This window comes from Methylobacterium sp. ARG-1 (genome assembly GCF_001262595.1).
Lineage (GTDB): Bacteria > Pseudomonadota > Alphaproteobacteria > Rhizobiales > Beijerinckiaceae > Methylobacterium > Methylobacterium brachiatum.
In genome coordinates, this window is the sequence record NZ_LHCD01000003.1 from 112,288 (window position 1) to 224,461 (window position 112,174).

Below are 112,174 nucleotides of genomic sequence, written 5' to 3' on the forward strand. Positions count from 1 at the left end.
CCCGGTTGAGGGCCGACCATGGCGCGTCCGGGGCGATCCCGCGGGTCGTCGGGTCGAGCGGGTCGGGGCCGGAGATCGCCTCGTAGAGAAGCGCTGTATCCTCGACGGTCCGCGCCAACGGGCCGGGCGTGTCCAGCGTCGTCGAGAGTGGCACGATCCCCCAGGTCGAGACGCGCCCGACCGTGACCTTCAGCCCGGTCAGCCCGCAGAAGGAGGCGGGCAGGCGCACCGAGCCACCGGTATCGGTGCCGATGCCCCAGGGCGCCATCCGGGCCGCCACCGCGACCCCGGTGCCGCTGCTCGACCCGCCCGGCGTGCGCTGGATCTCCGGATCCCAGGGGTTCCAGGGGGTGCCGAGATGCTGGTTGGTGCCCCAGCCGCCATACGCGAACTCCACCGTGTGGGTCTTGCCCAGCACGATCATGCCCTGCGCGATCAGCCGCCGGGCGATGGTCGCGGTGCGCTCGGCCCGCCGCGCCCGGTGCGCGGCCGAGCCGCCCATGGTAATCCGGCCCTCGATGTCGATCAGGTCCTTCAGCACCACCGGGACGCCGTGCAGCGGCCCAACCGCGTGGCCGGCGCGGATCGCCCGGTCGGCGCCCTCGGCGGCCAGGCGCGCATCGGCGGCGAACACCTCCGTGAAGGCCTGGAGCTTCGGCTCCAGCTGCGCGACCCGGCCGAGCAGCGCGTCGACCGCGTCCACCGGCGAGAGTTTCCGCGATCCGATCGCCCGGGCGAGTTCGGCCGCGGAGGCGTCGACGAGTTCAAAATCAGCCATCGGGATCACTTCACGCTGACGAGGGTGAGGTCGACGAACCAGGATTGCGGGGAGACGAAGCCGTGGACCTTCTTCGACATTCCACGCGGGTTGAGATCGTGCACGATGAACAACCAGGGCGGGTTGTCTACCAGTCGTTCGTGGGCGAGCGCCGTCTGCGCGTCGATCACCTTGGCGTCGTCGGTCTCGGCGAGCGCCTTGAGGGCGGCGTCGAACGCATCGTCCTTCCAGTTCGGGAAGTTGAAGCCACCGGGCGGGAACCGGTCGCCCGCGAAGTAGCGCGCCATCACGCTCGGGTCGGACGAGGGCGAGGAGACATTGAGCGCCATCGAGCCCTGGAGGCTCGGCGCGTCCGGCAGGGCCCGGCTCGAGTTCAGCAGCACCTGCCATTCGACCACGTTGAAGCTCAGCTCGACGTTGCAGGCCTGCTTCAGGTTCTCCTGCAGGTACTCGTTCATCGGCATCGGCAGCATCTGGCCCGAGCCCGAGGACGAGATCATCACCTTGAGGCTGAGCGGCTCCTTGTCCGAGTAGCCCGCCTCGGCCAGCAGCGCCTTGCCCTTGGCGGCGTCGAACCCGTAGCGGTTCTTCGGCGAACCGAAATTCGGGTCCTTGTCGTTCAGCCAGCCCGAGGCCGGCTCGGCCGTGCCGTTGAGCAGCTCGACGATGGCGGCCCGGTCGACGCAGTAATTCAGCGCCTGGCGGACGCGCACGTCCTTCAGCGGGCTGTCCTTGGCGCCGATGTTGAAGATGTACGGCCAGACATGCGGGTAGGAGCCCGTGGTGATGGCGAAGCCCGCCTGTTTCAGGGACGGGATCGCGTCGGGCGCCGGCACCTCGATCCAGTCGACCTGCCCCGAGCGCAGGGCCGCGACCCGGGCATTCGCCTCCGGGATCGGCATCAGCCGGACCTTATCGACCTTGGCCATTCGGTTCGGGTCCCAGTAGCCGTCGAACTTGGCGAGATCGACCGATTCCCGCGGCGCGACCCGGGTAATCTTGAACGGCCCGGTGCCGGCGGCCGGCAACGAAGCCACCTTGGCCCAGTCCCGCCCGGCCTTCTCGAAGGATTGGGGCGAGGTGAACAGCAGGTAGACCACCATGTTGGGGAAGTACGACGCGACCTGCGTGGTCGTGATCTGCACGGTGGCGTCGTCGATCTTCTTGTAGCTGCCGACCAGCGGCGCCCGGGCCCGGGAGATGCCGGCCCCCTGCGGCTCGAATTGCGGGCTGTCGTTCTTGAAGTACCGGTCGAGGTTCCAGATCACCGCGTCGGCGTTGAACGGGGTGCCGTCATGGAAGCTCACGCCCCGGCGCAGGTGGAAGGTCCAGATTGTCTTGTCGCTCGGGTCCTGCTCCCAGCGCTCGGCCAGGGCCGGGATGATGCCGGCCAGCTTGTCGGTGCTCTTCAGGTCCCATTGCACCAGCCCCTCGAAAATCGGGTAGCCGAGGAAGCGCATCCCCTCGAAGCCGTTATTGGGCATCCCGGTGGCCGTGGGGATGTCTGAGGCGGTCATGGCAATGCGCAGGACGCTCTCGGCACGGGCCGGGGCGGCCAGGAGCAGCGTGCCGGCCATGGAGGCGGCAATCAGGCGGCGAAGTTTCATCGGATCCCGTTCGTCGAAGTTGCGGGATGCCAACGGCAAATCTCGCGCCAGATCGTGCGATAGTCCAGGCGCCCCATGACCGGCAGCGGCGCGTTTCGGCCCTTGCGCTCGGCGCGGGCTGCGCCACGATAATAATGAATGCGAGTCGCCGGCCGACCGAGCCGGACTGAGAGGGAGCCGCCCGTGACCGATGGGACGCCAACTACGATGAACGGGGCCGAGAGCCTCGTCCGGACCCTCGTCGCCGGCGGGGTCGAGGTCTGCTTCACCAATCCCGGCACGTCCGAGATGCATTTCGTCGCCGCCCTCGACCGGGTCGAGGGGATGCGCTGCGTGCTGTTCCTGTTCGAGGGCGGGGCCACCGGCGCCGCGGACGGCTATGCCCGCATGGCCGGCAAGCCGGCCTCGACCCTGCTGCATCTCGGGCCCGGCCTCGCCAACGGGCTCGCCAACCTGCACAATGCCAAGAAGGCGCGCACTCCCGTCGTTAACATCGTCGGCGAGCACGCCACCTATCATCGCGAGTACAATGCGCCGCTGACCTCGGACATCGAGGGGCTGGCCCGCCCGATGTCGTCCTGGGTGCAGACCGGCATGAGCGCCGCCGAGATCGGATCCGACGGCGCCGCCGCCATCGCGGCCGCCCGCACGGCGCCGGGTCAGGTCGCGACCCTGATCCTGCCGGCCAACACCGCCTGGGACCCGGGCACGGGCGTCGCGCCGGTGCCGCCCATCCCCGAGCGGGCGCGGGCCGAGGATTCGGCGATCGCGGCCGCCGTGGCGGCGCTCGCCAGCGGCGAGCCGGTGCTGCTCCATCTCGGCGACCGGGCGGTGCAGGGCGAGGGCCGGGTGATCGCCGACCGGATCGCACGCAAGACCGGCGCAACGCTGATGGCCATGACCTCGAACGCCCGGATCGACCGCGGCGCCGGCACCGTGCCGATCGAGCGCCTGCCCTACCCGATCGACCAGGCGATCGAGGCCCTGAAGGTCTTCCGCCACATCATCCTGATCGGCGCGACCCAGCCGGTGGGGTTCTTCGCCTACCCCGGCAAGCCGAGCCTGCTCGCCCCCGAGGGTTCGTCGACCATCACCCTCGCCACGCCCGAGGAGGATCAGATCGACGCGCTGGAGCGGCTGGCCGAGGCGGTCGCCGCCCCGCCGGCCGAGCCCATCGCGGCCGGGCCGCGGCCGAAGCTCCCCGCCTCCGGCCCCCTCGACCAGGACGCGATCGGTCAGGTCCTCGGGGCGCTGATCCCGGAGGGCGCGGTGATCTGCGACGAGTCGATCACCACCGGCCGCAACTTCTTCGCCCTGACTCGGGATGCGGCGCCGCATTCCTGGCTGCAGCTCAGCGGCGGCTCGATCGGGCTCGGCATCCCGATGGCCACCGGAGCGGCCATCGCCTGCCCCGGCCGCAAGGTGATCAATCTCCAGGCCGATGGCAGCGGGCTCTACACCGCCCAGGCCCTCTGGACCCAGGCCCGTGAGCGCCTCGACGTGGTGACGCTGATCTGGTCGAACCGCTCCTACGCGATCCTGCGGGCGGAGCTCGCCAATGTCGGCGCGCACAATCCCGGCCCGAAGGCGCTGGGCATGCTGAGCTTGGACAATCCGGCGATCGATTGGGTCAGCCTCGCCCGCGGTTTCGGCGTGGAGGGCCGCCGCGTCGAGACGCTGGAGGACTTCATCGCGGCGTTCCGGCACGGGCTGGACACACCCGGTCCGCACCTCATCGAAGTCGCCCTGTGAGCGGCGCAGCCTACGCGCTGCCCGGGCTCGAAGGCCCAGCCGAGATCCGCGTCGACCGCTGGGGGCTGGCGCATATCCGCGCCGCGACGGCGCTCGACGCCTTCCGGGTCCAGGGCTTCAACGCCGCCCGGGACCGGTTGTGGCAGCTCGATCTCTGGCGCAAGCGCGGCCTCGGCCTGTTGGCGGCGGATTTCGGGCCGGGCTACCTCGCGCAGGACCGCGCCGCGCGGCTGTTCCTGTATCGCGGGGACATGGCGGCCGAATGGGCCGCCTACGGGCCGCAGGATACGCGGGCGATCGTCACCGCCTTCGTGGACGGGATCAACGCCTTCGTCGCGTTGACCGGGACGCGGCCGGACTTGCGGCCGCCGGAATTCGTCCTGACGGATACGCGCCCGGCCCGGTGGTTGCCCGAGGATGTCGTCCGGATCCGCAGCCACGGGCTCGTGCGCAACGTCCTGTCCGAGGTCGCCCGCGCCCAGGTGCTGGCCCGGGCCGCGACCCGCGAAGACGGGCTCGCTGCCGACGACCTGCGCAAGCGCATCAGCCCGCCGCATGATCCGATCGCCCCGGATGGGCTCGACGCCGCCGAATGGCCGGACGACCTCCTGGACGATTTCCGTTTGGCCACCGCCCCGGTCGGGTTCACCCAGGAGCGGATGGCTGCCACGCCCGCGGAAGCCTGGGACTGGACCAAGGTCGACGCCCACGGCGCCGTCACGCGGGGCCAACGCGCCGCCCCGAAGGAGCCGGTCGAAGGTTCGAACAACTGGGTGGTGGGACCCGCCCGCACCGAGACCGGCCGCCCGATCCTCGCGAGCGACCCGCACCGGATCTACCTGCAGCCGTCGCTGCGCTACGCCGTCCATCTCACTGCCCCGGGCCTCGACGTGATCGGGGCGGGCGAGCCCGCCCTGCCGGGCATCTCCATCGGCCATAACGGCCATTCCGCCTTCAGCCTAACCATCGCGCCGATGGATCAGGAGGATCTGTTCGTCTGTGAGACCGATCCGGCCGATCCCGATCGGTATCGATTCGGTGACGGTTGGGAGCCGATCCAGCGCGTCACCGAGAAAATCTCGGTGCGCGGCGGCCCGGACGAGACCGTGGTGCTGGGTTTCACCCGGCACGGCCCCGTGCTCCGCGAGGCGGGCGGCCGGGCCTTCGCGCTGCGCACCGTCTGGTCCGAGCCGGGCGCTGCCGCCTATCTCGGCAGCCTCGCTTATCTCGGCGCCACGAGCCCGGAGGCGTTCGGCCAGGCCCTGCACCACTGGTCGGCACCCACGGTCAACCAGCTCTACGCCGACGTGACCGGGCGGATCGCGTGGTTCATGGCCGGCAAAGCGCCGGTGCGGCCGGCCCATGATGGGTTGCTGCCGGTGCCCGGCGACGGCCGCCATGACTGGGCCGGGTTCCATGATCCGAGCGCCCTGCCCCGCCGCATCGACCCGCCGGAGGGCTACCTCGCCACCGCCAACGAGATGAACCTGCCGCCGGATTATCCCGCCGAGGCACGCAAGCTCGGCTTCGAATGGGCGGAGCCTTGGCGCGCCCGGCGCATCCGCGCGGTGCTCGACGGCCAGAGCCGGCATACGCTGGAACAATCCCGCGCGCTCCAGGGCGACGATGTTTCGGAGCCGGCTCAGCGTCTCGCCGTCCTGGTGCAGGCGCTGCCCCAGGGGGCGGATGCCGATGTCGAGGCGGCCCGCACCCTGCTGACGCCGTTCGACGGGGCGCTGCACGAGAACGCGGCCGCGGCTGCCCTGATCGAGCTGCTCTGGGTCCGCCATCTGCGCCCGGCCCTGCTCGAAGCCCTGGTGCCCGATTCTGCAACGCGTCGCCTGCTGCCGCCCGGCGACACGCAGAGCCTGATCGAGCGGCTGGAATCTGGCCTCTATCCGGCCACCCGCAACGCCTTGCTGACGGGGACGTTGGGCGCCGCCTTCCGGGAGTGCCGCACCCGGATGGGGCCGGATTCCGGGACCTGGTCCTGGGGCCGGCTGCACCACGCCCAGTTCGCCCACCCGCTCTCGGCTCTGCGGTCGGATTCGGGCTGGGATGTCGGTCCCATGGCCGTCGGGGGCGCAGCGGCATCAGTCATGCACGCGGAGTACCGGACCGACACGTTCCGGCTAACCCACGGTGCCTCGTTCCGCATGGTCGTGGATGTGGGCGACTGGGACCGATCGGTTTTCATCAACGTGCCGGGCCAGTCTGGGAACCCGGGCAGCCCGCATTACGCCGACCTGGCCCCGATCTGGGGGCGCCGGGACCATGTGCCGATGCTCTACGGCCGCGCCGCCGTCGAGGCGGCCACCGAGACGATCATCACGCTGAGCCCGGCCTCCGCTTGACCGGCGGCCGGCCGAAGACGAGGACCGAAAGACCTTGCAGATCTTCATCGCCGGACTGGCCACCGAGACCAACACCTTCGCACCGCTGCCCACCGGCCGCGCGGCCTTCCTGGCCGATTATGCCCGTCGCGACGGCAGCAAGACTGCGCCACGCCTCAGCAATATCGGTCTTAAGGCCTGGCGTGAGCTGGCCGAGGCGGACGGGCACACGGTCGTCGAGAGCCTCTCGACCTTCGCGCAGCCGGGCGGGATCACCCTGCGTGCCGTCTACGAGGAACTGCGCGACGCGCTGCTCGACGATCTCCGGGTTGCCATGCCGGTCGATGCCGTGCTGCTGTTCATGCACGGCGCCATGGTCGCCGAGGGCTACGACGATTGCGAGGGCGACACCCTGGAGCGGGTCCGCGCCATCGTCGGACCGGACGCGACGATCGGTGTCGAGCTCGATCTGCACTGCCATCTCACCGAGGCGATGCGGCAGAGCGCCGATGTCATCGTGATCTACAAGGAATACCCCCACACCGACATCGTCGACCGCGCCCGCGACCTCTACCCGCTGGTGATGCGCACGGTCGCCAAGGACATCCGGCCCGTGATGGCCTATGCCGATTGCCGGATGATCAACATGTGGCGCACAACCCGCGAGCCGGTCTCGAGCTTCGTGCGCCGGATGGAGGCGCTGGAGGGCCGGCACGGCATCCTGTCGGTCTCCTTCGGGCACGGCTTCCCCTGGGGCGACGTTCCGGATGTCGGCGCGAAGATGCTGGTCGTCGCCGATGGCGACGCCGCCAAGGCGCAGGCGCTGGCGGACGACCTCGCCCGGGAGGTCTGGGCGATGCGCGAGGAGGCGGCGAGCCGCTGCGACAGCATCGATGCCGGCATCGACGCGGCTTTGGCCTCCGACGACCCGCGCCCGATGGTGCTGGCCGACTTCGCCGACAATGCCGGCGCCGGCGCGCCTTCCGACAACACCGCGATCCTGGCGCGCCTGGCCGAACGCGGCATCACGGATGCGGCGCTCGGGCTGATCTGGGATCCCGGCGCGGTCGGGATCTGCCACGAGGCGGGGCTTGGCGCGACTTTCGTGCTGCGCATCGGCGGCAAGTGCGGCGTCAGCTCGGGCGATCCGGTGGACCTGCGCATCACCGTGCGCGGCCTCTCCGAGGATCACAGCCAGGGCGGCCTCAGCGGCGGCCGGGCCCGCCTCGGACCGGCCGCCTGGGTCGAGGCCGACGGGATCCACGTGGTGCTGACCCATATCCGCCAGCAGGCCTTCGCGCCGGACGCCTTCACGGGGCTAGGGCTGACCCTCGACGACAAGCGGATCGTCGTGGTGAAGTCGATGCAGCATTTCTACGCCGCCTTCGCGCCGATCGCGAGCGAAGTACGCTACGTCGCGGCACCCGGCGCGGTCCCGCCGGATTATGGCGCGATCCCCTACACCAAGCGCTCGGGCCGCTACTGGCCCAAGGTCGCCGATCCTTTCGCCGAGTCCTCCGCCGAGAGTGCCCGATGATCCCGGACCTGCCGTTCGACGCGGAATCCATCCTGGCGACGTTGCGCCCCTGGGTGGAATGCGAGAGCCCGACCCACGATGCCGCCGCAGTCAACCGCATGATGGGCTTGGCCGCCCGCGACCTCGCGGTCGCCGGGGCCGCGGTCGAGACCATTCCGGGGCGGATGGGCCTGAGCGATTGCGTGCGCGCGCGGTTCCCCCACCGGCACCGTGACCAGCCGGGCATCCTGGTGCTCGGGCATCTCGACACCGTGCATCCGGTCGGCACCCTGGCGAGCCTGCCCTGGCGGATCGCGGGCAACCGCGCTTACGGGCCGGGCATCCTCGACATGAAGGGCGGCAACGTGATCGCCCTCGCCGCGATCCGCGCCCTGGCGGCGGCCGGGATCGAGACGCCTTTGCCGGTGACATTCCTGTTCACCGGCGACGAGGAGGTCGGCAGCCCCTCGACCCGGGACCTGATCGAGGCCGAGGCCGCCCGCCACGCCTTCGTGCTGGTGCCCGAGCCGGGCCAAGCCGACAACGGCGTCGTCACCGGCCGCTACGCCATCGCGCGCTTCGACCTCGAAGCCGTCGGCCGCCCGAGCCATGCCGGCGCCTCGCCCCACGAGGGCCGCTCGGCGATCCGCGCCATGGCGCGCATGATCCTGGCGATCGACGGGCTGTCGGACGCGGATTGCACCTTCTCCACCGGGATCGTCTCGGGCGGGCAATGGGTCAATTGCGTCCCGACCCTGTGCCGCGGGCAGGCCCTGAGCATGGCCAAGCGCCAGGCCGATCTCGACCGCGGCGTCGAGCGGATGCTGGCCCTGTCGGGTGAGCAGGACGGCGTGCGCATCTCGGTGAGCCGGGGCGTCACCCGCCCGGTCTGGGAGCCCGATGCCGGCTGCATGGCCCTGTATGATCAGGCGCGGACCTTGAGCGAGGCGCTCGGCCAGCCGCTGCCCCATCGCAGTGCCGGCGGCGGCTCGGACGGCAACTTCACCGGCGCCAGCGGCATCCCGACCCTCGACGGCCTCGGGCCCCTCGGCCAGGGCTACCACACCCTCGACGAGCATGTGCTGATCGAGACGCTGCCCCAGCGGGCGCGGCTCTTCGCGGCCCTGCTCGCCGATCTCGGCGCGGCGGGCCGATCGTGAGCCCGGCCCCCGTGACGATCGCGGTCGCCGGTGCCACCGGCGATCTCGGGCTGCGGATCGTGCAGGCGCTCCGGCGGGAGGGCGCGAGCGTCACCGCCATCGTCCGCCCCGGGACGGATCAGGCCCGGCTTGGGCCGCTCACCGTCCTGGGCGCCCGCGTGGTCGAGGCCGGCCCCGGCCGTCCGGGCAGCTGGCAGGCCGCCTGCGCGGGGGCCGCCTGCGTGGTCTCGGCATTGAACGGCTTGAGCGCCACCGTCATCGACGCGCAGACCGCCCTCCTGGAAGGCGCCGTCCGGGCCGGCGTGCCGCGCTTCATCCCGTCCGATTTCTCGATCGACTATGCCAAGACCGCACCGGGCGGGAACCGCAACCTCGACCTGCGCCGGGCCTTTCAGGCGCGCCTCGATGCGGCGTCAATCCAGGCCACATCGGTGCTCAACGGCGCGTTCATGGAGTTGCTCGACGGACAGGCCCCGCTGATCCTCCACCGCCCGCGCTGGGTGCTGTACTGGGGCAGTGCCGATCAGATCCTCGACTTCACGACCGAGGACGACACCGCCGCGTTCACGGCCCGGGCCGCCCTGGATCCGACGACCCCGCGCTGGCTGCGCATCGCCGGCGACAGCCTCAGCGCCCGCGATCTCGCCGATGCGGCGAGCGCGGCCCGGGGCAGGCGCTACCGGACGCTGCGCGCCGGCGGGCTCGGTTCGCTGGGCTTGATGATCCGCGTCGCGCGGACCCTCGCCCCGGGCCGGGGCGCGGTGTTCCCGCCCTGGCAGGGCATGCAGTACCTGCGCGACATGTTCGAGGGCCGCGCCCGGCTTACCCCCCTCGACAATGACCGTTACCCGGGCCTGCGCTGGACCCGGGTCCGGACCTTCCTGACCCAGACGGCCGGGGCGCACGGACAAAGCTGAGATCAGGCCCGGCCCCAGCCCAGCGCTGCGACCGCCACGGCGCCGATCATGCCGCCGATCGTGCCGCCTCCGAAAAATCCTGCCAGAGCCAGCAACGGCCCCGAGGAGGCTGCCAGCGCGCAGACCAGTGAACTTCCGACGCAGCCTGCGGTGGCGATCACGGACATGGGGACCTCGCACAACTATCAGTTGTATAAGCGAGGCCATTTCAATCTGGTTCCCCTTGGCCGACTGGCGTCGGCTCAGACGGGATCGACGGGCATCTCCGGCACCCCGGCCGCCTCGATCGCGGCACCCGCCGCCAGGCACAGGTCCTCCCGGTACCGGGCGGCCACGAGCTGGACGCCGACGGGGGTCCGCCCGACGAGGCCGGTGGTGACGGTGAGCGCCGGCACACCGATCGGCGCGAGGCCCACCTGCAGCAGGTTCGCCTCGAAGGCGCGCTCGATCCCGTCCGTGCCGGTGCGGTCGAGCCCGTCCGGGAACGGCAGCTCCGCGGAGACCGGCACCAGCAGCACCGGATGCTCCGTGAGAAACAGCGACCATTCCCGGGCCAGCGTCGCCCGGCGGACGAGTGCCTTGGCGATGGCGTCCGGCGCCATCGCTTCCGCCCGTCCGCGAAAAGACTCGAGCAGATCGATGGCCGCCGGATCGCCCTCGCGGTCGGCGGCCGCCCGGGCCGCGGCGTAGCCGTCGCCCAGCCAGAGCTGCAGCTGCAGCGCGCTGGCCTCGCGAATCGGCGGCGTGTCGGCGATCTCCTCGACCAACCAGCCAGCCTCGGTCAGCCGGCGCGCCGCCTCGCGCAACGCCGCCTCGACCTCCGGCACGACCGCGAGGCCACCGGGCCGTACGCACAAGGCCGCCCGGCACGGCACCGCGGGACCGTCCAGCGGCGCCGGCACCCACCACGGGTCGCGCGGGTCGGCGGCCGCCATCGCGTGGAGGCCGAGACGCAGATCCGCGATGCTGCCGGCCAGCGGTCCCGACACCGCCATGAGCTGAGGCCCGATTCCGCGCTCGGGCGACGAGGCGTTCCAGGCCGGAATCCGACCGAGGCTCGGGCGCAGACCGTGCACGCCGCAGGCATAGGCCGGATAGCGCACCGAGCCGGCGATGTCGGTCCCGTGAGCGATCGCCCCGATCCCAGCGGCCACCGCGGCGCCCGCGCCCCCGGACGAGCCCCCGGGCGTCAGCGCCGGATCGCGCGGGTTCTTGGTCTCCCCGTGCAGCAGATTGGTGGTGAACCAGCGCAGCGAGAAGGCCGGCGTATTGGTGCGCCCGAGCAGCACCGCCCCGGCCCGGCGCAGGTTGGCCACCACGGGGTTGTCGTCGGCCGCCAAGAGGTCACGCTGGAGGCGCAGCCCGTTCGTGGTCGCGAAGCCGCGCTGGTCGACATTGACCTTGATCGTCACGGGCACGCCGGCGAGCGGCCCGAGGGCGTCACCGCGGGCGCGGGCGGCGTCGACCGCGTCGGCCTGCGCCAGCACCTCCTCGGGGCGATGCTCGACCACCGCGTTGATCCGGCCGTTGACCGCATCGAGCCGACCGAGGGCGGATTGCGCAACCTCCCGGGCCGAAACCTGGCCGGTGCGGATCAGGGTCGAGAGGTCGGTCGCGGTCAGACGCCAGAGCTGCATGAGAGGTCCCTTCGCCGAGCCCCACGGGGGCGGGATTCGCTTTCGATTCGTGTCGCCTGGGGCCGCGGCACGGTCCGGCGTCACCTTATTCTGTATGCAAGGGACCGGCCGCATTTTTAGGCACGCATCGATCGCGAGCGGTGGCAACGGTTTCCCGCACTGCAGCAGAAGCCGCTAAGCATTTCGCCGTAACCGACCCTTGCCAGACATAGATCGATTGATAACCTCGTCACTGTTCGCGCGTTCGACCGGCCAGATCAGCAGAAGGATCGCTCTCCTCCGACGAAGACAGGCAACCTCCAGCACAAGGCAGGCTTCCATGGCAGAGATGATTCGCGTCAAGCCGACTCACGACGGCACCTACACTGTCTATCGCGGGACTCTCGCGTTGATCAGCGGCCTAACCCGCCTTCAGGCCGAGCGCTACGAAGCCAGCATCAGCCAGCAGCAACGGGCCGAACTCGCCTCCGCGAGCAATTGAATCCTGTGCCGAGGCCGGCCCCCGAACGGGTGCGGCCGGCCTCGGACCGGACGACGCTCAGGGACGCGGACGTTAGTCGAGGGCGATCGGACCGAGGTCGCAGACAGTTCCGCCCGCATCGAGGCCGCGCCGTCGCGCACTCACCGCGTAGCCGGCACCATTCCGAGTGATCTCGTAGAGCAGGTAGGAGGCGCGGCGTGCCGCCAGGCCGCCATGCCCGTCCGGCCGCGCCGATGCCGAGGGCGCACCAATCACCGGCACGAAGCGTCCGTCCGGTCCCGGGACCAGGGCGCTGGTGGTGGTGTGGTTGTGGCCATGCAGGATCAGCTCGGCCCCGGCACGCGCGATCATCGCCGTGAAGGCGGCGGCATCCTTGAGTTCGCGCCCCGACGACGCGCCCCCCGGCTGAGGCGGGTGGTGGATCATCACCACCCGGAACGGCTTTCCGGGCTCCGTGGCCAAGGCCCGCAGCAGGGATTCGGCGGCCGCGAGCTGCGGCGGACCGAGGCGGCCGGTTGCCACGAAGGGCTTCGTCGGGATGGCGCTCGACAGGCCGACCAGCGCCACAGGCCCACGCCGCCGAAGATAGGGAAACCGGCCGGACGAGCCCGAATCGTCGCCGGTATAGCCGCTGCAGGCCGCCAGCAGACCTTCCAGGGAGCCGCGGACATAGGCGTCGTGATTGCCGGGGACGAAGCTCACCGTCTCGGGCGAGCCCAGAGCTTCGAGGAACGTGCGCGCGGTCTCCCACTCGCTCGGCAAGCCGATGTTGCACAGGTCGCCCGTGCAGGCGACATGCGCGGCCCCCTGCTGCTTCAAGTCCGCCACCAGGGTTTCGAGCACGGTCATGTCGTGGCTGCGCGACCGGCCCCTCCGCCAGTTGGCGTAGCCGGTGGCGCGCTTGCCGATGAGCTGGTGCAGGCGCACGCGGCCCAGCGGGCCGACATGCGGGTCACTCAGATGGGCCAGGCGGAAGGTCAAGGCCGACGATCAACGCTCGAGAGGGGCATGGACGCGCCCCGCATCGCGGTCGCGAGGCCCCGCGTCAAGCGCTGCAGATCAGCATCCCGGCGGCGAGCACCAGCGCGCCCCCGAGCATTACCTGCAGCGCCGCACGCCAGAACGGCGTCGCCATGAAGCGCGTGCGGATCGCCGCGATCGCGACCAGCTCGACGATCACGACCAGGACCGCGATGCTGGTGGCGAGGAGGAACGGATCCGGCCAGCCCGGCGGGAGCTGGTCGGGGATCGCGTAGGGCAACGTATGTCCGAGGCCGCCGAGCGTCGTCATCACGCCGCAGACCAGGCCACGCATCCAGGGATCCCCCCGCCCGGTGACGCTGCCGTCATCCGACAGCGCCTCCGTGAAGCCCATGCTGATGCCCGCCCCCACGGAGGCCGCGAGCCCGACCAGGAAGGTCGCGCCGTTATGGCCGGTGGCGAAGGCTGCAGCGAAGATCGGTGCCAGGGTCGAGACGGATCCGTCGATCAGGCCCGCAAGTCCGGGCTGCACATAGCGCAAGGCGAAGACACGCCGGGCTTCGGCGACCTCGGCCGCTGTATCGAGGGCTGCTGCCACGGGCTGGCGCTCCTGTTTAGAGACGTTCCAATCTATATATTGGAACGTCTCTAAACAAGGAAGGTTCGATCTTTTGTTGGACGAGGGTCAAGCTTGCGCGGAGCGGGTGCGACGAGGGGTCGATTCGCTATCCCTGGCGGCGCGCGAGTTGCGTTGGCTCGGGCCAGGGGACTAGACCGTGGGCGGACGAATCCCCGCCCGGTCCGTTCGGGCTGCGCCGCTCCGGCTGCCACAAGCGTCTCATGAGTCTCGGCAAGCGCATCCTTCGCCATCCCGCCGTTCAGCGCGTCCTCGGGCGCATGGCGGCCGGGTATCTGCGGCTCGTGCAGGCCACGAATCGCTTCGAGGTCCATGCCGATGCGGCCGGCCCGGGTGCCGCGGATGGGTGGATCGACGCGCAGGTGCCGCTCATCGCCGGCATGTGGCACGGGCAGCACATCATGATGCCGTTCATGCGCCGGCCGAGCGACCGGGTGGCCACGATCATCTCGAAGAATCCGGACGGCAACATCAACACGATCGCGCTGGAGCATCTCGGCGTGCGGGTGATCCGGGCCTCCGGCGCCCGGGGCCGGGACCGGGCGACCGATACCCGCGCCAAGGGCGGGGCCGAGGGGTTGCGGGCGATGCTGCGGGCCCTGAAGGCCGGCGAGTCCGTAGCCTTCAGCGCGGACGTGCCGAAGGTCTCACGCCGTTGCGATGCCGGGATCCTGACGCTGGCACGCTTCTCCGGCCGGCCGATCGTCCCGGCCGCCGTGGTGACGAGCCGGCACCTGCGCTTCAAATCCTGGGACCGGGCCTGTCTCGGCCTGCCGTTCGGGCGGGGCGCGGTTGTGCTAGGCGAGCCGATCCACGTCGCCCGCGATTGCGACGGCGAGGAATTCGAGGCGCTGCGGCGGCGCCTCGAAGCCGAGATGAACCGAGTCCATGCCCGCGCCTACGCGCTGGTGGGACGTGCCGACCGCGCAGCGCTCTATCGCAGCGCGCCGCCGGCCGCGGGTGCCGATCTGGTCGGGGAATCCGCGTGAAGCTCCCGTCCGTGACCCTGCCGTTGCAGGTCTACCGTGCCGGCCTGCGGGTCGGCGAGCCCGCCTTGGCCGGCCTCCTCGCCTGGCGCGCCCATCGCGGCAAGGAGGATCCGCTGCGGCTGCCCGAGCGGCGCGGCCTGCCGGGCCGGGCCCGCCCGGTCGGCCCGCTCGCCTGGATGCACGGCGCCAGCGTCGGCGAGGTCCTGTCGCTGATCGGTCTCGTCGAGGGCATGATCGCCCGGGGCTTCTCGGTGCTGGTGACCACCGGCACCCGCTCGGCCGCCGAGCTGATCCGGGGGCGGCTGCCGCCCGGGGCGGTGCACCAATACGTGCCGCTCGACGCGCCGCGCTGGGTCGCGCGGTTCCTCGCCCATTGGCAGCCGAACCTCGCCATCGTGGCCGAGTCGGAGATCTGGCCGAACACGATCCTGGAACTGGACGCCCGCGAGATCCCGCTCATCCTGGTCAACGGCCGGATGTCGGAGCGGTCGTTCAAGGGCTGGGAGCGCTGCCCGCGCACCGCCAAGGCGCTTCTGTCGCGGATCGCGGTCTGCCTGACGCAGACCCAGGAGGACGGCGCGCGCTACGCCAAGCTCGGCGCGCCCCGGGTCAGCATCACCGGCAACCTGAAATTCGACGCCCAGGTCCCGCCGGTCGATCCACAGCAACGCGCCTATCTGGAGGGCATGATCGCCGGCCGGCCGGTCTGGGTTGCGGCGAGCACCCATCCGGGCGAGGAGAGCATGGTTGCCTACGCCCATGCGGTGCTGAAGGCGCAGTTTCCGCGGCTCTTGACGATCCTCGCCCCCCGCCATCCGAGCTGCGGCGCCGAAGCGGCCGAAGCCGCGGCGACCTACAATCTGCGCAGCGCCAGACGCTCCAGCGGTGGTCGGCCTCACCCCTCCGTGGAGATCTACGTTGCCGACACGATCGGCGAGCTGGGCCTGTTCTACCGGCTCGCACCGCTGGCGTTCCTCGGCGGCTCGCTGGTCCCGCATGGCGGCCAGAACCCGATCGAGCCGGTGCGCCTCGACACCGCGATCCTGCACGGGCCGCACACGGACAATTTCGACCCGGTCTATCGCGCCCTCGACCGGGCCGGCGCCGCCCTGCCAGTCAAGGACGGCGTCGAGCTGGCCGCCATGGTCGGCGAGGTCCTGGGCGATCCGAGGCGTCTCGCCGGCATGGTCGAGGCCGGCCCGGGGGCGCTGCGTCCGTTCGAGGGTGCGGTCGGGCGCACGCTCGCGGTGCTCGAACCCTTCGTGGCGCAGATGAAGCTTCAGCGGCTCGACCGGGGCGATCTCGCACGGCCGCTCGCGCGGGTCTGATGCGGCCACCGCGCTTCTGGGCGGCGGGGCCCGGCCACCCGGCCGCGCGGTGCCTGGCCCCACTGGGGGCGGCCTACGGCGCGCTGACCGCCCGGCGCATGGATCGGCCCGGCGCCAGCGCCGGCTGCCCGGTCCTGTGCCTGGGAAATTTCCCCCTCGGCGGGGCCGGTAAGACGCCCGCCGCGATCACGGTCGCCGCGTTGCTCACGGAGCTCGGCCGGAAACCGGCCTTCCTGTCCCGGGGCTATGGCGGGCGTCTCGCCGGCCCGGTTCGGGTCGATCCCGACGGTCATGCCGCCGCGGATGTCGGCGACGAGCCGCTGCTCCTCGCCCGCCACGCGCCGACAATCGTAGCCCGGGACCGCCCGGCCGGGGCGGCGCTGTGCCGGAGCCTCGGCGCCGATGTGATCGTCATGGATGACGGGCTGCAGAACCCGACGCTCGCCAAGGATCTCGCCTGGGCGGTGGTCGATGGCGGCGCCGGCATCGGCAACGGCCGCCCATTCCCGGCCGGTCCCCTGCGCGCGCCGCTCGCGCGGCAATGGCCTCATGTCGCGGGCCTGATCCTCGTCGGCGACGGCGCGCCCGGCGGTTGGGTTGCAGAAATCGCGGAGCGCCGCGGGTTGCCGGTCCACCGGGCGCAGCTGATCCTGGAGGGCGCCGGTTTCGCCGGTCGGCGCTGCCTGGCCTTCGCGGGGATCGGCCGGCCCGAAAAGTTCTTCGCGACGCTGCGCGGGACCGGCGCCGTGATCGTGGCCGAGCGGCCCTTCCCGGATCATCACCCCTATCGCGACGCGGATCTCGCCGCGCTCGCAGCGGAGGCGGCCCGGCTCGGTGCGGATCTCGTGACAACCGAGAAGGATGCCGTGCGGCTGCCCGCCGCCTTCGCGGCCCGGGTCGACGTGCTGCGCGTGCGCCTGGTACCGGGTGATCCGGAGGCGCTGCGCCGCCAGATCCGGCCGGCCCTGCCGGAGGCTACGGACGTCCAGTTTTCTTGAGGCGCTTCATGATCGCCTCGGGCGACACGTAGGCTTCCTGCCGCGCGGCGCTCCAGTAGCGCAACTCGTCCAGCGGGATCGACTCGCCGGTGACCGCGCAGCGCACGAAGCTGCCCGGCTTGACCACCCGCATGGTGCCGTCCCCGTACTCGACGACCGCCTCGCCGTTCTGTCCACGCTCGTAGCGACCCAGCACATCCGCCTCCTGATCAAGGCCGCCTTCTACATCATCTCACGCGTTCGGAGAATCAGGCGAGCATCGATGAGGTCCGGTCGGCGGCCAGCAGGGACCGGGCCGTGTCGGCGTCGATATGCATGCGCGCGATCAGCGCCTCGGCGCTGTCGAACCGCTCCTCGCCGCGGATGTAGCCGACGCATTCGACCGCGATCTCCCGCCCGTAGAGGTCGCCCGCGAAATCGAACAGGTAAACTTCCAGCAGCGGCGCGCCGTCGTCGAAGGTCGGGCGGCGCCCGTAGCTCGCGACCCCGTCGCGGATCTCGCCCGGCCCGAGGCGCACGCGCACCGCGTAGATACCGTGCGCCAGCCCGCAATCGGGCAGCATCACGTTGGCAGTCGGGAAGCCGAGCTGGCGCCCGCGCTTGTCGCCGTGGCGGACTTGGCCGAGCACGAACCAGCGATAGCCGAGCAGCGCGTTGGCCCGGGCGACGTCGCCCGAGGCCAGGGCCGCGCGGATCGCGCTCGATGAGACCGGCTCCGTCTCGCCCCCGAGGGCGACCGGCTCCACGATCCGGCAGCCGAGCCCCGCCTCGCGGCAGAGCTCCGCCAGGACCGCCGGCGTGCCTTCGCGGCCACGGCCGAAATGGAAATCATGGCCGACCACGACCCCGGACAGGCCGAGCGAGCCCTTGAGGAACGCCAGCACGAAGGCACGCGCGCTCGTGGCAGCCAGCGCGCCGTCGAAGCGACGCACGATCAGCCCGTCGAGGCCGAGACGGGCGAACACGATCTCCTTCGCGGCCAGCGAGGTCAGGCGGAACATCGGCGCGTCGGGTGCGAAATAGGCGCGCGGATGCGGCTCGAAGGTCAGCACGGCCGCCGGCCGGCCGGCCTCGCGCGCCGCCGCGCGCACGTTCTCGACCAGCACCCGGTGACCGCGATGGACGCCGTCGAAATTGCCGATCGCCGCGACCGCGCCGGACAGGGCGGGCGGGACTGGAGCGTCCGCGCCGCAGATCGTGAAAGGCCGCATGGCCGGTTCGTCGCCTGAGGCCATCGATTCGGGGTCGGAGACTCGGAAGGGTCGGATGGAAGCGCCTGAGCTGTCCGCGTCAGGCCCGACGCCGCCGGACCCTGCCGAAACCCGCCCGGAGGGTCAAGCGAAGCGACCACGCTGCAACATCGCAGGAGCCGGCCGCGAATGACACACCTGCAGATTAACGGCTTCGCAATGCGCGTGCCCTATTTTAAATGCTGTGCAGCGCGGCTATTTTGCGGCGTTAGTGAAGCGTTCATCTTTCCGGGAGCCGCCGCGGCTCCCCGCCGGGCAATACGGAGCAGTTGGTCTATGGCTCTCGATCTGAGCATGCCGATCCTCGTTGTCGACGATTACCAGACGATGGTCCGAATCATTCGGAATCTACTGAAGCAACTCGGCTTCGAAGAGGTCGACGACGCGTCTGACGGTACGGCAGCACTGGCGCGGCTCAAGGACCGCAAGTACGGCCTGGTCATCTCCGACTGGAACATGGAGCCGATGACCGGCTACGAGCTCCTCCGGCATGTGCGGGCGGACGAAAACCTGCGGACCACGCCGTTCATCATGGTCACCGCCGAATCGAAGACTGAAAACGTCATTGCGGCAAAAAAGGCCGGCGTGAACAATTATATCGTGAAGCCCTTCAACGCGGCGACGCTCAAATCCAAGATCGAGGCCGTCTGCGGGAACTGATGAGTTCCCTGGCACGTCCAACGCGCCCTCCGGCGAAGGCCTCGGCACGCCGGAAGACGCCTAAGAGCGATGCCCGCCGGCATCGATGGTCGCCGATCCCAGGAGGAGAGCATGGCTTCATCCGCCGCGCGCCAGCCCGATATGCGGTTCCGTGAGCCGCACGCCGTGATCTCCGAGTTGATCGAGATCGCGGATTACATCGCCCATCTGCGCGAGGAGATCGGCGCACTCCGGGCGAACGAGATGAGCCGCGACCGGATCCCCATGGTCCATGAGGAGCTCGGCAGCGTCGTCGAGGCCACGGCCGGGGCGACCAACACGATCATGGAGGCCGCGGAGGCGATGCTGAGCCTCCCGGACGGACCGGGATACCGAGATGCGGTCGAGGAGCGAATCAACACGATCTTCGAGGCCTGCGCGTTCCAGGACATTACTGGTCAGCGCATCGCCAAGGTGGTCGAGGCCCTGCGGCTGTTCGAGCAGCGGCTCGCCCGCTTCGTGGGCGCCGTGAAGGCCCGCGATGCCACCTCCACCGATCCGGCGGAACTGGCCCGCCGCGCCCGCGCCGAGAACCTGCTCCTCAACGGTCCCCAGGCCATCGAGGAAACCCCGTCTCAGAACGACATCGACGCCCTCTTCGCCTGACCGGCTCCAAATCGGTCGACCGGCATTCGATGCGGGGCGCTCGGGCGGTATAGATCGCCGTCGGCAACCGGCGTCGAACGGTGGTTTCGAGGGAAGGTCCAGGCCAAAATCATGGTGGCGCGGCTCTGGTCCGATCTGACCACGGACGATCTGGCGCGGCGCGACATGCGGCGCGCCATTGCGGTGCTGCCGGTAGCCGCCATCGAGCAGCACGGCCCGCACCTGCCGCTCGGCACGGACGCGATCATCGCCGAGGGCTACCTCGCCCGCGTCCACGCGCGCGCGCCTGACGACCTCGACGTTCTGCTGCTGCCGGTCCAGACCATCGGCAAATCCGACGAGCACGACGCCTTTCCGGGCACGCTCTCGCTCGATACCGGGACGGCGCTGGCGGCCTGGACCGGGATCGGCGCCGCAATCCGGCGCGCCGGGTGCCGCAAGCTGGTGATCGTCACGAGCCATGGCGGCAACAGCGCTTTGATCGATCTCGTCGCCGGCGACCTGCGGGCGCAATTCGGCCTTATCGCGGTGACGACATCCTGGGCCCGGTTCGGCTACCCGGACGGACTGTTTCCCGCCGACGAGATCGCGTACGGCATCCATGCTGGCGGCGTCGAGACCGCTTTGATGCTGGCCCTGCGGCCGGATCTGGTGCGGACCGACCGGATCGCCGATTTCCCGCCACGCAACCGCGACATGGTCCGGGATTTCACCCATCTGCGCGCCGGCCGGCCCGCCGCTTTCGCTTGGAAGGCCGGCGACCTGCATCCCTCTGGAGCCATGGGCGACGCCCGTTTGGGCTCTGAGGCGGCCGGCCGGGCCGCGCTCGATCACGGTGCCGCCGCCTTCGTCGAGCTGCTGCGGGACGTGGATCGGTTCGAACTCGACGGATCCGATCGGGCGTAACCGGCGCCGGCATCCGACCGAAAGATCGGTCACGCGCCGGCATTCTCCGTCGGTGTCGGGAGGCCCGGCCATGAAAAGCGTCGCGTTGATCTCCGCTGCCCTGATGCTCGCCGCCGTGCACCCGGCCGTATCGCTGGAGCGTCCCGTCGTCGTCGAGCTGTTCACCTCGCAGAGTTGCTCGTCTTGCCCGCCTGCGGAGGCGCTGATCGGCCGGCTCGCCCATGAAGGTGCGGACGTGCTGCCGCTGGCCTTCCACGTCACCTATTGGAACCATCTCGACTGGCGCGACCCCTATTCCCTGCCGGCCGCCACCGCTCGCCAGAACGACTACGCCGCCCGGTTCGGCGGCCCGAGCTACACGCCGCAGGCGGTGATCGACGGCCAGGCAGGCCTCGTCGGGTCGGACGAGGCCGCCCTTCGGTCGGCAATCGCGCAGGCGCGGAGCGCCGGGACGTCCGTAGCGGTGACGCTGGCGCGGAACGGCGGCCGCCTCACCGCCAGGGTCGGGGCGGGCCGCGGCGCCGGCCGGGTCCTGCTGATCGGCTTCGATCCGAGCCACACCAGCCGGGTCCTGCGCGGCGAGAATGCCGGGCGCACCCTCGAGCAGGCCAACGTCGTCCGGGCGATTCAGGATCTCGGCCCCTGGTCCGGCGCCGCCGCGACCGTCGAGGCCGCCGCGCCCGCCGGCGAGACCGCCGCCCTGCTTCTGCAGGCGGAGGATGGCCGCATCCTGGGCGCGGCCCGCCTCGACGAGCGCCCCGCCGCTGTCGCGGAGGGCCTGCGATGATGCTGACCATGTCGGGTGGCTTGGCGGTGGGCGGATGGGTGCTGGCGCCGGATGCCAACCCCGGGCTAGACTCGATGCAGGCCGGGGAACGGATCGGCGGCGGGGCCCGGATGGCGCTCGAAGAGGACCTGGCCGCCTTGATGGCGGCCGCGCAGGGTGGAGACGCGGCCGCGTATCGCGCCCTGCTGAAGGCGTGCCTGCCCGTCGTCTCGGCGATCGCACGGGCGCAGGGCGTGCGCGGCGAAGCGGTGGACGACGTCGTCCAGGACACGCTGATGACCGTGCATCGGGCGCGCGCCAGCTACGATCCGGCGCGGCCATTCCTGCCGTGGCTGCGCGCCATCACCCAGCGCCGGGCGATCGACCGCCTGCGCCGGGCCGGCCGGCGGCCGCGGGAGGTTCACGATCCCCTCGCCTACGAGGCCGAGGCCGATCCCGGCCCCGAGCCCGGCCAGGGTCTCGAGGCGCGCGACCGCGCCGCCGCCCTGGCGCGCGCCGTCGCGTCCCTGCCGGATGGTCAGCGGCAGGCCGTGGAACATCTCGGCCTGCGCGAGCTGTCGCTGGACGAGACCGCCGCCCTCACCGGGCGCAGCAAGGGCGCCCTCAAGGTCAACCTGCACCGGGCCCTGAAGGCCCTGCGCGCCAACCTGATGCAGGAGCGGCGCTGATGGCCGATCTGGCCCGTCACGAGCGGCTCGTCGAGGAGCTCGCCGGCAGCCTGGAGCCGGTCCGGCCGCTGCCTTCTCCCGCTCTTCGTGCCGCTCTGTGGCTCGGCGCGGCTCTGCTCATCGGGCTGATCCTGGCGAGCCGGATCGACACCAGCGGCTTCATGCTGCGCATGGGCGTGCCGGATCTCGCCTGCGCGGCGCTGGGCGCGTCGTTGACCGCCGCGAGCGCGGCCTTCGCGGCTTTCGCGACCAGCGTGCCGGGCCGCTCCAAGCTCTGGGCGCTGCTGCCGCTGCCGCCGCTGGCCCTCTGGGTCGGGGCGAGCGGGTTCGGCTGCCTACGCGACTGGATCGCCCCCGGCACCGGCCAGCCGCATCCGGAAGAGGTCGCCGGCTGCTTCAGCTTCCTGGTCTGCGTCTCGGTGCCGCTCTCGGTTCTGATCGTCGTCATGCTGCGCCGCGCCTGCCCGCTCCGGCCGAACCTCACGGCTGCGCTGGGCGGCCTCGCGGCCGCGGCCGCGGCCGCGACGCTGCTGATGCCGTTTCATCCGCATGATGCCACCGCGGTGGATCTGCTGATCCACGCGGTGGCGGTCGTCGGGGTGATCGGGCTCAACGGCCTCGCGGGCGGCCGGCTGCTCTGCCGCCGGGCCGGGCTCGCCTGAGGATCACGGCGCGTCCGGATCCGCTCCCGGCCAGGCCACGATCCGATCCGGCAGCTCGTCGTCGGAGAATTCCTCCTCGTTGCCGGCGAGCCGGCCCCGGATGGAGATGCCGGCCTCGTGCACGCTGGAGGCACGGCCCGAGACCAGGGGATGCCACGGATAGAGCGGCTCGCCGTCCCGGATGAGGCGATAGGCGCAGGTCGGCGGCAGCCAGGGGATGGTGCGCACCGCCTCCGGGGTCAGGCGGACGCAATCGGGTACGCGCTTCTGGCGCCGGGCATAGTCGCGGCACCGGCAGGTCAGGCCATCGAGCAGGGTGCAGCCGATATCGGTGTGGTGGACTTCGCCGGTCTCGTCGTCCTCGAGCTTGATCAGGCAGCAGCGGCCGCACCCGTCGCACAGGCTCTCCCACTCGGATGGCGTCATGGCTTCGAGGGTCTTGGTCCGCCAGAACGGCTCGGCGACCCCGCGGCGCAACGCCTCGGGCTTGGACATCGGTCAATCTCACGATCGGGAAGAGCGTGTCTCTGCCCGAGCCGACGCCGCGGGGCAAGCGGCCTGGCCTGCGGCGAATCACGAGACCGCGCAGAGCCTCGCCGACCGTTCCGGATCCTGCTAAGGAAGGGCATGCCGCGCGGTGTCTCGGCCGCGGGTACCATGCCCGCGGCGCGGGCGCTCGATCCTCCGCCGCGAAGGCGCTCGACAAGCCGGGTCCGACAACGTGCGCCTGCCGACGCTCACCGAGATCAAGATCCGCATCGAGCGCGCCGCCCTGGCGTTCGATGCCTGGGTCAATGCCGGCCTGTATGACAGTGGGCGGTCCACCGGCGCGGCCTACGAGCGCTACCAGCGGATCATGAGCCGCTTCGCGGTGCATGGCTGGAAGCGGTTCGCCCTCGACCTGACCAGCGAGGCCGTCACCCTCGGCGCCGGCGGCGCGGTGCTGCTGCTGGCCTTCGCGCAGCCCGCCTTCCAGCTGACCAGCGAGAACTGGCTGAAGCAGCAGGACCTCGCGGTCACGTTCCTCGACCGCTACGGCACGGAGGTTGGGCGGCGGGGCATCAAGCACGACGACTCGCTCAAGCTCGACGAGTTTCCCGACATCATGATCAAGGCGCTGGTCTCCACCGAGGACCGGCGCTTCTACGAGCATTGGGGCATCGACCCGATCGGCACCCTGCGGGCGCTGGTGAACAACTCGCGCGGCGGCGGCAACACCCAGGGCGGCTCCTCGATCACCCAGCAGCTCGCCAAGAACCTGTTTCTGACCAACGAGCGGTCGCTGGAGCGCAAGATCAACGAGGCGTTCCTGGCCCTGTGGCTGGAGAGCCACCTGACCAAGAACGAGATCCTGAAGCTTTATCTCGACCGGGCCTATATGGGCGGCGGCACCTTCGGCGCCGTGGCGGCGGCGGATTACTATTTCGGCAAGCCGCTCAAGGACATCAGCCTGGCCGAGGCGGCCATGCTGGCGGGCCTGTTCAAGGCGCCGACGAAATACGCGCCCCACGTCAACCTGCCCGCCGCCCGCGCCCGTGCGGCCGACGTGCTGCACAACATGGTCGAGGCCGGCTTCGTGACGGAGGGGCAGATCCAGACGGCGCTGCGCAATCCGGCCACGCCCGTGACCCGCACCCGCGACATCACCGCCGATTACTACCTCGATTGGGCCTTCGGCGAGATCAAGGGCATGGCCGATGCGGGCAAGCTCCGCAGTGACCGGGTACTCACCGTGAAGACGCCCCTGGACTTGGCGATCCAGAAGCGGGCCGACGACGTGGTCGCCGACATCCTGCGCAAGTCCGGCGATGCCTTCGACGTGGACGAGGCCGCCATGGTCATCCTCGACCCGGACGGGGCATTGCGCGCCATGGTCGGCGGCGCCGATTACGGCGAGAGCCAGTTCAACCGCGCCACCGACGCGCTGCGTCAGCCCGGCTCCTCGTTCAAGCCCTACGTGTACTCTGCCGCCCTCGCCGCGGGCCTCTACAAGCCCGAGACCGTGGTGGTCGACAGCCCGGTCTGCATCGGCAATTGGTGCCCGCAGAATTACGGCCGGTCCTATGCCGGCCGGGTGCCGATGTGGCTCGCGGTGGCGAAGTCGATCAACACGATCCCGATCAAGATCTCGATCGCACTCGGCAAGGCCATGGGCATCAGCCATGAGGCCCGGGCCGCCAAGGCCGGCCGCGCCAAGATCATCGAGACCGCCCACCGGATGGGCATCACCTCGAACCTGATCGACACGGTCTCGATGCCGATCGGCTCCGACGAGGTGACGGTGATCGACCAGGCGGCCGGCTACGCGGTGTTCGCCAATGGTGGCTTCAAGGCCAAGCCCTATGCGGCCATGGAGGTCAAGAACTCGTCGGGCGAGGTGATCTACCGCCACGCCGACGAGCCGCCGGATCGGGTTCTGTCGCCCCAGGTGGTGGCCGACATGAACTTCATGCTCAACAAGGTCGTCGAGGAGGGCACCGGCAAGCGCGCGCAGCTGGAAGGCGTGAAGGTCGCCGGCAAGTCCGGCACCACCAATGCCTACCGGGATGCCTGGTTCGTCGGCTACACGGGCAATTACGTCGGCGCGGTGTGGTTCGGGAACGACGACCACACCTCGACCAACAAGCTCACCGGCGGCTCACTCCCGGCCCAGCTCTGGCACGACGTTATGGAGCCGGCCCATCAGGGCATCGAGATCAAGGGCCTGCCCGGCCTGAAGGACAATCCCCGCGCCGCCCAGCAGCAGGCGTCCGGCGGGCCCACCGCCCCGCTCGATCCCAATGCCAGCGCCTACGGCAAGCTCTCGCGCCGTTCCTTTGAGGTGATCGGCGGGCTCAACGGCCTGTTCCGCACGGTCGAGCGCGCGCCTGCCGGTGAGGCGCGGCCGGATGCCGGTGGCGCCGACAAGGCCACGCAGAAGACCGACCGGAAACCGGGCGACCGGGCCGCTGCGCCCCCGGCGCAGCCGCGGGAGGTGGCCGAGGGCACTCGATCCGTCGGCGGCCGCATCGAGCTGCGGTGATCCGATGAGGCTCGCGATTCCCGGAGGCCCCGGCCGCAGCACCGCGGCCGGAGACGATCGACCCGCGCCGAAGGTCCGGTCCCTCGGCGGCGCCGGCCGGTTCCTCGCCCATCTCTGGCGCAAGAGCTCGGTTGCCGGCCTGGCCGTCTATGCACTGGGGCTCGGCGGGGTGCTCGGCCTCGCCAGCGCCGACTGGGCGACCCGCGGCGGCTACCCGTTCGGCGGGGTTCAGGTCGGCGCCTGGACGGCCTGGCCCCGGGCCGGGGCGGGCAATGCCGATCCCTATACGCGGGCCGTCAACGCCCGCCGGGGCGAGATCCCCCTGGCGGTGGGTGAGGGCCTGCTGCTGACCGCTTCGGTGGACGATCAGGGTCAGGCGCTCGACGCCACCTGCAGCTACCGCGTCGGCGGCGGCACGCCCCCGGCCCGGGCCTGGACCCTCACGGTCGCCGGTCGCGGCCCGCGTGATCCCGGCCGCCCGGCCGTGCGTGAGGGCTTCACCTCGACCGAGGTGCTGCGTGGGGCCGACGGGCGGTTCTCGGTGGTGCTCGCCCCCGACGTCCAACCCGGCAACTGGCTGCCGAGCCCGCGCGACAGCGGCCCGGTGCGTCTGGCGCTGCGGCTCTACGACACCCCGGCCGCTGCCAGCGTCGGCTCGCTCGATCGGGATTCTGTGCCGGTCATCACCCGCCTGGGATGCGCCTCGTGAGCCTGCGCTTCGTCTACGCCACGCTGATCGGCTTGGTGCTCGCCGGAATCGTGCACATCGCCGCGGTGCTGGCGATTCCGGTCCTGTCCGAAAAGGATGCCGTCTCTCGCGCCCGGACCAGCGAGAATCTGGACCACCCGCAGCCGATCTACACGATCGCCACTGGTGACGAGCCCTCCCCGCCCGAGGCGTGGCTGCCGATCCCGGATCCGGCCGTGGCGGTGGGCGTCTGCGCCTACGATCTCGCCGACGGGCCGATGCGCGTCTCCGCACGGACCGGGCCGCTGTCGCTGTCGCTCGCGGCCCATGCCCGCCGCGGCGCTTTCTATGCGGTGACCGACCAGGCCGCGGTGCGCGGCGCCCTCGACCTCGTGATCCTCACCCGCGCCCAGTACGACGAGGCGCTGGCCGACGACGACGAGAACGATCCGAGCCGCGACGTGCGCATCGTCGCGCCCGACAATCGGGGCTTCGTGGTCGTTCGGGTGATCGCGGGTCTGCCGAGTCAGCGGCCCGGTGCCAACGCCGCGGTCCAGTCCGTCTCCTGCACCACCGACACGCCAACCGACGAGCCCGCCGGCAAGGACGCCCCCGGCAAGCCTGCGGGGCGGTAATGCCGGTTCCGCTCAGTCTTTGACCACGAGCGGCGGAGCCTCGGCGACCGGCGCTATGGCGGCTTCGAGGCCGCAGCGGGCTGCGGCATCCGCCGGGAGCAGCGGCTCGAGGAGGTTGCGGCGTGCGGCGAGCATAGCGATGGCGCGCTCGGCCGAGACCGATTCCTTGGCCGGGGCCGCGGCGAAGAGGTGCTCCAGGGCGTAGCGGTAGCGGGCGAGCCGCAGGCCGCTCTCGATCCGCACCCAGGCGATCAGGCACCGGTTCTCGGCGACATGCTGCGCGGCCTGGCGGATGTCGGAATCGTCCAAGGTCTTGGCGAAGGGCAGGCTGCGTAGCCGCGCGGCATCCGCGTCGATCACCCGCGCGGCGAGCGCCGTGAAGATCGGGATCAGGCGGGCATCGGCCGTCGCGTCGTCGGCGAGCTGGCGGTAGCGGGAGACCGGCGAGCGCGATGCTTCCGCGGTCAGGGTGTCGTAATAGGCGCCGACCTCGTCGAACCGCCAGGTCGGCGTCGTGTGCGCGCTGGCCAGTCCGAGCAGCGCATCGTGGAAGGCCGAGAAGGTGCTGGCCGGCTGCACGAACCGCCAGGCGCGGTCGCGCAGGGCCTGCTCGTCGTCGGTCAGACCGGAATCGAGGATCAGGCGACCGCGATCCCGGGACGAGAAGCTGCCCGTAGTATCGATCAGCCCGTTCCAGACGCCGGTCCGGGGCCGGCCGAAATCACCACTCTGCGTGCAGGCGGCGAGCAGCGCCAGCACCGCTCCGGCGGGCAGGAGGGTGGAGGCCCGGCGGCCGCGATTCACGCGCCGGCCTGCATCCGGGGGGACATTCGGCCGGGGGCGGTCCGGAACAGGCATGATCAAACCGTCGGAAACGTCGCGCGGCCGGGCCGGTCGACCGTCAGGGGCAGGCTCAGGAGGCGAGGCGCTCGTAACGCACGCCGAGGAAGAACAGGATCTCGCCGCGCTGCTCGTCGGCGCGCGGCAGGCGGCGCGTCCGGCGCGCCTCGGTACCGGGAAACGGGATCAGGAGCGCGGACGCATCCCGGGGCGCATCGCGCATCGCGTCGTTCGCGGCCACCGGCGCATGAATCTCGCGGATCACCTGCGGTTTGAAAGGGGTCATGGTCTCCGGCTCCTGTCGGCGGCTCGAGCGGCAGCGCCCGGGCCCTGCAGAGGGGGTCGGCAAGGGCTACAGAAACCATTCAGCATGACGTGGTTAACGGAGTCTTGCCGGCCATCGGGCGTATGTGGCGCGCGATTTGCGAAGCCGTGTTCGCCCATGGCGGGCGTTTCCTCCCTTTGACTGAGGCCCTGTCCGATCGCGGACGGGGCCTTCTTCTTGTCGGCCGGCTGGTGCCGCCGCGATGCGGCTCCGGTGCCACACCGGGGCGGGGCGGTGGCGCGGCGTTCCGTGCGGGGAACCCATGCGGAGCTGCGGCGCTTGCCTACCGCCCTGCGCGACCGATATGCCGGGCCCAAGCGGACGGGAGACCGCCGCATCGATTTTCCGCGCGATCGAGATTTGAGGACACCGCTGAATGCGACTCGTTCCGGAACGCACCTTGCACGCCTACCGTCGTCGTAGCCTCGCTGCGGCCGCCCTCGCCCTCGTCACGCTCGCCACAGGACCGGCCTACGCCCAGCGCGAGGACCAGGGGCTGCAGCTCGGCTGCGCCAACGACTATTTCCGCCTCTGCGCCGGCGTCGATCCGAACAGCCAGGACGCGGACAAGTGCATGATGCGCAACCGCAAGCGCCTCTCGCCCGAGTGCCGCTCGGCGATCGGCGATTACGACAAGCGCACCGGCAGCAAGTCGCTGTCCGACGATTGAGAACGCCTCCGGTCGAGACAGGCGCCGCAGGCGAAGGGCATTTTCGATGGGCTTGACCGTCGCCGTCCAGATGGACCCGATCCAGAATATCAGGATCGCCGGGGACACCACCTTCGCGCTGCTGCTCGAGGCGCAGCGGCGCGGGCACAGCCTCGTCTATTACACGCCCGACCGGCTCTCGATGCAGGGCCGGCGGGTCACCGCCCGGGTCGAGCGGCTGACGGTCCAGGACGTCGAGGGCGCGCATTTCACCCTCACGCCGCCGGAGCGGATCGATCTCGCCGAGGCGGACGTGGTGCTGATGCGCCAGGATCCGCCCTTCGACATGGCCTACATCACGGCCACCCACATGCTCCAGCGGATCCACCCGGAGACGCTGGTGGTCAACGATCCCTTCGAGGTGCGCAACGCGCCCGAGAAGCTGTTCGTGCTCGACTTCCCTGAATTGATGCCGCCGACCCTGATCAGCCGCGACAAGGCGGAGATCGAGGCATTTCGGCTGGAGCACGGCACGGTGGCGATGAAGCCGCTGCACGGGCACGGGGGCGCGGCCGTCTTCAAGGTCACCGAGACGGACCCGAATTTCGGCTCGATGTTCGACCTGTTCGCGACGACCTTCCGGGAGGCCTGGGTGATCCAGCGTTATCTCGACCGGGTGACTGAGGGCGACAAGCGCATCATCCTCGTCGACGGCGTGGCGATGGGGGCGATCAACCGCGTACCGGCGGCCAACGACATCCGCTCGAACATGGTGCGCGGCGGTGCCGCCTCGGCCTCCGAGCTGACCGAGCGCGAGCGCGAGATCTGCGCGACGATCGGACCGGAGCTGGCCCGGCGCGGCCTGATCCTGGTGGGGATCGACGTGATCGACGGTCACCTGACCGAGATCAACGTCACCTCCCCCACGGGCATCCGGGCGATCCAGCGGCTCGGCGGGCCCGACCTGTCCGTGGCGGTGTGGGACGCAATCGAGTCCCGGGTCGCGGCGCGCAAGGGCGTCTGAGCCGCGCTCACGTCTCCGTCTCGGCTTTCGGCGTCGCGTTGAGTTCGGCCCAGTCGAACTCCTCTTCCAGCAGATAGTAGGCGTCGTCGCCGATCCGGCCCTGGCGGCGCAGGGTCAGGACCGCGTTGCGGGCGGCCTCCACCGAGCGGCGGCGGGCCGCGTCCGAGGGCAGGCTCTCGGGGGCCAGGCCCTCTTCATGGGCCTCGGCCTCTTCGAGGGCCGAGCGGAACTCCGCGCGCAGGGAATCGATCGCCGGCTCGTCGCCGGCTTCCGACAGACTCTCGAGGGCGGCCTTGTAGGCGGCCGCGCGCGCCCAGCCCACTTCCCGCCCGACCGGGTCGTCGTCCTCGAGCTTCAGATGTGCGAGCAGCGGGCGCAGGGTCAGGCCCTGGACGATCAGCGTGCCGAGCACGGTGAAGAAGGCGGTGAACACCACGAGGTCCCGGTGCGGGAACTCCATCGGCAGCGCCAGGGCGGCCGCGACCGTGACGATGCCGCGCATCCCGGCCCAGGACAGAGCGAGCCCAGGCCCGAACTTCGCGCGCGCGCCGGCCTGACGCAGGCCGAGTCCCTTGAGGCCGGTGGTGGGCAGGACCCAGATCAGCCGCGTGATCACCACGGTGGCGAAGATCGCGGCGGCCAGGAACATGGCCTGCCAGGCATCCGCACCGGTCAGCCGGTCTTGGATCGGGTCGATCTGGATGCCGATCAGGATGAAGGCCAGGACGTTGAGCACGAACACGGCCGTGTCCCACACCGCGTAGGAGATCACCCGGGTGCGCGGCGCCGTGATTCCAGGCGCCCGCCGGGCGACCGTGACCGCGAAGGTCACGATGGTCAGCACCCCCGACATCTCCAGCTTTTCGGCGGCGAGCCAGATCCCGAAGGCGGCGACGAACTGCATCACGATCGTGCTCGCCGGGTCGGTGACGCGGCGGGTCAGGGCGACGAAAGCCAGACCGAGGGCGGGCCCGGCCACCAGGCTCGCCACCACGCCGATCAGGAAGGCGGGGGCCACCTCGGCCGGATGGAAGCCGTCGGACATCGCGGCCGCCACCGCCAAGCGGTAGATGATCAGCGAGGCGGCATCGTTGAGCAGGCTCTCGCCGCGCAGGATCGTGGCGAGCCGGTGCGGCATCGGCGCGTGCTTCAGCACCGCGAGAGCCGCCACGGCATCGGGCGGCGCGACCACGGCGCCGAGCACGATGCAGGCCGCGATCGGCATGTCGGGCACGATCAGATGGGCCACGAACGCGACGGCGAGCGTCGTGACCGCCACCGCGCCCACGGCCAGCCCGAACACCGCGCGCCAGTTCTCCTTCATGTCCCGCACGGAGGCATCGAAGCCGGCATCGAGCAGGACGGGGGCGAGGAACAGCGCCAGTGCCAGTTCGGGGTCGAGCCGCAGGTTCGGGACGCCAGGCACGAAGGCGAGGCCGACGCCGCCCAGGGCGAGGAACGCCGGGTATGGCGCACCCAGCCGCCGCGCCAGCGCAGCCAACAGGACGGCGCCGAACAGGACGCCGACAACCCATTCGAAGATCACCATAGGTCTGAAAGAGGGCGCGCACCGCGACCGTTCCAGACTTAGACCTCAGTACTGCACGGTCGCGCGCACGCCGAGCACCGCCGCATTGCGCAGCCGGCGCCCGTCCGGGCCGGCCACCCCGGCGCCCGGATGGAAGACGTACTGGACATCGGGCTGCACCGTGAAGCCCGGAACCACCACGGCCTGGTAGGTCGCCTCCAGCACCGTCTCGGCCCGGCGCCGCGGCATCGGGACGCCGGTGTAGACAATCGTGTCCCGGTCGGCCCGGCGGGCGTCGTCGCTGATCCGGGCATGGGCGAGGCTCACCCCGACCGTGTCGTCGTCGCGGCCCTCGAACAGGCCTTTGTAGGCCAGGCCGGTATCGACATAGGCGTCGATCAGGCTGGAGCGGGTCGGCGAGTAGGCGGCGCGCACGAAGAAGCCCAGGCCCTCGTCGTCCTTGCCGGATTCCCGGTACAGGGTCTGGTCGTAGACGGCGTAGAGGCCGGCATTGCCCCGCAGGGGACGGCCGATGCCGCTGGCGTTCGGGTCGGCCAGCGGCACGCCGGTGATGTCGAAGCGCAGGCTGTCGAACCGGCCGAAATGCTGCCAGCCGCCGAGGGTGATGTCGCCGGGCAGACCCTTGGCCTTCGGCTCGATGTTGTACGCGTAGGTCGCCTCGGCGACGATCAAGGCCGGATCGTTGGTGCGGAAATTCGTGCCGGTGCGGTTGAGCCGCTGCGCTTCCGGATCCTGGCCCGGACGGTTCGCCCCGGCCGGATCGCCGTCATAGAGCCCGACCTGGAGCGAGAAGCCGTTGCCCGGCGCGTATTTGGCCCGGATCGCGGGGGCCGAGAGCGGATAGGCCGGGCCGCCGCTTGGCAGGTCGAGCCCGGTGATCGCCGGCCAGCCGAAGGTCGCGTTCACGAACAGGGTCGCGGTCTGGCTGACGAAGAATTCCGTGTCTGCGGCCTGCTGGCCGATCCGGAGGCCGAGCTGCCCGTCCATCAGGCTCTGGTCGAACCACAGGACGTAGAGGCGGCTCGACGGCAGCGCCTCGATGACGCTCGTGGTTAGCAGGTCGCCGACGTAGTAGCGCGACAGGCCGGTGCCGTGGATGAAATAGGCGTTGGCGTGGATGGTCGCGCCCTCCCAGCCCGCCAGCCGGTCGAGATCGAGGTTGAGCCGCAGGTTCAGGCGATCCTCGACGATCGCGCCCTGCCGGATGCCGCCGGTCGGGTTGCCCAGCACGTCGGCGATGTAGGTCAGGCTGTACTCGATGCCGCGCGCCTTCAGCACCGGGCGGATGCCGAGGGGATCGCCGAGCGACCCGAGCGAGGGCTCGATCGACCGGACATAGCCGCCGGAAGCCTGGCTGGTGCTCTCCGGCTGGGAGACTGAGATGCGCGGATCGGCGCCCGCGCCCTCGTAGACGGTGCGGACATGCTGCTGGGCCGCGGCAGGCGCGGCGGCGAGGGCGAGCCCGACCGTGAACCGGGGCAGGAGCTTGAACGACATCAACCGCTTCCGCGCGACAGGCGCCCGTTGTCCTAGCATCGGACGGCCCCCACGGAGCGCAGCACCTTGCGGCGGCCGCGCTCTTGCCTAACGCTGCGACCGGAACACCACAGGACCCCCGATGACTGAGACTCCCGTCTTCACCGACAGCGCCGTCGCCGCCCCCCATCACCTGGCCGCCTCGGCCGGCCGGACCGTGCTGGCCCAGGGCGGCAACGCCATCGAGGCGATGGTCGCGATGGCGGCCTCGATCGCCGTGGTCTACCCGCACATGAACAGCATCGGCGGCGACGGCTTCTGGCTGGTGCGCGAGCGTGGCGGCCGGGTGCGCGGCATCGAGGCCTGCGGGCCAGCCGGGCGGCTCGCCACGATCCAGCGCTACCGCGAGAAGGGCTACGACGCGATCCCGTCCCGCGGCCCCGACGCCATGGTGACGGTGGCGGGCGCAATCGGCGGCTGGGACCTGGCGCTGGCGCTCTCCAAGGCGCTCGGCGGCCGCCTGCCGCTGGACGTGCTGCTCGCCGACGCGATCAAACAGGCCCGCGACGGCGTCCCGGTCTCGCCGAGCGAGGAGCGCTACAAGCCGCAACCCGGCGACACCCTGCACGAGGCCCCGAACTTCGCCGCGACCTTCCTGAAGGACGGCAAGCCCTATCAAGCGGGCGAGATCCGGACGCTGTCGGCCCTCGGGGCGACCCTGGAGCAGCTCGCCCATGCCGGCCTCGACGATTTCTACCGGGGCGATATCGGCCACGAGATTGGCACCGACTTGGAACACCTCGGCGCGCCAGTGACTCGGGCCGACCTCGAAGCCTACCGGCCGGCCGAGCGCGCCCCCCTCGCCCTGCGTCGGCGCGACGCCACGCTGTTCAACTTCCCGCCCCCGACCCAGGGGTTGGCGGCCTTGATCATCCTGGGATTGTTCGACCGGCTGAACGTCGCCGCCCCGGAGAGCCTCGCGCATTATCACGGGCTGATCGAGGCGACGAAGCGCGCCTTCGCAATCCGTGACCGGGTGGTGACCGATTTCGGCCGCCTGCGCCACGACCCGGCCGATTTCCTGTCGCCGGCCTTCCTCGCCACGGAAGCCGCACGCATCGACATGAAGCGCGCGGCCTCGGTGCCCCTGCGCGATTCCCCCGGCGACACGGTCTGGATGGGGGCGATCGACCGGGACGGGCTGGCCGTCTCCTACATCCAGTCGGTCTACTGGGAATACGGCTCCGGGGTGGTGCTGCCGCGGACCGGGATCGATTGGCTCAACCGCGGCGTCTCGTTCTCCCTGGACCCGAACGCCGTGAACCCGCTCGAACCAGGCCGGCGCCCGTTCCACACCCTGATCCCGGCGCTCGCCGCCTTCGATGACGGCCGGGTGATGGCCTACGGCGCGATGGGCGGCGACGGCCAGCCGCAATTCCAGGCCCAGATTTTCTGCCGCTACGCCGATTACGGCGTCTCCGTCGCCGACGCGGTCGATGCGCCGCGGCTGCTCTACGGCCGCACCTGGGGGGCGCCGTCGCTCAGCGTGAAGGTTGAGGATCGGTTCGACCCGGCGATCCTGTCGGCGCTGGAGCGCATGGGCCACCAGATCGAGCCGGTCGGCGTGCCCTACAGCGACACGCTGGGCCATGCCGGCATGCTCGTCCGCCGCGCCCGGGACGGGCGGATCGAGGCGATGCACGACCCGCGCTCCGACGGCGGCGCGCTGGGTTTCTGAGGGTGCATCACCGTTGTCCGAAAGCCGGCAACCGGCTTTCGGGATGATGCTCCAAGGGCGCGGCTCAGCCCGCCTGGACCAGCCAGCAGGCGGCGCGCAGGCGCACGGTGCCGCCCTCCGCATGCGGCGTCAGGGCCGCGGTGACGGCGGCCTCGGCCCGGGCGCGCAGATCGGGCTCGGCCTCGCGGACGAGATGCGCGGTCGGCCCGAGATTGAGCGCGACATGCGCCGCGGCCTGCGCCGCCTCGGCATCGGTGGCGCCCCGGCCGAGCACCACGTCGCGATCGACCGCATCGCAGGCCACGGTCCCGAAGCCGGCGCCGCGCAGCAGGGCGACCAGCGGATCGGCCGCGGCGAAGCGGAACGGGCCGGGCGTGTCCGGCTGCGGGGGCGGCGGGATCTCGGGCAGGAGCGGCAGCACCGCCTCGCGGGGCACCGTCACCCAGAGGTTTTCGGGGAGCGCACGCCAGCACAGGAAGGTCAGCCGACCCTCGGGGTGCAGCATCCGCCGGATATTGGCGAAGGCTCGGGCCGAGTCCGGAAAGAACATCACCCCGAAGCGCGACAGGGCCCGCCCGTAGGCGCCGAGATCCGCGGTCTCGACATCCGCTTCGACGAACCGGATCGGCGCGGCACCGGTCTCGGTCTCGGCGCGGCTTCGGGCCACCGCCAGCAACGGCGCCGAGATGTCCGCCCCGGTCACGGCGCCCTCGGGCCCGACCCGGCGGGCGGCTTCCAGGGTCGTGGCGCCCGAGCCGCAGCCGATATCGAGCACGGACTCGCCGCTGCGCAGAGCCGCGCGCTCGAACAGGGCCTCGATCAGCGGTGCGAACACCGCGTCGAGGACCGCCTGGTTGCGGGCCCAGCGCGCGCCGACCTCGCCGTTCCAGTACTCGGTCTGGGTGATGCCGCCGGCCATCGCCGTCCTCCCGTCAGGCCGTCGTGGCCGCGACCGACAATTCGGGCTTGTGGTTCAGGGTCTGGAAGACGACGCAGTAACGCTCGGTAAGTTTGAGCAAGTGCGCGAGCTTGTCCTCCGGCGCGTCGGTGTCCAACGCGAAGGACAGCCGAATGCTGCGGAAGCCCACCGGCGCTTCCTTGTCGACGCCGAGCGTTCCGCGAAAGTCGAGGTCACCCTCGGCGCTGACCGTGCCGGAGCGCAGTGGGATCTCCAGCGCGGTCGCCACCGCTTTCAGGGTCACGCCCGCGCAGGCGACCAGGGCTTCGAGCAGCATGTCGCCGGAGCAGAGCTCCAGCCCGGATCCGCCGGTGGCCGGGTGCAGCCCGGCTTCCGCGATGGCACGGCCGGTCTCGACCTTGCAGGCGATCTTGGTGTCGTCGAGCGTACCCCGGGCCTTCAGGGTGATGACCGCCGCATCCGGCGTGGCGCGGTACTGGTCCTTGATCGGAGCCTGGAGGGCTCGCAACGCGGTGGCGTCCATGGGCCGTCGTCCTCTCGATGTCCCGGGCTCCTCTTGGGCGGGAGCGTCCCGGATGACGTATAGGGGTGCCGCTCAGGGACGGGAAGCGCGGCCCGTCAGCGCCGCCACCGCGTCGGCGAGGGCATCGACCTGCGCCTCCGCGTGGGCCGCCGAGAACGCCACCCGCAGCCGCGCGGTCCCGGCGGGCACGGTCGGCGGCCGGATCGCCACCACCAGGAAGCCGTCGGCCTCGAGCGCCGCGGAGATGTCGAGCGCTGCCTGCGCGTCGCCGACCAGAACCGGCACCACGGCGCTCTCGGCCTCGGGCAGGCCCAGGCGGGCTGTGAAGCGCCGGGCGAGCGCCAGCGGCCGGGCCCGGCGCGCCGGCTCCTCCTCCAGGATCACCAGGGCTTCGAGCGCTGCGGCGGCCGAGGCCGGGGGCAGGCCGGTGGTGTAGACGAAGCTCCGGGCGCGGCTGGTCATCAGGTCGACCACCGGCCGCGAGGCGCACAGATAGCCGCCATAGGAGCCGAGCGCCTTCGACAGGGTGCCCATCTCCAGCGGCGCGCGCGGCCCGTCCTCGACCACGCCGATCCCGTGGGCGTCGTCGACCAGCGTCCAGGCGTCGAAATCCTCTGCGACGCCCAGGAGATCCCCGAGCGGGGCGCGGTCGCCGTCCATGCTGAACACCCGCTCGGTCAGGACCAGGGCGCGGGCGTGATGCGGGCGGTGCTCCGCCAGCTTTGCCGCGAGGTCGGCCGGATCGTTGTGGCGGAAGGTCAGGACCTTGGCCCCCGACAGCCGCGCCCCGCCCCACATGCAGGCATGGGACAGCTCATCCAGCACCACGAGGTCGCCGCGCCCGGCCAGCGCCGGGGTGATCCCGAGATTGGCGAGATAGCCGCTGCCGAAGACGAGCGCCGCCTCGGTGCCCTTGTGCTGCGCCAGCCGCGACTCCAGCGCGCCGAGCACCGGATGGTCGCCGGTGACCAGCCGCGACCCGCCCGCCCCGGCGCCATAGGCCGCGACCGCCTCCTGCGCGGCGGCGATGACCCGCTCGTGATGCGACAGGCCAAGGTAGTCGTTGCACGAGAACGACACGAGCGCCCTGCCCCGCCGCGCCGCCGCAGCTCCGGTGCCCCGATCGGTCGGCGTAAGCCGCCGCCGCAGGCTGCCGGCCTCCAAGGCGTCGAGTTTGGTGCGGGCGAAGGTGTCGAGGCTGTCCATTGGGTGGGTGATGGGGCCGCGGGGGTGGTGGATGTCAAGGTGGCGGCCAGTACCGAGCGGCCTTGATCCCCCTAGGGACGGTCGCGCTGACCCGACGTCGTCCGGTGTCCCTCGCCGCCCCGAGCGGCTTCTGCACGCGGTTCCCCTGCGCCATCGTCGCCGAAAGGTAAATGAACAGGCCAGCGGCGTGATGAAGCCAGCCGCGGTCGATGCGATCGCCGTCCCATTCAGCGCCGTGGCCGACAGCTTGGTGCGCTCGTTATGAACAAGGCTCATCGACGGTCGTGCGGACGGGAATCAGCATCTTCGCCGGTGACCGATACCGGTTCCGCTCGGTCCGCGCGCTCTGTCGCGTGCTCGCTTGACCACCCCCGCCCCGCCCCCCATCCCTCCTACCCATGACGTCCGACCTATCCCGAAAGAACCTCTGGCGGCCCTATACGCAGATGCGGCTGGCGCCGCCTCCCCTGGAGGCGGTGGCGACGCGGGGCAGCCGCATCACGCTGGCGGATGGCCGCGAATTGGTGGACGGTATCGCCTCCTGGTGGACAGCGGTGCATGGCTACAACCATCCGCACATCGCCCAGGCGGTGGCCGACCAGTTGGCCATGATGCCCCACGTGATGTTTGGTGGGCTGACCCATGCTCCGGCCGAACGTTTGGCGGCGCGGCTCGCCGCGCTGCTGCCGGGGGATCTCGACCACGTCTTCTTCACCGATTCGGGCTCGGTCGCCGTCGAGGTCGCGCTGAAGATGGCGGCCCAGATGTGGCTCAATCGTGGGGTGAGCGGACGGACCAGGGTCCTGGCCTTCCGGGGCGGCTATCACGGCGACACGATGGGTGCGATGTCGGTCTGCGATCCCGAGGAGGGCATGCATCGCCGTTTCGGTGCCTACCTGCCCAGTCAGGTTTTTTGTGACTTGCCGCGGGGCCAAGCCGAGACCGAGGCGCTCGATGCGGCCCTCGCCGCCCATCGCGAGACGTTGGTCGCCGTGATCGTCGAGCCCCTGGTCCAGGGCGCGGGCGGCATGATCCTGCACCCGCCGGAGGTGCTCGCCACGGTCGCGCGCCTCGCCCGCCGCCACTGCCTGCCGCTGATCGCCGACGAGATCTTCACCGGGTTCGGTCGCACCGGCAGCCTGTTCGCCTGCCAGCAGGCCGGGATCGTGCCGGACATCCTGTGCCTGTCGAAGGCCCTCACCGGCGGCACGATGGCGCTCGCCGCCACGGTCGCTCGGACGGAGGTGTTCGAGGCGTTCTGGTCCGAGGATCCGGCGGCGGCGCTCATGCACGGCCCGACCTTCATGGCCAATCCGCTCGCCTGCGCGGCCGCCAATGCCAGTCTCGACCTGTTCGAGACCGAGCCGCGCCTCGATCAGGCCGGCGCCATCGCGCGTCGGCTGACGGAGGGGCTGGCCGGGCTCAAGGGCTTGCCCGGGATCGCCGATATCCGGGTGCTCGGTGCCATCGGGGCGGTGCAGTTCACGGCAACGCCCGACCTCGCCGCGCTGAAGGCGGCCTTCCTTGCGCGGGACGTCTGGGTGCGACCGTTCGGCGACATCGTCTATCTCACCCCCGCCCTGACCATCCCGGAGGCGGATCTCGATCGGCTGATCGAAGCGCTCGTCGCCGTCGTCCCCGGGCAGGCTGCGGCTTTGTCCTGACGATATCAGGCTGACGATCCCGGGCGGTGCCGCCGCGACGGCCTGCAACCTGGAACCGTTTCTGCCGTTGGGCTCACGACGGACAATGCGTGCGGTGGCCCCCGCGGCCGGACGCTGCCGGAGGGAGTGCACAGTGGCGAGCGAGCAGACGGTTTCGGGCGGCGATCGGCCGGTGATCCTCCTCGTCGAGGACGAGGCGCTGACGATCATGGACCTCGGGGACGTGCTCGAGGATGGTGGCTACGACACGGTGCAATGCGCCTCCGCCGAGCGGGCGCTCGGCATTCTTCAGGCGCGCCCGGATATTTGCGGGCTCGTGACGGACGTTCAGCTGTCGGGGAAGACCGACGGGTTCGATCTGGCGAGCGCGGTGGCCGAGGCCCGTCCGCAATTGCCGATTCTGATCGTGTCGGGTCGGGCGGCTCCCGATCCGGCCCGGATGCCGGCTCATGCCGACTTCATCGCCCGCCCCTGCACGGGCGAGGACATCCTGGACCGCCTGAAACGCCTGATGTCCTGCTGAAACGGGCGCTTATCCATCCCCGTCATCGCAGCGTCACCGGCCCGCGCCACAGGATCCCGGGCGGCCGTGTGATGGGGGTGGATCGTGCAGCTTCAGGATGGTCCGGCGGCCGCCGGCATAGATGCGGGCGCTCCGGTGGGCGACAAGCAGAAACGCGATCGTGAGATCAAGGATGCGGGCGCCTCGGAAGGGTCGTCCAAGAAGATGCGGCCGCCCGGCGTGCGCAGCGTCGGCTGGGCCCTGGTCCAGGCCGCGCGCCTGCACCGGGCCCGCACCGGCGACCGGTTGGCGAAGCTCGGCCTGTTCGCCGGGCAGGAACAGGTCGTGCAGGCGCTCGCTGCGGCCGGCACCATGACGATGGGTGACCTCGCTGCCCTCCTGCGGGTACGCCCGCCCACCGCCTCCAAGACGGTCACCCGGCTGGCGGCTCTGGGCATCGTCGAGCGCCGGGCCGAATCGGGCGACGGGCGCGTGGTCCGGGTTCAGCTCACCGAGGCCGGCCTGGCTAAAGCCGAGGCGATCGAGCGGATCCAGGAGGAGGTCGAGGCCGAGTTGCTCGATCATCTCGACAAGACCGACCGGCGTCGCCTGCGCAAGCTCCTGCGCAAGGCCGCCCGCGGCCTCGCCGAGGCGGCCGGCGCGTCCGGCCAGATCACCGAGGTCGACGCCGAGATCGAGGCCGAGGACGAGGCCGAGGCGATTGCGGTCTGAGGCGACGCGTTAGGCTGACGCGGCGAGTCAGGCCGCGCGCCGCCAGGACGGGAACGGGTCCGGCAGGTGGCGATAGGCTTCGGGGTCGAAGGGCGCATCCTCGCCGGTCTCGACCAGGCAGGCATCCAGGGCGGCGGTAAGGGCGTCCCGGTCCATGCCGGTGCCGATGAAGACCGGTTCCTGGCGGCGGTCGCCCCAGACCTCGCTCCAGACCGTGTCGAGGCGCCGCCGGAACTCGGGCGCCTCCGGCCAGCGCCGGCGCGGCACGGCCGACCACCAGAACCCCATCGCGGAGACCCGCGCCACGGCGCCCGCCAGTGAGAAATCCCCGACCCAGTCCGGCCGCGTCGCCAGCCAGAAATGCCCCTTGGCCCGGATCAGGCCCGGCCAGGTCGCGTTGACGAAAGCGTTGAACCGCTCCGGATCGAACGGCCGCCGGGCGCGGTAGACGAAGGACGAGATCCCGTATTCCTCGGTCTCCGGCACGTGATCGTGGGCGCCGTAGAGCGCCTTGAACCAGAGCGGGTGCGCCTTCTCTTCGTCGAACAGCCCGGTATCGAGGATCGCATCCAGGGGCGCGCGCCCGTGATCGGCCTCCAAGATGCGGGCGTCGGCGGTCAGGCCGCGCACCACCGAGCGGACCAGGGCGAGGTGCTCGGCGGAAACGTCTTGGGCCTTGTTGATCACCACCACGTCGGCGAACTCGATCTGCTCCACCAGCAGGTCGACCAGGGTGCGGGTATCCTTGGCCCCGGCGGTCTCGCCGCGCTCGCGCAGGAAGGCGGCCGAGCCGTAATCCTTGAGCAGGTTCATCGCGTCGACCACGGTGACCATCGTGTCGAGGCGGGCGATGTCCGAGAGCGAGCGGCCGGCCTCGTTCCGGAACGCGAAGGTCGAGGCGATCGGCAGCGGCTCGGCGATGCCGGTGCCCTCGATCAGGAGGTAGTCGAACCGCCCCGCCTCGGACAGGCGGCGGACCTCGTCGAGCAGGTCGTCCCGCAGGGTGCAGCAGATCCAGCCGTTGGTCATCTCGACCAGCGTCTCGTCTGTCCGGGACAAATCGGCGCCGCCGGCCCGCACGAGGTCGGCATCGATATTCACCTCGCTCATGTCGTTGACGATCACGGCGACCCGGCGGCCGTCGCGGTTGTTCAGGGCATGATTGAGCAGGGTCGTCTTGCCGACCCCGAGGAAGCCGGAGAGGACGGTGACGGGAATGCGAAGGTCAGGCGGTGTCATGCCCGGAAAAAAATGTTATAACGTTGCAAAATTAACGTTGAGACGGGCGAGGCGGAGGCGACGCGTGCACCATGTGTTGTAACAATGTAACGTTTCCGACCGATCGCGACGGCCCGCGTGATCGGCGCTTGCTTCCGTTCCTCACGGCGCGTGAATGAAACGATATAACACTGTGTGAGTCTCGATGACCCCGACTTTCCGCCACGCCGTCCTGGCCGGCACGATCCTGTCGGCGCCTTTCTCTGCCGGCCTGTTCGCCGCTCCGGCGCAGGCGCAGAAGGCCGTCGCCCTCGACGAGATCAGCGTCACCAGCCCCAGCCCGATCCAGCCCGCCAAGCCCGTCGCCGCGCCCACGGCACCGCTGCAGACCGGCATCCTGCCGGTGGCGACCAACACGTTCTCGCCCGTCACCGTGGTGACGCAGGACCAGATCGCCCGCGATCAGCCCCGGACCCTGGGCGACGCCCTGTTCGACCGGCCCGGCATCTCGTCCACCACCTACGCACCGGGCGCGGCCTCGCGGCCGATCATCCGCGGCCTCGACAATGCCCGGGTGCGCATCCAGGAGAACGGCATCGTCAACGGCGGCGTCTCGGATCTCGGCGAGGACCATGCGGTCCCGGTGAACCCGCTGGTCGCCGACCGGATCGAGGTGATCCGCGGCCCCGCGACCCTGCGCTACGGCTCCGGTGCCATCGGCGGCGTAGTCTCGGCCGACAACAACCGGGTGCCGACCTTTATCCCGGCCAACGGTGTCCAGGGGCAGGTCACCACCGGCTTCTCCAGCGTCGATAACGGCCGGCTCGGCGCCGCGACCGTGGATGCCGGCGGCGACGGCATCGCGGTCCATGCCGACGGGTTCAGGACCGCCAACGACAGCTACGCGATCCCCGGGGGGATCCAGCGCAACTCCTACAACGAGTCCCAGGGCGGCGCGGTCGGCATCTCGGCGATCGGCGACCGCGGCTTCGTCGGCATCTCGTTCAGCCATTACGACGCGATCTACGCGATCCCGGGCGGCACGGCCGAGCAGGACCGCACCCGCCTGACCCCGAACCAGGACCGGGTCCTGTCCCGGGGCGAATACCGGCCGCTCGACGGACCGTTCGAGGTGATCCGCTACTGGGCGGGCTACTCGGTCTACCGCCACAACGAAGTCGGCATCGGCGAGGACGGGATCGAGGGCGTCCAGGCAATCTTCAAGAACCGCGAGGCCGAGGGGCGCCTGGAGCTCCAGCACGTCCCGGTGGAGACCCCGTTCGGCGTGCTGACCGGCGCGCTCGGCTTCCAGTCGGACCGGCGGGTGATCAACTCCCAGCTCGAATCGTTCCTGCCCAAGACCGAGTCCCGGGCCAACGCGGTCTACCTGTTCGAGGAGCTGGAACTGCGCCCCGGCACGCGGCTTCAGGCGGCCGGGCGCTACGAGGTCGACCGACTATCCAGCACGGCGGCGCAGTTCCCGACGGATTTCGCCCCGGTCGACGGGCTCGACCCGCTCCAATACGCCCGGACCCGGCGCTTCGCCCCGAAGAGCGTCAGCATCGGCGCCCTCCAGGACCTGCCCTTCGGCTTCGTGGCGAGCCTCAACGGCTCCTATGTCGAGCGTGGACCCACCGGCTACGAGCTGTTCTCGCAGGGGCCGCACGACGCCACCGCAACCTTCGAGATCGGCAATCCGGACCTCAAGAAGGAGCGCGCCCGCACGGTGGAGGCCAGCATCCGCCGGGCCGAGGGCCCGCTGCGTCTCGACGCCACCGGCTACTACACGCGCTATACCGGCTTCATCTACCGCAACTTCACCGGGCTGGCCTGCGACGACGATTTTGCCTCCTGCGGCAGCGGCACGGAGAACCGGCAGGTCGTCTACCAGCAGCAGAACGCGACCTTCTACGGCGCCGAGATCATCGGCCAGTACGACGTCCTGCCGGTGGGCAACGGCTTTGCCGGCATCGAGGCGCAGTTCGACTTCGTGCGCGCCCAGTTCGACAACGGCACCAACGTGCCGCGCATCCCGCCCTACCGGCTCGGCGGCGGCGTCTACCTGCGGGCGGACGGTTGGTTCGCCCGGGTGAACCTGCTCCACGCCTTCGACCACCAGGCGACCGCCCTGTTCGAGACGCCCACCCCGGGCTACGACGACCTGCGCGCCGAGCTGAGCTACACGAAGCTGGTCGATCCGACGGTCTACGGGGCGAGCGCGATCACCCTCGGGGTGCAGGGCCGCAACCTGCTCGACGCCGATATCCGCAACTCGACCTCGTTCAAGAAGGACGAGATCCTGTTGCCAGGCCGGAACGTGCGGTTGTTCCTGACGGCGCGGTTCTAGCGACCCTCACCGCGTCATTGCGAGCGCAGCGAAGCAACCCCGTGTGGTGCCCAGTTCGGCAATGTCGCGCTGCCCTGGGTCACGTCGCAGCGCTCGTGAAGATCGGCGAGCGCTGAGCTGACGGCTGGCTCCGATCGAACGGCCGGACCAGACCTCACGCTCCGGAAGCGGTGAACGCAGGCGCGCACGCCGCTATACTTGCGCGCTCGATGACCGCGACCGGACGACACCACCATGGCGAGCGCGACGGCACCCATCCGAGTCGGCCTGATCGGCTACGGCTATGCCGGCAAGACCTTTCACGCCCCGCTGATCCGGGCTGTTCCGGCGCTCAACCTCCGGGTGGTCGGCTCGCGCGACCCGGCCAAGGTCCGATCCGACCTGCCCGGTATGACCGTCATCGCCGAACCCGCCGCGGTCGCGGCATCGGACGACGTCGATCTCGTGATGATCGCATCCCCGAACGACACCCACGCGCCCCTGGCCCGGCTGGCCCTGGAAGCCGGCAAGCACGTGGTCGTCGACAAGCCCTTCACCCTCGACCTCGCCGAGGCACGGGACTTGGTCGCGCTGGCACGGCACCGGGACCGGATGCTGTCCGTGTTCCACAACCGGCGCTGGGACAGCGACTATCTCACCGTCCGGGCGGCCATCGCGGATGGTCGCGTCGGCAAGGTCCGGCACGTCGAGTCGCATTTCGACCGGTTCCGCCCGCAGGTTCGCGACCGCTGGCGGGAGGGGGCCGGCCCGGGCGGCGGCATCTGGTACGATCTCGGGCCCCATCTCGTGGATCAGGCGCTCCAGCTGTTCGGCCTGCCCGACCGGGTCACTGCGAACCTGGCGCGGCTGCGCAAGGGCGCCCTGTCCGACGACTGGGCCCATGTGGTGCTCGACTATCCGGACCTGCGCGTTGTGCTGCAGGCCAGCATGCTGGTCGCCGGTGGATCGCCCCGCTTCCTCGTCCACGGCGAGGCCGGCAGCCTCGTCAAGCAGCGCCTCGACATCCAGGAGCAGCAACTCCTGGCCGGCCTCGCCCCGGGCGCGCCGGGTTGGGGCGAGGACCCGGACGGGATCACGATCCATGACGGCACCGGCGCCGTGACGCACGCGCCTGCCATGGCGGGGGATCAGCGGCACTACTACGCGGGCGTCGCTCGGCAAGTCGCCCAAGGCACCATCGACCACACGGCCGCCCTTGAGGCGCTTCAGGTGATGGCCTGCATCGAGGCGGCGCTGATCTCGGCGCGGACGGGGACGTCCGTGGCGCCGCCGCTTACGCCGGAGGAGCGGGATCTGTCGGGGCTCGCGGGTGACGGCGCGGTTTCGCCTCGCGCGTGAAATCGACGGGCGCAGCCAAACTTAGGACGACGGCTTCATTCGAACAATGAGCTGCGCCGGGTCGGTGCCGCTGGCCCACCATATCGCCGATCCACGAGGTCGGGCTGCCAGCGGCCCGCACGCGTACAGCGCGGTAGCGCTCCTTCAGCCGCTTCACGCTGTCGTGTCGGTTGGCCTCGGTCAGGCGGAGGCCGGAGATTCGACGAGCCCACTATGAAGGGCGGACCGGTGACAGCGATCATGGCGGACGCGGAGATCGCGCGATCTGCGTCCGGAGATCGTCTGAACCGAGCGGCGGAGCCATACCGACTCATCCGTACTCGCTCTATCAGATACTCTCACTCCCGCGGGCAGTGATAACCTCGACTGTCGCGCGTACATGTCTGGCGCTGTCGGCCATGCCATGACGACTCGGTTAACAGCCGGATGCGCCACGGCACCGCGCCCGTTAAAAGCCTGAAGCGCGGTGCCTGCTGGATCCTCTCATCCGGCCCTGTTGTTCCATACGTCTTTCATCTGCCGCAGCCACGGATTCTCTGATCATCCGTGCGGCTACTCCACGGTGACTGACTTGGCGAGGTTCCGGGGCTGGTCGACGTCTTTCCCCATGAACACTGCGGTGTGATAGGCCACCAGCTGGATCGGCACCGCGTACACGATCGGTGCCACCGTGGCGTCGAGGTCCGGCATGGTCACGGTGGCCATGGTGTCGAGGCCGTGCTCGGCCGCGCCCTTGGCGTCGCCGATCAGCACGATGCGCCCGCCCCGGGCGGCGACCTCCTGCATGTTCGAGACCGTCTTCTCGAACACCGCGTCGTGGGGCGCGATCACGATCACCGGCACGCTCTCGTCGATCAGCGCGATCGGCCCGTGCTTCAGCTCGCCCGCGGCGTAGCCCTCGGCGTGGATGTAGCTGATCTCCTTGAGCTTCAGCGCGCCCTCCAGCGCCATCGGGTAGCTGGTGCCGCGGCCGAGATAGAGCACGTCGCGCGCCTTCGCGACGTCCCGGGCGAGAAGCTCGATCTCCGATTCCCGCGTCAGCGCTTCGGCCATCAGGCCCGGGGCCTTGATCAGCGTGTCGACCAGCCGGCGCTCGCCGGCGGCATCGAGGGTGCCGCGGGCGCGACCGGCCGCAATGGCCAGGCACAGCAGCACGGTGAGCTGGCAGGAGAACGCCTTGGTCGAGGCGACGCCGATCTCTGGGCCGGCGAGCGTCGGCATCACCACGGAGGATTCTCGCGCGATGGTCGAGGTCGGCACGTTGACCACGCAGAGCGTGTGCTGGCCCTGAGACTTGGCGTAGCGCAGTGAGGCCAGGGTGTCGGCGGTCTCGCCCGATTGCGAGATCACCAGCGTCAGCCCGTCCTTCTCGAGGGGCGCCTCGCGGTAGCGGGCCTCGGAGGCGACGTCGATCTCCACCGGCAGCCGTGCGACCTGCTCGAACCAGTAGCGCGCCACCAAGCCGGCATAGAAGGCCGTGCCGCAGGCGGTGATGTAGACGCGGCTGAGCTTGGCGAAATCGAAGGGCAAAGCCTCGGGCAACATGACACGGCCGTTGGCCATGTCGACGTAATGGGCGAGCGTGCGGCCCACCACCTCGGGCTGCTCGTGGATCTCCTTCGCCATGAAGTGGCGGTACTCGCCCTTGTCGATCCGGTAGGCCTGCGTGGCAATCTTCTGGCGCGGGCGCTCGACGCGCGCGCCGGACTGGTCGCGGATCTCGGCGCCGTCCCGTGTCAGGATCGCCCAGTCGCCTTCGTCGAGATAGGTGATCGCGTCGGTGAAGGGGGCCAGCGCCAGGGCGTCGGAGCCGAGATAGGTCTCGCCCTGGCCGAAGCCGACCGCGAGCGGCGCGCCGTGGCGGGCGCCGATCAGCAGGTTCTCCTCGCCGGAGAAGATGAAGCCCAGCGCGAAGGCGCCGCGCAGCCGCGGCAGGGCCGCGGCGACCGCATCGACCGGGCTCATCTGCCGGTCCATGTTGCGGCTGACCAGCTGGGCCACGACCTCGGTGTCGGTCTCGGTCTCGAAGACGACGCCGTCGGCCTCCAGCTCGTGCTTCAATTCGCGAAAGTTCTCGATGATGCCGTTATGGACGACGGCGAGCCGCTTGGTGGCATGCGGGTGGGCGTTGGTCTCGTTGGGCCGGCCATGGGTCGCCCAGCGGGTGTGGCCGATGCCGATCGTGCCGGTAAGCGGCTCGCGCGCCAGCCGCTCTTCAAGGTTGACCAGCTTGCCCGAGGCGCGGCGGCGCGCCAGCTGCCCGTGCTCCAGGGTGGCGATGCCGGCGGAATCGTAGCCGCGGTATTCGAGCCGCCGCAGGGCCTCGATCACCTGCCCCGCCACCGCGTCGCGCCCGACGATGCCGACGATGCCGCACATGGAAGTGTCTCTCGTTTTGACGCCCGGGTGGCCGCGCGCGGACCGGCCGCGCAAGGTCCGGGCCGTTCGCTCAGGCCTTCGCCAAGCGGGACGTGTACCGGATCAGGGCCGCACAGGGCCAGCCCCGGCTACAGGGATGTGGCCGCGGGGGGGCGCCGCTGCGGTTGCCTTATCAGGGCGCGGTCCCGCGCGTGGCGATGGCCCGGTTCCGGCCCGACCAGTGGCCGGCCAGGATTGAGCCCGACAGGTTGTGCCACACGGAGAAGACCGCCCCCGGCAGGGCGGCCAGCGGCGAGAAATAGAGCTTGCCCAGAGCCGCCGCGAGGCCGGAATTCTGCATGCCGACTTCCAGGGCGAGGGTGCGGCAGGTGCTCTCGTCGAAGCCGAGCAGGCGCCCGCTCCAATAGCCGCAGACCAGACCGGCGCCGTTGTGCAACACCACCGCCAGCAGCACGAGGGGCCCGACCGCGGCGATGCTCGCCCGGCTTCCGGCCACCACGGCGGCGATTATCAGTAGGATGGCGGCCATCGACACGATGGGCAGCGCGCGCTCGAAGCGCCCGACGAGGCGCGGCGCGAGCCGGTTGAGCGCCAGCCCCACGGCCACGGGCGCGGCCACGATCTCCACGAGGCTGGCCAGGAGCCCCGTCACATCCACCGGCACGGCGGCGTCGACGTAGAACTGCACCAGCAGCGGTGTCGCCACGAGGCCCACCAGCGTCGAGGCGACGGCGACCGTCACCGACAGGGCGACATCACCGCCCGCGATGTAGACCATCAGGGTGGAACTCGTGCCGCTGGCGACGCTGCCGACGAGCACCATGCCGGTCGTGAGCTCCGTGCCCATGCCGAGGGCGTGGGCGATGGCCCAGGCGGCGGCGGGCATCACGAGGTAATGGACCACGACGCCGGTCGCGACCGGCGCGGGCCGGGCCAGGATCCGGCCGAAATCCGCGGGCGTCAGCGTCACCCCGAGGGCGAACATGATCACGGCCAGCAGAGCGGCGACGTGCGGAAGTATCGGGAGAAACACGCCCGGCGCGACGTAGGCGGTGGCCGCGGCCAGGACGGCGCAGACGGGAAACACGCGGTTGAGCAGCATCGTGCGGGCCGATGTCCGGAAAGGCGGCGGCCGTGTCCCAGCTGTGCTGATGCGCGTCAAGCGCAGCCGTCCCCTGGGCATCGCTGTGAGGTCGAGCCTCCCCCGCCGCGATGCCCGCGGTTTTCCTGGCGCTACCGAACCGGGGGGTGGCTTTCGGGACGTTCGGACCCCTGTTCGCACTCACCCAGGCTCCGATGCAGGCTTGGCACGCCCGCCTGCATCGGGCGGATGCCCATCGCTACACCGCGTTGTCGCGGATCACGGGGCTCTCTTGCATTGCGGGGTTCTTCACGTTCCCGTTCGGTCGCATGCTGGGCCGCTGGCTTTTTGCCTGATCGGTTGCGATGAGGCGGAAACGGAACGCCCGCTCCTCGAGGGAAAGCGAAGGTCTGTTATCGTCCGAAGCCAACACTGTCGGGCGACCGAAATGGGTCGCAATCGACCATCGCTTGATCGCGTCGATGGGAGCAGGCCCCGGATCCATGGGCCTCAACGTCCCCCGCGCAATGCCTTCTCGGCGAGCAGCGCCGCCCGCTTCAGCTTCGCCCAGCCCGGCTTCACCGCCTGTCGGCCGCGGGCGACCGCCATGGCGTCCGCCGGTACGTCGTCTGTGATGACCGAGCCCGAGGCGACGTAAGCGCCCTCCCCGATCGTGACCGGCGCCACCAGCGCCGAGTTCGAGCCGATGAAGGCGCCGGCGCCGATATTGGTCCGGTGCTTGAGCACGCCGTCGTAATTGCAGGTGATCGTGCCGGCGCCGATATTGGCCTTCGCGCCGATCTCCGCGTCCCCAAGATAGGTCAGATGTGCGGCCTTGGCGCCCGGCCCCATGTGGGCGTTCTTCAATTCGACGAAATTGCCGAGTTCGGCGCCGGTCTCGAGAACGGCATGACCGCGCAGCCGCACGAACGGCCCGATGCGCACGCGCGCCTCCAGCACGGTGTCGGTGAGATGGGCGAAGGCCCGCACCGTGCAGCCATCCCCGACCCGCACACCCGGCCCGAACACGACATGCGGCTCCACCACGACGTCGCGTCCCAGGATCGTGTCGTGGCTCAGGAAAACCGTTTCGGGGGCGACAAGCGTGGCGCCGCCCAGCATGGCGCTGCGGCGCAGCCGGGCCTGGATCGCGGCCTCGGCGACGGCGAGCTGGACCCGGTCGTTGACGCCCTGCGCCTCCGCCTCGTCCACGGGCACGACCGTGACCGAGAGCCCGTCCGCGACAGCGAGCGCCACCGCGTCGGGCAGGTAATATTCGCCGGCGGCGTTGTCGTTGCCGATGCGGTCGAGCAGCGTTAGCGCGTGCCGCCCCGACAGGGCCATCAGGCCGGCATTGCACAGGGTGACGGCCCGCTCGGTGGGGCTCGCATCCTTTTCCTCGCGGATCGCCAGGACACGGCTGCCCTCGGTGAGCACCCGGCCGTAACCGGTCGGGATCGGGCTCTCGAAGGCGAGCACCGCCACCGCCGCGCCGTCAGCGAGCGGCGCGCGGAGTCTCAAAAAAGTTTCGGCGCTGATCAGCGGCGTGTCGCCGAAGGCGATGACCACGTCGTCGTCCGGCGTCTCGAATACGGCTCGGGCGGCCAGCACGGCGTGGGCCGTACCCAGGCGCTCGGCCTGCGGGAACACCTGTGCGCCGGGCGCCTCCCGGGCGATCTCGGCGGCGACGTCCTCGCGGCCGGGCTCGGCGACCACGGCGATCCGGCCAGCGCCCGCCGCCTGCACGGCGGCGAGCACGTGGCCCAGCATGGTCCGCCCGGCGACCCGGTGCAGCACCTTCGGCAGGTCCGAGCGCATCCGCGTGCCCTTCCCGGCCGCGAGCACGATGGCGGTGAGGCTGCGCGGGGGCGTGGCGGGAGGAGTCATCGCGGGTCCAGGCGTCGTGATTCGGCGCGCGACCGATGGGCCGGACGCCGCCGCGACGCAAGACCGTCCCGCCGGATCTCAGCGCAGGGCCAGCGCCCCGTGATGGGCGGAGCCGTGGGCGTAATGCTCGCGGCGGCGCTCGATCGAGCTCGGGATCCGCAGGGATTCCCGGTACTTGGCCACGGTCCGGCGGGCGATGTCGACGCCCTCGCTGCGCAGCTTCTGCACCAGTGCGTCGTCCGACAGCACGTCGTCCGGCGTCTCGCCGTCCACGAGCTGCTTGATCCGGTGGCGCACGGCTTCCGACGAATGGGCCGCCATGCCGGCCGCACCCGGGATCGCCGCGGTGAAGAAGTACTTCATCTCCAGGGTGCCGCGGCTGGTGCCGATCGCCTTGTTGGACGTGACCCGGGACACGGTCGATTCGTGCATGCCGATCGCCTCGGCCACGGTCTTAAGGTTCAGCGGGCGCAGATGCGTGACGCCGTGGACGAAGAACCCGTCCTGCTGGCGCACGATCTCGGTGGCGACCTTCAGGATCGTGCGAGCGCGCTGCTCCAGGGAGCGGGTCAGCCAGTTGGCGTTCTGCAGCGCTTCCGACAGGAACGCCTTGTCGCCGTCGGCCGAGGCGCCGCGCACGACGCGGGCATAGTAGCTCTGGTTGACCAGGACCCGGGGCAGCGCCTCGCCGTTGAGCTCCACCAGCCAGGACCCGTCCGGGGCCGCGCGCACGAACACGTCCGGAATCAGCACCTCGACGGCGCTCGAGCCGAAGGCGCGGCCGGGCTTGGGATCGAGCCGCCGGATCTCACCCAGCATCTCGACGAGATCCTCGTCGTCGACCCCGCAGAGGCGGCGCAGCGCGCTGAAATCGCGCTTGGCCACGAGGTCGAGGCGCGAGACCAGGGCCTGCATGGCCGGGTCGAACCGGTCGCGCTCGCGCAGCTGGATCGCCAGGCATTCGGCCAGATCCCGGGCCGCGATGCCCGGCGGGTCGAAGCTCTGGACCAGGGTCAGCACCCGGGCCACGGTGGCGGAATCGGCGCCGAGACGCTCGGCCACACCCTCCACCGTCTCGCGCAGGTAGCCGGCCTCGTCGACCGCGTCGATCAGGAAGCCGCCGATCAGCCGGTCGGACGGGTTGCGGGTCGCGAGATCGAGCTGGCTCGCCAAGTGATCGCGCAGGGAGATCTCGGCCGTCAGGGCAGCCTCGAAATCGGGCGCGTCGGAATCGAAGCTGCCGCCGCTGCTGCCGTAGGGTGGCGGCGTCAGCGAGAGCATGTCGCCGCCGGAGGCCTCCTGCACCTGAATGGGCGCGTCGTCCGGGAACACGTTGTCGAGCCGGGTGTCGAAATCGGCCTCGATCTCGCCGCGGCTCGGGTCGAGCTCGGGGGGCTGCCACGAATCGGCGTCGAAGTCGCCGCCGGAGGCTGCATCGTCGGACGGGCCGGTCGCCTCGGCGGGTTCGGCGGTCCCAGGCCCCTCTGATTCGGCCCGTTCCAGCAGCGGATTGCGCTCCAGCTCAGCCTCGACATAGGCGGCGAGATCGAGGTGCGACAATTGCAGGAGTTTGATCGCTTGCAGGAGCTGCGGCGTCATCACCAGGGCCTGGCCCTGACGCACTTCCAGCCGTTGCACCAAACTCATGCGAGGCCCCGATGCCCTTTCAGCGTGATCGACCAGCCGAGCTGCGCTGCTCGCGGCATGGTTATTGCTTGTCGTCCGAGGTCACCTGTAACCCGATCACCAGCGCGCGTCAAAGATCGTCGGTGCCGGACGGGGCCGGGAAAGGTCGAACGGCGTGGATCCGTGGTGCGCGCGCCACAGCCAGCTTGCCGCCCAGTTTCAGGGCGAGGCTTTAACGAAGCGCTGTTCGTGCGCCGTCAGGTTTCCGCCGATCGCGCGAGGCCGCGCGATCCGCATCACACGCCGCTCCCGGGAAGCTGAGCACGGCCTGTCAGTTTGGCTGAATGAGCATCGTGTGCCCGCCGGGGCAGCGGTGGGCCAAGCTCGACCGAGTCGCGACGGCCGGCGCGTCAGTCCTGCGCGAGGAGCCGCTCGTACTCGGCCTCGGCCGGCCCGTAGGCATCCCCGGCCAGGTCTTCCAGCTTGTCGCGGTCGGTCACGATGATTCGCCCGCGGCGGGCCTTGATCATGCCCGAACCCTCGAGCACGTGCGTCGCGGTCGTGACCCCCGGACGGCGGACGCCGAGCATCATCGCCAGGAATTCGTGCGTGAGGATCAGCTCGTCCTTTTGCAGCCGGTCGTGGGTCATCAGGATCCAGCGGGCGAGCCGCGCCTCGATGGTGAGGTCCGTGTTGGCGTAGACGGTGTGGCCGACCTGGACGATCAGGCTCTGGACGTATCGCCCGAGCAGGCTGCGCAGCGGCGCGCTCTCGTCGAGCGCCGCCCGCAGGACCGCGGCCGGGAGCCGCAGAGCCACCAGGTCGGATTGGACCAGGGCGGTGTGCGGCGTCCGGTCCGCCCCCAGCACGAGCGGGGCGCCGCACATCCCCTCGTAGCCGATGACCCCGATCTCGATCCGGCCCTCGACCGTGTCGGCGACCAGCGACACGATGCCTTCCTCGATGAAATGCGCGTGGGTGATCGGCTGAAGCGGCAGGATCAGCAGCTCGCGCAGCGGCACCGACACGGTTTCCAGTGCGGGCGCGAGACGGGCGAAATCCTCGGCTGGCATGAGACGGAGCAGACGATTGCGGACGCCATCCTGCTTCGGTCGATCCAAGGCTCCGCTCCAAAGTCGGTGCTAGAGCGCGGCCAGTCTCTCGGTTACCGGCGCTGAAGCTTGTCTGATCCCGAAGGACTCGAGGTAAACGGCCACCGCCCGACGACAAGCGAAATTGAGCTTGTCCGGGGCCTATGTACGCTTTCAGACGATGATGCGCCGATGCGTCGGGTCTGTTTCAGCTAACCCGTGGGAAAAGACTCGGTTTCCCGGTTGAACGCTTTCCCGTCACACGGCCGATGTTCAAACCACTTTCGATTGCGCATGGCGACCGCGCGGCACGCCTTGACCCAAGTTAACGACAATAATGATGCGGGCGGGCAAATCGTAGGCTTGGTTCCGGAGACGGTGTGCCGTGCGCTATTTCACCGACTTCATCACCGGAACGGTCTTGTCCCGCGACGGGGAGGGCCTTGAATTCTGCGGGCAGCGGGAAGCCTGCCAGTCTGCAGCGGAAGCGCTGGTGGAAGTCGCCAACGACACGCTGCGAAGAAAGCAGACATCGCCCGTCGGGACCGATCTGGCCGACCTGTACTTGGAGGCGCAGGTCCGGAACGAGGCCGGCACGGTGGTCTTCCGGGCTCAGCTTACCGTCGCCTTGGATTGGCCGGACACGCCCGCCGGCCAAGGCTGATCCGGCGCATCACCAGCCGCAGTTCGGGATCGGCGGCTGCGGCTTGGCCAGGGCCGCCTTCTCGATCGGCACAACCGGCCCCCAGGCGTATTTCTGCGCGTGCGGCGTCACGTTGGCGAACACGCAGCCGAGCTGGAAATGGCTGGCGCCCATCTCGCCCGAGAAGCCCATGCAATCCAGGAAGGTCCAGGTCTTCGGGACCGGGATCATCGAGCGCCAGCGGGGCATCGCCACCGGCGAGCAGACCTTGACCGCCCCGGTGCCGTCATCGGCGTTGAGGGCGCTCTCCGGCGTCTGCGCCTCGGCCGGTGCGGCCGCGAGGAGCAGGACGATCGGGATCGCGCGATGCGCTGCGGAACGAAGCGTCTCGGGTGCGTTCATCGGGTCAGTGCATCGTCCGCCACAGGCTCGCAAGGATCGCGAAGCCGATCACGTTGTACAGAATCGCCCAGATCCAGACGCCCATCACGGCCTTGCTCGGCTGGCGGGGCCGCTGGCGGCCGAGACGCAGGCGGTGCCGGTCCTCGGGCGTCGGCCAGATCGCGCTCCGCGGGGCCTTCAGCAAACGGGTCAGGGCCTCGGGCAGGTTGAGGCCGGGTGGCGGTTCGCCGTTCATGACGGCCTCGGATGCGGCGGGACGGCGCGACGCCGCCCTGGATCACCCTTCTACAGACGGCCGCGCCGGCTCGGCAATGCGACGGAGCGGCCTGTCGGCCTACAGCACCGTGCCGGGCGCCTGCGGATAATACTGGTAGGCCCAGGTCTCCGAGAGCAGCCGGTCGCCGTTCTTGAGCTGCAGCCGCATCTCGACCGGCTCGGGACCTTCGGCGAAAACCTTCAGGAATACCCGCCAGGGGCTCGGCTTGCCGTAGGGCGCCCAGATCGCCCCGACCTCCTCGACAGAGCCGCGCGACAGCGTCAGCGACACCGTGGCCTGTTCCGGGTTGAGACCCGCCAGGGCCGCGCCCTCGAATTCCAGGACGAACTGGCGCACGAGGTTCGCCCGGCCCGCGCGCCTGTCCGCCTCGGAGAGCCAGGAGGCCTTGGTGGCCCGGGTCGCGACGCAGCGGGCCAGATCGGTGGCGACCGGTTCGGTCACCGGCCAGTGCAGCCGGTAGGCGAAGCTGCGCTCCGACCCCGCGCCCGGCGAATCGGCCGGCACCCACATGGCGCCGATATTGTCGTCGGTTTCCTGATGGGTCGGGATCTCGACGAGCTGCACGCTACCGGCCCCCCAATCGCCCTGCGGCTCGACCCAGATATGCGGGCGGTTCTCCTCGAAGCCGTCGTCGATGTAGTTGTCGAAGGATCGGTCGCGCTGGAGCAAGCCGAACCCCTTCGGCGAGCGGTCCGCGAAAGCGCTGACGCTGAGCCGCGGCGGATTGTTGAGCGGGCGCCAGATCAGCTCGCCGGCGCCGGTCCGCATCAGCAGCCCGTCGGAATCGTGCACCTCGGGCCGCCAGTCGCTGGCGAGGAACCGGCTCATCCCCTCGGAATACCAGAGCATCGAGGTCAGCGGCGCGACGCCGAACCGCTCGACCGGTTTGCGGATGTAGAGCGTGCAGGCGACGTCGATCACCACATGCGGCTCCTTCCGGGCGGTGAACCGGTAGGCGCCGGTGAGGCTCTGGCCTTCCAGCAGCGCCAGGATGGTGACCGCCCCGCCCGCGGCGGGGGACACGTAGAAGCGGGTGAAGACCGGAAATTCCTCTGTCTTGCCCGGTCCCGGCGCCGTGTCGATGGCGATGCCCCGGGCCGAGGCGCCGTACTGCGCCCCGTCGCCGGCCGCACGGAAATAGGAGGCTCCGAGGAAGGCCAGCCAATCGCCGTCGGCGCCGGGCTGGTCGGCCGGGACCTTCTGGAAGCGGACACCGGCAAAGCCGGCGCCGTCGGGCAGGTCCTTGCCGGGATTGCCGGGCGGGTAGGCGAAGAGGTCGCGCGAATACAGGACCTCGCGCGCCTGGCCGCCTTCGAGCGCATAGATCTTCACCGGATGCCGGAAGAAGTTGCCCAGGTGGAAGAACGTGACCGGGTACGGGCTTTCCGGGAACAGGGCGTGCGCAGGCGGGTAGCGGATCTCCTGGAGCGGCCCGTAGGTCAGCGCGTCGAGGATCGGCGAGGCCGGTGCCTCCGGGGGCGGCGCGTAGGGCCGGTCGCGCAGGCTGCGGGCCAGCGTCTTCAGCCGGTCGAAATCCATCGGCTCGGGCGCGGCCAGGCGCGGGCCGCCGGATGCGGCCAGGGCGGGGCGCGCGAGGGGCGAGAGGGCCAGCAGGCCTAAAGCTGTCAGGGCGCGTCGCGTGATCAAGCTCGAACCTCCGGGAATCGCCGGTCTGACGACCTGCCCCGCCCTCTAGTCACGCTGGAATGACCGCGCAATTTACCGCGGCGCCGGCCGAGGTTCAGCTTCGCGGGCCGCAGGCATTGGTGGGGCCGTTGGTCTCCCACAGCGCGGCGCCGCCTCCGGGGGCGCATTGCCCCGGCAGCGCCAGGGTGATCAGCTTGGACAGGGTGCGGTCCTCGTCCTCGCCGTAGCCGATCTCGCCGACCATCCGGCCTGTCTTGTCGAACAGCCCGACGGTGGCGGAATGCTCCATCGTGTAGTCGCCGCCCTGGACCGGCACGCGCTTGTAGGCGACGTGGTAGGCGTCGGCCATGCGGGCGACCTGCTCGGGTGTCCCGACGAAGCTGCGGATCCGCGGATCGAATGCGGCCAAGTAGTCCCGCAGGCTCTCGGGCGTGTCGCGCTCCGGGTCGAGGGTGACGAACACCACGTTCAACCGGTCGGCGTCGCGGCCCATACGGCCGAGCGCCGCCGACAGGGTCGCGAGCGTTGTCGGGCAGACCTCGGGGCAATGGGTGAAGCCGAAGAACAGGGCGGTGGGCTTGCCGAGCAGGTCGGCTTGGCTGACCGGCTTGCCGTCGAGATCCGCCATGGCGAAGCTGCCGCCGACCCGGCGAGGGTGGCTGAACTGGGAGCCCTGCTGCAGGACGATCGCCCCCGTGCCGGTGGCGACCAGGGTGACGAGGGTGGCGGACGCGATGAGCGCGAGCGGGCTCGGTGCCATGCTGGGACCTGCGGCTAGGGCGTCGATGGGTTCCATATGGGGTTGGAATCGCCGCGCGCGATCCCGCTGCGGCGAGCCGGCCCCGCGGCGCTCCGGGAACTCGCTTCTACGACCCCAGTTTGCGGTACACCAGCGGCCGAAGCATGCAACGCCAGAGCGGTCGAGTCCGCGGCGGGACAACATTGCGGCCGCAACGACCCGAGCAGCTCTGCCGAGACCGGCCTGCTCGGGCAACCCGCATGGGAGCAGCCCCGCATGGCCCAGCAGATTCCCGTCGACCCGAAGGCCCGTGCCGACGACCCGGCCCGCGATGCCGAGCGGGACGATTCCACCCACGCGATCACCGGCGACGTCGCCTATCGGCGGCTCGTGTTGGTCAACACCGTGTTCGTTGGCGCCCCCGGAGCCGGCGACCGCGGCTGGGTCCTCGTCGATGCCGGCGTGATGGGCGGCAAGGGCGCGATCAAGGCCGCGGCCGAAGCGCGATTCGGCGCGGGCGCGCGGCCCGCCGCGATCGTGCTGACCCACGGCCATTTCGACCATGTCGGCGTGCTCGAGGATCTCGCCGAAGAGTGGGATGTCCCGGTCTTCGCACACGCGCTGGAGCGGCCTTATCTCGACGGCAGCGCCTCCTACCCGGCCCCCGATCCGAGCGTCGGCGGCGGATTGCTGGGGCGCCTGTCGCCGCTCTTCCCGACGAAACCGGTCGACGTGTCCAAGCGCCTGCAGGATTTGCCAGGGGACGGATCGGTGCCGCCGATGCCGGGCTGGCGCTGGATTCACACGCCGGGCCATGCGCCGGGCCATGTCTCGTTCTGGCGCGAGGCCGACCGCACCCTGATCGTCGGCGACGCCTTCGTCACCACCGCGCAGGAATCGGCCTACGCGGTGGCGGTCCAGGGACCGGAGCTGCACGGGCCCCCGATGTATCTCACGATCGATTGGGGCGCGGCGCGCCATTCGGTCCAGGCGCTCGCCGGCCTCGAACCCGAGCGCGTCATCACCGGCCACGGCCGCCCGCTCCAGGGCCCTGAGATGCGCCGGGCGCTCCACGCCTTGGCCGAGCATTTCGACCAGGTCGCGGTGCCGGAGCACGGACGCTACGTGGAAGCGCCGCTGAGCGCGGCCGATGGCTCAGCCTACGCGCCGCCGGATTGAACCCGCGCACGAAATCCCTCGGCGAAGCCAGGGTACGATGGCGATCGAATGGGGGCTGGTCGGTCGGGCCGGCGCCAACGCGCAGTTCCAGAAAGATATGGTCGGAGTGGCCGGACTTGAACCGACGACCCCCTGTCCCCCAGACAGGTGCGCTACCGGGCTGCGCTACACTCCGACGCCACGTGGGCACGGCGCTCTTAGCCGTCGCGCCCGGCCCGCGCAAGCCCTCCGCGGCGGATCGGCGGCGCTGGCCCTCTCCGGCCCGGACAGGTACGGGGAGCGCCAGCCCCCCAACCATCGCGCCGAAACGCCCGCGCCACGCCAACGAGGACCATGACCGACCGACCGATCGCCTTCGATCTCACGCGCCTCGTCACGCGGTTGCGCCATGCCAGCCCGTCAGGGATTGACCGGGTCGATCTCGCCTATGCCCGCTACTTCCTCGGCCGGCCCGGGCCGGGCGTGGGCGTGGTCTCGACTGCGTATGGGCCCCGGGTGCTGGACCGCGCGCTTGCCCTCACCATCGTCGAGGCGGTGGCGGCGGGCTGGGTCGAGGATCGGGACGCGCTCTCGGATCCGGTCTATCGCGGGCTTGCGGCGCGGCTCGGCGCCCCGGCGGCGGCCGCCCCATCGGCGCCGGCGCCAAGGAATGGCGGATCGCAGCGCCGCCGGATCCAGGCCCGGACCGCAGCCGACATCGCCCTGCGCGGGCGCTCGCTCGCGGCCCTGCCCCGGGATGCCCTCTACCTGCACACCTCGCATCTGCGTCTCGACAATCCCGGGCGGTTCGACTGGCTCTACGACCGGCGGGACGTGCGCGCGGCGTTCTTCGTCCACGACCTCATCCCGATCACGCATCCCGAATATGGGCGTGCCGGCGAGGCCGACCGCCACCGGACCCGGATGCGCACGGTCGGCCGACATGCCGCCGCGATCCTGGTCAACTCGGCCGATACCGGCGCGCGCACCCTCGATCACCTGGCGGCCGAAGGGTTCGGCCGGCCGCCGGTGGCGGTCGGTCATCTCGGCGTCGAGACGGCTTTCGACCGCTCGGGGCCCCGGCTTCAGCCGGACCGCCCGACCTTCCTGGTCTGCGGCACGATCGAATCGCGCAAGAATCACCTGCTGCTGTTCCAGATCTGGCGGCGGCTGGCCGAGCGGCACGGGGCGGCGACGCCCCGCCTGGTCGTGGTGGGGCGCCGGGGCTGGGAGGCTGAGAGCGCCATCGACATGCTCGAGCGCTGCCCCGGCGTGCGCGCCCACACGATCGAGGTCACCGGCCTCTCGACCCACGGCCTCGCGGCGCTGACCCGCAGCTGCACGGCCCTGCTGATGCCGTCGTTCACGGAGGGCTACGGCATCCCGATCGTCGAGGCGGCGGCTTCCGGCCTGCCCGTGGTGGCCTCGGACATCCCGGTCCACCGGGAGATCGCCGGCGGCGTCGCCCATTTCTGCGACCCGCTGGACGGGCCTGGCTGGGAGCAGGCGATCGAAGCCCTCGCCCGACCGAACGCGCCGCTCCGGACCGAACTGGCCGGCCGCCTCGACGGCTACGTGCCGCCGAGCTGGAACGGCCATTTCGCCGCCATCGGTCCGACGCTCGCGGCGATCTGACGGGGCCGCGCGGAACGCCGCGAGTTGCGCCGGTCGGGCCTGACGAATAAGGGAAAGCGTCAGTCCATAGGGCCGGCCTTCGGCTGGGCGGAACGGAGAGCCTGTCGATGCAGGTGGTCGACCTCGATCGCGAGACGGTCAAGCGTGGGTTGAACGATGGCACGATGCTGATCATCGACGTGCGCGAGGACCACGAATACGAGGCCGGGCACATCCCCGGCTCCGTCTCCCATCCGCTCTCCACGTTCGATCCGCAGGCCGTCACGGCCCTGATCGCCGCGGATGGCCGCCGCCCGGTCTTGTCCTGCGGGTCGGGAGTCCGCTCGGTCCACGCGCTGATGGCCGCCCAGAAGGCGGGCCTCGACATCTCCGAGCACTACAAGGGCGGCTTCAAGGATTGGTACGCTGCTGGCGAAGCAATCGAGTAGCGGATTAAAACAATCCGCACTCACGGGGCCGTGATGTGCGCTCTCGCACAATAAGCACCAGGGCGCGCGGGTTACGGCGCGCCCACCAAGGATTTATCGTCAAGCTCGGTTCGACCGACGGGTCGGCCAACGGACAGCAGGACCCGATGCGCAGCCGGCTTTCCAGTCTCTTCCCCGTGCTCTCCGGTCTCGCTGCCGGCTTCCTGGTCGTGGGCCCCCTGGCGCCAATCGCGTACGCCCAGGCACCCGGCGGGCCGCCGCCGAAGGTGACGGTGGCCAAGCCGGTGGTCCGCGAGATCGTCGAGCGGGACCAGTATACCGGTCGCTTCGAGGCGATCGAGAACGTCGAGGTCCGGGCCCGGGTCACCGGATACCTGGAGAAGATCAACTTCATCGACGGCCAGAACGTGAAGAAGGGCGACCTTCTGTTCGTGATCGACCGCCGTCCCTACAAGGCGGCGCTGGAGCAGGCCCAGGCCGCCCTGGCCTCGGCCAAGGCGCGGCAATCCTTCTCGCAGACCGACCTTGAGCGCGCCCAGACCCTGTCCCGGAGCGGCAACATCTCCGAGCAGGTCACGGACCAGCGCCGGCAGGCCTCGCTGACCGCCCAGGCCGACGTCGACAGCGCCCAGGCGGCGCTGAACAACGCGCAGCTCAACTACGATTTCAGCGAGGTGAAGGCCCCGGTCAACGGCCGGATCAGCCGGCGGCTCGTCACCGAGGGCAACATCGTCAGCGCCGACCAGACGATGCTGACCACGATCGTGTCGCTCGACCCGATCTGGTTCAGCTTTACCGTCGATGAGAAGTCGTTCCTGAAGTACCAGAACAGCCTCGGCATCGGCATGGGCCAGACCCAGCAGGGTAAGGGCGTGCCGATCATGATCTCGCTGTCCGGCGAGGCGAAGCCGACCCGCAAGGGCACCCTCGACTTCGTCGACAACCGCGTCGACAACGCCACCGGCACGATCCTGCTGCGCGCCACGGTCCCCAACGCCGATCAGTTCATCAAGCCCGGCCTGTTCGGCATTGTCGCGATGCCGGCCACCAAGCCGTTCCAGGGCGTGCTGATCCCCGACGAGGCGGTCGCCGCCAACCAGGACAAGCGCGTCGTCTACGTGGTCGGGCCCGACAACGTCATCCAGCAGAAGGACGTGGTGCTCGGTCCGAAGGTGGACGGCTACCGGGTGATCCGCAGCGGCCTGAAGGGCGACGAGACCCTGGTGGTCAACGGCGTCGCCCGCATCCGTCCGGGGGCCAAGGTCACCCCGGAGACGATCGAGCTGCCCCCGAGCAAGACGTGAGCCTGACCGGCTCGACACGATTGCATTCGCGCACGCCGTGCCGCGTGCGCCGCTTCGACGACGCAGGGCCCCGACCGGGTGACCGGCGGGCCTCAGAGGTTTGACCGATGCGTTTCGCCCATTTCTTCGTCGACAGGCCGATCTTCGCGTCCGTCACGTCGATCATCTTCCTGATCCTTGGCTTCGTGGCGTACGAGAGCCTGCCGGTCTCGCAATATCCCGAGATCGTGCCGCCGACCGTGACCGTGCGCGCCTCCTATCCGGGCGCCAACGCCGAGACCGTGGCCGCCACGATCGCGACGCCGATCGAGCAGGAGGTCAACGGCGTCGACAACATGCTCTACATGACGTCGTTGTCGACCAACGACGGCAACATGCTGCTGACCGTGACCTTCAAGGTTGGCACCAACCTCGATATCGCCAACGTGCTCGTGCAGAACCGGCTCTCGGTCGCCCAGCCGCGCCTGCCGCCGGACGTGCGCAACCTCGGCGTGACCGTGCGCAAGGCCTCGCCCGACCTGATGCTGGTCGTGCACCTGCTCTCGCCGAACAAGACCTACGACCAGAACTACCTGGCCAATTACATCTACCTGAATATCCGCGATGAGCTGCTGCGCCTCGACGGCGTCGGCGACATTACGGTGTTCGGCGGTAACGAGTATGCCGAGCGGATCTGGGTCGATCCGAACAAGCTCGCCGCCTACGGCCTCTCGGTGACCGACGTCACCACCGCCCTGCAGGAGCAGAACGTCCAGGTGGCCGCCGGCCAGCTCAATGGGCCACCCGCGGCCCGGGGCGAGGCGTTCCAGCTCGTCGTCCAGTCGCAGGCGCGCTTCAAGACACCGGAACAGTTCGCCGAGGTGATCATCAAGGCCCAGGACGGGCGCCTCGTCCGGGTCAAGGACATCGCCCGCGTCGAGATGGGCCAGAAGGATTACACCACCAACTCCTACCTCAACGACACGCCCGCAGTGGGCATCGGCGCGTTCCAGCGGCCGGGTACCAACGCCCTTGAGGCGGCGACCTCGGTCAAGCAGGTGATGGAGGTCGTCAAGAAGAACTTCCCGCCGGACGTCGAGTACCGCATCGCCTACAACCCCACCGAGTTCATCGAGGAATCGATCCAGGAGGTCTACAAGACCCTGTTCGAGGCGGTCGGCCTCGTGGTCATCGTTGTGCTGGTGTTCCTGCAGAGCTGGCGCACCGCCCTGATCCCGGTGATCGCGATTCCCGTGTCGCTGATCGGCACCTTCGCGGCGATGGCAGCCTTCGGGTTCTCGCTCAACAACCTGACCCTGTTCGGGCTGGTGCTCGCCATCGGCATCGTGGTCGACGACGCGATCGTGGTGGTGGAGAACGTCGAGCGCAACATGGCCGAGGGGCTCTCCCCGGGCGACGCTGCGCACAAGACCATGGACGAAGTCGGCGGCGCGGTCATCGCCATCGCCCTCGTGCTCGCGGCGGTGTTCGTGCCGACCGCGTTCATCCCGGGCATCTCCGGTCAGTTCTACAAGCAGTTCGCGCTCACGATTGCGGCTTCGACCCTGATCTCCGCGTTCAACTCGCTGACCCTGTCGCCGGCCCTGTGTAAGCTGTTGCTCGTGCCGCACCACGCGCGCAAGGAGCCGAAGTTCTTCCTGACGCGGTTCGTGAACTGGCTCGCCAACGGCTTCAACCGTGCCTTCGACGCCACGTCGAACTTCTATGGGCGGACGATCCGCGTCCTGACCGGCGGGTTCGTCGGACTGGGCGCGATGCTGCTGGTCTACGCGGCGGTGATCGCCGGCACCCTGCACCTCGCCCAGACGACGCCCACGGGCTTCATCCCGGACCAGGACCAGGGCTACCTGATCGGCGTCGTCCAGCTCCCCTCGGGCTCCTCGCTCGACCGGACCACCGAGGTGATGCTGCGCGCCGCCAAGCAGGCGCGGACTGTGCACGGCATCGCCAACGCCGTCATCATCGCGGGCTTTGACGGCGCGACCTTCACGAACACCACCAATGCCGGCGTGATGTTCCTGACGCTCACCGGGGCCAAGGAGCGGGCCGGCGAAGGGCGCAGCGCCGCGGTGCTCACCGGCGAGGTGCTCAAGGCGACCTCCGACATCCAGGAAGCCCGGGTGATCGTGATCCCGCCGCCGCCCGTCCGCGGTCTCGGCAACGGCGGCGGCTTCAAGCTGCAGATCGAGAGCCGCCAATCCTCGGAGATCGGCCCGCTCATGGCCGCCGCCGGCGAGGTGATCGCCCAGGCGAACCAGAGCGCCGACGTGCAGCGCGTGTTCACGACCTTCGACAACGCGACGCCGCAGCTCTTCCTCGACATCGACCGCACCATCGCGCGGATGCTGAACGTGCCGCTCGCCAACGTGTTCTCGTCGGTCCAGGCGGATCTCGGCGGCACCTACGTGAACGACTTCAACACGTTGGGCCGCATCTACCAGGTGCGCCTGCAGGGCGATGCCGCGTTCCGGTCGTCGATCCAGGACATCTCGCAGATCAAGGTGCGCTCCTCCACGGGCGCGCTGGTGCCGATGGGCACGCTGGCCTCGGTGCGCGACGTGACCGGGCCGCAGATCGTGCAGCGGTTCAACCTGTACTACTCGGTGCCGGTCCAGGGTGTGGCCAAGCCGGGCGTCTCGACCGGTCAGGCGCTCACCGCCATGGAGGAGATCGCCAAGAAGGCGCTCCCCGAGGGCTACTCCTACGACTGGACCGAGATCGCCTACCAGCAGAAGGCCGCGAGCGGCACCGCCGGCGCCGTCTTCGCGCTCGGCGTGCTCCTGGTCTTCCTGGTTCTGGCCGCCCAGTACGAATCGTGGGCCCTGCCGATGGCGATCCTGCTGGTGGTGCCCACCGGCGTGCTCGCGGCTCTGGCCGGGGTGCAGTTCCGGGGGCAGGACAACAACATCCTGACCCAGATCGGTCTGATCGTGCTGATCGGCCTCGCGGCCAAGAACGCGATCCTGATCGTCGAGTTCGCGCACGACATCGAGCAGCGCGAGCACCGGGGCCCGGTGGAGGCGGCGGTGGAAGCCTGTCGGCTGCGCCTGCGCCCGATTCTGATGACCGCCTTCGCGTTCATCCTCGGCACCTTGCCGCTGGTGATCGCTACCGGCCCCGGCGCCGAGATGCGCCAGGCGCTGGGCACCGCGGTGTTCTTCGGGATGATCGGCGCGACCTTCTTCGGCCTGTTCCTCACCCCGGTCTTCTACGTGGTGATCCGCCACTTCTCGCTCTGGCTCGGCCGCCTGCGCGGCAAGCCGTCCCACGGCGACCATGGCGGGGCGGCCCCCGCCCACGGCTGAGGCGGGACGTCGTCCCGTCGGGATCCCGACGATTACAGGATCTCAGAGCCGCGCCCGACCCTGACCGGTCGGGCGCGGCTTCGTTTTGCGAAGGCGTGGGGTCTTCGGTGTAGAAGCCTGTCATGCACGTCCTCGGCCGCCTGCTCCTCGGAGCCTTCGCCCTCCTGCTCGCCGTTCCGGCCGGCGCCGCGATCCTGGTTCTGGCGCTGCTCGTCGACCCGACGGCCAATACCTGGCTTACGGGCGGGGCGCTCGCCGGCGTGGACATGGCGCTGTCCGACCTCTCCGCCGGTCTCCCGCCGGAAGGATTGCTCCTTTTGGTCGCCGGCCTCGCGCAGGCGCTGTTCGTCCTGCTGTTCGTGCCCCCCGCCCTGGTCGGTTTCGCCGGCGAGATCTTCGCGCGCCGCGGTTACCTCTGGTACGGCGCCGGGGGCGGCCTGCTGACCGCCGCCCTGCCCTGGCTGGCGCGGGGCGCGGTGCAACCGCAGACGACCGGCACCGCCCCGGGGCTTCTCGCCGCGGAAGCGCGCCTGACGCTGATTTTGTTCGTCGTCGGCGCCAGTGCCGGCCTGATCTACTGGATGGTCGCCGGGCGCAGCGCCGGCTTCTCTCGTGCGGAGCCGCATGCCGGTAGCACATGAGCGGTTCGGTCCGGTGTCGGACCGTCCGCGCTTGGCCGCGGGCGCCTCTGCGCGCTAGAGGAGGACCGCCGCGAAGTGGATTCCGATGCTCGCCCTGCGCTCCCTCGCCTTCAACGTCTGCTTCTACGTCATGACGACGCTGCTGGCGTTCGGCGGCCTGCCCACGCTGGTCTCCCGCCGCGCCGTGCTGCGGCTAGCCCGGCTCTGGGGCCGCCTGACCCTGTGGCTGCTGCGTGTGGTCGCCGGCATGCAGGTCGAATTCCGCGGCCTCGAGAACATACCGACGGGCCCACTGCTGGTGGCGGCCAAGCACCAATCGGCCCTGGAGACCCTGGCGCTCTGCACGGTGTTCCCGGAATTCGCCTACATCCTGAAGCGCGAGCTGCTGCTGATCCCGCTGATCGGCTGGTACCTGTCCCGCAGCGGCATGGTGGCGATCGACCGGTCCAAGGGCGCCCGGGCGATGAGCCTGATGAACGCGGCCGCGGCCGACGCTATCCGGGAGGGGCGCCAGCTCATCATCTTCCCGGAGGGGACGCGCCGGGCCGTGGGGGCACCGCCCGCCTACAAGCAGGGCCTGTCGCATCTCTACATGGCCCTCAAGGTCCCCTGCCTGCCGGTGGCCCTGAACACCGGGCAATTTTGGGCGCGCAACAGCCTCATCCGCCGGCCCGGCAAGGCTGTCATCCAGTTCCTGGAGCCGATCCCCCCGGGCATGGGCCGCCAGGAATTCCAGGCGCTGGCCCAGGAGCGGCTCGAGGTGGCGTCCAACGCCCTGCTTGAGGGCGGCCCGAAGGGTTTCGCCGCCGAGGCCGGTTCGGCCCCGGCGGCCGAAGCACCCGCCGGAGCAGCGCAGCGTCGCTGATTGTTCCGGGCGGCCGCGGGCTGAATTTCGCCAGGTATGCCATGGCGATGGCCCGTGCGGACGCTTGTGGATAACCCGGGCAATCACCACATTCCTCCTTAGGAACGTTGTGCTTGACGCCTGTGGATATCGCGCGGTAGGTTGGAACAAATGGCGAACAGAAGAGCCCTGTCCTGGTCGGCCGCGCTTCGCGACCTGAAGGACGATCGCACGCGGAGACAGGATGTGCGTGAAGAACGCCTCAAGACCACCGCTGGCCTGCGCGGCACGCCGGCCCTCCCGCTCTCGGCCTGGCGCGGACGCTCGGGCCGGCGCTACGTGGTCGGGGTTCATCCGGCCGGCGCCTTCGATCTCGACGAGATGGCGGAAGCCGTGGTGATCGCCGTGCGGCGCGACGATACCGGCATCGCCGAGATGGTTTCGGTGGCGACCTCGAACGAGAGCCCGCGCGACCATCTTCGGCGGACCTGGCTCGACCGGGTGCGCACGCGTGGCGCCACGGAGCTGCACGTGCATCGCTTGGCCGACGACGAGGCCGAGCGGACGGCGATCGTCAACGACCTACAGCTCGACACGATCGAGCCGGCGCAAGTCTGAGCCGAAAAACCGGTTCCGGCGGGCGGATCGGTCCGCTCGTCGGTCGACCGATCCCGGCGCCGCCCCAGTTTTGCCCCGTGCATGGCCTCAAGGCGGGGCCTGCAGCCCCGTGATCTGGGGCGGATGACGGGGAGTGGGATGCATGGTTCAGGATCGGACGCAGCCGGGTCTTGATGCGCGGGCCTCACGGGCGCAGACGGCGCGACGGTTCCGGCTCGGTCTGTTCCTGCCCTATATCCTGCTCGCGCTGATCGCGGTCGCTTGGTCGGCCGGCTGGTTCTGGCTCCGGGGCCGGGCGGCGACGGAGATCGATGGCTGGATCGCCCGGGAGGCGGCGGCCGGGCGCAGCTGGACCTGCGCCGACCGGTCGCTCACCGGTTATCCGTTCCGGATCGAGCTGCGCTGCAGCGCCGTCACCCTCGAGCGGTCCGATGGTCGGTTCCGCCTCGGCCCGTCCACCGCGGTGGCGCAGGTCTACCAGCCGCGCCTGGTTCTGTTCGAGAGCGCCGGGCCGTTCCATGTCGAGCAGGGCGCGCTGACCGGCGACGCCGCCTGGAGCAAGCTCCAGGGCAGCGTCCACGGCGCGTCGGACGGGTTCACCCGCGCCTCCCTGGTGGTGGACGGCCCGAACGTCACCGTCACCGGCGCCGATCCGGGGCCGATTGCGGTCACCAGCCAGCATCTGGAACTGCACGCGCGGCCGACCCCCGGCCGTTACAAGTCCGAGGGCGCCGTCGATGTCAGCCTGCGCCTGGCCCAGGCCGTCGTCCCGCAGCTCGACACGCTCACCGGCAATCCCGCCCCCGGCGACATGTCCCTGGACGCAACGCTCACCCAGGCGACCGTCCTGCGGACCGGGCCGGTGCCGCGAGAGCTGGAGCGCTGGCGGCAGGCCGGCGGAACCCTCGACCTGACCGGTTTGTCCTTGGCCAAGGGTGCCCAGCGCATCCAGGCGAAGGGCGCGCTCGCCCTGGACGATGCGCATCGTCCGGTCGGGCAGCTCGACCTGCGGGCGGCCGGAATGGATGCCCTGATCGGCAGCGTGGTGGGCCAGCGCTTCGGCTCGGACAAGGGGGCTCTGGTCGGCCAGCTCGTCGGCGGCCTGCTGGGTCTGGGCCGGCAACCCGAGCCGGAGGCGTCGGCGGATGCGGCGCCGCTCAAGCCCCTGCCGCCGCTGAAGCTCATCAACGGGCGGTTGGTGTTCAGCGGGTTCCCGATCCCGAACGTCTATCTGCCCGTCCTGTACTAGATCGGCTATACCGCCGCGATGTCCGCCCCGCTCCCTCCGGCCCGCGTCAAGATCTGCGGGCTCAGCACGCCTGAGACTGTCGAAGCCGCTTTGGCGGCCGGCGCGGATTGGATCGGGCTCGTCCACTTCCTGCGAAGTCCGCGCCACGTAGCCTTCGACGAGGCATCGCACTTATCGGCGCAGGCCCGTGGGCGCGCCGAACGCGTGGTCCTCTTGGTCAATCCGGACGACGCGGAGGTGCGGGCGGCGATCGAGGCGGTCGATCCCGACCTGATCCAGCTGCACGGGCGCGAAAGCCCGGAGCGGGTCGCGGCGATCCGCGCGCTCGCCGGCCGGCCGGTGATGAAGGCGATCGGTGTCGCTGCCCGGGCCGACCTGACGGCGATCCCGGCCTATGCAAGGGTGGCGGACCGGATCCTGCTGGATGCCAAGCCACCGGCCGGGGCCGCGCTCCCCGGTGGCAACGGCCACCGGTTCGACTGGTTGATCCTGGACGGTGCCGACCTGCCGGCGGGCACGATGCTGTCCGGGGGGCTCGATGCCGGCAATGTCGGCGAGGCTCTCTCCCGCACGGGGCTCGGAGCCGTGGATGTGTCCTCGGGTGTCGAAACGGCGCCCGGCATCAAGGATCCGAGGAGGATCGCGGCCTTCGTCGCCGCGGTCCGGGCGGCGCGCTGACGGACGCGGCTCAGCGCGGCGCCGGCAGCGCGGTCCGGTTGGCGTTGGGGACCGTATAGGGGCCCTGCGTCTCGCTCTCCGGGGCGTAGGCGCGCAGCCGGTTCGCCTCGCGCTCGTAGCGGTTCGCCTCGCGGCGGTGGTAGCGCACATTCGCCCGGGTCTTGCCCTGGCCGAGCCAGGTGAAGACGCCGCCGACCACGATGCCCAGAGCCACCGCGCCGAACAGGATCGCGTAGAGCGGCAGGTTCACGCTGAACACCGGGGCGTCAGCGTTGAACGGGTCGAAGGAGAGCGGCACCGGCGCCCGGTTGGCAACCGCCAGCAGGATTACCAGGGCGGCGATCGGGAGCAGCACCAGGCTCTTCAGGAAACGGATCATCGCGCTCACAGACCTCTTCCTACTCGGCAGCCGACGCGCTCTCGCCGATGCCCGCGGCGTTGAGGCGCTGACGCATCTCCTTCCCGGTCTTGAACACGGGAATCGCCTTCTCGGACACGGCAACGGCCGCGCCGGTGCGCGGGTTTCGTCCCTTCCGCGCTTCTCGGCGCTTGACCGAGAAGGCGCCGAAGCCGCGCAGCTCGACCCGGTCGCCCCGGGCCAGCGCATCCGAGATGGTGTCGAGGATCGCGTTGACCAGGATCTCGACGTCGCGCTGGTAGAGATGCGGGTTCTGCTCGGCGATCTTGAGGACGAGCTCCGACTTAATCATGGCGTCTGGTCTTCTCGGGGAATCGGGGCGGGCTTCCGGGCTGCCGTCTCGGTCGGGGGCGCTCAGGGCTCCGGGCGCCACAGGACGAGGAGGCCCCCGCCGGCCGTCTCAGCCTGGGCTCCGACGGCCCGCAGACGCCCGGCGAGCCCGTCGAAGCCCAGCAGGTCCGCGCCGATGCCGGCGGCCGACCACAGGGAGAAGTCGCTCTCCTTGCTCGGCTTCCAGTCCTTGATCGGCAGATCCTTCGGGACGCCCCGGTCCTTCTCGAGCCAGACCACCGCCTGGCGCTCGCCGCCCAGCTCGTCCACCAGCTTCAGGGGCACGCTCTGGCGGCCGCTGAACACCCGCCCATCCGACACGACGGCGAGCTGGCCAGGATCCATGCCCCGGCGCTCGGCGACCAAGCCCTTGAACCACGCGTAGGTGTCGCCGACCACGGCGGCCAGGGCGGCGCGCGCCTCTGGGGTGGTCGGGGTGAAACCCGACGGCTCGGCCTTGAGCGGCGAGGATTTGACCGACTCGACCTTGACCCCGACCTTGTCGAGCAGGCCCGACAGGTCCGGATACTGGAACAGCACGCCGATCGAGCCGACCAGGCTGGTCTCCCGGGCGACGATATGGTCGGCCGCGATGGCGGTGATGTAGGCGCCCGAGGCCGCGGTGCCGTCCACGAAGGCGACCAGCGGCTTCTTGGCGGCCAGCGCGCGCAGGTTGCGGAAGATTTCTTCCGACCCGGTGGTGGTGCCGCCCGGCGAGTTGATCGAGACGATCACGCCCTTCACCGCGTCCGACTCGCCGACTCGCTTCATCAGCTTGGCGGTCGACTCGCTGCCGGCGATGAAGCCCGAGACCGAGATGCGGGCGATCTGCGGGCGTACCGCGAAGGCGCCGTCTGGGCCGGTCCGGACCCGGTAGCCCAGCGCGCCCACCGCGACGATCAGGCCGCCGATCCCGAGCACCCGCCACAGGGACAATCTGCGGCGCAGGCGCCGGCGGTCGATCAGCAGTTCGGCGTCGGCTGCCATGCGTACGCTTCCCCTCGCCTCCCCGGATCGACCCCGAGCTGGGGTGCGGGGGCGAGGCCCCGCGCCGGGCAAGTCCTTGGTTTCCTTTGCGTCGCACGGCCGGAACCGCACGACGCCGGTGTTCTAGAGCATTTTCCGCGGGCCTGGATATGGGCCGCGCGAAGAAAATGCGGTGCCCCCGGGCAGACCCTCAAGCCGGGCTGTCCGCGGGTGGCCCGCGGGGTGGCGATCCGGTCCGGTTCAAAGGCGCAGGCCTCTCGACGAATCTCTTGCCCGGCGCACGTGCGCGGCGTGCGAGCGACGCGTCAGGGAGACTTACGACCCCCGCCCTTGAACAGGGCGACGACGCTGTGGGGCGCCCCAGCCCCGAAGAATCGCGCCAGATTCTCGGCAGCTGCGATGGCGAATTCGGTGCTGCGGGGAAACAGATCGCCCTCATACCGGTTGAGCGCGGCCTCCACGCTGTCGGGCGCGGCGATGAGCGCCCGGGCGAGGTCCGCGCCGTCGTACAGGGCGAGGTTCGCCCCCGCCCCCGAGAACGGCGACATGAGATGCGCGGCGTCGCCGAGAAGCGTGACGCCGGGGACGCGCGCCCAGCGATGGTCGGCCGGCAGCGCGTGGATGAGCCGCAGGATCGGGGCCGTGTCGCTATGCCCGACCAGGGCGGCGAGGTGCGGCGCCCATCCTGCGAATTGCGCGGCGATGCGTGCCGGTGTTCCGCGCGCGTCCTGGGCATCCATGGCCGCAAACCACTCTGCCGGCTGCCTCAAGGCCGTGTAGATGTGCAGCGTCCCGTCGGCATAGCGGTGGGCGAGAATGCCCCGTCCCGGCGCGAGCGCCATCAGCGTGCCGCTGCCGATCGCGTCCGCGCTGTCCCTGTATCGCGTAGCCCCGGCGAGCAGGGACGTCTCGACGAACGCGATGCCGGTATAGGCCGGTCGCGCGCCCGACAGGCGGGGGCGCACCGTCGACCAGGCGCCGTCGGCGCCCACGAGCAGATCGGACGTGACGGTCGCACCATCCGCGAAGGTGATGGTGTGTCGTCCACGGGCGCCGGGCGCGACGGAAATCACCTTGTGACCCCATCGGATCGTTCCGGTCGGCAGCGCGGCGATCAGCATCCGTCGAAGGCCGCCGCGATCGATCTCCGGGCGGCTGCCCAGGGGATTGCCCGGACTGTCGAACAGGATGACGCCATCCGCGCCGACGATGCGCTTCGCATCCTCTCCGGGGCGGACGCGGGCGAGGAAGCCCTCGAACAGCCCGGCGGCCTTCAGCGCGGCCTGGCCGGTATCCTCATGAAGGTCGAGCAGACCGCCCTGGGCCCGCGCCTCGGCGGACGGTTCGGCTTCGTAGATTGTGGCCGCGATGCCGTGGAGATGGAGGATACGGGCCAGCACGAGGCCGCCGAGGCCCGCGCCGATAATGGCAATCGCCTGTCGCATGGGTGCGCTCCTGCGACCGCAGGTTCACAGCGCCCCGGGGCGTTGCCGGCTGCGGCGCCCGACATCGTCGGGCTGCTCTTTCGGAGACGCTGGCTCAGCGGCGTAACTTCCGCGCTCGGCCTGTGTGCGACGGCCAAAAATTGCGCCGCCGTTTTTCGCGACAATCGTCAGAGTACCGCGCCGTCCCGGGGCGGACAACCGGCCTCGATCCGATCGAGGCCAGCCCCCGCCCGCACCAGCCCTGTGGTGCATCCTACTTCGACAAGGCACACAATGAAAAACCCGCGCGGGACGGGTGTCCTGCGCGGGCTTTGGAACTGATCCGAGGCCGCCGCCCGGATCAACCGGGCGGCGAGACCATCTGGTCTCACTCGTCGTCGGTGCGGGCCTTCTTGAAGGCTGCGCCGAGGATGTCGCCGAGCGAGGCGCCGGAATCGGCGGAGCCGAACTGTGCCATCGCCTCCTTCTCCTCGGCCACTTCCAGGGCCTTGATCGAGACCTGGACGCGGTGGGCCTTGCGGTCGAACTGCACGACCCGGGCATCGAACTTCTCGCCGGCGGCGAAACGCTCGGGGCGCTGGTCGCCGCGGTCGCGGGCGAGTTCGGCGCGGCGGACGAAGGTGGTCATGTCGGTGTCGACGATCTTCACCTCGACGCCCGAATCCTTCACCTCGACGACTTCGCAGGTGACGATCTGACCCTTCTTGATCTCGCCGGCCTCGGCGAAGGGGTCACCGCCGAGCTGCTTCACGCCCAGCGAGATCCGCTCCTTCTCGACGTCGACGTCGAGAACCTGGGCGCGGACCATGTCGCCCTTCTTGAACTCCTCGATGACCTGCTCGCCGGGACGGTTCCAGTCGAGATCCGACAGGTGAACCATGCCGTCGACATCGCCCTCGAGGCCGATGAACAGGCCGAACTCGGTCTTGTTCTTGACCTCGCCCTCGACCTCGGAACCGACCGGGTGCTTCTCGGAGAAAGCCTCCCAGGGGTTCTGCAGGGTCTGCTTGAGGCCCAGCGAGATGCGGCGCTTGACCGGATCGACTTCCAGGATCTGAACCTCGACCTCCTGGGAGGTGGAGACGATCTTGCCCGGATGGACGTTCTTCTTGGTCCAGCTCATCTCGGAGACGTGGATCAGGCCCTCGATTCCCGGCTCCAGCTCCACGAAGGCGCCGTAATCGGTGATGTTGGTCACGCGGCCCTTGAGCTTGGCGCCCTCCGGGTAGCGGGCGGCGATGCCCTCCCACGGATCGGCGAGCAACTGCTTGATGCCGAGCGAGATGCGGTGCGTCTCGTGGTTGATCTTGATGATCTTGACCTTGACCGTCTGGCCGATGGTCACGACCTCGGACGGATGGTTCACGCGGCGCCACGCCATGTCGGTGACGTGCAGCAGGCCGTCGATGCCGCCGAGATCGACGAAGGCGCCGTACTCGGTGATGTTCTTGACGACACCGTCGATGACCTGACCTTCCTCAAGGTTGGCCACCAGCTCGGAACGCTGCTCGGCGCGGCTCTCCTCGAGCACGGTCCGGCGCGACACGACGATGTTGCCGCGGCGGCGATCCATCTTGAGGATCTGGAACGGCTGCGGGGTGCCGAGCAGCGGGGTGACGTCGCGGACCGGGCGGATGTCGACCTGCGAGCGCGGCAGGAACGCCACGGCGCCGTCGAGGTCGACGGTATAGCCGCCCTTGACCTGGTTGAAGATCGTGCCGGTGACGCGATCGTTGTTCTCGAACGACTTCTCGAGCTTGACCCAGCTCTCCTCGCGGCGCGCCTTGTCGCGCGAGATGACGGCTTCGCCGAGCGCGTTCTCGATCCGGTCGACGTAGACCTCGACCTCGTCGCCGACCTTCAGCTCGCCTTCCCGGCCGGGGCCGGTGAATTCCTTGAGTGCGACACGGCCTTCCGTCTTGGCGCCAATGTCGATGACGGCCACGTCCTTCTCGATCGCGACGACGCGACCCTTGACGACGGACCCTTCGGTGATCTCGTGTTCGAGGAAGCTCTCCTCGAGGAGGGCGGCGAAATCATCGCGGCTCGGGCCACGCCCCAGAGCGGTACCTGCGGACATTCTCTCTCCTGAACGGCCCCCGGCGGGGGCCCGTTGCGTCGGCGGCTCGCGTTGCACGCACCCCCGGTTCGCCGCGGCCGCTCCCGTAAACCTTCGGGGAGAGGCGGCCGGTCCCGCGGGATCCGGCTTGCCGACGCGTCGATACGGATGACGAGGGCGATCCAGCCGGCGACTCGGCGGCGCACAGAATCTTGAGCGCGCGCGAAGCGGAATCCGGGAGGACGCGCGCTCCATACCGCATCGGCTTAACGACTTCAACCGAGCGGGTTTCTCGGCTTCACGGGCGTGCCGCGACGGCCGTGACGACGGAATCGCCGGCGCGTGAAGGCCGCTCGGGCCGCCGGCGCTCGGCCCGTCCACGCGGCGTCGAACGGCGGCCGGGCGTGCAGCCCTGCCGTGATCGGCGCCATGTTGCGTCGCACAGGGCAGGCTCGTATCGCTGGGCCCGAGACAGACCCGCGAGACGGCCCGGCATAGCCGCGCGCGACCGTTCCGCCGCCAGACGAACGATCCCCATGACTTCCGAGCCCAAGACTTTCCAGCCCATGACCCTCGACAAGCTCTCACTGCCCAAGGACAAGATCCGTGTTCTGCTGCTCGAAGGCATCAACGACAGCGCCGTCGCGCTGATGCAGGCCGCCGGCTACACGAACCTGACCCGGCTGCCGAAGGCCCTCGACCGCGAGGCGCTGCACGACGCGCTCCAGGGCGTGCACATGCTCGGCATCCGCTCGCGCACCCAGCTCGACGCGGCGGCCTTCGAGGCGGCGGACCGGCTCCTGGCGGTGGGTTGCTTCTCAGTCGGCACCAACCAGGTCGAGCTCGAGGCGGCGCGCCATCGCGGCATCCCGGTGTTCAACGCGCCGTTCTCCAACACCCGCTCGGTGGCGGAGCTGACCATCGGCGAGATCGTGATGCTGCTGCGCCGGATCGTGCCGCGCTCGGTCGGCGCCCATGCCGGCCGCTGGGACAAGTCGGCGACGGGCTCCCTGGAGGTCCGCGGCAAGACCCTCGGCATCGTCGGCTACGGCAATATCGGCACGCAGCTCTCGACGCTGGCCGAGGCGATGGGCATGCGCGTGCTGTTCTACGACCACACCGACAAGCTGCGCCACGGCAACACCGAGCCGACCAAGACCCTGCACGACCTGCTGGCCCAGTGCGACGTGATCTCTCTGCACGTGCCCGAGACCGACGCCACCGCCAACATGATCGGCGAGGCCGAGATCCGCGCCATGAAGCCCGGTGCGTTCCTGATCAACAACGCCCGCGGCACGGTGGTCGACCTCGACGCCCTGGCGGCGGCCCTGCGCGACGGCCACCTCAAGGGCGCGGCCGTGGACGTCTTCCCGGTGGAGCCCGGCTCCAACGCGGAAGCCTTCGTGAGCCCGCTCCAGGGCATCGAGAACGTGATCCTCACGCCCCATATCGGCGGCTCGACGGAAGAGGCCCAGGAGCGCATCGGCGCCGAGGTCGCCCGCAAGCTGGTCGATTATTCCGATATCGGCTCGACGGTGGGCGCCGTGAACTTCCCGCAGGTCCAGCTGCCGGCCCGGCCGACGGGCACGCGCTTCATCCACGTCCAGCGCAACCTGCCGGGCATGCTCGGGCGCCTGAACGACGTGTTCTCCCGCGGCCACGTCAACATCGCCGCGCAGTACTACCAGACCGACGGCGAGGTCGGGTACGTGGTGCTGGAGACCGACGCCACCGACGCCGATGCCGAAGCGCTGCTCGCCGAGATCCGCGCGATCCCGGGCACGATCCGGGCGCGCCTGCTCTACGAGCGCCGCTGAACCGGAGCGATTTCGCCGCCGCTGCATCGAACGCGGGCCCTGTTGCCGCGTTCGCCTTGCGCGGCGGGCTCGGGCGCTGTTCAAGTCGTGCCCGGCCGCGTTGCTGATGGATCGGCCGGCCGGCGGAGGATGTGCGGTGACGAAGCGTATTGGATGCGGATTGGCCGGCCTCATGCTCGGTCTGGCCGGGACGATCTCGGTCGTCTCCGATGCGTCCGCCGATTGCCTGCGCCGGATCTACAACCGCTCGACCTACGTGCTGGTCGCCCGCCAGGATGGCGGCCCGCCCGTCACCCTGCTGCCGGGCCGGTCCTTGCCGGTGCGGCTGTCGCGGCCTGGGCAGATCGACATCTCGGCCTATTGCGGCCGCCCCGAATTCGGGGGCGCCCCGGTGACCCAGGCGAGCTTCGATTACGAGGCCGTGCTCGACCGCTGCTTCGTCCGGTTCGGAAGCGACGAATTCTTCGCCTCGCAGATCGGCCGCGGCTTCTTCGGCACGCAGGAGACGGCGCCGTTCACGGTCAACAACCCCCGCCAGGGCGATATCGTCCTCGGCCCGTCCGTCCTCCCGGCCTGCCCGGTGCCGGGTGCGGTGCTCAGCCGGCGCGGCTGAGGATCAGCGCCCCGTCACGACGCGCTAGAGATAGTGCCGGAAGACGACCCGCCGGTCCTCGGCGCCGGCGGGCGGCGGCGCTGAGATCGGCGTCAGGAAGGGGCTGGCAAGCCGCAGCGCGATCAGGCTGATAGCCGTGAGCACCGGGGCGACGTATCGAAACGGGCGAGCGAGCATGGGCGCCTCCGTCGCGACCTTGCCGATCCAGGCGGTGACCTGAGTGCAGCCCTGACGCGTGACCGGAGCATCGCATCGCGGGGCGCGATCGGACGTGCCGAAGCGCACATGCGCCACGTTGAGCCGGCTCATCAGGCGCGGCGCGTCGCAATCCGCACGCGCCGGCCGATGCAATCATCCGCGGTGACGCGGCTCCGATTGCGTCCGCGGCCTCGCTGGCGCCTGCCGCGTCACGCTCCTATGGTGCCCCCGTGCGGGAGTTTCGCTGCGCGTGCCGCGACGGAGCTTCCCTTCGCCGAACCAACAGCGTGAACGAGGACGCGCGTATGCTGACCCAGACTGGCAACCCGATCCTGCGGGAGGATCTCGGCGTCGAGGAGACCATCGAGTCCGACAACATCGTCCGGTGGGACGGCGAGCGGCTCTACGTCGAGCAGGACGTGTTCCACAACGGCCAGCTCGTCCACCGCAAGTACCGTCGCACCGTGTCCGAGCCCGTGGCCCACGCACTCTGGGCGATCATCAACCGCGCCAAGCAGTGATGCGCCGCCGGTAAGGCCCAGGCGCCGCGCAGGCGTCAGGCGGCCACCGCGTTCAGGGGTGCGGTGGCCGAGTGCCGCTCGGCCGGCAGCGCGTCCAGCCGGGCATGGGCGTTGTCGAAGGCGCTCCGAAGCGTCGCGCTGGCATCTTCCACCGCGACCAGCACCGCCAGCTTCTGGGACGTGGCGCGATCCGCGATGCTGCGGGCGGCCGAGAGCAGCGACTGCTCCAGACTCTGGAATTCGGCCGCGGCCTCCTTGCCCGTCTCACGGGTGGCCGCCGCCAGCCGCTCGAGCGCCGCATCGAGGGCATGACGCAGGACAAGCGTGCGCACGCGCTCCTGAAGGAGCGCCCTCTCGTCGAGTTTCATCAGAATCCGTCCGCGGTGGGGAACGCTCGGAAGATCTCACACTTCCGCGGCCCGTGCAGCCACCTTTTTGCAACAGCGCAATACAGCTTTCCAATCGAGCCTGTGATCCGTCGGAATATCGATCGTTTCAGCCCCAAGAATTGTTCTGGCGTTTAACTGCCAATCTCAACGGTTCGGCCAATTATAATTTATACTTTTGCGTTTTCGTCTTGGATCTGGCGGCGTCGACCGGCGTCTAGGGAGCTGAATTTAAATGATCATCGGATATTCGTCGCCCGGCTTCAGACGCCTGGCACCGATGTCGATCGGTTCGCATCGCGCCTGCGATGAAGCCATCCCCCCGGCGGGCGATCTCCGAGCGACGCCCGTTGCGGGATCGCTGCGCGGGGTGCGAAAAGACGGCCGCGTAGTATGGACCGGATCTACGGACTGCGTCCTTCAGTACGGCGTCCCGGCCTTGCGCCGCTCGCCGAGAGCCTCGGCATACCATTCCAGCTCGTCGAGAAACTTGGCGGCCGCCTTCTCGATCCAGGCATCCGTGGGCGTTCCGTCCTCTGCAAGCGCCTTCTGAAGGCGCGGGATCGGCAGGAGCGACGGGATGCTCGGCATGCCGAGTTCGGCCAGCATCGCCCGGAGCGGCATCGCGGCGCGGACACCGCCGAACTGGCCGGCGGAGTAGCAGCAGATCGCCGACGGCCGCCAGTAATACTCCTCCAGGAAGTGGTCGAGGGTGTTCGACAGGGCCGGGGGAACGCCGTGATTGTACTCCGCCGAGACCACCAGGAAGGCATCCGCGCCTCGGTAGAGCGTGGCAAGCCGCTCCAGCGGCTCCGGGGCGGTGCCGGCCGGGTATTCCTTGTACATGCGGTCGAGGAGCGGAAGGCTCAGCTCGGCGGGATCGACCAGCGGGGCGACGTGCCCGCGCGCTTCGAGCCGGGCGATCAGGAACCGGGCCGCTCGGATGCCGATACGGTCTGAGCGAACGCTGCCAAGGATGATCGGTACGGTGAGGGACATGGCAATCTCCGATCCGCGACTTCGCCCGTGACTTACAGCAACGCGCGGAATGTGGCGCCGGGGATCATCATCTAAAGTCTCAGCGGCGCATGGTCAGCTTGCGAAAGCCGATCGATCACGTTTCATGCGGCGGTTCGGCCACCGCCCTGTCGCCGTAATCCGGTCGATCAGGCCTTGGACGAGGTCGAGAGGGCGGAGGCCGCCAGCCCGACCGGTCCGGCGGTGGTGTATGCGGCGATCGCCTTCGTGACCTGCTGCAGCAGCGCCTGCAGGCCGTCCTCGATCCCGCTGAGCGGGTTCGCGTTGCCGCCCGAGGGTCCGGTGGCCGCGGCGGAAATCGTGCTGTCGTTCACGGAGGGGCTGGAACCGGTCACGTCCGAGCTCGCGGAGCCGGCGGGACGGGCGTGGGGCCCGCGATGGTGATGGACCGGTGCGGGATCCCCCGAGTCCTGGCCGTCCGCCGAACTGGCGTCGGACGCCGATCCCTCGGTGACGCTCGTCGACGAGGTGGGCGGTGCCAGGCCACCCTGCGCGTTGATCTGGCTGAAGTCGCATTGGACCTGGAGCAGCGAGGCCATCAGGTCGTTCGAGAGGGTGGGACCGGATGCCGTGCTGCCGGAGGCGGTCGCGGGCCCCGTGGCATTCGATGCGCCCGTCGCCTGGCTGGCGACCGCGAAGGGGTTTCCGTCCGTCTGCTGCGCGGACGTCGCCCGCGTCTGCCGAAGGGCGCTGAGCAAGTCCCGCTGGAGGCTGCTGCTCGTGACCGAACCGACCGACATGAAACGCCCTCGCGAAGTTCCTGTGCGAATGCAGGCACGGCGCGTTCCAGATTTTTTCCTGTGTTTTCAAGGGTCGAAGAAGAGGTCATGCCGGCAGGATCGGCCGCGCGGCAGATTTTGCCCGCTTTGGGGCGGTGTCTTGGCCCGGGCTGACAGCTAAGGGCGCACGCCCTGCCCTGCTGACACTAGCGAACACGCAAGCTGCCGAACGCGGTCGGGGCGCCTCTCGTAAGGGCTGAAGCATTCAATGCCGACGTATGCGGGCCGCGACAGGCCCCCTCTCCCGCACGGGAGAGGGGGCCTGTCGCGGCCGGGGATGAGTGAAACCGCCCCCGGCAGGAACGCGCGCCCGGTCCGGGCACGGCCCGCCCCGCCGATCCTGATGCGATCCTTATAAGATCGCCCTCCCCTCCGTCTCGAACCCTAACGTGGTTCCCGCCCACAATCCGGGTCGGCCGGGATCGGTCGCGGCATGGCCGCGGGCCATCCGGCGAACCGACACGGACCCATCATGCCCGATCTCATCGTCATCGCCGCGGGGCTGGCCTTCTTCGCCCTGAGCGAGGGCTACGCCCTGCTCTGCGACCGCTTCTGAGGAGACAGGCCGCCATGAGCCTCGACCTCACCCTCGGCGCCCTCACGACCCTCGGGCTGCTCGGCTACCTCACCTACGCCCTCGTCCGCCCCGAGCGGTTCTGAGCGGCCCGGACGGACTCCTCCCATGACCCTCAACGGCTGGATGCAGATCGCGCTGTATTGCGCGGTCGTCTTGGCGCTCGTGAAGCCCCTCGGGCTCTACATGACGCGCGTCTTCAACGGCGAGCGCACGCCGCTCTCGCCGATCCTGGCTCCGGTGGAGCGGGCCTTCTACCGCGTCGCCGGCATCGATGCCCGCCAGGAGCAGCACTGGCTCGCCTATGCCGGCGGGGTGATCCTGTTCCACCTGCTCGGCTTCGCGCTGCTCTACGCGATCCTGCGGCTCCAGGCGTTCCTACCGCTGAACCCGGCCGAGCAGGCCGCCGTGGCGCCGGACCTCGCCTTCAACACGGCGACGAGCTTCGTCACCAACACCAACTGGCAATCCTATGGCGGCGAGACCACGCTCTCGTACCTCGCCCAGATGCTGGGGCTGACGCACCAGAACTTCCTGTCGGCCGCCACCGGCATCGCCGTGGCCGTGGCGCTGATCCGCGGCTTCGCGCGGGCCTCCTCCGGCACGATCGGGTCGTTCTGGGTCGATGTCACCCGGGCCACCCTCTACGTACTGGTGCCGCTCTGCATCCCCTACGCGCTGTTTCTGGTCTGGCAGGGCGTGCCGCAGACGCTCGGCGCCTCGATCGACGCGACCACGCTGGAAGGGGCCAAGCAGACCATCGCGATCGGCCCGGTGGCGAGCCAGGTGGCGATCAAGATGCTCGGCACCAATGGCGGCGGCTTCTTCAACGCCAACGCCGCGCACCCGTTCGAGAACCCGACCGCGCTGTCGAATTTCGTCCAGATGGTCTCGATCTTCGCGATCGGCGCCGCGCTCACCAACGTATTCGGCCGCATGGTCGGGGACGAGCGCCAGGGCTGGGCGATCCTCGGCGCCATGGGGATCCTGTTCCTGGCGGGTGTCCTCGTCACCTACTGGGCCGAGGCGCAGGGCGGCTCCGTGCTCAACGGCCTCGGATTCGCCGGCGGCAACTTTGAGGGCAAGGAAATCCGCTTCGGAATCAGCGCCTCGGCCCTGTTCGCCGTGGTCACGACGGCGGCCTCCTGCGGCGCAGTCAACGCCATGCACGACAGCTTCACGGCGCTCGGAGGCATGATCCCGTTGATCAACATGCAGCTCGGCGAGGTCGTCATCGGCGGCGTCGGGGCCGGTCTCTACGGCATGCTGGTCTTCGTGATCGTGGCAATCTTCGTGGCCGGCCTGATGGTCGGGCGCACCCCCGAATATCTCGGCAAGAAGATCGAGGCGCGGGAGGTGAAGATGGCGATGCTCGGCATCCTGTGCCTGCCGCTGATGATGCTCGGTGGCACCGCCCTCGCCACCGTGCTGCCGGCGGGCCTGGCCGGTCCGGCCAATGCCGGGCCGCACGGCTTCACCGAGATCCTCTACGCCTACACCTCGGCGGCGGCCAATAACGGCTCGGCCTTCGGCGGGCTCACGGCCAACACCCTGTTCTACAACAGCACGCTTGGCCTCGCGATGCTGGTCGGCCGGTTCTTCGTGAAGATCCCGGTTCTGGCGATCGCGGGGTCGCTCGCCGCCAAGAAGACGCTCCCGGCCTCGGCCGGCACCTTCCCGACCCATGGCGGCCTGTTCATCGGGCTGCTCGTCGGGGTGATCCTGATCGTCGGCGGCCTGACCTTCTTCCCGTCCCTTGCGCTGGGACCGGTGGTCGAGCACCTCGCCGGTTCAGCCGGCCAGACCTTCGCGACGGGCGGCTGAGATGCGGCGCACCCTCCCGACCCGGCGCATGCCGCGCCATCACCTGATGCTGCACCGGGCTCCGCCTGCGCGGCATCGGGCCGGCGCGACGCCGCCGCGAACCTCCGACCTCGTGCTGGCGCTGCTCGGCGTCCTGCTGCTCGCGGCCCTCGCGCTGATGGCCGCCCACGCGCTCACTGCCGGCACCGCCCCCTGACATCCCGAGGCGCGCCCGCGCCTCCCCGCCCCTCTCCGGACACCCGATCCATGTCCCGCAAGACCGCTTCCCTGTTCAGTCCCGCTTTGGTCGGGCCGGCGCTCCTCGGCTCCGGGAAAAAACTCGACCCGCGCGCCATGATCCGCAACCCGGTCATGTTCGTCGTCGAGGTTGTGGCCGCGCTCACCACATTTCTGTTCCTCCGCGACGTCGCCACCGGCGCCGGCGACTTGCTGTTCTCCGGCCAGATCATCCTGTGGCTGTGGTTCACCCTGGTCTTCGCCAACTTCGCCGAGGCCCTGGCCGAGGGCCGCGGCAAGGCCCAGGCCGACAGCCTGCGCCGCACCCGCACCGAGATGATGGCCAAGCGCCTCACCGGCCCGGACGAAAGCTACGAGACCGTCCCAGGAACCAGCCTCAAGGTCGGCGACGTCGTGCTGGTCGAGGCCGGGGAGCTGATCCCCTCCGACGGCGAGGTCATCCAGGGCGTCGCCTCGGTCAACGAGGCGGCGATCACCGGCGAATCCGCCCCCGTCATCCGGGAATCCGGCGGCGACCGCTCGGCGGTGACCGGGGGCACGCAGGTGCTCTCCGACCAGATCCGGGTGCGGATCACCGCGGCGGCGGGCTCGACCTTCGTCGACCGGATGATCGCCCTGGTCGAAGGCGCGTCGCGCCAGAAGACCCCGAACGAGATCGCGCTCAACATCCTGCTCGCCGGGCTGACCATCGTGTTCGTGTTCGCGGTGGCCTCGATCCCGAGCTTCGCCGCCTATGCCGGCGGCGCGATCCCGCTGATCGTGCTGGTCGCCCTGTTCGTCACCTTGATCCCGACCACGATCGGCGCCCTGCTCTCGGCCATCGGCATCGCCGGGATGGACCGGCTGGTGCGCTTCAACGTCCTCGCCCTGTCGGGCCGGGCGGTCGAGGCGGCCGGCGACGTCGACACGCTGCTTCTGGACAAGACTGGCACGATCACCCTGGGCAACCGCCAGGCCACCGAATTTCGGCCGGTCTCCGGCGTGACCGAGGCGGATCTCGCCGACGCCGCCCAGCTCGCCTCGCTCGCCGACGAGACCCCGGAGGGCCGCTCGATCGTGGTGCTGGCCAAGGAGGCCTACGGCATCCGCGCCCGGGACATGGCCGGCCTCAACGCCAGCTTCGTGCCCTTCACAGCCCAGTCGCGCATGAGCGGCGTCGATCTCGACGGCGTCTCCATCCGCAAGGGCGCGGTCGAGGCGGTGATCGCCTCGGTCTCGGCGCAGCCCATGGCGAGCCGCGGCTCGAACGCCGCGCTGGCCTACCAGCCGGAGGCGGAGCCCGAATCCGTCGCCGAAATCCGCGCCATCGCCGAAGAGATCGCCAAGGCCGGCGGCACGCCGCTGGCGGTGGCCCGCGACGGCCGGCTGCTCGGCGTCGTCTACCTCAAGGACATCGTGAAGGGCGGCATCCGCGAGCGCTTCGCGGAGCTGCGCCGGATGGGCATCCGCACGGTCATGATCACCGGCGACAACCCGATGACCGCCGCCGCCATCGCCGCCGAGGCCGGCGTCGACGACTTCCTCGCTCAGGCCACTCCGGAGGACAAGCTGGCGCTGATCCGCACGGAGCAGATGCAGGGCAAGCTCGTCGCCATGTGCGGCGACGGCACCAACGACGCCCCGGCGCTGGCGCAGGCCGATGTCGGCGTCGCCATGAACACCGGCACGGTTGCGGCCCGCGAGGCCGGCAACATGGTCGACCTCGATTCCGACCCGACCAAGCTCATCGAGATCGTCGGCATCGGCAAGCAGCTGCTGATGACCCGGGGGGCGCTGACCACCTTCTCCATCGCCAACGACGTCGCAAAGTATTTCGCGATCATCCCGGCGATGTTCCTGGGGCTCTACCCGCAACTCCAGGCGCTCAACGTCATGGGCCTCGCCTCGCCGCAGAGCGCGATCCTGTCGGCGATCATCTTCAACGCCCTGATCATCGTGGCGTTGATCCCCCTTGCCCTGCGGGGCGTGACCTACCGCGCCGTGGGCGCCGCCGCGCTGCTGCGCCGGAACCTGCTGATCTACGGGCTCGGCGGCGTCCTCGTGCCGTTCGCGGCCATCAAGGCCATCGACCTCGCCGTCACCGCCCTGCACCTTGCCTGAACCCGTTCGCTGGAAGACCCGCCATGCTCAGACAGCTTCGCCCCGCCCTGGTCCTACTCACGATCCTGACCGCGATCACCGGCCTCGCCTACCCGCTGGCCGTCACCAGCCTCGCCGGCCTCATCTTCCCGGCGCGCGCCGCGGGCAGCCTGATCGAGCGCGACGGTCACGTCGTCGGCTCGAGCCTGATCGGCCAGAGCTTCACCGGGGCCACCTACTTCCACGGCCGGCCCTCGGCCACGAGCGCCGCGGATCCCGCCGATCCGACCAGGACCGTTCCCGCCCCCTACAACGCGTCCAATTCGTCGGGCTCCAACCTCGGCCCGACGAGTGCCGCGCTGGCCGAGCGGGTCAAGGGCGACCGCGACGCGCTGGCCGCGGAGAATCCCGCCCAGCCGGTCCCGGTGGACCTCGTCACCGCCAGCGGCTCGGGCCTCGACCCGGACATCTCTCCGGAGGCCGCCCTGTTCCAGATTCCCCGGGTCGCCAAGGCCCGCAACCTCCCCGAGGATCGCCTGCGCCAGCTCGTCGCCGCGCAGACCGAGGGGCGCACGCTCGGACTGCTCGGCGAGCCCCGGGTGAACGTGCTAGCCCTCAACCTCGCCCTGGACGGCCTGGCCCCGCGCTAAAGGGAAAGCATGCCCGAGACCGGCCGTGATCCGGACCGCCCCTCCCCCGACGCGCTGCTCGAAGCCGCGCGCCGGGAGGCCCGCATCCGCGGCCGGCTGAAGGTTTTCCTGGGGGCCGCACCCGGGGTCGGCAAGACCTACGAGATGCTGACCATCGCCCGCGCCAAGCGGGAGGCCGGCATCGACGTGGTGGTGGGTATCGTCGAGACCCATGGCCGGGCCGAGACCGAGGCTCTGCTCGACGGCTTCGCAGTCCTTCCGCGCCGCGCCGTGCCCTATCACGGCGCGAAACTCGACGAGATGGACCTCGACGCCCTGCTGGCCCGCCGGCCGGCCTTGGCGCTGGTCGACGAGCTCGCCCACACCAACGCACCCGGCTCGCGCCACCCGAAGCGCTATCAGGATGTCGAGGAACTGCTCGACGCCGGCATCGACGTCTACACCACGCTCAACATCCAGCATGTCGAGAGCCTCAACGACGTGGTGGCGCAGATCACCCGCATCCGCGTCCGCGAGACCGTGCCGGACGGCATTCTGGACCGGGCCGACGACATCGAGGTGGTCGACCTCAACCCGGACGACCTGATCCAGCGTCTGAAGGACGGCAAGGTCTACGTCCCGACCAACGCCGAGCGCGCCCTCAAGCACTACTTCTCGCGGGGCAACCTGACGGCCCTGCGCGAACTCGCCTTGCGCCGGACCGCCGACCGGGTCGACGACGAACTGCTCAGCCACATGCAGGCCAACGCCATCGCGGGGCCCTGGAGCGCCGGCGAGCGGGTGCTGGTCTGCATCAGCGACGATCCGCGCTCGGCCGGCCTCGTGCGCTACGCCAAGCGCGTCGCCGACCGGCTGCACGCGCCCTGGACGGCCCTGTTCATCGAGGCCCCCCGCGCGGGCACCCGCAGCGAGGCCGAGCGCGACCGCATCGCCGAGACCCTGCGGCTCGCCGACCGGCTCGGGGGCGACGCCGTCACCCTGCCCGGGGGCCGGCGTGTCGCCGACGACATCCTGGCCTATGCCCGCTCTGCCAACGTCAACCACATCGTGGTCGGCAAGGCGGCGCGGGCGTGGATCTTCGAGCTTCTGAACGGGTCGGTGGTGCACGACCTCGTGCGCCGCAGCGGCAATATCAGCGTCCACGTGGTGCCCGGCGAAGCCGTGCCGGCCGAGGCCCCGTCCCGCCGGGCGGTGGCGACCGTGGCCCCGGCCGCGACCGTCGAGACCGGCCCCTACCTGATGGCCCTGCTGGCGACCCTGGCGGCGCTGGGCGCGGCCCTGCTGCTTCAGCCCTATACCGGCATCGAGAATGCCGACCTCATGCTGCTGACCGGGGTCGTCGCGGTCGCGGTGCGATGGGGGCTCGGGCCGTCCCTCGCCGCGGTGGTCTTGGCCTCGCTCGCCTACAACTTCTTCTTCCTGCCGCCGGTCTACACCTTCACCATTGCCGACCCGACCAACGTGGCGGCCTTCCTGCTGTTCACCCTGGTCGCCGTGCTGGTCTCGAACCTCGCCGCCCGCGCCCGACGGATCGCGATGGTCAGCCAGGGACGGGCCACGTCCACCGAGCGGCTGTTCGGTTTCTCCCGCAAGCTCGCGGGCTGCGGCACCCTGGACGACGTGCTCTGGGCGACCTGCGCGCAGGTCGCCGCCATGCTCAAGGTCCGGGTGGTCCTGCTGCTGTCCGACGGGACGACCGTCGCGGTGCGGGCGGGCTACCCGCCGGAGGACCGGCTGGACGCGGCCGATCTCGCGGCGGCCCAGTGGGCCTTCGGCAACGATCGCCCGGCCGGGCGCGGCGCCGACACGCTGCCGGGCGCCAAGCGGCTGTTCCTGCCGATGCGCACCGGGCGGGGCACGATCGGGGTGATCGGCCTCGACGCGGACGGCGCCGGGCCGATCCTGAGTCCAGAGGGGCGGCGCCTTCTCGACGCGCTCGCCGACATGGGTGCGCTCGCCATCGAGCGGGTGCGGCTCGTGGAGGATCTCGACCGGGCCGAGCGCGCCGCCGAAACCGACCGCCTGCGTCAGGCCCTGCTGACCTCGATCAGCCACGACCTGCGGACCCCGCTGGCCTCCGTGCTCGGGGCGGCGAGCACCCTGCGCGACCTCGACGCCGACCTGCCGCCCGAGGGCAAGGCCGAGCTCCTGGCGACGATCATCACGGAATCCGAGCGGCTGAACCGCTTCATTGCCAACCTGCTCGACATGACCCGGCTTGAGGCCGGCGCGGTCGCCCCGAACCTCGTGCCCCAGGACGTCGCCGAGATCGTCGACACGGCCCTGCGCCGGGCCGAGGCGGTGCTGGCCGACCACCGCGTGGCGGTCGATCTGGCGCCCAACCTGCCGGTGCTCCGGCTCGACCCGGTCCTGTTCGAGCAGGTGCTGTTCAACCTGCTCGACAACGCCGGCAAATACGCGCCCGCGGGTTCGACCGTGACCCTGAGCGCGCGCCGGGAGGGCGGACGGGTGCGTCTCGACATCCTGGACGAGGGCGACGGCCTGCCGGAATCCGAGGTCGAGCGCGTGTTCGACAAGTTTCACCGGGTGCGCAAGAGCGACCGGGTCCGGGCCGGCACCGGGCTGGGGCTCGCCATCGCCCGGGGCTTCGTCGAGGCCATGGGCGGCACTGTCACCGCCGCCAACCGGCGCGACCGCGGTGGCGCCGTCTTCACCGTGATGCTGCCGGTCCCGGCCCGGACCGCGCCCAAGGACATCGCCGCATGAGCCCGACTATTCTGGTCATCGACGACGAGCCACCGATCCGAAAGCTGTTGCGCACGGGGCTCTCCACCCAGGGCTACGCCATCCTGGAGGCGCCCAACGCCGCCGCCGCCCTGGAGGTGCTGGGCCGCGACCGGGTCGACCTCGTCATCCTGGATCTCGGCCTGCCGGACATGCGCGGCCACGATCTGCTGCGCGCGATCCGGACGCGCCATCCCGAACTGCCCGTTGTGGTTCTGTCGAGCCGCACCGACGAGGGCGGCAAGGTTGAGGCGCTGGATCTCGGAGCCGACGATTACGTCACCAAGCCCTTCGGGATGGCGGAGTTGCTGGCGCGCCTGCGCGCGGCCCTGCGTCACCAGCTCGCCGTTCAGGGCGAGCGCCCGATCTTTCGGGTCGACCGTCTCTCGATCGACCTCGTCCGGCGGATCGTGAAGGTCGACGATACCGAGGTAAAGCTCACCCCGCGCGAATACGATTTCCTGCGCGTGCTGGTCCACCATGCCGGCAAGGTGCTGACCCACGCTCAGCTGATGCAGGCCGTCTCGGTCTCCTCCGACCCGCAATATCTGCGCGTCTACATGCGCCAGCTCCGCCAGAAGCTGGAGGCCGACCCCGAACGGCCGCGCCTCCTGCTCACCGAGACCGGCGTCGGCTACCGCCTGCGCGCGCCCGACGACGAGCCCACGCTCCGGCCGCCCGGTGAGGCGGGCGCGCGCTGACGCGCTCGGCCGCCGGCATCACAGCCGCAGTTCGATGCGCTCCGCTGACAGCGACACGGCATCGGGCCGGTGGTCGGTCTCGTCCGCCGCATAATCCACCGCCGCCTCCCGGCTCCGGAACAGCCCGCCGGCCCGCCCGTGGATCTCGATCGCGACCCAGTGGCCTTCGGGATCCTGGCCGACGATGAACCGGGCGGTCTCGCCCGCCGGGGCCACGACTTGCATGATGGGCGACATCGGATGTCTGGGGTTCGCGCGATCCTCCAGGGACCGCGCCCGGAAGTTGGGCCATCCCACATAAGCATGCGAGCGGGATCCGCGGCCGTTCGCGTAAGTGTCGCGTGAGGATTGCCGGGCTGGAGCGGTTGTCGGCCCGGGAATGACCACCCCATCGGCCGACCGGGGGCCGGGCTCCGCGAGCGGCGATGCCGAGCGCGGCCGAATAATGCGGCCGCTCAAACGCAGACGTCGTGCCGCCACCCTGCGACCCGGTGCGGGAGCGAAGGCTAAAAGCGCAACGATCTGAAGATGTTGGGAGGTTGATGGCTCCCCGAGCAGGACTCGAACCTGCGACAAGGCGATTAACAGTCGCCTGCTCTACCAACTGAGCTATCGGGGATCACGAGCGGGTCTGTACACACCGGGATCGCGGGACGCAAGACCCTGAATCGCGGGATTGGTGCAGTTCGCGGAGGCGCGCCTTCGAAAGGGTGGTTTGCCGGCGCCCAATCGGCCCCGGGTGTCTCCCTTTCGCAACAGCTGGGTCGAGGTTCAGACACGCTCGGATTCAGGTTGCCGCGCCGCTCAAGCCTGTGTGGTCACGCGATCGTCACGGCGCTGGCCTAGAGAACGGCCCGCTGGCGTGGCCCGTTGCCGGGTGCGTACCCGAGCAGAGGCTCCGCCGACTCGACCCCAAGGCTCTCGAGCCGTGTGTTCAGTCCAAGCCGCCCTCGCCCGATCGTCCGTGGCTCCCGCATGTTCGCGGACCGTGATCCCCGGGCGGAATACGCCCGTGGCCGCTTCGCCTCTGGAGTGTTGACGATGTTGCGGGATCCCGACGGCTCCCATGAAGCCTACGCGCTCGATCAGGAGCGCGGCAGCCGCATGCCCTACTACATCAGCCTGGCCCTGCTCGGTTTCCTGATCGTCGCCCTCGCGGCACGCCTGATCCTGGCGCACAGCCTTTGAAGCGGCCGGCACCCGGCTTTCGCCGGCCGATTCGTGTGGTGCGCATCAGCTTTCGCAGCGCCGGCAAATCCCGGCGATCGAAGATTTTTGCGTGATCTTTGTAATCAAAAAGCCAAGGCCGACTTGATGTCCGCAGATATGCTCAGCTATGCTGCAATCTAAGCGCACGTGTTTGCCGGCTATATTTAACGCCATCGCAAACGTTGTTAGATTAGTGCCTTCCCGCTCGATTCTCCCGGAAACCGGTCTCCTCGTCATGCGCATTTCTCTCGGCTTCAAGCTGGCGGCGGTGGTCGGCCTGCTGGGCTTCGTGGCGGCCGGTATCTCGGCCTTCGCCATCCGGCAGTCGCTGTGGGAGCAGGAGCGCGCGGCCGCCACCGACAAGATCTGGAATGCCGGCCTGCAGGCCGGCGCGCTGGGGCAGGCGATCGAGCATGCGGTCGTGCAGGCCACCGCCCTCTACACCGCCGAGGACACCACTGCGGCGCGCACGCGCCTGTCCGCGCTGCACGACGCCCTGGCGGCCGTGGAGCAGGTCCGCGTGCCGTTCCTAGAAGCGATGGAGGATCAGCTCCCGCCGGATCGCCGTCGCCGCTTCGACCTGTTCGTGAAGGAGTTCATCGCCTACCAGACCGATACGGCCGAGCTCGGCCTGACGATCTCGCCGAAAGCCGCGCTGATCCAAGCCACCGACGAGGCAACGGTGAAGAACCGCGAGCACATGATCGCGGAGATCGGCCTGCTCGGCCGCGAAGTGCTGGCCCGCCTGAACGAGCGGCGCGCCGCCGACGCTGCGGATCGCCGCGCCGCCCGCCTGGCGCTGATCGTGGTGCCGGCCGTGGCGCTCGCCTTCGGCCTGCTCGCGGCGATCTGGATCATCATCACGCAGGTCCGTCGGCCGCTCGACCGCCTGAAGACCAGCATGACGGCCCTGGCCGCCAACGATCTTGGCCGAACGGTCCCGTTCACCCATCGCCGCGACGAGATCGGTGAGATGGCGAGCGCCATCGCGGCGTTCCAGACGGCCCTGATCGAGAAGCAGAAGCTCGACGCCGAGGCGCGGGAGCGGCGTGCGCGCGACCGGGTCCGGGCCGAGCAGCTGGCCGAGGCGACCCGGGCCTTCGAGGGCGAGACGCACCGCGCCGTGGCGGATCTCGCCGGGTCGGCGGAGGCGATGCAGGAGGCGGCCGCGACGCTCACCGGCACGGCCGGGGACATGGCCGCCCGGGCGATCGTGGTGGCGGGGGCCTCGAACCAGACCGCCGACATGGTCGACAGCATCGCCGGCGCGGCCGAGCAGCTCTCGGCCTCCGCGCGGGAGATCGAGGAACGGGTCCGGCATACCAGCGAGATCGCGGCCTCCGCGCTGACCGACACGAAAGGTCTCGAGATCACGGTCTCGAGCCTGTCGCGGGCGGCGGGAGAGATCGACGCTGTCGTGACGCTGATCCGCAGCGTTGCCGAGCAGACCAACCTGCTGGCCCTCAACGCCACGATCGAGGCGGCGCGGGCCGGGGCCGCGGGGCGCGGCTTCGCCGTGGTGGCGGCCGAGGTGAAGGCGCTCGCCAGCCAGACCGCCCTCGCCACCGACCGCATCACCGGCCAGGTCGGGTCGATCCAGGGCGCCGCCGCCAACACGGTCGACGCCATCGCGTCGATCGGCGAGACCATCGCCCGCATGAGCATGATCGCTTCCGAGGTCGCCCTGGCGGCGGATCAGCAGGGCGCGGCCAGCCAGGAGATCGCCCGTGCCATCGCGGATGCGGCGGCCGATTCGCACAAGGTCTCGGAGAGCGTTGGGAGCGTGCGCGCGGCAGCGGCCTCCAACGAGACGCAGGCCGAGCAGGTGCGCGGCAGCGCCTCCCGGGTGAGCACCGGAACCCGGACCCTGCAGCAGGCGATCGAAACCTTCCTCGGTCAGGTGCACGCCGCCTGACCGGCATCCGGCTGGCATCGGGGAACGCGCGATCGGTGTTGGCGAGGCAACGCATCGCGCCGGGGCGACGCGTGCGCTGATCCGTGCTGCTCCGCGCCCGCTACGTCACGCGATCACGGCGCCCGACCAGGATGTGGGCCGCCTCGGCCGTGCGGTGCCGATAGTCGCGGGCCCCGTAAGTCCGATGCCGCTCGGCTCTATCGTCCCGCGCGCGCTTGGCAGCAATCTCACGAGCCAAGAAGACGGGAATGTGGTTCGGACGTTGAGACGCCCGCGTCGCTACGGTCTTGATGTATCGAAATGCCCAATAATGAGTTTTTTCGAGAACCGATGCGTTCCGTCGGTAATTAATTTCCGCGTTACGGCCGAAAAGGTACTGATTATTTGCGGACAAATTGTGTATTGACGGATACCTTCGCAGGGCCGTATCTTTTTGGAAGCGCTGAAATCAGCGTCGCCGACCCATTCCGCCGATCCATGTCTGCATTGCCGATCACAACCCCGCTGGGTTTGCCTTGCCACCTCCGCGTCGCGCCGTACAGGTCGGGCTGAGCGTCCGCGCCGCGTCGACCGCTCGCTGAAGCGCCGCGGCTCGACCCGCGGGCCGGCCCTACGGTTACCGGAGCAAATTCGTCACGACCGAATCCCGTTGTCGGCCTCGCTGACATCCTGGGATCTGGACGCCCGATATGGGCGGCCCTGACAGCGAATCATTTCATCGCATTCCATTGCATTGCGGCGACGCCAACACGCGTCGGCCCGTATTGAAAAGGCTATCGTATTTCCGATGCGCAAATCTTTCGGCTTCAAGCTGGCGGCGGTCATTGGCCTGCTGGGCTTCGTGGCGATCGGCATCTCGGCCTTCGCCGTCCGGCAATCGCTCTGGGAGCAGGAGCGTGCTGCCGCCACCGACGAGATCTGGAATGCCGGGCTCCAGGCGGGGGCCCTGGGTCAGGCGCTCGAGCATGCCGTGGTGCAGGCCACAGCCGTCTATACCGCCGCCGATGCCGAAGAAGCGCGCACGCGTTTGTCGGCGTTGCAGGACGCTTTGGCCGCGGTGGAGCGTGTCCGCGTGCCGTTCCTAGCGGCGATGGGCCATCATCTGCCGCCGGAGCGCCGCCGCCGGTTCGACCTGTTCGTGAAGGAGTTCATCGCCTATCAGACCGAGACCGCCGAGCTCGGCCTGACGATCTCGCCCAAGGCTGCCCTGATCCAGGCGACCGACGAGGCGACGGTGCGCAACCGCGAGCGCATGATCGCGGAGATCGGCGCGCTCGGTGGCGAGGTGCTGGCCCGCCTCGACGACCAGCGCGCGATCGGCTCCGTGGAGCAGAGGCGGGCGATCCTCGCGCTGATCGTCGTGCCGGCCGTGGCGCTCGCCATGGCGCTCCTCGCCGCGACTTGGATCATCATCACTCAGATCCAGAGGCCCCTGGCCCGGCTCAAATCGGCCATGCAGGCCTTGGCCGCGGGCCAACTCGACGAGGTGGTCCCCTTCGCCGATCGACAGGATGTGATCGGCCAGATGGCGCGCACAATTGCGGCGTTTCAGGCGGCGCTGATCGAAAAGCGTACACTCGATGGCGATACCCGGGCCCGCAGCGCGCAGGATCTCATCCGCGCCGAGCGGCTGGCCGCCGCAACGCGGGCTTTCGAGAGCGAGACCCATCGCACCATGACCGATCTCGCCGCCCTGGCCGAGGCCATGCAGGCCTCGGCCGACATGCTCTCGGACCTTGCCGGTGAGACGACCGCACAGGTGATTGTCGCCGCGGACGCATCCGAGCAGACCGCCGGCGTCGTCGTCAGCATCGCGACCGCCGCGAAGGAGTTGTCGGTGGCGGCCCAGGAGATCGAAGGCCGGGTCCGGCATACGAGCCAGATCGCCTCGACGGCGCTCTCGGACACGCAGGGGTTGGTGGCCACGGTGACGACCCTGGCCCAAGCCGCCGACGAGGCCGGAAGTGTGATCGCGTTGATCCGCGCGGTGGCCCGGCAGACCAACATGCTGGCTCTCAACGCCACGATTGAGGCAGCCCGGGCCGGCGAGGTCGGGCGCGGCTTTGCCGTCGTAGCGACGGAGGTGAAGGACTTGGCCGCACAAACCGCGCAGGCGACCGACCGTATCGCCCATCACATCGGGGCGATCCAGGCGGCGGCTGCCGACACAGTTGGGGCGATCGGCTCGATCGGCACGGTGGGTCAGACGATCGCCAAGATGAGTTCCATCGCCGCCGAGGTCGCGGTCGCCGCCGATCAACAGGGCCAGTCGAGCCAAGTGATCGCCCGCGCCATCACCAGCGCGGCGAGCGAGTCCCGAAAGGTTTCGGACAGCGTCGCGGGCGTGCGCGCCACCGCGACCTCGAACGAGCAGCAGGCGGCGCAGGTCAGGACCAATGCCTTGCAGGTGAATGCCGGGACGCACGATCTCCAGCGGGCGATCGAAACATTCCTGGCTCAGGTCGCCGCGGCCTAGACGTGGACCGACGAAGCCGCGTCTCGTGGGCGTCGCGCGGTGCCCTTTCCCCGGATGGTCGAGGCGTCCGGGTCGCCCCATCCCTCATCGACGGATCGCGGTCATGTTTCGGGGCTCAATCGCACCCGGGATGACGCGTCTCCCGAATCCGGCGCCGGCCGTTCAATCCTCCGGCAAGCGCAAGGCTGGCGGGCTGATCGCGATGGCGCTCTGCATGCAAGGGGAAGATGGAGGCCTCGCCCGGAATCGAACCGGGGTGCAAGGATTTGCAGTCCTCTGCGTAACCACTCCGCCACGAGGCCCCTCGTGGCGACGCCGCGGCGTCGCCCACGGAGCCTGGCGGCCGGCTCCGGGTGCGCGTCTCTAGCAGAGGTTTGCCGCGGCAGGCAACGGGCGCGATGCGGCTTCCGCGCGGGAATATGATCGCAGCCGGACGTATTGGATAATTGGTTCGCCGGCGGACGCGTCAACTCTGCCAAACCCGGGGCATCGCTCGATCGCGATACCCGGCGAGGACGCGGGCGACGAGGCTGCGCAGCGGCCCGACCCCGTCCGCGAGGGCCCGGATGACGAGGTGGCCGTTCCAGGCGCTGGCGGCAGCCTCGATGCCCGGCGCGGCGGCCTCTTCGAGCAGGGCGCGGGCGGTGTCGAGGCGCGACTCCGCGCCCTCCGAGACGTCCAAGACTGTCGCGCAGCTTCGCGCGCTGCCACCGATCGCCGGGCGGTCGAGCAGATCGGAGATCGGCCCGTCGAGGATCAGGCTGTCGGCATAGACCAGCCGCCCGGCCCGGCGCACCCGCCAGGAATCCGCGAACAGCCCGGCATGGATCCGCTCTCCCCGGGCGGCGCGGCCGAAGGCGACGATCTCGACGGCCAGCAGGGCGGCGCCTTCGGACAGGTCCGCCTCGAAGCGCCGCTGCACCCGGGCGCGATCGAACAGGATCGTCTCCTGGGGCAGCCAGGCCAGCCGGGCCCGTTCCGCCAGGAGGACGCGGTTCTCGATCCGGCTCACAGGGCCGTCGGAGCGATAGATCTTCTCGGCCGCCGTCGTGGTCAGCACGAGGTCGGCCTCGGAGGCGAGGTCCAGGGTGATCGTGAAGGCGTCGCCGCACGCGACCCCGCCGGCGGTGTTGACCAGGACGGCCTCCAGCGCCCCCTCCCCGCGGGGGAAGCGCAACCGCGACGGACCGGATTCGGCGAGATCCAGGATCCGGGTCGAGCCCCCGCCCCCGACCGGACCGGCGCGGAGATGGACCCGGCCGTCCGAACGCTGGCGGGCCGGCGCATCGGGTTGGGCGTCGACTCGACCGCCCGGCATCAGCGGCGGCCGTTCTGGTCGGCGGAGACCGCTTCGATCACGGGCGAGGCCCGGTCCAGGATGCGCCGGCCGAACAGGCTCGCTACCAGCTCCACCAGCACCCGGGCGCTGCGCCCCCGATCGTCGAGGAACGGGTTCAGCTCGACCACGTCGAGGGAGTGGACGAGGCCGGAATCGTGCAGCATCTCCATGATAAGATGCGCCTCACGGAAGGTCGCGCCGCCCGGCACGGTGGTGCCGACGCCGGGGGCGATCGACGGATCGAGGAAATCGATATCGAGGCTGACATGCAGGTGCGCGCCGTCCCGGGCCACCCGGTCGAGCACGCGCCTCAGGGGGGCGACCACGCCGAACTCGTCGATGGTGCGCATGTCGGTGACGCCGACCCGGCGGGCGGTCACCAGGGCGCGCTCGCCGGCATCGATCGAGCGCAAGCCGAACAGGTGGACATTGGCTGGCGGCAGCGGGGCCGGCACCGGCTCGGCGAACAGGTCCGGGAAACCCGGCTCGCCGCACAGGGCCGCGAGGGGCATCCCGTGGACGTTGCCCGAGGGCGAGGTCTCCGGCGTGTTGAAATCGGCATGCGCGTCGAGCCAGAGCACGAAGAGCGGCCGGCCCTCCCGGGCGCAATGGCGCATCGCCCCGTCGATTGAGCCGAGCGACAGGCTGTGGTCCCCGCCGGCGGCGAGCGGCACCGACCCCGCCCCGAGGACGGCCTCGACCGCCCGGGACAGGGCGCGGGTCCAGGCCGCGACGGCAGCGAGGCCCCGCCCGTCGGCCGGGCCATCCGGCACGACATCGCCATGATCGACGATCGCGTGGCCGAGATCGGACAGGGTTCGAAGGAGCCCGGCCGTACGCAGGGCGGCCGGGCCCATGAGCGCGCCCGGTTCGCTGGTGCCGACTTCGATCGGCGCCCCGATCAGCGCGATCCGGCGCGCCTCGTCTCGGCGGGTCTCGCTCGTCATCCGGTCCCCGTTCTGCAGGTCAAGGCTCTGGCGGTTGGCCGATGCTCTAGGCGGACTCGCGGGGTCAGGCCAACAATTCGCGACACCAGCCCGGATCGTCAGCAAGCCCCGGGCCGGACGTCATTCGGTCGGGGCCGGCCCCCGGGGCCTACCCACCATTCCGGCATCCTGAACCCTGATGGGTGAAGCTGCGGGACTTTATGCGTCTGGGGACACGGTTCGAAAACGTCTTTGATCTGGGTGTTACATTTCGGCCGTATTGACGCGTCGCGTTGCGGGCCAAGGGTCTGTGCAAATCTTGGATCCACCGTCGGCGCGATAGATTGAATTCTGTGCCCGGATTCGACGTCTTGCCACAAATCTTTACGGGATATTAGTGGCATTGCACTAAGGTTGCGCGGTTTCTCCGATCAGAATGCCTACAGGACTGCCATGGTGATGTTTTCGCGGCTGAGTTCTCGCCTGCCGGCGATGACGATCGGGTTGGCACTGCTCAGCGCCACCGCGATGGGTGGCTTCAGCTGGTATTCCGCCAGGTCCGGTCTGATCGACGCGGCGAACGAGCGCCTCCAGCTGGCTGCGGTCGCGCGCCGGGACGGGATCGAGCTGGTTGCCGACCGGATGCAGGCCGACTTCCTCGCCGCGGCGGCGCATCCCCAGATCGTCTCGAACTTCCCCGACCTGATCGAGACCCTTGACCCGTCGAAACCCGAGACCGCCGCGGTCGTCGAGGCGTTCCGGGCGCCGCAGACCGTCGAGGCGCGGATCGCGCTGGACGGGACCGGCATGTATGGACGCCGCCACGTTAAGGTGCAGGAGGTGGCGCGCAAGCTCGTCGCCCAGTCCGGCTACGCCGACCTGCTGTTCCTCGATGACGCCGGCCGGATCGTCTACACGACGACGAAGGGCGGCGATTTCGCCAAGCCGGTGACGGATGACGGGCTCAAGGGCACGGCGCTGGAGCGCCTGGTCGAGCGCCTCAAATCCGCCGATCCAAGTTCGGTCCTGTTCGAGGATTTCTCGGCCTACCCGGTCGACGGCCAGCCGGCCGCCTTCATCGGCCGCGCCATGACAAAGCGGGCGAACGTGGCCATGGGCACCGCCCAGGCGGCGGAGCGGATCGGCTTCATCGTCATGCGGGTCAAGCCGACCCTGTTCGATCAGGCGCTGGCGAAGCGGACCGGCCTCGGGGAGACCGGCCAGGTGCTCGCCGCCGGAGCCGACGGGCGGCTGCGCAGCAACCCGCCGCTGAGCAAGACGGCGAAGGCCGGCGACGGCGTCGCCCCGCTCGGGATCACGGCCGATCGCCTCAAGGCCAACGGCAGCTTCGCGTTCACCGCAGCCGACGGCCCGCACATGGCGGCGGCCTCGCCGGTCTCCGTGCTGGGCGCGCCCTGGACGGTTGTGGCGGAGCAGTCGCAGGCCGAGGCGATCGACGCCGTGCGGGCGCTCTCGCGCACGCTGTTCCTGATCGGCCTCTGCGTGCTGGCGGGAACGGCCGTGCTCGGCCTGCTGCTGGCGCGCTCGATCGTGTCCCCGCTCGGCGCGCTGACCCGCGCCCTCAAGGCGCTCGCCGACCGTGAGGCGCTCACGGATGTGCCGGGCAGCCGGCGCCGGGACGAAATCGGCGACATCGCCCGCGCGGTGGTCACGATCCGCGACATGTCACTCGAGGAGGCGGCGCAGCAGCTTCAGACCACCGAGGCGGCGCGGATGCGCGAGGAGCAGGCCCGGCGCGCCATGCTGCAGGATCTGGCCAGCGGCTTCGAGCAATCCGTCGGCGGCATCGTCGATGGGTTGACCCGGGGGGTGGCGGCGCTCCAGGGCGCCTCCGGCACCATGCGGATGGCCGTCGCCGGCACGTCGGAGCGCTCGACCAGCGTCGCCAGCGCGGCGCGTCAGACCGCCGATAATGTCGACGCCGTCGCGGCCGCTGCGGAGGAGCTGGGCGCCACCGTCCAGGAGATCGGGCGCCAGGTCGAGCAGGCGGCCGGCATGTCGGCCACCGCGGTTGACGAGGCCAAGCGCGCCGAGGGCACGATGGCGGATCTCGCCGCCGCCGCCACCCGCATCGGCGATGTGGTCGGGATGGTGTCCACGATCGCCGGGCAGACCAACCTGCTCGCCCTCAACGCCACGATCGAGGCGGCCCGGGCCGGTGAGGCCGGCCGCGGCTTTGCGGTGGTCGCGGCCGAGGTCAAGGAACTCGCGACCCAGACCAGCCGCGCGACCGAGGAGATCGGCCGTCAGGTGGCGTCGATCCAGGCGGTCACCGGCGGCGTGTCCGAGGCGATCCAGGGCATCGTGTCCCAGATCGAAGCGATGAACCACGTCTCCACCAGCATCTCGGCCGCCGTCGAAGAGCAGGGCGTCACCACGCAGGACATCGTCCGTAGCATGGGGCAGGCCTCGACCGGGACCAGCGGGATGACCGCCGACATCGCCGAGGTCGCCCGCGTCGCCAGCGATGCCGGCCAAGCGGCCTCCTCGGTGGCCCAGGCCTCGGACGACCTCGCCGCCCAGTCCGAACAGCTTCGCGCCGAAGTGGCGCAGTTCCTGCGCAACGTGCGGGCCGCGTAAGCCTGCCGGAAGAACCCGGCTCGGACGGCTTCAGGCCGCCCGGGCCGGCATCGGCCGCGCCGGCTGCGTCGTCCGGCTCGCATAAGCCTGCGCCGCCAGGGGCAGCTCGATGACGGCGCAGAGACCGCCCTCCCGGCGGTTCTCCAGGATCAGACGGCCGTTATGGGCCTCCACGATCGCCAGCACGATCGACAGGCCGAGGCCGAAGCCGCTGGCTTCGTTGAGGTTGCGGGCGCGGTCGCCGCGCACGAACGGCTGGAGCATTGCGTCGCGCTCGGCCTCCGGGATGCCGGGGCCCTGATCGAGCACGCAGACCCGGACCCCCCGCTCGGATGCCTCCATCCGGACCTCCGCGCCGCCGCCATACTTCACGGCGTTGTCCACCAGGTTGGTGATCGCCCGCTGCAATTCCTCGGGCCGGCCCTGCACCAGGACGTGCCGGCTGCGGCCGACGCTCACCGGCGCGCCGAAATCCGAGAAGTCGTCGCAGACGGTCTGCACCACGGAGGCGAGGTCCACGAGGCTGAGGCTGCCGGAATCGCGCGTCTGACCGTCGCGCACGAAGGACAGGGCGGCCTCGACCAGGCCGTTCATCTGGTCCAAGTCGCGCAACGTGGCGGCCCGGGCGTGCTCGTCCTCGATGAACTCCGCGCGCAGGCGCAGCCGCGTGATCGGCGTGCGCAGGTCGTGGCTGATCGCCGCCAGCATCTGGGTGCGGTCGTCGATCAGGCGTCGCACCCGCGCCCGCATCCGGTCGAGCGCCCGGGAGACCGCCAGGACCTCGCGCGGGCCCGCCTCCGGCAGCGCGACGTGGTCGTCCCGCGTCCCGAACGCCTCCGCGGCGCCGGCGAGTCGGGCCAGCGGCGCCGTCAGCGCCCGGGTCGCCCAGACACAGAGCAGAGCCAGAGTCAGCGCCAGGAACACCACGGTGAAGATCAAAGGCCCCTGCCGCGGCGCCCGCAGGGGACCGTTCGGCATCGCGGCTTGCAGGGTCGCCCCGTTGGGCGTGGTGATCCCGATATGCAGGCGCCCGTTCGCGGGCGACCGCTCCGGATCCCCCCCAGACAGGTCGACGACGGTCACGGGCCGGCCCGCGCCGATGCGCAGGCGGTGGATGATCGGAAGGTTGGGCAGCGGCTTGGCCCCGGGCGGCACCGTTCCGTCCCAGGCCCTCACCTGCATCAGCGGCAGGCTGCGCCCGCTCTCCAGCAGGGCCGGCCGCGCCGCCGGATCCGCGACGTCGAGGAGCCGGACCAGCGTGGAGAGCCGACCTGCGGCGACGCCTGGCAGCTCGTCCGGATTCTGCGGCTCGTGGAGGATCAGGAACGCCGCGGTGGCGACCATGTGGGCCACCGCGATACCGGCCACGACTAGGAGGGCGATCTGGCCTGCGATGCTCTGCGGGCGTAGCCGGTCGCGCAACCGTTGGAACGTGCTCATGACCGCGTCACTTCGGGGGTGAACAGGTAGCCGCCCGAGCGGATCGTGCGGATGAATTCGGGGTTGCGGGTGTCGTGCTCGATCTTCTGGCGGATGCGCGAGATCAGCACGTCGATGCTGCGCTCGAACGGCCCGGCCGTGCGGCCCTGGGTGAGGTCGAGGAGCTGGTCGCGGGACAGAACGCGTCCCGGCCGCAGGCAGAGCGCGTGCAGGAGGTCGAACTCCGCCCCCGTCACGGCGATGCGGGCGCCTTCGGGCGACAGAACCTGCCGGAGCGACACGTCGAGCGTCCAGCCGGAAAAGTGCAGGCGCCGCCGCTCGTCGGTATCCGGCACCTCCGCGGAGACCCGGCGCAGGATCGCCCGGATCCGGGCCAGGAGTTCCCGGGGGTTGAAGGGCTTGGCCAGGTAATCGTCCGCGCCGAGTTCGAGGCCGAGGATGCGGTCAACCTCCTCGGATTTCGCGGTCAGCATCAGGATCGGGATCTGCGAGGAGGCCCGTAGGCGCCGGCACAGGCTGAGACCGTCCTCGCCCGGCAGCATCAGATCGAGCACGATCAGGTCGATGCGCGACTCCGCCAGCGCCCGGTCCATGTCGTTGCCGTCGCCCGCCAGGGTGACGCGACACTCGTTGCCGCGCAGGTAGCGTGCGACCAGGGCCGAGATCTCGCGATCGTCTTCGACCACGAGGATGTGCGGTGTGGCGGGTGCGTTCATCGCGAAGGAATCGGCGTGCGGATCAGCGAGCGTCATCAGGTTATTATGCGCCGACGCGCCGACTATTCGAAGATGGTCGCGGGAACCATTTTGTAAGCGCGTGTTTCCAGCTCAGCCATACCTGTGGCGGCGACTGGATTTCCGGAGAGACCATGATCACGAAGGCGGCCAAACCGGATCCGATCGCGCCGAAGCCGCCGGAACTGGCCTCCCCGTGGCACTCGCCCGCCCGCGCCGCGCTCCAGGCCGATGCCCGCGCCTTCGCGTCCGAGACGGTCCTGCCGCTGGCCGACGCGCTCGATCGCCAGAAGGCCGAGATGCCCCGATCGCTCATCGACGCCATGGCCGCGAAGGGCTGGTTCGGCATCACGATCCCGGAGGCGCAGGGCGGCCTCGGCCTCGGGGTGTTCGAATATTGCCTCGTCTCCGAGGAGCTGGCCCGGTCCTGGCTGTCGGTCGGCAGCATCCTGGCCCGCGGCCAGGGTCTCGGCACCCAGACCCTCGATCCGGAACGCCGGGCCGAGCTGCTGCGGCGCTCGGCCCGGGGCGCCTGGATCGGCTCGATCTCCCTGTCCGAACCCAATGCCGGCTCCGACCTCGCCGGCGTGCAGACCCGCGCGGTCCGGGACGGCGATACCTGGGTGCTCACCGGCACGAAGCGCTGGGCGGGCTTTGCCAAGGGCGCCGACTTCGTCGAAGTCCTGGCCCGCACCCGCGATCCGGAACCCGGCGAGTCGCGCTCCGCCGGCTTGGAACCGTTCCTCGTGGTGAAGGACCGGGACAGCTTCCCGCCCGGCATGACCGGCCGGGTGATCGACAAGATCGGCTATCACGGCTTCGAGACCTTCGAGCTCGCTCTCGACGGCGTGCGCGTGCCCGAGAGCGACCGGCTCACCGGGCTCTACGGCGACCAGGGGGCGGACGCGGATTCCGGCGGCTTCGCCTCGGTCCAACGCGGGCTCAACATCGCCCGGGTCCACACGGCGGCCCGGGCCGTCGGCGTGGCGCAGGCGGCTGTCGAAGACACGCAAGCCTACCTGCAGGAACGGGTCCAGTTCGGCCACCCGATCGGCGATTTCCAGGCCCTGCGCTTCGCGCTGGCCGACATGGCCGCCGAAGTCGCCCAGGCGCGGGCGTTCTGGCATCAGGTCGCGCACCTTCTCGACCGGGGCGAAGCGGCCGAGAGCGAATCCGCGATGGTGAAGCTCCTGGCCACCGAGATGGCCGTGCGCGTCACCAACCAGGCGATGCAGCTCCACGGCGGCAACGGCTACACCACCGAGCGGCGGGTCGAGCGCTACTGGCGCGACGCGCGCCTCACGACGATCTTCGAGGGGACGAGCGAAATCCAGCGGCGGATCATCAGCGACCGGATGCTGCCGCGTCCCGCCGCCTGACACAGGCGCGGTCATGCGGCGAATCGTCGAGCCGGGCTCCCCGCCCGGTCCGACCCGGCTACCTCACCGGGACTCTGTCTTGCGCCGCACAAGGGCGCAATCGCCATTCGGAAGCCTCGTGTCGAAGCCCATCAGCGATTACGCCCTTATCGGCGACACCCATTCCTGCGCGCTGATCGCCCGCGACGGCTCGATCGACTGGCTGTGCTGGCCGCGCCACGACTCGCCGGCCCTGTTCCTGAAGCTCCTCGACGACGAGAAGGGCGGCGCCTGCAGCCTCGCCTTCGACGCGCTCGAGGGCACCGCGCGCCGCTACGTGCCCGACACCAACATCCTGGAGACGACCTTCACCACCGCCACGGGGCGCGCCACGCTGATCGACGTCATGCCGGTCAACCCGCCGAGCCCGGAACCCGACGAGGGTCCGGACGGCGAGGGTGAGAGCCGCCTGATCCGGCTGCTGACCTGCGAGAGCGGGCACGTGACGGGCCGGTTCGTGGTGCGCCCGACCTTCGACTATGCCCGCCGCGCCTGCACGCCCATCTTGGAGGGCCGATCCGTCCTGTTCGAGGCGGAGGACTGGCGCTTGCGCGTCAACGCGTTCCCGCAGCCGGAGCTGGTGAGCGATGAGGCCGAAATCCGGTTCAGCCTCACGGAGGGCGAGACCGCCTATCTCGTCCTGACCCATGGCGAGGATAACGAGGACGCCTGCATCGACGACTTCGCCGGGGCGCAGCGCCGCCTGGAAACGACCATCGAATACTGGCGCCGCTGGAGCGCCCGCAGTACCTATCGTGGCGCCTACCGGGACGCGGTCATGCGCTCCGCCCTCTGCCTGAAGCTCCTGACCTACTCGCCCTCGGGCGGGATCGTGGCGGCGGCGACCGCCGGGCTGCCAGAGGCCGTGCCGGGCGACCGCAACTACGATTACCGCTTCACCTGGATGCGCGACGCAGCCTTCACGGTGACCGCCTTCGTGATGCTCGGCTATGTCCGGGAGGCTGCCGAATTCCTGCGCTTCCTGCGCGAGCGGGACGGTTCCTACGGGCGCGACACCAAGCTGATGTACGGCATCAGTGACGGCATGCCGGCGGAACAGGTGCTGGACCACCTCGCCGGCTGGAACGGCGTCGGCCCGGTGGTGATCGGCAACCTCGCCGCGGACCAGGACCAGCACGACATCTACGGCGAGTTGCTGCGGGCGCTCTGCGTGTTCCTGGAAGCGGTCGATTACGATCCGCCCGAGAAGGTCAACGACCGGCTGCCCGAGGTGCTCGACAACCTCACCGCCCGGGCGATCCGCCACCGGCACGACGCCGATCACGGCATCTGGGAGCTGCGCACCGGGCCGCGCCACCAGGTCCACACCAAGGCGATGATCTGGGTGGCGCTGACCGATGCGGCCCGGATCGGCCGCAACATCGACGGCGTACCTCAGGAGAAGATCGCCGAATGGGAGCGGATCGCCGCCGAGGTCCGGACGGAGTACCTGGAGAAAGGGTGGAATCCGGAGAAGCAGGCCTATACCGGCGCCTACGAGTCGCATCACCTTGACGCGGCCGTGCTGCGCGTCGCCCTGTTCGGCGCGCTGGGCCCCTCCGATCCGCGCACCCGCTCGACCCTCGCGGCGATCGAGCGCGAGCTGGGCGACGGCGACCTGATCTATCGCTACCGCATGGACGACGGCCTGAAGGGTGACGAGGGCACTTTCACGGCCTGCGCGTTCTGGCGGGTCGGCTGCCTCGCGCTGGACGGGCGCACCCGGGAAGCCAAGGATGCGTTCGAGCGCCTGATCGCCCGGGGCAACGATCTCGGCTTGTTCGCCGAGGAGATCGACGCGGCGAGCGGCGAGCAGCGCGGGAACATGCCCCAAGGCTTTTCCCATATGGCGCTGATCAACGCGGCCCTGCGGCTGGAGGATAGCATCGAGCGGTTTGGTTTGGTCGATGCCGTCGAGCGGCGGGCGGCTGAATAGGAAACGCCGCGGACGCGTCCGTCACCCCGCATCCGCCGACAGTGCAAAACTCTGCGAAACCTGCGTTTCCGGTTTCCGAGCTCCGCTTCGCGGCCCCGGAGTGACAGGGTGCGTTGTCTAGACGGGCGCTCGCTTCCCAACGCCGGTCAGGCCGCGATCCTGATGCCCTCGTCCGGCCGGTTCTCCGTACCGCTGCGGCTGGCGCGGAACTGGTCCAGCAGGTCGGCGCCGAGCCCGTCGAGAACTTCCTGCATGGCAGCCTGGACCTCTGGATCCTCCTCCTTCGGCTCCGTGCGGTACCAGGCCAGGATCTGCTCCGGCAGCGCATCCAGGATTGCGCCCACGGGGTTGGGCAGTTCCGTTCCCGCCGGTTCGCCTTTCGCGTCCGCGCCGATGACAGGCTCGACCGCCGCCGGCGCGGGGGCCTCGACCGGGGCCGTCGCGACAATCTCGACGGCGCCTTCCGGCGCGACGAACGCGCTGCGGCGCTGGCTCTCCAGGGCGGCGCGCCAGGCGGCATCCGCGGCTGCGGCGTCGCGACGGGCAGCTTCGCGCGCCAGGGCCTCGGCCGCGATGGCGCGGGCGGCCTCGCGGGCCTCGTCACGGGCGGCTTCGGATTCGTAGCGGGTCAGCAAGGCGACGACCGCATGCATCTCGGGTGCCGGCAGATCGGTGCAGGCGTCGATGGCGGACTCGATCACCCGGCGCGACAGGCCGGCGCCGCGCAGGCCGGTCGAAGGGCCGGCAGCCTGGCGGGCGGAGAGCGCCGCCTGCATCGCCGGCAGCAGCGCCTCGGGCAGGCCGGATTTGCGATGCAGATCGGCGAAGGACCGGGGATCCCGCATGGCGCGGGCGATCCCGACATGATCCTGGCCCGAGAGATCGGCGAGGGCGGCCTGTACGAAGTCGGTCCGGCCCGAGAGAACCGCCCGGAGGATCAGGCCGGCGGTCAGCTGATGGGTCGTACGCAGATGCGTCACCAGGCGCGCAACCGCGGCGGCGCCGGATTGGTCGCATACGTCCAGAGCCACGCGCTCGCCGGCCTCGCGGCGCATCCGGTCGCAGCGCTCGGTGCCGAGCCAGCCGCGCGCGGTGACGAAATCCGACAGGGCCTCCGCGACCGCCAGGCCGATCGTGTAGCGCACCTCCAGCGGCAGGTCGGACCGGCGCAGCAGCGCTTCGCGCAAGCTGGCCTCGTCGCCCCGGCGCTCGATCATGCGCAGCATCCGGCCGGCGGTGATCTTCGCCGTGGGATTCCTGGCCAGCACAACCAGGGTATCGAGCTCGCCGATCTCGGCCAGCGCCCCCGAGACCGCGTGGGACAGGTGATGGCGCGCCGCGATCACCGTGCGGGTGGCCTCGTCGCCCAGCGCCGCGGCATCGACCAGATCCGCATCGGTGAGCACCGGCGAGCGGGCCAGGACGAGGCGCGCCACCTCGGGCACGTCGCAGGAGAGGGCCACCACCAGCGGCCGGGGCGTCCGCGCGGAGGCCGCGCAGGTCTCGGCGAGCGCCCGGCGGACCACCGGGGACGGGTCGTCCAGAAGCGAGAGCAGCGCGGTCTTGGCTTCCCAGGCCTCGTCGGCGGAGAGGTCGCCGTACAGGAAGGCCCGCGCCAGCGCGGTTGTGGCCTCGGCCCGGCGGCCGGCCGAGGCGTTCTGGGTCCAGGCCAGGAACTCGCGGATGATCATGGGCCGCTCCGGGGGGCGAACAGGCTGGTCCTGATGCCGGTGCTGGATCCCGCGGTGCCGAGATCGGCCGGGCGGCGGGGCGGCAGCGGCGGGTTGACCAGAGCGGGGCCGGCTGGCGTCGGCGCCGGTTCGGCGAGCGCGCCCGTGGTGACCGGCTCGGGGACGGCCACGCTCTGCGGCGCGTCGGCGTCGGAGCGCGGGAAGTAGGTCGGGGCCGCGTGCTGCGCGGGCAGCGCCCCGTTGCGGGCCTGCCACAGGCGCGCCGCCGCATCCGACGCGGCTCCCCGTTGGTCGGTCTGGAACAGGCTGCGCAGATCGGAGGTCCCGCCGAACGCCGCGGCGGTGCTGGCATAGGCCGTTGCCGCCTGCGTGACCGGGGCGCTCTCCTGGCGCAGAGCGGTCAGGTCGGTGGCTGCGGCCCCCTGCGCGGCGGCTGCGAGATTGGCATAGAGCTCGGCCGCACTGCGCGGCCGGCCGGCGCGATCATAGAACAGGGCCCGGTTGGCGGCGGCGGCGTCCGGCAGGTCGAGGGCCGCGGCCCGGGCCGGGAAGGCGCGGGCGGTGGAGATCAGCGCGGCCGCGCCCTTCGCCCCCAGGACATGCGCCGCGTAGAGGTCGCCGGAGGTCGGGTCGCGCCCCAGCGCTGCGGCGAGGGCGTCGGAATTCTGCTGGGTCAGGGCGCCGGCGAGCGTCGCGGAGATCTTGGGATCGCGCCGCAGGTCGAGGATCGCCTGGCGCTGGTCGGCATTCGGGACCGCGTAGGTGCCGTCGGGCTGGCGGGTGATCGCGTCCGCCTGGGCCTGGAGGCCGAGCTTGGGCCCGGCATTCTTCATCACGCCGAGCCAGGTCTGCTCGATGAACTGGAACAGGCCGGTGGCCGAGGAGGTCCCGGCCTTGGCCGACGGATCGAGGGCCGATTCCCGCCGGGCCGTCGCGAGCAGGTAATCGAAGCCGACCCCGCTCGCCATCGCGCCGTCGCGGATCGCCTGGACCACCGGGCCGGACGCGGCCGCGCCGGAGGCCGCCCGCGGCGCTTGCGCGGGCGGGCTGCTTTCCGGTGGGCTGGACGGCGTGGTGAACAGGAACATCCGGGCGCGCACGGGGTCTGAGGACACCGGGAACCTGCGCCGCTTATGGTAAACAACTCCTCAATCGAAGTTGCGCCAGGTTAGGCTTTTTCAGGAGCCGGTGAACTCGGCCGCGCCCTTCGGCCGGCGCATCTGGAATCGGTTGTCCGCGGTGGCCCTGAAGTAATCGAAATAGCCGCCGCGCAGGATCGGATGCATCGCGGCCGTGTCGACCATGCCGTCCGACACGAATTGCTCATCGACGTAGATCGAGACCACTTGCCCGACGACCAGGAAGTTCTCGGCCTCGCCGCCGCCGAGCGGCACCAGCGGGACGGTCTGCAGCCACCGGCATTCGAGGGCGGCCGGCGAGGCTGCCACCCGCGGCGGGCGCACCTTCTGGGAGGGGGCGGTCTCGAGCTTCGCGAAGGCGAACTCGCTTTCCCCCCGCGGGAGCGGCGCCGAGGAATCGTTCATCCCGTCGCGCAGATCCCAGGTTGCCAGGCTGCAGACGAACTCGGCGCCTTCCTCCGCGAAGGTCATCGCGTCCTTCCGGCCCGACGACGAGAACGCCACCATGTTGTCGGCCACCGCATTGAAGAACGAGTAGGGCGCGAGGTTGAGCTTGCCCTCCCGGCTCATGGCGCTGATCCAGCCGATCGGCCGCGGCGCGACGATCGCCTTCAGGGGGTTGTGCGGCAGGGCGCGCGCCTCGCGCGGGGCTTCGAGATCGTAATGCACGGGTGCGCCTTCTGAGACCAATCGCAATCAGAGATAGGTCACGATCTCGGAAAGACTCGGCCGCGGCCGGTCGGACGGCACGTCGCGCGCCCGGCCGATATGGACGAATCCCGCGAGTTTCTCGGTCGGCGCGAGGCCCAGCGCGTCCAGCACGCGGCGGTCATAGGCGTACCATTCCGTCAGCCAGGCGGTGGCGAAGCCCGACGCGTTGGCGGCGATGACCAGGTTCATCGTGGCCGCCCCCACGGAGAGGAGTTGCTCCCATTCGGGGATCTTCACATGCGGTCCGACCCGGGAGACCACCGCAACGACCATCGGCGCGTGCATCAGGCGGCCGCGTTCCTGAGCCAGCCGCTCGGGGCTCGCCTCCGGATTATCGGCCGCGAACGTCGCCGCGATGGTCTCGCCGACCCGCTCCCGCGCCGCCTCCGCGATAACGATAAAGCGCCAGGGCGCCAGCTTGCCGTGATCGGGCACCCGGGAGGCCGCGGTCAGGATGGTTTCGAGCTGCGCACGGTCCGGCCCCGGGCCGTCCAGCAGCAGGGGCGGCACCGAGCGGCGCGTCTTCAGAAGGTCGAGGGTGGCAGTCATGCGTCCTGTCCCGCTGTGAAATCGGGCCCCGGATGTGGCACGCAGCGCCACCCGAAGGAAGACCGTGCGGCCTTGCCGCCGCCATGGTCCGGAGGCACAGGCGGGCTGGAATCGAGGCATGATGAGGATTCGACCGATGCGCACGAGGCTTGCCGCGATGGCGGTGGCAATTCTCCTGCCGGCCCATCTCCTGCCGGCGGACGCGCGCGCGCAACAGGGCGTGTTCCAGAACCGCCTCGGCGATCCCCTGCCCTCCCCGTCGATCACCAGCCCGAGCCTGCCGCCCAGCATGCCGCCGGCCGAGCCGGAGGCGCAGCTGTCCCTGTCGGCGCTCCTGTCCGGCGCCGGGGTGCCCCTGCGCCAGGGGCTGGCCTGGCGGATCTACGAGGATCGCGGCGACGGGACCCGGCCGTCCATCGTCGGCCGCTCGACCGAGGCCGAGCCGAACTTCACCCTCGCCCCCGGCACCTACGTGGCAACCGTGACCTACGGCTTCGCCAGCGCCTCGAAACGGATCGTGATGGGCGGCCAGCCGGCTACCGACACCCTTCGAGTGGCGGCCGGCGCCCTGAAACTCGCGGGCGCCGTGGGCGACCAGAAGATTCCGCCCGCGCAGGTCTCGTTCTCGGTGTTCGTGCCGGTGGGGACCAATTCCGAGGGCCGGTTGGTGCGCTCGGGCATCAAGGCCGGCGAACTCTTGCGGCTGCCCGAGGGCACGTATCACGTGGTCTCGACATACGGGGAATCCAACGCGATCCAGCGCGCCGACCTGCGCGTCGAGAACGGCAAGGTCACGGAGGCGACGCTTAACCACCGCGCCGCCACCGTCACCCTGAAGCTGGTGGCCGCCCCCGGGGCGGAGGCCTATGCGGGCACCGCCTTCTCGGTCCTGACGCCCGGCGGCGACACAATCCGCGAGGCGATCGGTGCGTTCCCGCAGGTGACCCTGGCTGAGGGCGACTACGTGCTGATCGCCCGCCATGACGGGCAGGTCTATACCCGGGAGTTCAAGGTCGAGAGCGGGCTCGACCGGGATATCGAGGTGGTGGCCAAGTCCGGCTGAGCGCTGGGCTCAAGCCAGGCGCCGCGCCAGGGCCACGCAGGCGGCCACCAGAAGGGCCGCGGCGATCATCGCGGGCTCGATCCGCTCGCCGAGCACCAGGGCGGCGACCCCGAGCCCCATGAACGGCTGCAAGAGCTGGAGCTGCCCGATCGCCGCGATGCCGCCCCGGGCGAGCGCCCGGTACCAGAACACGAAACCGATCAGCATGCTGAACAGAGCCACGTAGCCCAGGCCGGCCCAGGCCGGGAGCGGGATTGCCTCGAGATGGGCGGGGGTCAAGGCCAGCGCCAGCGGCAGGGAGAGCGGCAGCGACAGCACGGTTGCCCACGCGATCACCTGCCAGCCGCCGAGCCGACGCGCCAGGATCCCGCCCTCGGCATAGCCGAGCCCGCAGACCAGGATCGCGGCGAGCATGAAGGCGTCGCCCGGCCCCGGCGGCCCGTCGAGCCCGCGGGCGGCGAAACCCACGGTCACGAGGGCGCCCAGCACCGACAGGACCCAGAACGCCGCCGATGGGCGCTCGCCCGACCGCAGGGCGCCGAACAGCGCCGTCGAGAGCGGCAGCAACCCGACGAAGACGGTGCCGTGCGCCGCGCCGACGGTGCGCAGCGCCAGCGCGGTCAGGAGCGGGAAGCCGACCACGACGCCGCCGGCCACGATCGCGAGCGCCCCGAGATCGCCGCGACGCGGCCACGCCTCTCGCAGGATCAGCAGCGCGGTCGCCCCCGCCAGCCCAGCCAGTGCCGCCCGTGCCGCGCTGAGGAACAGCGCATCCATCCCGGTCAGCGCCAAACGGGTCGCCACCAGCGAGGCGCTGAAGATCGCCACGCCGATCATCCCGTCGATCCAGGCGCCCGGCTGTCGCCCGATTGCGACTGCTCCGGTCGGGTTCTCCGGCGACGTCGCCAAGATCTCCGCTTGTTTCACCACACCTGTCCCCTGATCCTCACCGATCGAGCTTTGCGTCCGACGAGAGGGCCAAGCCAGGGACGGTTCCGGGCCTGCACGGCCGAACTGTCCCGCCTGCTGAGCAGTACAATCGTGGCTGCGCGGATGAGTCAGGTGGGTTCCATGTTCAGCGCCTTAACATTTCCGCGAGGCGGCGGAACGATGGGCCCGGGCACGCCATTCTCCCGCGCCCATTCCGGGCCGCCGGAGATCTTGATGCGCCGCCTCGTCCTCGCCACCCTCGCCGCTTCCGCCCTGGCCGGGCCCGCCCTCGCGGCCAACACCGCGCCCCCGACCGTCGCCCCCAAGTTCGAGAGCGTGCCGCAGGACGCGGTGCTGAGCTACAACCTGATCGGCCTCAACATCACCGACGCCGAGAACAACACCGTCGGCGAGATCAAGGATCTGGCGATCGTCCACGACAAGCTCGTCGGCTATATCGTCTCCGTCGGCGGCTTCCTCGGCATGGGCGAGCGCTACGTCGCCGTCTCGCCGTCTTCCGTCGCCCTGGGCTATGATGCCGACGCCAAGAAGTGGAAGGCGATCATCGGCGCGACGAAGGACCAGCTAAAGTCCGCCCCGGAGTTCAAGTACGACGGCAAGTTTAAGCGCTGATCGTTGCCGTGCGGGGCTGCTGCGGGCCGGATCATCGCCTCGGACGGCAGCCCCGTCTCGCTTTCTGTTTCTTCGACAAGATAGGTCAGCGCAGAACGGCTTGGCCGGTGCGTCATTGTGAGACCGGACGCATCAGGTGGAAACCTACCCCCGCAGGGCCTCCCGCGCCATGCGGCTGACGAGCGCGTCGCGCCGAGCCTGACGGAGGATGATACGGGCCGCCGCCCGGGCGTTGGCGGCGCGCAGTGCGGCCTGCGGCCCGCCCTCGCGCAGCACCCGCCAGGCGAGGGCGCGGAACCATTTGACGTTGGCGAGCGCGGCTGCCCGGCGGCTCATCGGGCCACCGACATCGAGCGGCTTCTCTACTGTTGCAGCGGCCATTGGCTCAATCCTGGACTGCACTTCGCCGCCTGTCCGCGAATGAGACAAGAAATGGCGATGCTGCTTCGACTCGGCAATAGTGATGCCGAGCGCTCCTTTTAGAAAACGGCACAGATTTCAATCTTCGACGGTGCGGGAGCGCACGCATCCCATGGCGCCGCGCGAAACCCGCTCCTTCGCAGCGGCCCGACCGCCCGCCACACGGCCGCAGGCGCGCCCGGTGCGGAACCTTTGCTGCGGCCCGCGGTAGGCTCGTCGATGAACGATGTGATCGTATGACGGGGATTCCTGTGTCCGAAACTTACCCGCGATCGACCGCTAGCATCGCCGGTCATCCCATCCATCCGATGCTTGTGCCGATCCCGATCGTCTGCTTCGTCGGGACCCTCGTCACCGACATCGCCTATTGGTCGACGGCCAACATGCAGTGGGCCAACTTCTCGGCTTGGCTGTTGAGCATCGGGCTGGTGGCGTCGGTCTTCGCCGGCCTGGCCGGCGCAATCGACTTCTTCGGGGATCGGACCATCCGGCGGCTGCGGCCGGCCTGGATCCACGCCTCCGGCAACGCGCTGGCGCTGATCCTCGCGATCGTCAACGCGTTCGTGCACAGTCGCGATGCCTACACCTCCGTGGTGCCGACCGGCCTGATCCTGTCCGCGCTGGTGGTCGTCATCCTGCTGGTGACCGGCTGGAACGGCGCGGAGTTGATCCATCGTCATCGGGTCGGCGTACAGCCGGGAGAGCGCGCATGATCCGGATTCGCAACGCCCTTGCCACGGCCGTCCTGCTGCCGCTGGCCGCCTGCGGACCGGATCCGATCGATCCGCAGACCCAGGTCGGGCCGAACCCGCCCCTGCCCGAATTGCACCAGTACCTGCTGCCGCCGATGCACGTGTCGCGAGCAATCGGCTGGAAGGACGGCGAGACGCCTCAGGTCGCGGCCGGCTTGCAGGTGAAAGCCCT

General features: G+C 70.3%; 103 protein-coding genes, 3 tRNA genes and 1 pseudogene (2 of these 107 running past the window's edge). 58 read left to right on the forward strand and 49 right to left on the reverse strand.

Translation table 11 applies throughout. From position 1 onward, the window contains the following. Both AKJ13_RS04245 and AKJ13_RS04250 read right to left on the reverse strand, forming a co-directional pair. Positions 1-778, reverse strand: partial view of an amidase gene (locus tag AKJ13_RS04245; RefSeq protein WP_050732240.1) — the 5' portion only. Its footprint begins 614 nt before the window's first position; 778 of the gene's 1,392 nt are visible here — the first part of the coding sequence; the start codon lies at positions 776-778; its stop codon lies off the left edge, out of view. Positions 779-783: 5 nt separating this feature from the next. Further along, positions 784-2,385 carry an ABC transporter substrate-binding protein gene (locus tag AKJ13_RS04250; protein WP_050732491.1) on the reverse strand — a complete coding sequence of 534 codons (1,602 nt, stop codon included), beginning with the start codon at positions 2,383-2,385 and terminating at the stop codon, positions 784-786. 207 nt (positions 2,386-2,592) lie between these two features. Here AKJ13_RS04250 and AKJ13_RS04255 point away from each other — a divergent pair, with 207 nt between their 5' ends. Genes AKJ13_RS04255 through AKJ13_RS04275 form a run of 5 tightly spaced genes read left to right on the forward strand, consistent with a single transcriptional unit; the run spans position 2,593 to position 10,063 of the window. Beyond that, positions 2,593-4,137, forward strand: coding sequence for an acetolactate synthase large subunit (locus tag AKJ13_RS04255; protein ID WP_050732241.1), 1,545 nt, complete (start codon positions 2,593-2,595; stop codon positions 4,135-4,137). Next, entirely contained in the window at positions 4,134-6,491 is a 2,358-nt protein-coding gene (locus tag AKJ13_RS04260) for a penicillin acylase family protein (RefSeq protein ID WP_050732242.1), read from the forward strand. Before AKJ13_RS04255 ends, AKJ13_RS04260 begins: the two co-directional genes overlap by 4 nt. A 34-nt stretch (positions 6,492-6,525) precedes the next feature. Further along, the gene (locus AKJ13_RS04265) at positions 6,526-8,007 is read left to right on the forward strand and encodes a M81 family metallopeptidase (protein ID WP_050732243.1); all 1,482 of its coding nucleotides are present in this window, start codon (positions 6,526-6,528) and stop codon (positions 8,005-8,007) included. Next, a complete protein-coding gene (locus tag AKJ13_RS04270; RefSeq protein WP_050732244.1) occupies positions 8,004-9,146 on the forward strand; it encodes a M20/M25/M40 family metallo-hydrolase in 1,143 nt (380 codons plus the stop codon). The genes AKJ13_RS04265 and AKJ13_RS04270 overlap by 4 nt, the downstream gene beginning before the upstream one ends. Continuing rightward, the gene (locus AKJ13_RS04275; RefSeq protein WP_244471508.1) at positions 9,143-10,063 is read left to right on the forward strand and encodes an NmrA family NAD(P)-binding protein; all 921 of its coding nucleotides are present in this window, start codon (positions 9,143-9,145) and stop codon (positions 10,061-10,063) included. Before AKJ13_RS04270 ends, AKJ13_RS04275 begins: the two co-directional genes overlap by 4 nt. A 2-nt stretch (positions 10,064-10,065) precedes the next feature. Here the strand turns inward: AKJ13_RS04275 and AKJ13_RS32170 are convergent, their stop codons facing one another. Together AKJ13_RS32170 and AKJ13_RS04280 are read right to left on the reverse strand one after the other, a co-directional pair. Then, positions 10,066-10,230 (reverse strand): hypothetical protein, encoded by a 165-nt coding sequence (locus AKJ13_RS32170; RefSeq protein WP_200905584.1) that lies wholly within the window; start codon positions 10,228-10,230, stop codon positions 10,066-10,068. A 75-nt stretch (positions 10,231-10,305) separates the two neighbouring features. Continuing rightward, positions 10,306-11,700 carry an amidase family protein gene (locus AKJ13_RS04280; protein WP_050732245.1) on the reverse strand — a complete coding sequence of 465 codons (1,395 nt, stop codon included), beginning with the start codon at positions 11,698-11,700 and terminating at the stop codon, positions 10,306-10,308. A gap of 319 nt (positions 11,701-12,019) precedes the next feature. On the opposite strand from AKJ13_RS04280, the gene AKJ13_RS32175 reads away from it, so the two are divergent. Then, positions 12,020-12,181: a hypothetical protein gene (locus tag AKJ13_RS32175; RefSeq protein WP_007560031.1), complete on the forward strand. Its 162-nt coding sequence runs from the start codon at positions 12,020-12,022 to the stop codon at positions 12,179-12,181. Between the two features lie 72 nt (positions 12,182-12,253). On the opposite strand, the gene AKJ13_RS04285 is transcribed toward AKJ13_RS32175, so the two are convergent. Together AKJ13_RS04285 and AKJ13_RS04290 are read right to left on the reverse strand one after the other, a co-directional pair. Beyond that, a complete protein-coding gene (locus tag AKJ13_RS04285; RefSeq protein WP_050732246.1) occupies positions 12,254-13,162 on the reverse strand; it encodes a metallophosphoesterase in 909 nt (302 codons plus the stop codon). Between the two features lie 64 nt (positions 13,163-13,226). Next, positions 13,227-13,718, reverse strand: a pseudogene (locus AKJ13_RS04290) (VIT1/CCC1 transporter family protein); the annotation flags it as partial. Positions 13,719-14,002: 284 nt separating this feature from the next. Between AKJ13_RS04290 and AKJ13_RS04295 the strand changes: the two are divergent. The 3 genes from AKJ13_RS04295 to lpxK are packed head-to-tail and all read left to right on the forward strand — an operon-like array spanning position 14,003 to position 17,114. After that, positions 14,003-14,788, forward strand: coding sequence for a lysophospholipid acyltransferase family protein (locus AKJ13_RS04295; protein ID WP_050732248.1), 786 nt, complete (start codon positions 14,003-14,005; stop codon positions 14,786-14,788). After that, entirely contained in the window at positions 14,785-16,116 is a 1,332-nt protein-coding gene (locus AKJ13_RS04300; RefSeq protein ID WP_050732249.1) for a 3-deoxy-D-manno-octulosonic acid transferase, read from the forward strand. Before AKJ13_RS04295 ends, AKJ13_RS04300 begins: the two co-directional genes overlap by 4 nt. After that, positions 16,116-17,114 (forward strand): tetraacyldisaccharide 4'-kinase, encoded by a 999-nt coding sequence (gene lpxK / locus AKJ13_RS04305; protein ID WP_050732250.1) that lies wholly within the window; start codon positions 16,116-16,118, stop codon positions 17,112-17,114. The genes AKJ13_RS04300 and lpxK overlap by 1 nt, the downstream gene beginning before the upstream one ends. Here the strand turns inward: lpxK and AKJ13_RS04310 are convergent. Next, positions 17,092-17,310 carry a DUF2093 domain-containing protein gene (locus AKJ13_RS04310; RefSeq protein ID WP_050732251.1) on the reverse strand — a complete coding sequence of 73 codons (219 nt, stop codon included), beginning with the start codon at positions 17,308-17,310 and terminating at the stop codon, positions 17,092-17,094. The two genes, lpxK and AKJ13_RS04310, sit on opposite strands and share 23 nt — an antisense overlap. 52 nt (positions 17,311-17,362) lie before the next feature. After that, positions 17,363-18,349, reverse strand: a complete 987-nt coding sequence (locus tag AKJ13_RS04315; protein ID WP_050732252.1) for a bifunctional riboflavin kinase/FAD synthetase — start codon at positions 18,347-18,349, stop codon at positions 17,363-17,365. A 291-nt stretch (positions 18,350-18,640) separates the two neighbouring features. Here AKJ13_RS04315 and AKJ13_RS04320 point away from each other — a divergent pair, with 291 nt between their 5' ends. The 6 genes from AKJ13_RS04320 (at position 18,641) to AKJ13_RS04345 (ending at position 22,692) form a co-directional block, all read left to right on the forward strand. Further along, positions 18,641-19,024, forward strand: a complete 384-nt coding sequence (locus tag AKJ13_RS04320) for a response regulator (RefSeq protein WP_007560016.1) — start codon at positions 18,641-18,643, stop codon at positions 19,022-19,024. A 111-nt stretch (positions 19,025-19,135) separates the two neighbouring features. After that, the gene (locus AKJ13_RS04325) at positions 19,136-19,669 is read left to right on the forward strand and encodes a protein phosphatase CheZ (RefSeq protein ID WP_050732493.1); all 534 of its coding nucleotides are present in this window, start codon (positions 19,136-19,138) and stop codon (positions 19,667-19,669) included. Between the two features lie 111 nt (positions 19,670-19,780). Beyond that, positions 19,781-20,575, forward strand: coding sequence for a creatininase family protein (locus tag AKJ13_RS04330; RefSeq protein WP_050732253.1), 795 nt, complete (start codon positions 19,781-19,783; stop codon positions 20,573-20,575). 70 nt (positions 20,576-20,645) lie between these two features. After that, on the forward strand, positions 20,646-21,362 hold the full coding sequence (locus tag AKJ13_RS04335; protein ID WP_050732254.1) for a DUF1223 domain-containing protein: 717 nt from the start codon (positions 20,646-20,648) through the stop codon (positions 21,360-21,362). Continuing rightward, positions 21,359-22,030 (forward strand): sigma-70 family RNA polymerase sigma factor, encoded by a 672-nt coding sequence (locus AKJ13_RS04340; protein ID WP_244471509.1) that lies wholly within the window; start codon positions 21,359-21,361, stop codon positions 22,028-22,030. The genes AKJ13_RS04335 and AKJ13_RS04340 overlap by 4 nt, the downstream gene beginning before the upstream one ends. Further along, positions 22,030-22,692 (forward strand): NrsF family protein, encoded by a 663-nt coding sequence (locus tag AKJ13_RS04345; protein WP_050732255.1) that lies wholly within the window; start codon positions 22,030-22,032, stop codon positions 22,690-22,692. The genes AKJ13_RS04340 and AKJ13_RS04345 overlap by 1 nt, the downstream gene beginning before the upstream one ends. Before the next feature lie 3 nt (positions 22,693-22,695). On the opposite strand, the gene AKJ13_RS04350 is transcribed toward AKJ13_RS04345, so the two are convergent. Beyond that, positions 22,696-23,187 carry a YcgN family cysteine cluster protein gene (locus AKJ13_RS04350; protein ID WP_007560010.1) on the reverse strand — a complete coding sequence of 164 codons (492 nt, stop codon included), beginning with the start codon at positions 23,185-23,187 and terminating at the stop codon, positions 22,696-22,698. A gap of 226 nt (positions 23,188-23,413) precedes the next feature. Between AKJ13_RS04350 and AKJ13_RS04355 the strand changes: the two genes are divergently transcribed. Genes AKJ13_RS04355 through AKJ13_RS04365 form a run of 3 tightly spaced genes read left to right on the forward strand, consistent with a single transcriptional unit; the run spans position 23,414 to position 27,037 of the window. After that, positions 23,414-25,714 (forward strand): PBP1A family penicillin-binding protein, encoded by a 2,301-nt coding sequence (locus AKJ13_RS04355; protein ID WP_050732256.1) that lies wholly within the window; start codon positions 23,414-23,416, stop codon positions 25,712-25,714. A gap of 4 nt (positions 25,715-25,718) precedes the next feature. Further along, positions 25,719-26,423 carry a DUF1214 domain-containing protein gene (locus AKJ13_RS04360; protein WP_050732257.1) on the forward strand — a complete coding sequence of 235 codons (705 nt, stop codon included), beginning with the start codon at positions 25,719-25,721 and terminating at the stop codon, positions 26,421-26,423. Beyond that, positions 26,411-27,037 carry a hypothetical protein gene (locus AKJ13_RS04365; RefSeq protein ID WP_050732258.1) on the forward strand — a complete coding sequence of 209 codons (627 nt, stop codon included), beginning with the start codon at positions 26,411-26,413 and terminating at the stop codon, positions 27,035-27,037. The genes AKJ13_RS04360 and AKJ13_RS04365 overlap by 13 nt, the downstream gene beginning before the upstream one ends. 12 nt (positions 27,038-27,049) lie before the next feature. On the opposite strand, the gene AKJ13_RS04370 is transcribed toward AKJ13_RS04365, so the two are convergent. Together AKJ13_RS04370 and AKJ13_RS04375 are read right to left on the reverse strand one after the other, a co-directional pair. Beyond that, complete coding sequence (locus tag AKJ13_RS04370) at positions 27,050-27,841, reverse strand: hypothetical protein (protein WP_050732259.1); 792 nt, start codon at positions 27,839-27,841, stop codon at positions 27,050-27,052. Between the two features lie 109 nt (positions 27,842-27,950). Beyond that, positions 27,951-28,163 carry a hypothetical protein gene (locus AKJ13_RS04375; RefSeq protein WP_050732260.1) on the reverse strand — a complete coding sequence of 71 codons (213 nt, stop codon included), beginning with the start codon at positions 28,161-28,163 and terminating at the stop codon, positions 27,951-27,953. 415 nt (positions 28,164-28,578) lie between these two features. Between AKJ13_RS04375 and AKJ13_RS04380 the strand changes: the two genes are divergently transcribed. Continuing rightward, entirely contained in the window at positions 28,579-28,872 is a 294-nt protein-coding gene (locus tag AKJ13_RS04380) for a hypothetical protein (RefSeq protein ID WP_050732261.1), read from the forward strand. Positions 28,873-28,918: 46 nt separating this feature from the next. Beyond that, positions 28,919-29,875 (forward strand): glutathione synthase, encoded by a 957-nt coding sequence (gene gshB / locus AKJ13_RS04385; RefSeq protein ID WP_050732262.1) that lies wholly within the window; start codon positions 28,919-28,921, stop codon positions 29,873-29,875. A 7-nt stretch (positions 29,876-29,882) separates the two neighbouring features. On the opposite strand, the gene AKJ13_RS04390 is transcribed toward gshB, so the two are convergent. Continuing rightward, positions 29,883-31,424 carry a sodium:proton antiporter gene (locus AKJ13_RS04390; protein WP_050732263.1) on the reverse strand — a complete coding sequence of 514 codons (1,542 nt, stop codon included), beginning with the start codon at positions 31,422-31,424 and terminating at the stop codon, positions 29,883-29,885. Positions 31,425-31,469: 45 nt separating this feature from the next. Next, entirely contained in the window at positions 31,470-32,921 is a 1,452-nt protein-coding gene (locus AKJ13_RS04395; protein WP_050732264.1) for a carbohydrate porin, read from the reverse strand. A 121-nt stretch (positions 32,922-33,042) separates the two neighbouring features. Here AKJ13_RS04395 and AKJ13_RS04400 point away from each other — a divergent pair, with 121 nt between their 5' ends. Then, positions 33,043-34,638: a gamma-glutamyltransferase family protein gene (locus AKJ13_RS04400; RefSeq protein ID WP_050732265.1), complete on the forward strand. Its 1,596-nt coding sequence runs from the start codon at positions 33,043-33,045 to the stop codon at positions 34,636-34,638. A 64-nt stretch (positions 34,639-34,702) separates the two neighbouring features. On the opposite strand, the gene AKJ13_RS04405 is transcribed toward AKJ13_RS04400, so the two are convergent. From AKJ13_RS04405 to AKJ13_RS04415, 3 genes are all read right to left on the reverse strand, one after another. Beyond that, positions 34,703-35,557: a class I SAM-dependent methyltransferase gene (locus AKJ13_RS04405; RefSeq protein WP_050732266.1), complete on the reverse strand. Its 855-nt coding sequence runs from the start codon at positions 35,555-35,557 to the stop codon at positions 34,703-34,705. 13 nt (positions 35,558-35,570) lie between these two features. Then, complete coding sequence (locus AKJ13_RS04410; protein ID WP_050732267.1) at positions 35,571-36,080, reverse strand: OsmC family protein; 510 nt, start codon at positions 36,078-36,080, stop codon at positions 35,571-35,573. 72 nt (positions 36,081-36,152) lie between these two features. Further along, positions 36,153-37,286, reverse strand: coding sequence for an 8-amino-7-oxononanoate synthase (locus AKJ13_RS04415; RefSeq protein WP_050732268.1), 1,134 nt, complete (start codon positions 37,284-37,286; stop codon positions 36,153-36,155). Positions 37,287-37,684: 398 nt separating this feature from the next. On the opposite strand from AKJ13_RS04415, the gene AKJ13_RS04420 reads away from it, so the two are divergent. The 3 genes from AKJ13_RS04420 to AKJ13_RS04430 all read left to right on the forward strand — a co-directional run bounded on the left by AKJ13_RS04420 (position 37,685) and on the right by AKJ13_RS04430 (position 40,184). Further along, complete coding sequence (locus AKJ13_RS04420) at positions 37,685-38,950, forward strand: adenosylmethionine--8-amino-7-oxononanoate transaminase (protein ID WP_050732269.1); 1,266 nt, start codon at positions 37,685-37,687, stop codon at positions 38,948-38,950. 133 nt (positions 38,951-39,083) lie between these two features. After that, positions 39,084-39,473, forward strand: coding sequence for a response regulator (locus tag AKJ13_RS04425; protein ID WP_050732270.1), 390 nt, complete (start codon positions 39,084-39,086; stop codon positions 39,471-39,473). Positions 39,474-39,638: 165 nt separating this feature from the next. Further along, positions 39,639-40,184, forward strand: a complete 546-nt coding sequence (locus AKJ13_RS04430) for a MarR family transcriptional regulator (protein WP_230366872.1) — start codon at positions 39,639-39,641, stop codon at positions 40,182-40,184. A 27-nt stretch (positions 40,185-40,211) separates the two neighbouring features. On the opposite strand, the gene AKJ13_RS04435 is transcribed toward AKJ13_RS04430, so the two are convergent. Then, positions 40,212-41,423 (reverse strand): GTP-binding protein, encoded by a 1,212-nt coding sequence (locus AKJ13_RS04435; protein ID WP_050732271.1) that lies wholly within the window; start codon positions 41,421-41,423, stop codon positions 40,212-40,214. 184 nt (positions 41,424-41,607) lie between these two features. On the opposite strand from AKJ13_RS04435, the gene AKJ13_RS04440 reads away from it, so the two are divergent. Then, positions 41,608-43,749, forward strand: a complete 2,142-nt coding sequence (locus tag AKJ13_RS04440) for a TonB-dependent receptor (RefSeq protein WP_200905585.1) — start codon at positions 41,608-41,610, stop codon at positions 43,747-43,749. A gap of 234 nt (positions 43,750-43,983) precedes the next feature. Then, complete coding sequence (locus AKJ13_RS04445) at positions 43,984-45,087, forward strand: oxidoreductase (RefSeq protein WP_050732272.1); 1,104 nt, start codon at positions 43,984-43,986, stop codon at positions 45,085-45,087. A 552-nt stretch (positions 45,088-45,639) separates the two neighbouring features. Here the strand turns inward: AKJ13_RS04445 and glmS are convergent. The 5 genes from glmS to AKJ13_RS04475 form a co-directional block, all read right to left on the reverse strand. Beyond that, the gene (gene glmS / locus AKJ13_RS04450) at positions 45,640-47,466 is read right to left on the reverse strand and encodes a glutamine--fructose-6-phosphate transaminase (isomerizing) (RefSeq protein ID WP_050732273.1); all 1,827 of its coding nucleotides are present in this window, start codon (positions 47,464-47,466) and stop codon (positions 45,640-45,642) included. A 172-nt stretch (positions 47,467-47,638) separates the two neighbouring features. After that, positions 47,639-48,568: a bile acid:sodium symporter family protein gene (locus AKJ13_RS04455; RefSeq protein WP_050732274.1), complete on the reverse strand. Its 930-nt coding sequence runs from the start codon at positions 48,566-48,568 to the stop codon at positions 47,639-47,641. A 489-nt stretch (positions 48,569-49,057) separates the two neighbouring features. After that, positions 49,058-50,434, reverse strand: coding sequence for a bifunctional UDP-N-acetylglucosamine diphosphorylase/glucosamine-1-phosphate N-acetyltransferase GlmU (gene glmU / locus AKJ13_RS04465; RefSeq protein WP_050732276.1), 1,377 nt, complete (start codon positions 50,432-50,434; stop codon positions 49,058-49,060). Positions 50,435-50,512: 78 nt separating this feature from the next. After that, complete coding sequence (gene rpoN, locus AKJ13_RS04470; protein WP_050732277.1) at positions 50,513-52,081, reverse strand: RNA polymerase factor sigma-54; 1,569 nt, start codon at positions 52,079-52,081, stop codon at positions 50,513-50,515. Between the two features lie 389 nt (positions 52,082-52,470). Continuing rightward, entirely contained in the window at positions 52,471-53,181 is a 711-nt protein-coding gene (locus AKJ13_RS04475) for a Crp/Fnr family transcriptional regulator (RefSeq protein WP_050732278.1), read from the reverse strand. Between the two features lie 355 nt (positions 53,182-53,536). Between AKJ13_RS04475 and AKJ13_RS04480 the strand changes: the two genes are divergently transcribed. Then, entirely contained in the window at positions 53,537-53,815 is a 279-nt protein-coding gene (locus AKJ13_RS04480; RefSeq protein WP_050732279.1) for a hypothetical protein, read from the forward strand. A 9-nt stretch (positions 53,816-53,824) separates the two neighbouring features. On the opposite strand, the gene AKJ13_RS04485 is transcribed toward AKJ13_RS04480, so the two are convergent. The 4 genes from AKJ13_RS04485 to AKJ13_RS04500 form a co-directional block, all read right to left on the reverse strand. Further along, on the reverse strand, positions 53,825-54,196 hold the full coding sequence (locus AKJ13_RS04485; RefSeq protein WP_050732280.1) for a hypothetical protein: 372 nt from the start codon (positions 54,194-54,196) through the stop codon (positions 53,825-53,827). 4 nt (positions 54,197-54,200) lie between these two features. After that, positions 54,201-54,431 (reverse strand): hypothetical protein, encoded by a 231-nt coding sequence (locus AKJ13_RS04490; protein WP_050732281.1) that lies wholly within the window; start codon positions 54,429-54,431, stop codon positions 54,201-54,203. Between the two features lie 99 nt (positions 54,432-54,530). Continuing rightward, complete coding sequence (locus tag AKJ13_RS04495) at positions 54,531-56,120, reverse strand: glucan biosynthesis protein (protein ID WP_050732282.1); 1,590 nt, start codon at positions 56,118-56,120, stop codon at positions 54,531-54,533. A 94-nt stretch (positions 56,121-56,214) separates the two neighbouring features. Then, positions 56,215-56,880 (reverse strand): SCO family protein, encoded by a 666-nt coding sequence (locus AKJ13_RS04500; protein ID WP_007559955.1) that lies wholly within the window; start codon positions 56,878-56,880, stop codon positions 56,215-56,217. 255 nt (positions 56,881-57,135) lie between these two features. Between AKJ13_RS04500 and AKJ13_RS04505 the strand changes: the two genes are divergently transcribed. Beyond that, complete coding sequence (locus AKJ13_RS04505; RefSeq protein ID WP_050732283.1) at positions 57,136-58,038, forward strand: MBL fold metallo-hydrolase; 903 nt, start codon at positions 57,136-57,138, stop codon at positions 58,036-58,038. A 98-nt stretch (positions 58,039-58,136) separates the two neighbouring features. Here AKJ13_RS04505 and AKJ13_RS04510 read toward each other — a convergent pair. After that, positions 58,137-58,213, reverse strand: a tRNA-Pro gene (locus AKJ13_RS04510). A 158-nt stretch (positions 58,214-58,371) separates the two neighbouring features. Between AKJ13_RS04510 and AKJ13_RS04515 the strand changes: the two genes are divergently transcribed. The 9 genes from AKJ13_RS04515 (at position 58,372) to AKJ13_RS04555 (ending at position 68,719) form a co-directional block, all read left to right on the forward strand. Further along, positions 58,372-59,652 carry a glycosyltransferase family 1 protein gene (locus AKJ13_RS04515; RefSeq protein WP_050732284.1) on the forward strand — a complete coding sequence of 427 codons (1,281 nt, stop codon included), beginning with the start codon at positions 58,372-58,374 and terminating at the stop codon, positions 59,650-59,652. Positions 59,653-59,759: 107 nt separating this feature from the next. Next, complete coding sequence (locus tag AKJ13_RS04520) at positions 59,760-60,080, forward strand: rhodanese-like domain-containing protein (RefSeq protein ID WP_050732285.1); 321 nt, start codon at positions 59,760-59,762, stop codon at positions 60,078-60,080. Between the two features lie 146 nt (positions 60,081-60,226). Then, complete coding sequence (locus AKJ13_RS04525) at positions 60,227-61,384, forward strand: efflux RND transporter periplasmic adaptor subunit (RefSeq protein WP_050732286.1); 1,158 nt, start codon at positions 60,227-60,229, stop codon at positions 61,382-61,384. A gap of 107 nt (positions 61,385-61,491) precedes the next feature. After that, a complete protein-coding gene (locus AKJ13_RS04530; protein ID WP_050732287.1) occupies positions 61,492-64,689 on the forward strand; it encodes a multidrug efflux RND transporter permease subunit in 3,198 nt (1,065 codons plus the stop codon). Between the two features lie 122 nt (positions 64,690-64,811). Then, complete coding sequence (locus tag AKJ13_RS04535; protein WP_050732288.1) at positions 64,812-65,330, forward strand: hypothetical protein; 519 nt, start codon at positions 64,812-64,814, stop codon at positions 65,328-65,330. 85 nt (positions 65,331-65,415) lie between these two features. Beyond that, positions 65,416-66,195 carry a lysophospholipid acyltransferase family protein gene (locus tag AKJ13_RS04540; protein WP_050732289.1) on the forward strand — a complete coding sequence of 260 codons (780 nt, stop codon included), beginning with the start codon at positions 65,416-65,418 and terminating at the stop codon, positions 66,193-66,195. Between the two features lie 150 nt (positions 66,196-66,345). Further along, entirely contained in the window at positions 66,346-66,792 is a 447-nt protein-coding gene (locus AKJ13_RS04545) for a hypothetical protein (protein WP_039902314.1), read from the forward strand. A 142-nt stretch (positions 66,793-66,934) separates the two neighbouring features. Continuing rightward, positions 66,935-68,041 carry a DUF2125 domain-containing protein gene (locus AKJ13_RS04550; protein ID WP_050732290.1) on the forward strand — a complete coding sequence of 369 codons (1,107 nt, stop codon included), beginning with the start codon at positions 66,935-66,937 and terminating at the stop codon, positions 68,039-68,041. 18 nt (positions 68,042-68,059) lie between these two features. Beyond that, positions 68,060-68,719 carry a phosphoribosylanthranilate isomerase gene (locus tag AKJ13_RS04555; protein WP_050732291.1) on the forward strand — a complete coding sequence of 220 codons (660 nt, stop codon included), beginning with the start codon at positions 68,060-68,062 and terminating at the stop codon, positions 68,717-68,719. A gap of 10 nt (positions 68,720-68,729) precedes the next feature. On the opposite strand, the gene AKJ13_RS04560 is transcribed toward AKJ13_RS04555, so the two are convergent. From AKJ13_RS04560 to rpsA, 5 genes are all read right to left on the reverse strand, one after another. Beyond that, positions 68,730-69,098 (reverse strand): LapA family protein, encoded by a 369-nt coding sequence (locus AKJ13_RS04560; protein ID WP_050732496.1) that lies wholly within the window; start codon positions 69,096-69,098, stop codon positions 68,730-68,732. A gap of 19 nt (positions 69,099-69,117) precedes the next feature. Further along, positions 69,118-69,429, reverse strand: a complete 312-nt coding sequence (locus AKJ13_RS04565) for an integration host factor subunit beta (protein ID WP_007559930.1) — start codon at positions 69,427-69,429, stop codon at positions 69,118-69,120. A 62-nt stretch (positions 69,430-69,491) separates the two neighbouring features. Then, positions 69,492-70,454: a signal peptide peptidase SppA gene (gene sppA, locus AKJ13_RS04570; protein WP_050732292.1), complete on the reverse strand. Its 963-nt coding sequence runs from the start codon at positions 70,452-70,454 to the stop codon at positions 69,492-69,494. Positions 70,455-70,759: 305 nt separating this feature from the next. After that, positions 70,760-71,899 (reverse strand): NAD(P)/FAD-dependent oxidoreductase, encoded by a 1,140-nt coding sequence (locus tag AKJ13_RS04575; protein ID WP_050732293.1) that lies wholly within the window; start codon positions 71,897-71,899, stop codon positions 70,760-70,762. 367 nt (positions 71,900-72,266) lie between these two features. After that, on the reverse strand, positions 72,267-73,979 hold the full coding sequence (gene rpsA / locus AKJ13_RS04580) for a 30S ribosomal protein S1 (RefSeq protein WP_007559924.1): 1,713 nt from the start codon (positions 73,977-73,979) through the stop codon (positions 72,267-72,269). 545 nt (positions 73,980-74,524) lie between these two features. Here rpsA and serA point away from each other — a divergent pair. Together serA and AKJ13_RS04590 are read left to right on the forward strand one after the other, a co-directional pair. Next, on the forward strand, positions 74,525-75,775 hold the full coding sequence (serA, locus tag AKJ13_RS04585; RefSeq protein ID WP_050732294.1) for a phosphoglycerate dehydrogenase: 1,251 nt from the start codon (positions 74,525-74,527) through the stop codon (positions 75,773-75,775). A 136-nt stretch (positions 75,776-75,911) separates the two neighbouring features. Next, positions 75,912-76,388: a hypothetical protein gene (locus AKJ13_RS04590; protein ID WP_050732295.1), complete on the forward strand. Its 477-nt coding sequence runs from the start codon at positions 75,912-75,914 to the stop codon at positions 76,386-76,388. 24 nt (positions 76,389-76,412) lie between these two features. On the opposite strand, the gene AKJ13_RS04595 is transcribed toward AKJ13_RS04590, so the two are convergent. Further along, complete coding sequence (locus AKJ13_RS04595; protein WP_144426181.1) at positions 76,413-76,697, reverse strand: hypothetical protein; 285 nt, start codon at positions 76,695-76,697, stop codon at positions 76,413-76,415. Between the two features lie 194 nt (positions 76,698-76,891). On the opposite strand from AKJ13_RS04595, the gene AKJ13_RS04600 reads away from it, so the two are divergent. Next, complete coding sequence (locus AKJ13_RS04600; RefSeq protein ID WP_050732297.1) at positions 76,892-77,107, forward strand: hypothetical protein; 216 nt, start codon at positions 76,892-76,894, stop codon at positions 77,105-77,107. Positions 77,108-77,142: 35 nt separating this feature from the next. On the opposite strand, the gene AKJ13_RS04605 is transcribed toward AKJ13_RS04600, so the two are convergent. From AKJ13_RS04605 to AKJ13_RS04615, 3 genes are all read right to left on the reverse strand, one after another. Next, positions 77,143-77,475, reverse strand: a complete 333-nt coding sequence (locus tag AKJ13_RS04605; RefSeq protein WP_050732298.1) for a hypothetical protein — start codon at positions 77,473-77,475, stop codon at positions 77,143-77,145. A 438-nt stretch (positions 77,476-77,913) separates the two neighbouring features. Continuing rightward, positions 77,914-78,492: an NADPH-dependent FMN reductase gene (locus AKJ13_RS04610; RefSeq protein WP_050732299.1), complete on the reverse strand. Its 579-nt coding sequence runs from the start codon at positions 78,490-78,492 to the stop codon at positions 77,914-77,916. Between the two features lie 167 nt (positions 78,493-78,659). Next, positions 78,660-79,271: a hypothetical protein gene (locus AKJ13_RS04615; RefSeq protein WP_050732300.1), complete on the reverse strand. Its 612-nt coding sequence runs from the start codon at positions 79,269-79,271 to the stop codon at positions 78,660-78,662. A 472-nt stretch (positions 79,272-79,743) separates the two neighbouring features. Between AKJ13_RS04615 and AKJ13_RS33040 the strand changes: the two genes are divergently transcribed. The 8 genes from AKJ13_RS33040 to AKJ13_RS04650 are packed head-to-tail and all read left to right on the forward strand — an operon-like array spanning position 79,744 to position 88,120. After that, positions 79,744-79,866, forward strand: coding sequence for a hypothetical protein (locus AKJ13_RS33040; RefSeq protein ID WP_007559908.1), 123 nt, complete (start codon positions 79,744-79,746; stop codon positions 79,864-79,866). Between the two features lie 14 nt (positions 79,867-79,880). Then, positions 79,881-79,970 carry a K(+)-transporting ATPase subunit F gene (locus AKJ13_RS04620; protein ID WP_007559906.1) on the forward strand — a complete coding sequence of 30 codons (90 nt, stop codon included), beginning with the start codon at positions 79,881-79,883 and terminating at the stop codon, positions 79,968-79,970. A 22-nt stretch (positions 79,971-79,992) separates the two neighbouring features. Further along, a complete protein-coding gene (gene kdpA / locus AKJ13_RS04625; RefSeq protein WP_050732301.1) occupies positions 79,993-81,708 on the forward strand; it encodes a potassium-transporting ATPase subunit KdpA in 1,716 nt (571 codons plus the stop codon). Position 81,709: 1 nt separating this feature from the next. Continuing rightward, the gene (locus tag AKJ13_RS04630) at positions 81,710-81,904 is read left to right on the forward strand and encodes a hypothetical protein (protein ID WP_050732302.1); all 195 of its coding nucleotides are present in this window, start codon (positions 81,710-81,712) and stop codon (positions 81,902-81,904) included. Between the two features lie 50 nt (positions 81,905-81,954). After that, positions 81,955-84,045 (forward strand): potassium-transporting ATPase subunit KdpB, encoded by a 2,091-nt coding sequence (gene kdpB, locus AKJ13_RS04635; RefSeq protein ID WP_050732303.1) that lies wholly within the window; start codon positions 81,955-81,957, stop codon positions 84,043-84,045. A 23-nt stretch (positions 84,046-84,068) separates the two neighbouring features. Beyond that, positions 84,069-84,674, forward strand: a complete 606-nt coding sequence (locus AKJ13_RS04640) for a K(+)-transporting ATPase subunit C (protein ID WP_050732304.1) — start codon at positions 84,069-84,071, stop codon at positions 84,672-84,674. A 9-nt stretch (positions 84,675-84,683) separates the two neighbouring features. Next, positions 84,684-87,401: a sensor histidine kinase KdpD gene (locus tag AKJ13_RS04645; protein ID WP_050732305.1), complete on the forward strand. Its 2,718-nt coding sequence runs from the start codon at positions 84,684-84,686 to the stop codon at positions 87,399-87,401. Continuing rightward, positions 87,398-88,120: a response regulator transcription factor gene (locus AKJ13_RS04650; protein WP_050732306.1), complete on the forward strand. Its 723-nt coding sequence runs from the start codon at positions 87,398-87,400 to the stop codon at positions 88,118-88,120. The genes AKJ13_RS04645 and AKJ13_RS04650 overlap by 4 nt, the downstream gene beginning before the upstream one ends. An 18-nt stretch (positions 88,121-88,138) precedes the next feature. On the opposite strand, the gene AKJ13_RS04655 is transcribed toward AKJ13_RS04650, so the two are convergent. After that, positions 88,139-88,357 carry a hypothetical protein gene (locus tag AKJ13_RS04655; RefSeq protein WP_050732307.1) on the reverse strand — a complete coding sequence of 73 codons (219 nt, stop codon included), beginning with the start codon at positions 88,355-88,357 and terminating at the stop codon, positions 88,139-88,141. Positions 88,358-88,663: 306 nt separating this feature from the next. Next, positions 88,664-88,739, reverse strand: a tRNA-Asn gene (locus AKJ13_RS04660). 422 nt (positions 88,740-89,161) lie between these two features. Between AKJ13_RS04660 and AKJ13_RS31845 the strand changes: the two genes are divergently transcribed. The 3 genes from AKJ13_RS31845 (at position 89,162) to AKJ13_RS04675 (ending at position 93,720) form a co-directional block, all read left to right on the forward strand. Then, positions 89,162-89,308, forward strand: a complete 147-nt coding sequence (locus AKJ13_RS31845; RefSeq protein ID WP_160320594.1) for a hypothetical protein — start codon at positions 89,162-89,164, stop codon at positions 89,306-89,308. Between the two features lie 256 nt (positions 89,309-89,564). Then, positions 89,565-91,244, forward strand: a complete 1,680-nt coding sequence (locus AKJ13_RS04670; protein ID WP_050732309.1) for a methyl-accepting chemotaxis protein — start codon at positions 89,565-89,567, stop codon at positions 91,242-91,244. 787 nt (positions 91,245-92,031) lie between these two features. Next, entirely contained in the window at positions 92,032-93,720 is a 1,689-nt protein-coding gene (locus AKJ13_RS04675) for a HAMP domain-containing methyl-accepting chemotaxis protein (RefSeq protein ID WP_050732310.1), read from the forward strand. Between the two features lie 228 nt (positions 93,721-93,948). On the opposite strand, the gene AKJ13_RS04680 is transcribed toward AKJ13_RS04675, so the two are convergent. The 3 genes from AKJ13_RS04680 to rocF all read right to left on the reverse strand — a co-directional run bounded on the left by AKJ13_RS04680 (position 93,949) and on the right by rocF (position 96,006). Next, positions 93,949-94,022: transfer RNA gene (locus tag AKJ13_RS04680), tRNA-Cys, on the reverse strand. Positions 94,023-94,186: 164 nt separating this feature from the next. Then, positions 94,187-95,038, reverse strand: coding sequence for an urease accessory protein UreD (locus AKJ13_RS04685; RefSeq protein ID WP_050732311.1), 852 nt, complete (start codon positions 95,036-95,038; stop codon positions 94,187-94,189). After that, positions 95,038-96,006: an arginase gene (gene rocF, locus AKJ13_RS04690; protein ID WP_050732312.1), complete on the reverse strand. Its 969-nt coding sequence runs from the start codon at positions 96,004-96,006 to the stop codon at positions 95,038-95,040. Before rocF ends, AKJ13_RS04685 begins: the two co-directional genes overlap by 1 nt. 432 nt (positions 96,007-96,438) lie before the next feature. Here rocF and AKJ13_RS04695 point away from each other — a divergent pair, with 432 nt between their 5' ends. After that, positions 96,439-98,586 carry a methyl-accepting chemotaxis protein gene (locus AKJ13_RS04695; RefSeq protein WP_050732313.1) on the forward strand — a complete coding sequence of 716 codons (2,148 nt, stop codon included), beginning with the start codon at positions 96,439-96,441 and terminating at the stop codon, positions 98,584-98,586. A gap of 30 nt (positions 98,587-98,616) precedes the next feature. Here the strand turns inward: AKJ13_RS04695 and AKJ13_RS04700 are convergent, their stop codons facing one another. Together AKJ13_RS04700 and AKJ13_RS04705 are read right to left on the reverse strand one after the other, a co-directional pair. Beyond that, entirely contained in the window at positions 98,617-100,026 is a 1,410-nt protein-coding gene (locus tag AKJ13_RS04700; RefSeq protein WP_050732314.1) for an ATP-binding protein, read from the reverse strand. Further along, entirely contained in the window at positions 100,023-100,778 is a 756-nt protein-coding gene (locus AKJ13_RS04705; protein WP_200905586.1) for a response regulator, read from the reverse strand. The genes AKJ13_RS04700 and AKJ13_RS04705 overlap by 4 nt, the downstream gene beginning before the upstream one ends. Positions 100,779-100,894: 116 nt before the next feature. On the opposite strand from AKJ13_RS04705, the gene AKJ13_RS04710 reads away from it, so the two are divergent. Continuing rightward, on the forward strand, positions 100,895-102,139 hold the full coding sequence (locus AKJ13_RS04710; RefSeq protein WP_050732315.1) for an acyl-CoA dehydrogenase family protein: 1,245 nt from the start codon (positions 100,895-100,897) through the stop codon (positions 102,137-102,139). A gap of 118 nt (positions 102,140-102,257) precedes the next feature. After that, positions 102,258-104,114: a glycoside hydrolase family 15 protein gene (locus AKJ13_RS04715; protein WP_050732316.1), complete on the forward strand. Its 1,857-nt coding sequence runs from the start codon at positions 102,258-102,260 to the stop codon at positions 104,112-104,114. 146 nt (positions 104,115-104,260) lie between these two features. Here the strand turns inward: AKJ13_RS04715 and AKJ13_RS04720 are convergent, their stop codons facing one another. The 4 genes from AKJ13_RS04720 to AKJ13_RS04735 all read right to left on the reverse strand — a co-directional run bounded on the left by AKJ13_RS04720 (position 104,261) and on the right by AKJ13_RS04735 (position 108,204). Next, positions 104,261-105,805 carry a DUF2336 domain-containing protein gene (locus tag AKJ13_RS04720; protein ID WP_050732317.1) on the reverse strand — a complete coding sequence of 515 codons (1,545 nt, stop codon included), beginning with the start codon at positions 105,803-105,805 and terminating at the stop codon, positions 104,261-104,263. Next, the gene (locus tag AKJ13_RS04725; RefSeq protein ID WP_050732318.1) at positions 105,802-106,893 is read right to left on the reverse strand and encodes a lytic transglycosylase; all 1,092 of its coding nucleotides are present in this window, start codon (positions 106,891-106,893) and stop codon (positions 105,802-105,804) included. The genes AKJ13_RS04720 and AKJ13_RS04725 overlap by 4 nt, the downstream gene beginning before the upstream one ends. Before the next feature lie 90 nt (positions 106,894-106,983). Then, entirely contained in the window at positions 106,984-107,613 is a 630-nt protein-coding gene (locus tag AKJ13_RS04730; RefSeq protein ID WP_050732319.1) for a flavin reductase family protein, read from the reverse strand. 27 nt (positions 107,614-107,640) lie between these two features. Beyond that, the gene (locus AKJ13_RS04735) at positions 107,641-108,204 is read right to left on the reverse strand and encodes a nitroreductase (protein ID WP_050732320.1); all 564 of its coding nucleotides are present in this window, start codon (positions 108,202-108,204) and stop codon (positions 107,641-107,643) included. Between the two features lie 136 nt (positions 108,205-108,340). On the opposite strand from AKJ13_RS04735, the gene AKJ13_RS04740 reads away from it, so the two are divergent. Continuing rightward, entirely contained in the window at positions 108,341-109,267 is a 927-nt protein-coding gene (locus tag AKJ13_RS04740) for a hypothetical protein (RefSeq protein WP_144426182.1), read from the forward strand. A 9-nt stretch (positions 109,268-109,276) separates the two neighbouring features. On the opposite strand, the gene AKJ13_RS04745 is transcribed toward AKJ13_RS04740, so the two are convergent. Further along, on the reverse strand, positions 109,277-110,104 hold the full coding sequence (locus tag AKJ13_RS04745) for a DMT family transporter (RefSeq protein WP_050732498.1): 828 nt from the start codon (positions 110,102-110,104) through the stop codon (positions 109,277-109,279). A gap of 327 nt (positions 110,105-110,431) precedes the next feature. On the opposite strand from AKJ13_RS04745, the gene AKJ13_RS04750 reads away from it, so the two are divergent. Further along, complete coding sequence (locus AKJ13_RS04750; protein WP_050732499.1) at positions 110,432-110,830, forward strand: PRC-barrel domain-containing protein; 399 nt, start codon at positions 110,432-110,434, stop codon at positions 110,828-110,830. Positions 110,831-110,974: 144 nt separating this feature from the next. Here AKJ13_RS04750 and AKJ13_RS04755 read toward each other — a convergent pair whose 3' ends face one another. After that, positions 110,975-111,211 (reverse strand): hypothetical protein, encoded by a 237-nt coding sequence (locus AKJ13_RS04755; RefSeq protein WP_050732322.1) that lies wholly within the window; start codon positions 111,209-111,211, stop codon positions 110,975-110,977. 275 nt (positions 111,212-111,486) lie between these two features. Between AKJ13_RS04755 and AKJ13_RS04760 the strand changes: the two genes are divergently transcribed. Together AKJ13_RS04760 and AKJ13_RS04765 are read left to right on the forward strand one after the other, a co-directional pair. Continuing rightward, positions 111,487-111,963, forward strand: a complete 477-nt coding sequence (locus AKJ13_RS04760; RefSeq protein ID WP_050732323.1) for a DUF2231 domain-containing protein — start codon at positions 111,487-111,489, stop codon at positions 111,961-111,963. Then, a protein-coding gene (locus AKJ13_RS04765; RefSeq protein WP_050732324.1) for a sorbosone dehydrogenase family protein crosses the window boundary here: on the forward strand, positions 111,960-112,174 show its 5' portion. 1,126 nt of this gene lie beyond the right edge of the window; only the first 215 of its 1,341 coding nucleotides appear in the window; it begins with the start codon at positions 111,960-111,962; the stop codon falls past the right edge of the window. The genes AKJ13_RS04760 and AKJ13_RS04765 overlap by 4 nt, the downstream gene beginning before the upstream one ends.

Bases quoted from the DNA above. Each gene is read 5' to 3' on its own strand.
- AKJ13_RS04645 (WP_050732305.1), top strand. From the start codon at position 84,684: ATGCCCGAGACCGGCCGTGATCCGGACCGCCCCTCCCCCGACGCGCTG.
- AKJ13_RS04455 (WP_050732274.1), bottom strand. From the start codon at position 48,568: ATGCTGCTCAACCGCGTGTTTCCCGTCTGCGCCGTCCTGGCCGCGGCC.
- AKJ13_RS04650 (WP_050732306.1), top strand. From the start codon at position 87,398: ATGAGCCCGACTATTCTGGTCATCGACGACGAGCCACCGATCCGAAAG.
- AKJ13_RS04250 (WP_050732491.1), bottom strand. From the start codon at position 2,385: ATGAAACTTCGCCGCCTGATTGCCGCCTCCATGGCCGGCACGCTGCTC.
- gshB (WP_050732262.1), top strand. From the start codon at position 28,919: ATGGGCTTGACCGTCGCCGTCCAGATGGACCCGATCCAGAATATCAGG.
- AKJ13_RS04615 (WP_050732300.1), bottom strand. From the start codon at position 79,271: ATGTCGGTCGGTTCGGTCACGAGCAGCAGCCTCCAGCGGGACTTGCTC.
- AKJ13_RS33040 (WP_007559908.1), top strand. From the start codon at position 79,744: ATGGCCGCGGGCCATCCGGCGAACCGACACGGACCCATCATGCCCGAT.
- AKJ13_RS04710 (WP_050732315.1), top strand. From the start codon at position 100,895: ATGATCACGAAGGCGGCCAAACCGGATCCGATCGCGCCGAAGCCGCCG.
- serA (WP_050732294.1), top strand. From the start codon at position 74,525: ATGACCCTCGACAAGCTCTCACTGCCCAAGGACAAGATCCGTGTTCTG.
- AKJ13_RS04410 (WP_050732267.1), bottom strand. From the start codon at position 36,080: ATGGACGCCACCGCGTTGCGAGCCCTCCAGGCTCCGATCAAGGACCAG.
- AKJ13_RS04335 (WP_050732254.1), top strand. From the start codon at position 20,646: ATGAAAAGCGTCGCGTTGATCTCCGCTGCCCTGATGCTCGCCGCCGTG.
- AKJ13_RS04380 (WP_050732261.1), top strand. From the start codon at position 28,579: ATGCGACTCGTTCCGGAACGCACCTTGCACGCCTACCGTCGTCGTAGC.
- AKJ13_RS04505 (WP_050732283.1), top strand. From the start codon at position 57,136: ATGGCCCAGCAGATTCCCGTCGACCCGAAGGCCCGTGCCGACGACCCG.
- rpoN (WP_050732277.1), bottom strand. From the start codon at position 52,081: ATGAGTTTGGTGCAACGGCTGGAAGTGCGTCAGGGCCAGGCCCTGGTG.
- AKJ13_RS04440 (WP_200905585.1), top strand. From the start codon at position 41,608: ATGACCCCGACTTTCCGCCACGCCGTCCTGGCCGGCACGATCCTGTCG.
- AKJ13_RS04725 (WP_050732318.1), bottom strand. From the start codon at position 106,893: ATGTTCCTGTTCACCACGCCGTCCAGCCCACCGGAAAGCAGCCCGCCC.
- AKJ13_RS04490 (WP_050732281.1), bottom strand. From the start codon at position 54,431: ATGAACGGCGAACCGCCACCCGGCCTCAACCTGCCCGAGGCCCTGACC.
- AKJ13_RS04320 (WP_007560016.1), top strand. From the start codon at position 18,641: ATGGCTCTCGATCTGAGCATGCCGATCCTCGTTGTCGACGATTACCAG.
- AKJ13_RS04325 (WP_050732493.1), top strand. From the start codon at position 19,136: ATGGCTTCATCCGCCGCGCGCCAGCCCGATATGCGGTTCCGTGAGCCG.
- glmU (WP_050732276.1), bottom strand. From the start codon at position 50,434: ATGACTCCTCCCGCCACGCCCCCGCGCAGCCTCACCGCCATCGTGCTC.
- AKJ13_RS04315 (WP_050732252.1), bottom strand. From the start codon at position 18,349: ATGGCCTCAGGCGACGAACCGGCCATGCGGCCTTTCACGATCTGCGGC.
- AKJ13_RS32175 (WP_007560031.1), top strand. From the start codon at position 12,020: ATGGCAGAGATGATTCGCGTCAAGCCGACTCACGACGGCACCTACACT.
- AKJ13_RS04405 (WP_050732266.1), bottom strand. From the start codon at position 35,557: ATGGCCGGCGGCATCACCCAGACCGAGTACTGGAACGGCGAGGTCGGC.
- AKJ13_RS04735 (WP_050732320.1), bottom strand. From the start codon at position 108,204: ATGACTGCCACCCTCGACCTTCTGAAGACGCGCCGCTCGGTGCCGCCC.
- AKJ13_RS04270 (WP_050732244.1), top strand. From the start codon at position 8,004: ATGATCCCGGACCTGCCGTTCGACGCGGAATCCATCCTGGCGACGTTG.
- AKJ13_RS04445 (WP_050732272.1), top strand. From the start codon at position 43,984: ATGGCGAGCGCGACGGCACCCATCCGAGTCGGCCTGATCGGCTACGGC.
- AKJ13_RS04655 (WP_050732307.1), bottom strand. From the start codon at position 88,357: ATGTCGCCCATCATGCAAGTCGTGGCCCCGGCGGGCGAGACCGCCCGG.
- AKJ13_RS04670 (WP_050732309.1), top strand. From the start codon at position 89,565: ATGCGCATTTCTCTCGGCTTCAAGCTGGCGGCGGTGGTCGGCCTGCTG.
- AKJ13_RS04520 (WP_050732285.1), top strand. From the start codon at position 59,760: ATGCAGGTGGTCGACCTCGATCGCGAGACGGTCAAGCGTGGGTTGAAC.
- AKJ13_RS04610 (WP_050732299.1), bottom strand. From the start codon at position 78,492: ATGTCCCTCACCGTACCGATCATCCTTGGCAGCGTTCGCTCAGACCGT.
- glmS (WP_050732273.1), bottom strand. From the start codon at position 47,466: ATGTGCGGCATCGTCGGCATCGTCGGGCGCGACGCGGTGGCGGGGCAG.
- AKJ13_RS04500 (WP_007559955.1), bottom strand. From the start codon at position 56,880: ATGGCACCGAGCCCGCTCGCGCTCATCGCGTCCGCCACCCTCGTCACC.
- AKJ13_RS04400 (WP_050732265.1), top strand. From the start codon at position 33,043: ATGACTGAGACTCCCGTCTTCACCGACAGCGCCGTCGCCGCCCCCCAT.
- rocF (WP_050732312.1), bottom strand. From the start codon at position 96,006: ATGACGAGCGAGACCCGCCGAGACGAGGCGCGCCGGATCGCGCTGATC.
- AKJ13_RS04360 (WP_050732257.1), top strand. From the start codon at position 25,719: ATGAGGCTCGCGATTCCCGGAGGCCCCGGCCGCAGCACCGCGGCCGGA.
- AKJ13_RS04720 (WP_050732317.1), bottom strand. From the start codon at position 105,805: ATGATCATCCGCGAGTTCCTGGCCTGGACCCAGAACGCCTCGGCCGGC.
- kdpB (WP_050732303.1), top strand. From the start codon at position 81,955: ATGTCCCGCAAGACCGCTTCCCTGTTCAGTCCCGCTTTGGTCGGGCCG.
- AKJ13_RS04685 (WP_050732311.1), bottom strand. From the start codon at position 95,038: ATGCCGGGCGGTCGAGTCGACGCCCAACCCGATGCGCCGGCCCGCCAG.
- AKJ13_RS04280 (WP_050732245.1), bottom strand. From the start codon at position 11,700: ATGCAGCTCTGGCGTCTGACCGCGACCGACCTCTCGACCCTGATCCGC.
- sppA (WP_050732292.1), bottom strand. From the start codon at position 70,454: ATGGCAGCCGACGCCGAACTGCTGATCGACCGCCGGCGCCTGCGCCGC.
- AKJ13_RS04350 (WP_007560010.1), bottom strand. From the start codon at position 23,187: ATGTCCAAGCCCGAGGCGTTGCGCCGCGGGGTCGCCGAGCCGTTCTGG.
- AKJ13_RS04630 (WP_050732302.1), top strand. From the start codon at position 81,710: ATGCGGCGCACCCTCCCGACCCGGCGCATGCCGCGCCATCACCTGATG.
- AKJ13_RS04740 (WP_144426182.1), top strand. From the start codon at position 108,341: ATGCGCACGAGGCTTGCCGCGATGGCGGTGGCAATTCTCCTGCCGGCC.
- AKJ13_RS04515 (WP_050732284.1), top strand. From the start codon at position 58,372: ATGACCGACCGACCGATCGCCTTCGATCTCACGCGCCTCGTCACGCGG.
- AKJ13_RS32170 (WP_200905584.1), bottom strand. From the start codon at position 10,230: ATGTCCGTGATCGCCACCGCAGGCTGCGTCGGAAGTTCACTGGTCTGC.
- AKJ13_RS04640 (WP_050732304.1), top strand. From the start codon at position 84,069: ATGCTCAGACAGCTTCGCCCCGCCCTGGTCCTACTCACGATCCTGACC.
- AKJ13_RS04675 (WP_050732310.1), top strand. From the start codon at position 92,032: ATGCGCAAATCTTTCGGCTTCAAGCTGGCGGCGGTCATTGGCCTGCTG.
- lpxK (WP_050732250.1), top strand. From the start codon at position 16,116: ATGCGGCCACCGCGCTTCTGGGCGGCGGGGCCCGGCCACCCGGCCGCG.
- AKJ13_RS04255 (WP_050732241.1), top strand. From the start codon at position 2,593: ATGAACGGGGCCGAGAGCCTCGTCCGGACCCTCGTCGCCGGCGGGGTC.
- AKJ13_RS04435 (WP_050732271.1), bottom strand. From the start codon at position 41,423: ATGACACCGCCTGACCTTCGCATTCCCGTCACCGTCCTCTCCGGCTTC.
- kdpA (WP_050732301.1), top strand. From the start codon at position 79,993: ATGACCCTCAACGGCTGGATGCAGATCGCGCTGTATTGCGCGGTCGTC.
- AKJ13_RS04535 (WP_050732288.1), top strand. From the start codon at position 64,812: ATGCACGTCCTCGGCCGCCTGCTCCTCGGAGCCTTCGCCCTCCTGCTC.
- AKJ13_RS04605 (WP_050732298.1), bottom strand. From the start codon at position 77,475: ATGAAACTCGACGAGAGGGCGCTCCTTCAGGAGCGCGTGCGCACGCTT.
- AKJ13_RS04375 (WP_050732260.1), bottom strand. From the start codon at position 28,163: ATGACCCCTTTCAAACCGCAGGTGATCCGCGAGATTCATGCGCCGGTG.
- AKJ13_RS04525 (WP_050732286.1), top strand. From the start codon at position 60,227: ATGCGCAGCCGGCTTTCCAGTCTCTTCCCCGTGCTCTCCGGTCTCGCT.
- AKJ13_RS04540 (WP_050732289.1), top strand. From the start codon at position 65,416: ATGCTCGCCCTGCGCTCCCTCGCCTTCAACGTCTGCTTCTACGTCATG.
- AKJ13_RS04700 (WP_050732314.1), bottom strand. From the start codon at position 100,026: ATGAGCACGTTCCAACGGTTGCGCGACCGGCTACGCCCGCAGAGCATC.
- AKJ13_RS04395 (WP_050732264.1), bottom strand. From the start codon at position 32,921: ATGTCGTTCAAGCTCCTGCCCCGGTTCACGGTCGGGCTCGCCCTCGCC.
- AKJ13_RS04340 (WP_244471509.1), top strand. From the start codon at position 21,359: ATGATGCTGACCATGTCGGGTGGCTTGGCGGTGGGCGGATGGGTGCTG.
- AKJ13_RS04415 (WP_050732268.1), bottom strand. From the start codon at position 37,286: ATGGACAGCCTCGACACCTTCGCCCGCACCAAACTCGACGCCTTGGAG.
- AKJ13_RS04420 (WP_050732269.1), top strand. From the start codon at position 37,685: ATGACGTCCGACCTATCCCGAAAGAACCTCTGGCGGCCCTATACGCAG.
- AKJ13_RS04345 (WP_050732255.1), top strand. From the start codon at position 22,030: ATGGCCGATCTGGCCCGTCACGAGCGGCTCGTCGAGGAGCTCGCCGGC.
- AKJ13_RS04330 (WP_050732253.1), top strand. From the start codon at position 19,781: ATGGTGGCGCGGCTCTGGTCCGATCTGACCACGGACGATCTGGCGCGG.
- AKJ13_RS04560 (WP_050732496.1), bottom strand. From the start codon at position 69,098: ATGATCCGTTTCCTGAAGAGCCTGGTGCTGCTCCCGATCGCCGCCCTG.
- AKJ13_RS31845 (WP_160320594.1), top strand. From the start codon at position 89,162: ATGTTGCGGGATCCCGACGGCTCCCATGAAGCCTACGCGCTCGATCAG.
- AKJ13_RS04575 (WP_050732293.1), bottom strand. From the start codon at position 71,899: ATGCGACAGGCGATTGCCATTATCGGCGCGGGCCTCGGCGGCCTCGTG.
- AKJ13_RS04745 (WP_050732498.1), bottom strand. From the start codon at position 110,104: ATGATCGGCGTGGCGATCTTCAGCGCCTCGCTGGTGGCGACCCGTTTG.
- AKJ13_RS04390 (WP_050732263.1), bottom strand. From the start codon at position 31,424: ATGGTGATCTTCGAATGGGTTGTCGGCGTCCTGTTCGGCGCCGTCCTG.
- AKJ13_RS04600 (WP_050732297.1), top strand. From the start codon at position 76,892: ATGCTGACCCAGACTGGCAACCCGATCCTGCGGGAGGATCTCGGCGTC.
- AKJ13_RS04620 (WP_007559906.1), top strand. From the start codon at position 79,881: ATGAGCCTCGACCTCACCCTCGGCGCCCTCACGACCCTCGGGCTGCTC.
- AKJ13_RS04565 (WP_007559930.1), bottom strand. From the start codon at position 69,429: ATGATTAAGTCGGAGCTCGTCCTCAAGATCGCCGAGCAGAACCCGCAT.
- AKJ13_RS04695 (WP_050732313.1), top strand. From the start codon at position 96,439: ATGGTGATGTTTTCGCGGCTGAGTTCTCGCCTGCCGGCGATGACGATC.
- AKJ13_RS04555 (WP_050732291.1), top strand. From the start codon at position 68,060: ATGTCCGCCCCGCTCCCTCCGGCCCGCGTCAAGATCTGCGGGCTCAGC.
- rpsA (WP_007559924.1), bottom strand. From the start codon at position 73,979: ATGTCCGCAGGTACCGCTCTGGGGCGTGGCCCGAGCCGCGATGATTTC.
- AKJ13_RS04295 (WP_050732248.1), top strand. From the start codon at position 14,003: ATGAGTCTCGGCAAGCGCATCCTTCGCCATCCCGCCGTTCAGCGCGTC.
- AKJ13_RS04545 (WP_039902314.1), top strand. From the start codon at position 66,346: ATGGCGAACAGAAGAGCCCTGTCCTGGTCGGCCGCGCTTCGCGACCTG.
- AKJ13_RS04595 (WP_144426181.1), bottom strand. From the start codon at position 76,697: ATGAGCCGGCTCAACGTGGCGCATGTGCGCTTCGGCACGTCCGATCGC.
- AKJ13_RS04365 (WP_050732258.1), top strand. From the start codon at position 26,411: ATGCGCCTCGTGAGCCTGCGCTTCGTCTACGCCACGCTGATCGGCTTG.
- AKJ13_RS04705 (WP_200905586.1), bottom strand. From the start codon at position 100,778: ATGACGCTCGCTGATCCGCACGCCGATTCCTTCGCGATGAACGCACCC.
- AKJ13_RS04750 (WP_050732499.1), top strand. From the start codon at position 110,432: ATGCGCCGCCTCGTCCTCGCCACCCTCGCCGCTTCCGCCCTGGCCGGG.
- AKJ13_RS04485 (WP_050732280.1), bottom strand. From the start codon at position 54,196: ATGAACGCACCCGAGACGCTTCGTTCCGCAGCGCATCGCGCGATCCCG.
- AKJ13_RS04550 (WP_050732290.1), top strand. From the start codon at position 66,935: ATGGTTCAGGATCGGACGCAGCCGGGTCTTGATGCGCGGGCCTCACGG.
- AKJ13_RS04530 (WP_050732287.1), top strand. From the start codon at position 61,492: ATGCGTTTCGCCCATTTCTTCGTCGACAGGCCGATCTTCGCGTCCGTC.
- AKJ13_RS04755 (WP_050732322.1), bottom strand. From the start codon at position 111,211: ATGGCCGCTGCAACAGTAGAGAAGCCGCTCGATGTCGGTGGCCCGATG.
- AKJ13_RS04760 (WP_050732323.1), top strand. From the start codon at position 111,487: ATGACGGGGATTCCTGTGTCCGAAACTTACCCGCGATCGACCGCTAGC.